This is a genomic window from Streptomyces sp. NPDC059696 (assembly GCF_042733745.1).
GTDB lineage: Bacteria > Actinomycetota > Actinomycetes > Streptomycetales > Streptomycetaceae > Streptomyces.
Genome location: NZ_JBHWFG010000034.1, coordinates 1 through 87166 on the forward strand (window position 1 = coordinate 1; position 87166 = coordinate 87166).

An 87166-nucleotide genomic window follows, 5' to 3' on the forward strand; every position below is an offset into this window, starting at 1 on the left:
ATAAGAGACAGGTCGGGGGGTGTCCGCCCGCAGCGGTTGGCGCGTCAACGAACAGTCAGTCGGCACGCAACCCCATCGCGCCGTTCCGAGGACGGACACCCCCCGACGCGGCCCCGACCCCCACCCGGCGATGGGCGCACGCACCCGCACCCGCACCTCACTGCTCCCGCTGTACCGGCCCTCACTGCTCCCGCTGTACCGGCCCTCACTGCTCCCGCTGTACCGGCCCCGCCCTGTCCAGCAAGCCCGTGCGAGCCGCCAGGGCGGCTGCCTCCAGGCGGGAGCCGACTCCCAGTTTCATCAGGACCCGCTGGACGTGGGTCCGGGCCGTAGACGGGGCGATGCCCATGCCCGCCGCGATCAGGCGGGTGTCCTCGCCGTCGGCGACCCGGACCAGGACCTCCACCTCGCGGGGGGTGAGCATCTGGAGCAACCGCTGCCCCTCGTCGTCCGGTTGGGCCGCCGGGTTGAGCAACTCACCGAACGCGCCCTGCAGCAGCTGCGGCGCCACCGCCGCCTCCCCCGCCCGCGCTTTCATGATCGCCCGCTCCACACCCTCTATGCGCTCGTCGTGCCGCACATAGCCGGACGCCCCCGCCGCGAACGCCGCCGCGATGCCCCGAGGGCTCGGCACCGGCCCCAGCACCAGCACCGCCACCTGCGGCCGCTCCCGTTTGATCCGTACCACCGGGTCGAAGGCCCCCGGCTCGGCCGGCGCCGCCGTCCCCAGCAGGCACACCTCCGGCGCCCGCGTGATCACCAGATCCGCCGCGCCCGCGGCCGGCGCCGCCGCGGCCAGCACCCGGTGCCCCCGCAGCTTCAGCGCCGAGGCCAGCGCCTCGGCCAGCAATCGGTGGTCGTCGACCACCATAAGCCGCACTCCCATCGAGCAACCCCCCAGTCACCCCAGCCCCCCATGGAAGCCCCCCGGCTCCCCCGCCTTCATGCCCCCGGAAGCTACACGCTTGTTCGACGTTGCGCTCCCCCTACCGGCGAGAATCGCCCCGGATCGCCGAAATTCCCCGCAGTCCGGGTTGACCGCGCGAAACAGCCGTGGCCCCGCCCCTGAACAGGGACGGGGCCACAGCAGCCACCAGTCGATCAAGAACCGGTCAGTACATGATCAGAGCCCGGTCGGAGCCCGTCGGAGCGATCAGCCCGTACCGAAGCCGACCGCCAGATACTCCTTCTCGCGCACCGTCGACCGCTTGCTCGCGTACACCTTGGACATGTAGAGGTGCCCGTCGGCGTACAGGAACTCGGAGTACTCCGGCGACATGCTGGTCTCCACATCGCGCACCGAGTCCGTCGCGGGGTTCCGCAGCAGCAGCGTCTCCTTGAAGCTGCCCCCGGAGATGCTCACGACCTGTCCGCCCTTGTCGTACGGGGGACGCTTGTACGCGATCAGGTTGCCGCCGTCCATGCGCAGCGGCGAGATCGTGTACCCGTCGCCCGCGTCCGCCCGCTGCCCGGTCTGCTTGCCGGTGGCGAGGTCGAAGGCGACGATCTCGTTGGTCTCGCTGTACTTGCCCGTGCCGTCGTGCTCCTCGGTCGGCAGGTACAGCCGGTCGTTGCCGACGGCCAGCAGGTTGCAGGCCTCGACGCGGGTGATGCCCTCGCAGCGGGCCGCGTACTGCTCGCCCGGCGCGGAGATGCGCGTGCGCAGCTTGCCGGTCTTGCTGTCGATGGAGAAGAAGTCGGAGATGCCGCTGCCGTCGCCCGCGGAGTCGCCGACGTCGGCGGCCACGACCAGCGGGTTGGTCGACACGATGCTCGCGTACTCGATGCCCTCGGTCATCTTGTACTCCGAGATCACCTTCCCGGACTTCGGGTCGATGGTCTGGATGTGCAACTGCCGCTGGTCGTACGAGCCGCACTTGCGCACCGCGACGAGCTTGTCGCCACCGCCGTAGCCGGCGTCGTAGCAGGAGTCGGTCGGCTTCGGGCTCCACAGCTGCTTGCCGGAGACGTCGAAGGCTGCGCCGCCGCTGGTGCTGCCGACGGCGATGGTCTTGCCGCTGAGGGTGATGTTGTCGAAGTTGACCAGCTGGTCACCGCTCTTGACCGTCTTGGTCCACAGCCTCTTGCCGGCGTCGAGGTCGATGAGGGCGATCTGGCTGCAGCCGTGCGAGGGGTCGGCCTTGGTGGGCATCGCCGGCTGGTAGAGGATCGCCGTCAGGTTGTCGTCGGTGACGTGGCGGCTGGCCTGGCAGACCGGGCCGGCCAGCGGCAGCTTCCACAACTCGCTGCCCTTGTCGCGGTCGTAGCCGACGATCTGGGCGATGCCGCTCTTGACGTACGCCTTGTCGGTGAGCCACGAGCCGGAGACGACGACCGTGCTGTCGTTCTTCACCTCGGGCGCCGGGACCTGGAAGAGGACCTTGGCGGCGGGGTCGGACGGTGCCTTCTCCTTGCCGGCGGTGGTGCCGCCGTTGTCGTCGTCCGTGCCGCCGGTGCCGCCGCTCTGGCCGGCGGTGTCGTTCTGCCTGCCCTCGTCCTCACCGGACGACGAGGCGTACCAGACGCCGCCGCCGATGATCAGGGCGATCGCCACGACCGCGGCGACGATGATCAGCAGCTGCGCGTTGAGCTTCTTGCCGCCGCCCGGCTGTCCGGCCTGCGGCTGGTGCGGCAGGGGCTGCTGCGGGTAGCCGTAGCCGGGCTGCTGCCCGTAACCGGGCTGGCCGTAAGGCGCCTGCGGCTGCCCGTACGGCGCCTGCTGCGGCTGCCCGTACGGCCCCGGCTGCTGGCCGGGATACCCGTAGCCGGGCGGCGCCTGCGGAGGCTGGGGCGCCGGAGCGCCCTGCGGATACCCGTAACCCTGCGGCGGCTGGGGCGGGTTCTGCGGCCCCGACGGCGCAGGAGTCTGCGCAGGCGACTGCGGGGGCGACTGCGGGGGCGTCTGCGGCGCGGACGGCGCCTGGGGGTAGCCGTACCCCGGCTCCGGGGCCTTGGCGAGGTTCGGCCCGGCCGCGGGCGGCGGGGTCTGCGGCGGCTGACCCTGCGGCGGCGGGGTGTGCGGCGGCTGGTCCTGGGGCGGCTGCTCCGGGGGCGGGCCGAAGCCGCCCCCCTGCGGGGGCTGCTGGGGCGGCGGGGGCGGCGGCTGGGTCATGGCGTGGGTACCTCGGGGAAGGGGACGGACGACGAACCGGGTGCGGAAGGAGGAGGAGTCACTTGCCGTAGGCGAGCATCAACTTCTCCTTCGTGTCGTCGTTCCCGCTCAGCCGGGTCGTCGAGATGTAGAAGCGCCCGCCGACCCAGTCGATCTCCTTGGAGAAGAAGCTGTTCTCGATGTCCGCGGCGCCCTCGGGGTTCTGCAGCAGCTTGGTCGGCTTGTGGCTGCCGCCGCCGGTCGGGATGGACACGATCTGCCCGCCCGCGTCGTACGACGGCTCCACATAGGCGATGAGCTTGCCGCCCTCGGTCTTCACCGGCAGCATCGACTCGTCGGCGGGTGACTTCACGCGCCACTTCTCCTTGCCGTTCGCGAGGTCGACCGCGACGACCTCGTTGGCCCCGGTGGTGGCCTTGGTCGGCAGGTACAGCGTGTCGTCGTCGACGGCCACGCCCTGGCAGCCCGTGAGGTCGCGCTCCAGGATGGCCCAGCCGCACTCGGGGGCGAAGTCCTCGTCGAAGCCGACCTGCGAGCGGAACTTGCCGCCGGAGGTGAACGTGGAGATGTTCCAGGCCTTCTTGCTCTCGTTGGTGCTGTACACGACCAGGGGGCTGACCGAGTAGGTGCGCGCGACCCGCCAGCCCTTGTCGAACGGCTGGGTCCACTTGGCCTTGCCGGTCTTCGGGTCGAGCTCCTGGACCTCGTCGTGCTCCTTGCCGGTGCCGGCACCGCAGGAGGAGACGGCGATCAGCTTCTCGCCGCCGGCGAACGCGGCGGGGAAGCAGGCGCTGCCGTACTTCTTCTTGTCGAAGAGCTTGTCGCCGTTGGTGACGTCGTACGCCGTGCCGGACTGGGAGCGGCCCACCATCAGGGTCTTGCCGGTGATGGACAGTTCGACGGAGAGCGTGGAGTCGAACAGGGCGCCGTCGGCGACCTTCTCCTTCCAGCCCTTCTCGCCGGTGGCGAGGTCGATCTCCTGCAGCTGGTTGCACTTGGCGCGGTCGCTCGCGCCGCTCATGTACGCGACGACGATCTTGTCGTCGGAGGTCTTCTGCGGAGTCGTCGCGCAGATCTTCTGCGGGAAGGTGATCGCGTCCCAGGTGGGCTTGCCGTCACCGACGTTGTAGGCGAAGAGCTGCTTGTAGGCGGCCTTCACGGCGGTCTTGCCGGTGATCCACATGCCGTCGGCGTCGGCGCCGGAACCGGGCGCGTCGGGCGCCTCCTTGTACCAGAGGACCTTGGCCTCGCCGGCCTGGCGGCCCGCGTTGAGGTCCTCCGGGTCCTCGCCGCCGTCGCCGCTGCCGTCACCGGGGTTGACCGGGGCGGAGGAGCCGGGCTTGGCGTCGTCGGTCTTCTGGGCGACGGGTTTCTTGCCGCCCTCGCCGCTGTCGCCGCCGGTGACGGCCCACACAGTGCCGCCGACCACGAGCAGCGCGACGACGGCGGCGCCGATGATCAGGGCGGTCTTGTTCTTGAAGGGGTTGTTCGAGCCGCCCCCGGGCGGGGTGCCGGGCGCACCGGGGTACTGCGGCTGCTGCGGGTAGCCGTACCCGGGCTGGCCGTACGGGCCCGGCTGCTGCGGCTGGCCGTAGGGGCCGGGCTGGCCGTACGGACCGGGCTGCTGCGGGTAGCCGTAGCCGGGCTGCGGCGGGCCCTGCGGGGGCGGCGGCGTCTGCGGCGGGCCCTGCGGCGGTGGCGGAGTCTGCGGTGCCCCGTAACCACCGCCCTGCGGCGGCTGGTTCTGCGGTGCTCCGAAGCCACCGTGCGGCGGCTGACTGGGCGGCTGAGTCATCAGCGGCTCCCCCGTTCGATCACTGATTTTTAGCCACACCCTGAATTGCCCATGGGGCTCAGAGATGCTTCATAAAGTTCTAAGACGGCTCTTTCTATCACTCCGTTCCGACAGCGGAGCGGGCCGTCTCACCCCCTGTTCCCAAGGGAGAACCGGCCCGTGATGCCGCCGTTATGCGTCTTCACGCACCCTTCACGCGTCCTCGGCGAGTTCCAGCCAGCGCATCTCCAGCTCCTCGCGCTGAGCTGCCAACTCCCGCAGCTCCGCATCCAGTTCGGCCACCTTCGCGAAGTCCGTGGCGTTTTCGGCGATGTGAGCGTGGAGCTTGGTCTCCTTCTCGGAGACCTTGTCGAGCTGCCGCTCGATCTTCTGGAGTTCCTTCTTGGCGGCGCGCTGGTCGGCCGCGCTCTTCTCCGGGGCGGCGGACGGCTGCTGTGCGGCGGCGGGGGCCGAGGCCGCCGCGGCCTCCTCCATGCGCTGTCGTCGCTCCAGGTACTCGTCGATGCCGCGCGGCAGCATGCGCAGCGCGCCGTCGCCGAGGAGCGCGAAGACGCGGTCGGTGGTGCGCTCGATGAAGAACCGGTCGTGGGAGATGACGATCATCGAGCCGGGCCAGCCGTCGAGGACGTCCTCCAGCTGCGTCAGCGTCTCGATGTCGAGGTCGTTGGTGGGCTCGTCGAGGAAGAGGACGTTGGGCTCGTCCATGAGCAGGCGCAGCAGCTGGAGCCTGCGGCGCTCACCGCCGGACAGGTCGCCGACGGGCGTCCACTGCTTCTCCTTGCCGAAGCCGAACGTCTCGCACAGCTGCCCGGCGGTCATCTCCCGCCCCTTGCCGAGGTCGACGCGCTCGCGCACCTGCTGCACGGCCTCCAGCACGCGCGTGGCCGGGTCGAGTTCGGCGACCTCCTGGGAGAGGTAGGCGAGCTTGACGGTCTTGCCGACACGGACGCGCCCGCCGGCCGGCTGGGCCTCGCCGTCGGTCCGGGCCGCCTGCGCCATGGCCCGCAGCAGCGACGTCTTCCCGGCGCCGTTGACGCCGACGAGGCCGATCCGGTCGCCGGGTCCGAGCTGCCAGGTGACGTGCTCGAGCAGGACCTTGGGGCCGGCCTGGACGGTGATGTCCTCCAGGTCGAACACCGTCTTGCCCAGCCGGGTCGACGCGAACTTCATCAGCTCGCTGCTGTCCCGGGGCGGCGGTACGTCCGCGATGAGCTCGTTGGCGGCCTCGACGCGGAAGCGCGGCTTGGACGTACGGGCGGGTGCCCCGCGGCGCAGCCAGGCCAGCTCCTTGCGGACGAGGTTCTGCCGCTTGGCCTCCTCGGTGGCGGCGATGCGCTCGCGCTCGGCCCGGGCGAAGACGTAGTCGGAGTAGCCGCCCTCGTACTCGTAGACCGCGCCGCGCTGGACGTCCCACATGCGCGTGCACACCTGGTCGAGGAACCACCGGTCGTGGGTCACGCAGACGAGGGCCGAGCGGCGCTTCTGCAGATGGCGGGCCAGCCAGGCGATGCCCTCGACGTCGAGGTGGTTGGTGGGCTCGTCCAGGACGAGCAGGTCCTGCTCCTCGATGAGCAGCTTGGCCAGCGCGATGCGGCGCCGCTCGCCGCCGGAGAGCGGGCCGATGACGGTGTCCAGGCCCTTGGGGAAGCCCGGCAGGTCCAGCCCGCCGAACAGGCCGGTGAGGACGTCCCTGACCTTGGCGTCGCCGGCCCACTCGTGGTCGGCCATGTCGCCGATGACCTCGTGGCGGACGGTGGCCTCGGGGTCCAGGGAGTCGTGCTGGGTGAGCACGCCGAGCCGCAGCCCGCCGGAGTGGGTGACCCGTCCGCTGTCGGCGTCCTCCTGCTTGGCGAGCATGCGGATGAGGGTGGTCTTGCCGTCGCCGTTGCGGCCCACGACACCGACGCGGTCCCCTTCGGAGACGCCGAGGGAGACGCCGTCGAGCAGGGCACGGGTGCCGTACACCTTGCTGACGTTCTCGACATTGACCAGGTTGACGGCCATTACTCTCCTGCCAAGGGGGATGGATCGACCCTCCAGGGTAGTCGCGCCCGGGGGTGCTCCGGCCGGGCGGTCAGCCGCCGTCCGCCGCCTCCTGGCGGCGCTGGTAGCGCCACACGTCGTGCAGCCGCTCGTCGTCGCGCAGTTCCCTGGCCACGGGGCCGATGCGGTGCTGGGCCTCCACACAGCGCGGATCGTCGCGGTAGGCCAGGCCGGAGACGGCGCCGATGCGGATCTCCTGCCGCTCGTCATGGGTGAGCGCGACCAGCGCGTCCCCCACCTCGGGCTCGGGCCCCCGGTGGTGGGCGAGCCAGTGGCACACCGCCTCGCGCACACCCGGGTCGTCGTCGTGCGCCAGGGGGAGTACGGCGGTGAGGCTCTCGGGCCGGTGCACGGTCTGCGGGACCAGGGCGCGCACCCTCGGGTCCGGGTGGGTGAGGTGCGACAGCCCCACGGCCTCGATCTCGGGGGCGCTGTCGTGGGTCATCGCGTGCAGCAGGGCGGCCAGTACCTCCGGGTCCTCCTCCTGCTCGGCCCAGGGCACCAGGTCCCTGCCCCGGTCCCAGAACGGATCGCTCCGCTTCACGAAGTCGCCGAGGATCAGGAACAGCAGGATCTCCGCGGCGAGCAGACGGTGCAGCCGGCCGGGGTGGTTGAGCAGGTCCCGGGTCCACTGCCAGGTCTCCTCGTCCAGCCGTCGGCCGAGGGTGAACACCACGTCCGACCAGACGACGTGATCCCGGTCCGGGTGGGCGAGGGCCCGGTCCACCAGGTCGTCGAAGGGCGTGCGGATGCCGTAGCGCTCCTCCATGGAGGTGAGGATCGCCCGGTGTTCGTCGCGCACGGTCGTTCCGCCGAGGGTGAGCTGCTCGGACCACCACCCGACCTCGTCGTCCTCGACCCGGGTCCGCTCGATCGGCCCGGTGAGGCCGGTGATGCGGCGCAGCTCGCTCTCCACGCCCGCCTCGGCCCAGCGCCGGGCCCGGGCCAGCATGTCCGTGCGTGCCGGTGCCGGGAGCGGGGTCCGGCTGGTGGCGAGCGCGTGGACCAGCAGGTGGGACCCGCCGTCCACCGCGCGCGTCAGCGGGGTGCTGCCGTCGGGCAGCGGGCGCAGGGGATCGGCACCGCCCTCGAGCAGCGCCTCGGCGACGGGGATGTCGTACGCGGCCACGGCCAGGCAGAGGACCGGGAGGCCCTCCGCGAGCGTGTCGGGATCGGCCCCGCCGTCCAGCAGCGAGGTGACCACGCCGACGTCCCCGCGCCGCACGGCCGCGACCAGTTCCTCCATGCCTGCGCTCCCCCTGGCGGAATCAACGGGGGCGAGCGTAGGCGGCAGGCTGCCGCCGGGGCACGTGATTAACGCGCGGGGGCCGTCGTCGTGGTGTCGATGATCGTCGCGCCGGGTGCCGGGCCCGATGCCGTGCGTACCGTCCGGCACGTGCCCGACGTCAGCAGGGCCTGGGCCACCTCGGCCGCCGCCTCCGGGCCCCGGACCAGGAACGCGGTGGTCGGGCCGGAGCCCGAGACGAGTGCGGTGAGGGCACCGGCGGCCCGGCCGGCGGCCAGGGTGTCGGCCAGTTCCGGGAACAGGGAGAGGGCCGCGGGCTGGAGGTCGTTGGAGACGGCGGCGGCGAGCGCGTCCGGGTCGCCCTTGGCGAGGGCGGCGAGGAGGTCACCGGAGGCGACCGGTTCGGGGATGTCCGTGCCCTCGCCGAGCCGGTCGAACTCGCGGAACACCGCCGGGGTGGACAGGCCCCGCCCGGCCATCGCGAACACCCAGTGGAAGGTGCCGCCGACCTCCAGGGGCGTCAGCTGCTCGCCCCGCCCGATGCCGAGGGCGGCCCCGCCGACCAGGCTGAACGGCACGTCGCTGCCCAGTTCCGCGCAGATGTCGAGCAGTTCGTCCCGGCAGGCGCCGGTCCCCCACAGGGCGTCGCAGGCGACCAGGGCGCCGGCGCCGTCCGCGCTGCCGCCCGCCATGCCGCCGGCGACGGGGATGTCCTTGGCGATGTGGAGGTGGACGCCGGGGTCGCGGCCGTACCGTGCGGCGAGCGTCTCGGCGGCCCGCGCCGCCAGGTTCGTCCGGTCCAGGGGGACCTGGTCGGCACCGGGACCGTCGCAGGTGACGCGCAGTTCGTCGGCCGGGGTGACGGTGATCTCGTCGTAGAGACCGACCGCGAGGAAGACGTTGGCGAGGTCGTGGTAGCCGTCGGGGCGGGCGGCGCCGACCCCCAGCTGGACGTTGACCTTGGCCGGGACGCGGACCGTGACGCTCACGCGGTCTCCTTCTCCTGGTGCCGGTCCGCCTTGTGCTCGGCGATCCGCGCGAACTCCTCCACGGTCAGCGACTCGCCCCGGGCCTGCGGCGAGACCCCGGCGGCGACCAGGGCCTCCTCGGCCGCCGCGGCGGAGCCGGCCCAGCCGGAGAGGGCGGCCCGCAGCGTCTTGCGGCGCTGGGCGAACGCCGCGTCGACGACGGCGAACACCTCGCGCTTGGCGGCCGTCGTCTTCAGCGGCTCGCTCCGGCGGACCAGGGAGACCAGGCCGCTGTCGACGTTGGGCGCGGGCCAGAACACGTTCCGCCCGATGGCCCCGGCGCGCTTGACCTCGGCGTACCAGTTGGCCTTGACCGAGGGGACGCCGTAGACCTTCGAGCCGGGCGGTGCGGCGAGCCGGTCGGCGACCTCCGCCTGGACCATGACGAGGGTGCGCTCGATGGTCGGGAACGTGTCGAGCATGTGCAGCAGCACCGGGACGGCCACGTTGTAGGGGAGGTTGGCGACCAGCGCGGTCGGGGCGGGCCCCGGCAGCTCGGTGACGTGCATGGCGTCCGAGTGGACGAGGGCGAACCGGTCGGCGCGCTCGGGCATGCGGGCCGTGACGGTCGCGGGCAGCGCTCCGGCGAGCACGTCGTCGATCTCCACCGCGGTGACCCGGTCGGCGGCCTCCAGCAGCGCGAGCGTGAGCGACCCGAGGCCCGGGCCGACCTCGACGACCACGTCGTCGGGGCGGACCTGTGCGGTGCGGACGATGCGGCGCACGGTGTTCGCGTCGATCACGAAGTTCTGTCCGCGTTGCTTGGTCGGGCGTACGCCGAGGGCTGCCGCGAGTTCGCGGACGTCGGCGGGGCCCAGGAGGGCGTCGGGGGTGGGGCTGCTGGTCACGGGGACAAGGGTACGGGGGGTTTGCGGGCCGGGTTCCGCTACCCGCGCAGCCGTTCCCCGCAGTGCGGCCAGGGGGCGGTCCCGCGCCGCACGTACAGCTTCTTCGCGCGGTACGTCTGTTCCGCCGCCGGGGCGTCCTGGGGGCGGCCCCGGCCGCCGAGGGCCTGCCAGGTGCGGGTGTCGAACTGGTAGAGGCCGCCGTAGGTGCCCGAGGAGTCGACCGCGTCGGGCCGTCCGCCGGACTCGCAGGCCGCGAGGCCCTGCCAGTCGAGGTGGTCGGCGCCCCGCACGGACGCCGGGCGCGGCCTGGTGCCGACCTTCACGATCTGCGGGCGCGGCGCGCGCACCACCTCGGACCTGATCCGGCGCGGCTGCTGCCGGACGCCGTTGACCGTGCGCAGGGAGTAGGTGATCCGGCGCAGGCCCGGCTCGCCCGCCCGTTCCACCACCTCGGTGCCGCGGAACAGGGCCGGGTCCTCCGTCCGCCGCACCTGGAACGGGATCTGCTCCTCGCGGACCTCCTTGCCGCCGGTGATGCGCAGCACCGTCACGGTCTGCCCGTCGCGCGGGAAGCTGCCCTGCGGGACCGAGGTGGTGTCCTGGCCGCGCAGGGTGATCCCGGCCTCCTCGACGGCCTCCCGGACGGTCGCCGCGTTGGTGCGCACCGTGCGGGCGCGGCCGTCCGCCATGATCGTGACCGTGCGCTCGGTCCGCACGTCCAGCGCCAGCCCCTCGCGTCCGATGCGCCGCGAGCGCGCGGCGGACAGGTACGCGCCCTCCTGGCGCACCCCGAGCTGCCGCAGCGCTCCCTCCACCGTGTGGGCGGTCGTCCACACCTCGCGCCGGTGTCCGTCGAGGGTGAGCCGTACGGGACGGGCGTAGTGCACGGCGATCTCGTCGCCGCTGCTGATCCGTGTGCCGGGGCCGGGCGCGACCACGTCGTGGGAGCCGATCTCGACGCCCTCCTCGGCGAGCAGCTCGGTGACGTCGTCGGCGAAGGTGTGCAGGGTGCGGGCCTTGCCGTCGACGGTGAGCTCGATCGCCTTGTCCTCGGCGACGAACGCCGTGGTGCCGCCGGCCAGGAAGGCGACGACGAGGGCCTGCGGCAGCAGCCGTCGCACGGGACTGTCCGGGCGCTCGGCGTAGCGCGTCTTGCGCCGGCGCGTGGACCTGCGGTGCGAGCCGGTGCGCACGGCGGCGCGTGACCCGGCGTGCGCGACCGGGGCGGCGTCGGGGTGGCCCACGGATCCGGCGGCGGGGGCCGACCCGCCGTACGGGGCGCCCTGCCGGGGCAGTGCGGGCAGGGTCGGCGCCTCGTAGGCGGGCCGGTAGGTGTCCTGGTAGGCGCCGGGTGGCGCGGGCGTCCCGTGGGCGAGAGTCTCGGCGGTGTGCAGATCGGCCGGGAACGCGTCGGACGCGCCGTACGCGCCGTACACCGGGGCGGCGGCGTAGGCGGGGCCGTACGCCTCACAGGTGTCGTAGGCCGCACAAGCCTGATAGTCCGGCTCGTGCGGCTCGTGCGGCTCGTACGGCGCGTATGTCTCATACGGCTCGTACGTTTCATACGACTCGTATGTCTCATACGGCTCGTACGTCTCGTACCGGGAGTTGCTCACGCCGACGCGCTCCAGGGGCCGGAGGGGGTCCAGAGGGGTCCGGATCGGGCCCCCAGAACCTAGCGGAGCGTTCGTCACTCTCCAAAGCGACGCGACTACGCACAGTCGTGCGGCGGTCGTGCGGTACGGGTCAGTAGCCGAACGCGCGTGCCGTGTTGGCGCCGAGGGCCGTGGCCAGCGTGTCCTCGTCGACGCCGCGCACCTCGGCCATGGCCCGCACGGTGATCGGCACGAGGTAGGGGGCGTTGGGCCGCCCGCGGTAGGGGGCGGGCGTGAGGAAGGGCGCGTCCGTCTCCACGAGGAGGAGCTCCGGCGGGGCCACCGCCACCGCGTCCCGCAGGTTCTGCGCGTTCTTGAAGGTGACGTTGCCGGCGAAGGACATGAAGTAGCCCGCGCTCGCGCAGATCCCGGCCATCTCGGCGTCGCCGGAGTAGCAGTGGAAGACGGTCCGCTCGGGGGCGCCCTCCTCCTTCAGCACGCGCAGGACGTCGGCGTGGGCCTCGCGGTCGTGGATGACCAGGGCCTTGCCGTGCCGCTTGGCGATCTCGATGTGGGCGCGGAAGGACCGCTCCTGCGCCTCCTTGCCCTCGGGCCCGGTGCGGAAGTAATCGAGGCCGGTCTCGCCGACGCCCTTGACCTGGGGCAGCGCGGCGAGCCGGTCGATCTCCGCGAGCGCCTCGTCCAGGGCTGCCGGTCCGCCGGGCGCGCGGGCGCCCTGCCGCGACCAACCGTCGGGGTCGCCGTGCACGATGCGGGGTGCCTCGTTCGGGTGCAGGGCGACCGTCGCGTGGACGGCGTCGTGGGCGGCGGCCGTCTCGGCGGCCCACCGCGAGCCCTTGAGGTCGCAGCCGACCTGCACGACCGTCGTCACCCCGACCGACGCCGCCTTCGCCAGTGCCTCCTCGACCGTGCCGGACTGCATGTCCAGGTGGGTGTGGGAGTCGGCGACCGGTACCCGCAGGGGCTCCGGAAGGGGCGGGGCCGCGTTCTTGTCCTGGCGGCCGGAGGCGTTCGAAGGCATGTCCCCGATCCTACGAAAGGGGCGACGCCCTCCCCGGTGGGGGAGCACCGGGGAGGGCGTCGACCGGGGGAGCCGGACGGGTCAGCTCGCCTTGCGCTGGAAGGGATGCAGCAGGTCGGACAGATGCCAGTGGTGGGGTTCGCGCTGCTCCTGGCCGGACGTCGTCCCGGTGTCGGCGTCCACGGTGGGGGCCTCCACGGGCCCGGCCTGCGGCGGCACACGCCCGGGCCGGTGGGCCGCGTCGCGCGCCGAGGCGACCCGCCCGGGCCGCATGATCCGCACGACGTGGCTGTCACAGTTGTGGCACTCGGGCTTGCTCAGCGGGGAGGGGACCACCTTGCCGTCCGCGACGTAGAGGACGAACTCGTGCCCCGCGGCGTCCGTGTGGTGCTCTATCTCGTACGACTGCTCCCAGCCGTGCCCGCACCGCATGCAGGCGAAGGAGTAGGACTCGTTGACGACTGCGGTCGCACCGGCGCGGAGCCCGGTCTGCCCTGCGATCTCACTCATGCCAGCTCCTGTTGGTCCGCTGTGGCGTGAGGACGATTCCGTCCCCGCACCCCAGTGGACTCCTCGGCCGGACCGATGGCAGCAGACCTGTCCCACTGTTGGCCCCGATTTGGGCGTCCCTTGCCCCTGCGCCCCTCGCGCTTTGCTCACGCATGGGGCGCCCGCTCAAACGACATGCGCCCTGCTCAGAGGCTGTCAGCGCCCCGTAAGGAGCGCCCCGGACGGGGCGCGGGGAACCGCGCGCTCGACCCCACACCACGCACACCCCGCCCAGCACTCCGGCCCCCACCCGGAAGCCGGCTCACCCACCGGCGTTCTTCGCGGCGACCACCGCGTCGAAGACGACCCTCTTCGGCACCCCGGCCTCCACCGCCACCGCGGCGATCGCCTCCTTGCGCCGCTCCCCCGCTTCCTCCCGCACCTTCACCCGCCGCACCAGCTCCTCCGGCCCGACCTCCTCGGCCCCCTTCTCCGGCGCGCCCTCCACGACGACCGTGATCTCCCCGCGCACGCCTTCCGCGGCCCACGCGGCGAGTTCGCCCAGCCCGCCCCGCCGTACTTCCTCGTACGTCTTGGTCAGCTCCCGGCACACCGCCGCCCGCCGCTCCGCCCCGAACACCTCGGCCATGGCCGCCAGCGTGTCGTCGAGCCGGTGGGGAGCCTCGAAGTAGACGAGCGTGCGCCGCTCCTCGGCGACCTCCCGCAGCCGCCCCAGCCGCTCGCCCGCCTTGCGCGGCAGGAACCCCTCGAAGCAGAACCGGTCGACGGGCAGCCCGGACAGCGCGAGCGCGGTCAGCACCGCGGACGGCCCGGGCACGGCGGTCACCCGTACGTCCCGCTCGACCGCGGCGGCCACCAGCCGGTACCCGGGGTCGGACACCGACGGCATGCCCGCGTCCGTGACGAGCAGCACCCGCGCCCCGCCCACCAGTTCCTCCACCAGCTCCGGGGTCCGGGCGGACTCGTTGCCCTCGAAGTACGACACCACCCGGCCCTTCGGCGTGACGCCGAGCGCCTGGGTCAGCCGGCGCAGCCGCCGCGTGTCCTCGGCGGCGACGACGTCGGCTCCGGCCAGTTCCTCGGCGAGCCGGGGCGGGGCGTCCGCGATGTCGCCGATGGGGGTGCCTGCGAGTACGAGGGTTCCGATCACGTCCCCATCCTCCCAGGGGCGGCGGACGCGGACTCCTCCCAGGGGGCGGACGATGCGGACGCAAACGGCCATGCACGGGACTCACACAGAACGGTTCCCTACGATGGCGCGGTGACCAGTACCGCATCCTCCACGGACACCCGTCAGGGCCGGACGCCGCTCGACCAGCGGCCGTCCTGGCAGCAGCGGCTGCGCCGCTTCGGCTACCAGGGGCAGCCCGGCAGCGACGCCCGCGACGTCCGTGCCCGCCTGGTGCCGCCGTACACCGAGCCCTCCCCGCGCCTGTGGGCGACGCTCGGCGTCCCGCACACACGCGCGGTCCGGCTGGTGCGCTGGTCGGGCTGGATCGGCCCGCTGCTCGTGACCCTGCTGGCGGGGGTGCTGCGGTTCTGGAACCTGGGCAGCCCGAAGGCGGTGATATTCGACGAGACGTACTACGCCAAGGACGCGTGGGCGCTGGTCCACCGCGGCTTCGAGCTCAACTGGGACAAGAACGCCAACGACCTGATCCTGTCGTCGGGCGGGCACGTCACGCTGCCGTCGGACGCGGCGTACGTGGTGCACCCGCCGGTGGGCAAGTACGTCATCGGGCTCGGCGAGCTGATGTTCGGGTTCGACCCCTTCGGCTGGCGGTTCATGACCGCGCTGCTCGGCACGCTGTCCGTGCTGCTGCTGTGCCGGATCGGACGCCGGCTGTTCCGCTCCACCTTCCTGGGGTGTCTCGCGGGCACGCTGATGGCGGTGGACGGGCTGCACTTCGTGATGAGCCGCACGGCGCTGCTCGACGGTGTGCTGATGTTCTTCGTGCTGGCCGCGTTCGGCTGTCTGCTGGTCGACCGGGACAAGGCCCGCGAGAAGCTCGCCGCCGCGCTGCCGCTGGACGAGGACGGCCGGGCCCGGCCCGACCGGCACACGGCGGAGACGGCCCGGCCGGGATGGCGCCCCTGGCGCTGGGCGGCGGGCCTGATGCTCGGCCTGGCCATCGGCACGAAGTGGAACGGCCTCTACATCCTGGCCGCGTTCTGCCTGATGGCGGTGTTGTGGGACGTCGGTTCGCGCCGGGTCGCCGGTGCGCGGCACCCGTACGCGGCGGTCCTCAAGCGGGATGTGGGCCTGGCGTTCCTCGCCACGGTCCCGGTCGCCCTGGTCACCTACCTGCTGTCCTGGACCGGCTGGATCCTCTCCGCGTCGAACGGCTCCGGCGGCTACTACCGCAACTGGGCCGCGACCAACGGCAAGGGCGGCGGCTGGACGTTCCTGCCGGACTGGCTGCGCAGCCTGTGGCACTACGAGCACCAGGTGTACGAGTTCCACGTCGGCCTGTCGTCGCCGCACACGTACCAGTCCAACCCGTGGAGCTGGCTCGTGCTGGGCCGCCCGGTGTCGTACTTCTACGAGTCCCCGGCCCCCGGCAAGGACGGCTGCCCCGCCGACGCCGGCGAGAAGTGCGCCCGCGAGGTCCTCGCGCTCGGCACACCGCTGCTGTGGTGGGTCGCTTGCTTCGCGGTCCTCTACGTGCTGTGGCGCTGGTTCTTCCGCCGCGACTGGCGCGCCGGCGCCATCGCCTGCGGCATCGCGGCCGGCTACCTCCCCTGGTTCCTGTACCAGGAGCGCACGATCTTCTTCTTCTACGCCGTCGTCTTCCTGCCGTTCCTGTGCCTGGCGGTGGCGATGCTGCTCGGCGCGATCATCGGCCCGCCCCGCTCCACCGACACCCGCCGCGTCGCAGGCGCCACGGCCGCGGGCGTCCTGGTCCTGCTGATCACCTGGAACTTCATCTACTTCTGGCCGCTGTACACGGGCCAGGCGATTCCGATCGAGGACTGGCGGTCGCGGATGTGGCTGGATACGTGGGTATAGCTGGGCAGACGGCCGTCTGACGCAAGCGAGCGCGTCAGTCCGTGACAGTCGTTGTTGGTCGTTGTTGGTCGTTGGTGGCCGTCGTTGGTGCGCCTCGGACGGCCCCAAGACGGCCCAGCTGAGATTGTGTGGGCAGACACCCCAGCGCTGTGACCGGCTCCTTCGACCGGCGGATCGCTTTGATGCCGGTCTCGCTCCAGAAGACCGCCCACGAGGGTGCTCTTTGAGACGCCGGGTGGTCCCTACGCACAGTGGCTTCCCAACATGGCAGGTCAGCGAGCCATCTCGTGCCGTACAACTCATGACCGTGCTACGCGCTCGGCAGCACATAGCCGTCGGGCTTCTGGTTTCGCCACGGGCACCCACTGCCTCGACTGCGGACTTGGCGCAGTGCGGAGCACATCACATGCAGGTCAGATAGCCTGCCGATTCGTAAGGGCAGCACGAGAGGCTCAGCCTTGACGCTCAGGAACAGCGCTGGGCCTGGCCGAGAGCAGCCGGATCGGGGGAGTGATTATGGAATTAGCTCGCACTTCGATTGGACTTGCAGCGGCACTTACGGTGCCAACTGGATTTGGTTGGCACTCAAAGCGTCCTTGGTATGCAATTGCATTCACCTTGCTGTACGGAGCCTTTGTTGTGGCACCTTCAGGTATCACCCTCAAGGAGGCTGTCACCTCGGCGTGCATCACCTTGACTTCTGCATGCTTGGCCCTATTGTCTAATCCAAAATCGTGGAGACTCCCCGACTTTAGATCAGCATGGAAGAAGCTGCGATCCGAGTGGATTAAAGGTCTGAATCCAACGAGGGTTGAGTACGCCGCCGTGATCGCTGGAGCCCTTTCGATACTGCTGCCGATCTACTTGGGCTTTGACGCGGCCCTCCGCTTGGTTCGATGGGGCATAATCGATGACGACCGATTCATAGTGATCATTTCGGGATTGCTAATCGCCGTATTCGGCTGCCAGCAGCTAATCGGACGGATTGTCCGTCCGCTCATCAAGAAGATCCTAGAAAAGATCGAATCGGAAGAATTCGAAGAGAGTGTTGGGGATTTCATCAAGTCAGGGCCCCATGTCGGGTGGATCGAGAGGTTCATTCTCTTCTCGTTCCTAGTTTCAGGGAATCCCGCTGCTGCCGCCCTAGTGGTGACGGCTAAGTCACTCGCCCGTTTCCCGGAGATTCAACAGGCAGAAAAACTCGTGGGCGACTACTATCTGGTAGGGACGCTCACCAGTGTCGCGGTAGCACTTGCCACGTCCAGCATAACTAGGGTGGCACTTGGAATGCCGCCCCTATAGGAGGACTGTCATGGCGCTACGCGATCATCCATTCTTTCGGGAACTAATTTCCTTGCGACTTCCTGTCGAAGACTATGTGATCGCAGGCAGCGCACCCATGCTGGCATATGGACTCAATAGGGAAATTAACGATATCGACATCGTCGCTCGTGGCGAAGCCTGGAAGCTCGCGCTAGAGCTGGGGCATCCTTCGAAATCACCCCTAGGGCCCGCGCAGCGCGTCGTACTCTTTGGGGGCGACATTGAAGTACTCGACGGATGGTTCGACTACTCTGTCGACTCGCTAATTAGCGAGGCGGAGCTTTTCGAGGGGTTCAGGTTCTTGCCCCTCACTCGAACAATGGAATGGAAAAGCGCACTCGACAGGCCAGTGGATAGAGAGGATGTTGCACTGATTCGCATTTTCCTTAGCGGAGGGTAGATATCCCCTCTTTCCGGCTGGATGAGACTGAGACGGCGAGATCAACAGCCGCGAGGCTGCGGAGCGGCGGCTCCGGCTGCACGCCTATCCCCACATCGGCTCACGCCCGCTCGGCTCGTTCAAGCCGGAGCACATCCGCGCTTGGATCGCTGCCTGGAAGACACCGTGCCAGCGGAGTAGCACCGCCGCATGATCGTCGGCACTGTCTCAGCAGCGCTCAGTGCAGCGGTCGATGACGGGCTACTCAGCGAGAACCCCTGACGCGCCCGCACGGTGCAGCTCCCGAAGGCAGGCAAGCCGCACGTCGTCGTCGTGGACGGCAGCGCAGGTCTTCGGCGTACGCGCCGCCCTTCTCAGGCGCTATCAGGCGGCCGTGGACGTGGGGGCGGGGTGCGGCCTGCGACAGGATGAGATCTTCGGTCTGGCTCTTGACGAGCTCGACTATGAGGGCGGTTGGCTGACCGTGAACCATCAGCTCAAGCGCATCCGAGGCAAGTACCTTCGCCCTGCCGAAGGGAGGCAAGGTGCGGGACGTGCCGCTTGCGAAGGCTGTGGCCACAGTGCTCCGTGACCACTCGAAAGAGTTCGAGCCCGATCGATGTGTGACGCTGCCGTGGCGCACGCCGGACGGCCCACCTGTAAAGAAGCGGCTCCTGTTCAGCAAAGTCGAGGGCAAGCACGTGCGCATGAGCGCCTTCAACGGCCATCACTGGAAGCCCGCTCTGGCCGCCTCTGGCGTCATCCCCGAGGCGGAAGTAGGCGAACGCTACGCATTGACGCGCGAGCACGGCATGCACGCGCTCAGGAACTTCTGCGCGTCCGTGCTGCTGGACGCGGGCGAGAACATCCGGGCCCTGAGCCAGCACCTGGGCCACAGACCGACACGCACCTCATGCCGAGCAGTGAGGCCCTCGACAGCCTCTATCTGGCGTCGAATCCTCAAGATCATGGCCCAGAGACGGCCCAAGCCGCCTGACCCAGCCCCGGCCAGAGCCAAATGCCCTGGTCGAGGCCCTGCCGGGCCAGATCGCGCAGACTTCTACTACTTCCGGCCCCCCGTTACACCGGCCAGGCCATCCCGATCGACGCCCGGCGGTCGCGGATGTGGCTGGATACGTGGGTCTGATCGGTGTTCGGTCAAAAATCGAAACTCGTGGTCCTTCGGTAACCGCTTGCGCTTAGAGTGCTCCCGGGATCGAGCTTTCTGAACGCGTTCAAAGGAGCGCGGAAGGCTCCACGGGGAGGGCCCGATGGGCAAGGGGGTCAAGGCTGCCGTCATAGGCGGCGTGTTCGCGGTGATGGTGGGTGGGGCCGGGTACGGCGCCTTCAACATCGTGAGCGCGCTGAGCGGGGACGGGGGCACGGACGGGGTGGCCGCGGGGAAGCGGACCGGGCCGCCCGGCGAGGACGAGGTCAGGGAGACGACGGCCAAGTTCTTCGCGGCCTGGCAGAAGGGCACGGTCGCGACGGCCGCGTCGTACACCAACAACGACGCGGCAGCGGATCGGCTGCTGACCGCCTACAGCCACGATGCGCACATCACCGACGTGAAGATCACCCCCGGCGCGGCCCGGGGCACCACCGTGCCGTACACCGTGAAGGCGAAGGTGGCCTACGGCGGGAAGTCCGAGCCGCTGAGCTACAAGAGCGAGCTGACGGTCGTGCGCGGGCTGACGACCGGGCGGGCGCTGGTCGACTGGCAGCCGTCCGTCGTGCATCCCCAGCTGAAGAAGGACGACACCCTCGTCACCGGGCAGTCGGCCACTCCGCCCATCGAGGCGGTGGGACGCGACGGCTCCGAGCTGACCAAGGAGAAGTACCCCTCGCTCGGCCCCGTCCTGGACGCCCTGCGCGACAAGTACGGCGAGGAGGCCGGCGGCACCCCCGGGATCGAGCTGACCGTCCGGCACGAAGGCAGCGGGGCTCCCGACACCCCGCTGCTGACCCTCGCCAAGGGCAAGCCGGGCAAGCTCACCACCACGATCAGCCCGAGTGCCCAGGCGGCGGCCGAGAAGGCGGTCCAGCGGTTCGCCCAGTCGTCGGTGGTAGCCGTCAAGCCCAGCACCGGCGAGGTGCTGGCCGTGGCCAACCACCGCACGGACGGCTTCAACGCGGCCTTCGAGGGCCAGGCCGCACCCGGCTCCACCATGAAGATCATCACGGCCGCGATGCTCATCGACAACGGCGTGACCTCGATGAACGGCCCGGCCCCCTGCCCCGACACGGCCGTGTGGCAGAGCCAGACCTTCAAGAACCTCACGAACATGAAGCCCAACGAGAGCGCCACGCTCGCCGACAGCTTCATGCGGTCGTGCAACACCGCCTTCATCAAGCTCATCGACGAGAAGCCGCTCACGGACGCCTCGCTGAGCCAGGAGGCCGAGGAGCGCTTCGGCCTGGGCCGGGACAACTGGAAGACCGGCATCGTGTCGTTCGACGGCCGGGTCCCCGCGGTCGACGGCCCGGACCGGGCGGCGGGCGCCATCGGGCAGGGCCAGGTCCAGATGAGCCCGCTGAACATGGCCTCGGTCACCGCGACCGCCATCACCGGCGCCTTCCGCCAGCCCTACCTGGTCTCGCCGAAGCTGGACGGCCGGGAGCTCGCTCAGGCCCGCGGTCTGCGGTCGAGCACCGCCGCCCAGCTCAAGCAGATGATGCGGCTCACCGCCACGCAGGGCACCGCCGCACCGGCCATGGCCCGGCTCGGTGGTGACATCGGCGCCAAGACCGGTTCCGCCGAGGTCGACGGCAACGCCAAGTCCAACAGCTGGTTCACCGGATTCCGGGGCGACATCGCCGCGGCGGCCATGACCGAGGAGGGCGGGCACGGCGGCGACGCGGCCGGTCCGATTGTCGCAGCCGTGCTACGAACAGGTGGCTGATCTCACCTTCGCGGGACGGGACTCTAGGGTGGTGGCCGTCGTTGGGACGTCTGAGGGCAACGGGGACCCTGGGGATTCGCGGAGGAAAGAACAGCAGTGGGCAACAGAAGGCGCGTCGCCGAGCGACGGAAGACGAGACCCGCCGTGATCGGCGGGATGATCGCCGTGGTCGTCGCGGGGGGCGGTGCCGGTGCCTACGCGCTGTTCGGCGGCGGTGCCGCCGCCGACGACGGGTCGCGGGCGGCGGACCAGAAGCCCAAGGTCAAGACCGGACCGCTGTCGCGGACCGAGGTCACCACCACCGCCCGCGCCTTCCTCACCGCCTGGCAGTCCGGAAAGATCCCCCAGGCCGCCGCGGTCACCGACGACCCCTCCGCGGCCCGGCCGCTGCTCACCGGCTACACCAAGGACGCCCACATCAAGGACGTCACCCTCACCCCGGGCAGACCCACGGGCGACAAGGTGCCGTTCTCCGTCAAGGGCACGGTGTCCTACAAGGGCACCGACAAGCCGCTGGCGTACGACGGCGCGCTGACCGTCACGCGCCGCACCGCCGACGGAAAGCCCCTGGTCGACTGGCACAGCGCGGTCGTCCACCCGGACCTGAAGGACGGCGACGAACTGGTCACCGGCGAGGCCGGCACACCCCCGGTCAAGGCCCTCGACCGGGACGGCGGCGAACTGACCGCGAAGAAGTACGCCTCGCTCGGGCCGATCCTGGACGGACTGCGGGAGAAGTACGGCAAGGAGGCCGGCGGCAAGGCCGGTATCGAGCTGCGGGTCGTGCGCGGCAAGGCCGCGAAGGCGAAGGACCTGTCCGACAAGACCCTGCTGGAGCTGAGCGAGGGCACGCCCGGCACGGTGAAGACCACGCTGGACCCGGCCCTGCAGAAGGCGGCCGAGCAGCAGGTCGCGAAGAAGGCGCGCTCGTCGGTGGTCCTGCTGCGGGTGTCCACCGGCGAGATCCTGGCCGCGGCCAACGCCTCCCCCGGCTTCAACACCGCCTTCCAGGGCTCCCTGGCCCCCGGCTCCACGATGAAGGTCATCACCTCGTCGCTGCTGCTGGAGAAGGGCCTGGCCGCGGCGGACAAGAAGCACCCCTGCCCGAAGTACTTCACGTACGGCCACTGGAAGTTCCAGAACGACGACAAGTTCGAGATCAAGAACGGCACTTTCAAGGCGAGCTTCGCCCGGTCCTGCAACACGGCCTTCATCAGCCAGGCCCCCAAGCTGAAGAACGACGACCTGACCAAGCAGGCCCAGCAGGTGTTCGGCCTGGGGCTGAACAACTGGGCGATCGGTGTGCCGTCCTTCGACGGGGCGGTGCCGGTGCAGTCGGCGGCCCAGATGGGTGCCTCGCTGATCGGTCAGGGCGGGGTCCGGATGAACCCGCTGAACATGGCGTCGGTGTCGGCGACGGTCAAGTCCGGCACCTTCCACCAGCCCTACCTGGTCTCGCCGGACGTGGACGGCCGCAAGCTGGCGAAGGCCTCACGCACCCTGCCGGCGAGCAGCCTGTCGCAGCTGCGGGAGCTGATGTCGTACACGGCCGCCTACGGCACGGCCGCGGAGGCGATGGCCGGGGTCGGCGGGGACGTCGGCGCGAAGACCGGGTCCGCCGAGGTCGACGGGCAGAAGAAGCCGAACGGCTGGTTCACGGCCTACCGGGGCGATCTGGCCGCCGCGGGCGTGGTCCAGCAGGGCGGGCACGGCGGCTCGACGGCGGGTCCGATCGTGGCGGCGCTGCTGAAGATGGGCTGAAGCCCGCCTCAGCGGGCCACGGGCTCGGGACAGGCCGAGGGCTCAATGGGTGACGGGTTCCGCGGCGGCCGTGTACGTCCGCCGCAGGAACCGCAGCAGCGCCTGCCGCTCGAACTGCACCACCGACACGCCCCGCGCGGAGTGGAACTCCACCACGACCTGCACCCGGCCGCAGGGCCACACCCGCACCTCGCCGCTCCCGGCGGGGGCGCGCAGCCCCTCCTCCAGCAGCTCGCGGCCGAAGGTCCACTCGCCCCCCTGGGTCCCGGGCAGCGTCATGCGCACCTTGCGCGGGTCGTGGTCCGGGTCGTAGCGCAGTCTGACCGGAACCGCCTCCAGCTCGTCGACGAGGGGGACGGCCGCGTCCGAGACGATGTGGGCTCGCGCGTACTGCTCGACTACGGACATCGGACAGCCCCTTCACCGTGCGCAGTGCGAGTGGAAACTCTCCGTCCACTCCCTCTCCAATGTCGCATATTTTCCGGATTGCGCCCGCTGAGGCGTATATATCACGGGTGAGATAAAACGAGCTGCACGCTCTTGCAAACCGTTCGCATCAAGCCACATCATCGAGTGGTGCATGTACCTGACGGATTCATCAACGCGCCCACCTCCGCCGCCACCGGTGTGATCGCCGCGGGCGCCGTCGCCGTGAGCCTGCGCGGCGCGCGCCGCGAACTCGACGAGCGCACGGCGCCGCTGGCCGGACTCGTCGCGGCGTTCATCTTCGCCGTGCAGATGCTGAACTTCCCCGTCGCGGCGGGCACCAGCGGCCATCTGCTCGGCGGCGCGCTGGCGGCGATACTCGTCGGCCCCTACACGGGGGTGCTGTGCGTCTCCGTCGTCCTGCTGATGCAGGGCATCCTCTTCGCGGACGGCGGTCTGACCGCGCTCGGCGTCAACATCACCAACATGGCGATCGTCACGACGGTCGTCGCCTACGCCCTCTTCCGCGGCCTGGTGAAGGTGCTGCCCCGCACCCGCCGGACGGTGACCGTGGCCTCCTTCGTCGCCGCCCTGGTCTCCGTCCCGGCCGCCGCCCTGGCCTTCACCCTGATGTACGCGATCGGCGGCACCACCGACGTCTCGATCGGCAAGGTCGCCACCGCCATGGTCGGCGTGCACGTCCTCATCGGCATCGGAGAGGCCGCTATCACCGCGCTGACCGTCGGCGCGGTCATCGCGGTGCGCCCGGACCTGGTGTACGGGGCGCGCGGTCTGACGCAGAAGCTCAAGCTGCGGGTGAACGGCGAACTGGTCGACGCGCCCGGCGCCGAGCCCGAGCCCGCGCCGGTGGCCGCCCGGACCTCGCAGCGAAAGGTGTGGGCCGCCGGCCTGGTCACCTCCCTGGTGCTGGCCGGCTTCGTCAGCTTCTACGCCTCGGCCGACCCCGACGGCCTGGAGAAGGTCGCCGGCGACCACGGCATCGACAAGAAGGCCGAGGAGCACGCCACGGCCGACTCGCCGCTCGCCGACTACGGCGTCAAGGACGTCGACGACGCCCGCCTGTCCGGGGGGCTGGCCGGTGTCATCGGCGTGGGGGTCACGGTCGTCGCGGGCACCGGTGTGTTCTGGGCGGTGCGCCGCCGCCGCACGGACGGCACCTCCCCGTCGGACACCACGAACCTGACGAGCGTCTGACGTGGGAGCCGGGCACGCGCACAAGCTGTACCGGCACGGGCACTCGCCCGTGCACGGCCTGCCGCCGCACACCAAGCTCGCGGCGGTGTTCGCCTTCGTGGTGGTCGTGGTGTCGACGCCGCGCGAGGCGATGTGGGCGTTCGGGCTGTACGCCCTGCTGCTCGGGGCCGTCGCGTACGCCGCGCGCGTGCCCGCCGGCTTCCTGCTGAGGCGGCTGCTGATCGAGGTGCCGTTCGTCGCGTTCGCGGTGCTCATGCCGTTCGTGGCGGAGGGCGAGCGGGTCGAGGTCCTCGGCCTGTCCCTGAGCGTGAACGGCCTGTGGGGCGCCTGGAACGTGCTCGCCAAGGGCACGCTCGGCGTCGCCGCCTCGGTGCTGCTGGCCGCCACCACCGAGCTGCGCGAACTGCTCCTCGGCCTCCAGCGGCTGAAGCTCCCGCCGCTCCTCGTGCAGATCGCGTCCTTCATGATCCGCTACGGCGACGTCATCACCGACGAGATGCGGCGGATGCGGATCGCCCGGGAATCCCGCGGCTTCGAGGCGAAGGGCGTCAAGCACTGGGGCGTGCTCGCCAAGTCGGCGGGCGCGCTGTTCATCCGCTCCTACGAGCGCGGCGAGCGCGTGCACCTGGCCATGGTCAGCCGCGGCTACGCCGGTTCCATGCCGGTCATCGACGAGGTGACCGCGTCCCGGGCGCAGTGGTCGTACGCCCTCGCCCTCCCCTGCGCCGCTCTGCTCGTCTGTCTGCTGGGATGGACCCTGTGACTGCTTCTCTGGAGGTCTCCGGCCTCGCCTTCGCCTACCCCGACGGACACCAGGCCCTCTTCGGCGTCGACTTCTCGGTCGCGCGCGGTGAGCGGGTCGCGCTGCTCGGGCCGAACGGCGCCGGCAAGACGACCCTGGTCTTGCACCTCAACGGCATCCTGACCGGCGGCGCCGGCACGGTGACGGTGGCCGGGCTGCCCGTGGACAAGCGGAACATGGCCGAGATCAGGCGCCGGGTCGGCATCGTCTTCCAGGACCCGGACGACCAGCTCTTCATGCCGACGGTCCGCGAGGACGTGGCGTTCGGGCCCGCGGCGGCCGGGCTGAAGGGGCCCGAGCTGGAGGAGCGGGTGCGGCGGGCGCTGGAGCGGGTCGGCATGGCGGAGTTCAAGGACCGCCCGCCGCACCATCTGTCCTTCGGGCAGCGCCGCCGGGTGGCCGTCGCGACCGTGCTGGCGATGGAGCCGGAGATCCTCGTCCTGGACGAGCCCTCCTCCAACCTCGACCCGGCCTCCCGCCGCGAACTGGCGGACATCCTGCGCTCCCTGGACGTGACCGTGCTGATGGTCACGCACGACCTTCCCTACGCCCTGGAGCTGTGCCCGCGCTCCCTGGTCCTCAGCGACGGGGTGATCGCGGCCGACGGGCCGACCGGCGAGCTGCTGTCCGACGAGGAGCTGATGCGGGCCCACCGTCTGGAGCTGCCGTTCGGTTTCGATCCGCGTTCCGTTCCGGCGGCCGGGGCCCGTCCGTGACAATGGGCGCGTGACGAACGAGGAGAGCGACGGATCGCTGCTGCTGGACGAGCAGCTGTGCTTCGCGCTGTACGCCGCGCAGCGCGCGGTGACGGCGGCCTACCGCCCGCTCCTCGACGAGCTGGGCCTCACCTATCCCCAGTACCTGGTCCTGCTGGTCCTGTGGGAGCGCGGCGAGATCACGGTCAAGGACCTGGCCGCGGCCCTGCGCCTGGACTACGGCACGGTCTCGCCGCTGCTGAAGCGGCTGGAGGCGGCCGGTCTGGTCCGGCGTGAGCGGTCCGCGCGCGACGAGCGGTCGGTGCTGGTGGCCGTGACCGGACGCGGGGAGGAACTCCGGGAGCGGGCGGCCCGGGTGCCCGGCGCGTTGCTCACGGCGACCGGCTTCGACGGGACGGAGGCCGGGCGGCTGCGTGCGGAGCTGTGGCGGCTGGCCGAGCGGGCGGAGTCGGCGGCGGCCCGGGCCCGCTGAGGGTTACCCCCGGTTGCCACCCCCTGGTCATGACAGGACGGTTACCGGCCAGTACCTTGTGCACGATGTGTTTGTGCGCACTTGGTTCCGGGGGAGGACAGCATGACCGACGGCCCCGACGTCGACACCCGCCCGACGAAGATCATGTACGTGGCGGAGGCCACCGCCCACGGCGGCCGTGAGGGCTATGTGACCAGTCAGGACGGCCGGCTCGACCTCAAGGTCGCGATGCCCCCGCAGCTCGGCGGTGACGGCGACGGCACCAACCCGGAACAGCTCTTCGCGGCCGGTTACAGCGCCTGCTTCCACAACGCCCTGATCCTCGTCGGCAACCGCGAGGGCTACGACCTGACCGGTTCCACGGTCGCCGCGAAGGTCGGCATCGGCCCGAACCGGCAGCGCGGCTACGGTCTCGCGGTCGCCCTCACCGTCTCGCTGCCGGTCGTCGACGCGGAGCTCGCGACCCGGCTGGTGGACGCGGCCCACGAGGTGTGCCCGTACTCGAACGCGACCCGCGGGAACATCGACGTGAGCATCCTGCTTGGCTAGAGGGGAACTGCCCGGCAGGAGGAGGAGTACGGACGTGGACGTGAACGGCACAGTCGCCGAGGGCTTCGAGCCGGTCAGGGAAGCGTTCGTACGGAACTTCGAGACACTCGGGGACCGGGGCGCGGCGGTCGCCGTCTACCGGGACGGGCACCAGGTCGTCGATCTGTGGGCCGGCACCAGGGACGTCGACGGCACGGCTCCCTGGGAGCGCGGCACCGCCCAGGTCGTGCGCTCGGCGACGAAGGGTGTCGCCGCGGCCGTCCTCCTGCTGCTGCACCAGCGCGGACAACTGGACCTGAACGCGCCGGTGGGGCACTACTGGCCGGAGTTCAAGGCCCGGGGCAAGGAGCGGGTGCTGGTCCGGCACGTGCTGAACCACCGTGCCGGGCTGCCGGTGCTCGACCGGCCGCTGACCCCGCGGGAGGCACTCGACCCGCTGCGGGGCCCGGAGGCGGTCGCCGCGCAGGCCCCGGTCTGGGAGCCCGGCACCGACCACGGCTACCACGCGCTCACCTACGGCTGGCTGGTCGACGAACTGGTGCGGCGCGTGACCGGGCAGAGCACCGGGGAGTGGCTCGCCTCGCAGGTCACCGGCCCCCTCGGGCTGGACCTCTGGCTCGGTCTGCCGGAGTCGGAGGCCGGCCGGGTCGGGCGCGTGGGCCGCGTCGAGGGAGCCGAGCCGGCCGGCGGACTGCGGGCCCGCCCGAAGCGCTCGGTCACCGAGGCCTACGAGGATCCGGCCTCCCTCACGCGCCGGGCGTTCGCCGCGATCTCCCCGTTCCCCGACCAGAACGACCCCGCCTACCGGGCCGCCGCCCTCCCCGCGACGAACGCCATCGCGACGGCGGACGGGCTCGCCCGCTTCTACGCGGCGCTGATCGGCGACACGGCCGGCGCCACCCGCCTCTTCACGCCGGAGACGGTGGAACTGGCCCGGGCCGAGGAGTCGGCGGGTCCGGACCGGGTCCTGGTGGTCGGCACCCGCTTCGGCCTCGGCTACATGCTGCACGGCACCGCCTCGCCGTTCCTCACCCCGGGTTCCTTCGGCCACCCCGGCCGCGGCGGCGCCCTCGGGTTCGCCGACCCGGAGACCGGGATCGCCTTCGGCTACGTCACCAACGGCTTCCGCAAGACGGTGACGGCGGACCCGCGGGCGCAGGGGCTGGTGCGGGCGGTGCGAGGAGTCCTGGGCCTCTAGAGGCGTCTAGACGTGGATGGGGTGCGAGGTCCGCCCGGAGGCCTGGTCGATCTCCTCGTGGGCTTTGGTCAGCAGTTGCATGGCCAGTTCGTTCAGCGCCCTCGCACCGGCGATCTCCTCCCCGACCCGCGGCTGATTCGCGTCGGTCCGGTGCCGGCTGGCGTGCCCGTGCGCCCGTACCTCGCTGCCGTCGGGCAGGCGGACCATCGCGGCCGCCTTCGTGTGCTGGTCGTCCTCCGTGAACTCCATCTCGACGTGCCACCCCACGGTGGTGTGCATCATGACGATCACCTCCGGAACGCTTAGTTCCAGGGTGCTCCTCGCACCGGCCGGACGCACCCGCCTGGCGGGGCCCTATCCGGTGTGCAGCATCAGCCCGATCCCGAGGACCAGCAGCCCCGCCGCCGCGATCCTCGGCGCGCCGAACCGCTCCTTGAAGAACACGGCCCCGATCGCCGCGCCCACGATGATCGACGACTCGCGCAGCGCCGCGATCGGGGCGAGTTCGGCCTTGGTCTGCGCCCACAGGACGAGGGCGTAGGCGGCGACGGACAGCGCGGCGCCGATCAGCCCGATCCCGGCGAAGGGTCGCAGGAGCGCGACGGTCTCCCCGCGCCGGCGCCAGACGACGTACGCGGGGATGACCACCCCCTGCACCGCCATCAGCCAGGCGATGTACCCGAGGGACGAGCCGGAGGCCCGCACGCCCAGTCCGTCGACGACGGTGTAGACCGCGATGGTCAGCCCGGTCGCCAGGGCCGCTCCGATCGCCGCCCAGTCGGGCCGCCGTCCGCGCAGCCCCCACAGGGCGACCCGCGCAGGACACGGCGATCCCGGCGGCGGCCCACCCGTCGGGCACCTCGTGTGCGAAGAGGGCGGCGAGCAGGGTCACGACGAGCGGCGCGGTGCCCCGGGCGATGGGGTAGGCCTGCCCGAAGTCCCCCAGCCGGAAGGACGTCATCAGCAGGGCGTAGTAGGCGATGTGGACGGCTGCGGAGCCCAGCAGGCAGGGCCACGCCCCGGCCGCCGGGAATGCCACGAAGGGCGCCATGGCGAGACCGATCACCAGGCCGCCGCCCGAGATCAGCGCGAACCCGGCCGTCTTGTCGGTGATCTTGTGGGCGATGGCGTTCCAGCTGGCGTGGGTGACGGCGGCGAGCAGGACGGCGGCGGTGACCAGCGGGGTCACGAGGTGTGCTCGCGCACGTCCACCAGCGTGGCGTCGGCGTGAGCGACGAGGTCCCTGGGGGCCAGGGGGAACACGGTGTGGGGCGTACCGGCGGCGGCCCAGACGACGTCGTGCCGCAGCAGAGAGCGGTCGGCGAGCACCCGGGTCCTGGTGTTGTGCCCGAAGGGGGGCACGCCTCCGATGGCGTACCCGGTGGTCTCCCGCACGACGTCCACCTTGGCCCGGGTGACCTTGGCGGCGCCCAGCTCCTCGCGGACGAGTTCGAGGTCGACGCGGGAGGCGCCGTCCATCAGCACGAGTACCGGCACACCGTCCGCGGCGAAGATCAGCGACTTGCAGATCTGGCTCAGCTCGCACCCCACGGCGGCGGCGGCCTCGGCGGCGGTACGGGTGGCGTCGGGGAAGCGGCGGACCTGCGGTACGAGGTGTCCGAGACCGAGCTCGCGCAGGGCCTCGGCGAATCGGGGGTGGGCTCCGGAGCCCTCGGCGTCAGTGGCGGCTGTCGTCGTCATGCCCTGCACGCTAACGGTACGTGTAGAGCACACGCGAGGCCGTTTCAGCTGGTGGCGTCCTCCGGCCGGACGTCTGCGAACTCCCACCAGGCGAGCGGCAGCCAGTCGCCGTCGACGAAGCCGTCGACGGATCCGCCGTTGCCCCGGATGGCCACGCGGGTCCCGACCGGATAGGTGGTGCCGGACAGTCCGGAGACCGCCACGAGAAGGGTGCCGATGCGATGAGACAAAGCGCTACTTCCTTTCTCCTATAGATGCAAATCCTCTCATCATGCACCAGCCTGGTATATGAGCCACGGCACAGACGGAGGTGCTTGACGATGAGGGCTGTCGTATACAAGGGGCCCTTCGAGGTAGCGATCGAGCAAGTGGAGGATCCACGCATCCAGCACCCGAACGATGTGCTCGTCCGGGTCACGTCAACGGCCATCTGCGGCTCCGACCTGCACATGTACGAGGGCCGCACGGCCGCGGAGCCGGGCATCGTGTTCGGCCACGAGAACCTAGGAGTGATCGAGGAGACAGGAGAGGGGGTCACCAGCCTCAGCAAGGGCGACCGGGTCGTCATGCCGTTCAACGTGGCCTGCGGGTTCTGCAAGAACTGTTCGGCGGGCTTCACGGGCTTCTGCCTGACGGTGAACCCGGGCTTCGCCGGCGGCGCCTACGGCTACGTCGCGATGGGGCCCTACACCGGAGGCCAGGCGGAGTACATACGGGTCCCGTACGCCGACTTCAACTGCCTCAAGCTCCCGGAGGGCACCGAGAAGGAGACCGATTTCGTCCTGCTCGCGGACATCTTCCCGACGGGCTACCACGGCAACGAACTGGCCGACGTGCGCCCCGGTGAGTCGGTCGCCGTCTACGGCGCCGGCCCGGTCGGGCTGATGGCGGCCTACTCCGCGATGCTGCGCGGTGCGAGCAAGGTGTTCGTGGTCGACCGGGTGGCGGAACGACTCCAGAAGGCCGAGGAGATCGGCACGATCCCGATCGACTTCACCCGGGGCAACCCGGCCGAGCAGATCAAGGAGCAGACCAACGGCGAGGGGACCGACAAGGGCATCGACGCCGTGGGCTACCAGGCCCAGGCGCAGGGCGAGGACCGTGAGGAACCGGCGATCGTCCTGAACTCCCTGGTCGACACGGTCCGGCCGACCGGTGCTCTCGGGGTGCCCGGCCTGTACGTCCCGAGCGACCCGGGCGGTCCGGACGAGCAGTCCAAGAAGGGCATGCTGATGGTCGCCGTCGGGCGCCTCTTCGAGAAGGGGCTCCGCATGGGCACCGGGCAGTGCAACGTCAAGCGGTACAACCGCCACCTGCGGGACATGATCATCGAGGATCGCGCGAAGCCCAGCTTCGTCGTCTCGCACGAACTGCCGCTGGACCAGGCCCCTGCGGCGTACGAGAAGTTCGACAAGCGCGTCGAGGGCTACACGAAGGTGGTCCTCCACCCGCAGGCCGCGTAGGAGGGCAGCCCGTCACTCGGTGACGTAAGCGAGGAACGACTCCCACGTGGCGGAGGCGACCGTCACGTGGGAGGTCCCCGGGGTCTTGGAATCGCGAACGTGGATCATGGCGGGGGTGTGGGCGACCTCTACGCAGTCGTTTATGTCGCTGCTGCTGCTGTAGCTGCTCTTGAACCAGTCGAGTTCCGGGACACTCATAGTTCTCCCAGTTGCCGCTCGATGAAGGCCAGCGACTCCCTCGGCGTGAGAGCCTGCGCCCGGATCATTCCATAGCGCATCTCAAGGATGCGCAGATCCCGAGGACTTGAGACCGGGCGGCCGTTGAACGCGCCCTCGGAACGTCCGACCGCCGTGCCGTCGGCGAACTTCAGCACCTCGATCAAGCCTTGGATTCCCGCGTGCTCCTCACGGTCGGTCGGCATGACCTGGAGCATGACGTTCCGCAACTGCCCTACCTCCAGCAGGTGTTCGAGCTGTCGGCGCAGGACCATTCTCCCACCGTGCGGGCGCTCCAGCGTCACCTGCTCCTGGACGAAACTGAGCGTGGGAGCGGGCTCCCGCTCGAAGACCGACTTCCGGGCCACACGCGCGGCCACACCCCGCTCGACCGCGCTCTGCGAGTAAGCGGGCTGGTGCATTTCGAACAACGCCCTCGCGTACTCCGGCGTCTGGAGCAGTCCGTGGATGTTGTGGTGGCTGTAGAGCAACATCTCCACCGCCCGCTCCTCCAGCTGCGCCAGCTCCCGCACCCTCTTCGGATACCGGGCCCTCTCCATGTCCTTCGTGAAGGCCCGCAGATGCCCCTGGGCGTTCAGCACCCGGTCCGCCCTGTCCAGGTACTCCGGCCGGGGAATCCGCGCCCCCCGTTCCATCTTGCGGATCATGTCCTCGCCGTAGCCGAGCACCTCGCCCAGCTCGGCGACGCGCATCCCCGCCGCCTCCCGGCACACCTTCAGCAGCTTCCCCACCGCCTGGACCAGCGGCTCGATCTCGTCGCCCGGCTCGACATCCCAGCCGGCCTCGTCGACAGCCTCGTTCATGCCCCACCTCCATCGCGCAGCCGTACCCGTACAACGACCGGGACAGCCGGGACAGCACGAGACAAGCTCCGGACAGTAGCGGTACGCGCACCCGCTGTGGCCCGTCACGGTACGCGGAGTCGGCCACGCTGAGTCACATGGACCAGGAGACCACCATCCGCAACCTCAGCCTGCTGCTCTCCCCCACGCCCCGGGGCGCGCGGCTCGCCCGGCTGCTCGCCACGGAGCAACTCCGTTCGTGGGGAGTGCCGTCGGACCCTGCCGAGCAGATCGTCGCCGAGCTCGCGGCCAATGCCGCCACCCACGGGCGCGTCCCCGGCCGGGACTTCCGGCTGACGCTCTACGTCGTGGGCGGCACGCTCCGCATCGAGGTCACGGACACGCGCGGTGACCGGCTTCCCCGTCTCACCCGACCTGACCCGGACGCCACCACCGGTCGGGGTCTTCTCCTCGTGGCCGCCCTCGCCGGACGCTGGGGTGTGACACCGGGGCCGCACCCGCGCAAGACGGTGTGGGCGGAAGTCGACGTGCCCGGGTGAAAGGCCCGTGAGGGCGCACCGTCCCACGGTGCGCCCTCACGGGCCGGTTGCTCACCCGCTGTCAGACGCGGGCCAGTTCCCTGTCGCCGTCGTCGCCGGAGGCGGCGCGCAGGCCCTCGCCCTCCACGTCGACGTTGGGCAGCGCGCGGTCGAGCCACCTCGGCAGCCACCAGGCCTTGCGGCCGAGGAGGGCCAGGACGGCCGGGACGATGGCCATGCGGACGATGAACGCGTCGAAGAACACCGCGATCGCGAGGCCGAAGCCGATCATCTTGACCATCGACTCGGAGGAGCCGATGAAGCCGGCGAAGACCGCCATCATGATGACCGCGGCGGCGGTGACGACCCGGGCGCCGTGCCGGAACCCGGTGACGACGGCCTGGGCGGGCTTCTCACCGTGGACGTAGGCCTCGCGCATCCGGGTCACGAGGAACACCTCGTAGTCCATCGCCAGTCCGAAGACCACGCCGACCATGAAGATCGGCATCATCGACATGACCGGACCGGTCTGCTCGACTCCCATGAGCTCCGACAGCCAGCCCCACTGGAAGACCGCGACGACCGCGCCGAGGGCCGCCATCACCGACAGCAGGAAGCCGAGGGCCGCCTTCAGCGGGACCAGGATCGAGCGGAAGACCACGATCAGCAGCAGGAAGGCCAGGCCGACCACCAGCACCAGGTACGGCACCAGGGCGTCGTTGAGCTTCTCGCTGACGTCGATGTTCATCGCCGTGCTGCCGGTGACCAGGACGTTCGCGTCGGTGTCGGCCTTGATGCCGGCGCCCGCGTCCCGGATGCCGTGCACCAGGTTCTCCGTCGTGGCGGAGGAGGGCTTGGAGCCGGGGATGACGGTGATGGTGGCGGTGTCGCCGGCTTTGTTGGGCTGCGCCGGCGTGACCGTGACGACGTCCTTCAGGCCCTTGATCTCGTCGCCGGTCTCGGCGAAGGCCGCCTTCGGGTCGTCGCTTCCCTTGGCGTCGACGACGACCATCAGCGGGCCGTTGAAGCCCGGCCCGAACCCCTCGGAGAGCAGGTCGTAGGCGCGGCGCTGGGTGGTGGAGGTGGGCTGGGAGCCGTCGTCGGGCAGCCCCAGTTCGAGCGAGGCCGCCGGGACGGCCGCCGCGCCGAGCCCGATGACGCCGAGCAGCAGCACCGCGAGAGGGCGGCGGACGACGAAGCTCGCCCAGCGGGTGCCCAGGTTGGGGCGCTGCGGCTTCTGCCGGGAGGCCCGGCCGAGGAGCTTGCCCTTCTCCCCCATCGGCTTCACCCTGCGGCCCGCGTAGCCGAGCAGGGCCGGGATCATCGTCAGGGCGATCAGCACCGCGATGGCCACGGTGCCCGCCGCCGCGATGCCCATCTTGGTCAGCATCGGGATGTTGACGACGGACAGGCCCACCAGGGCGATCACCACGGTCAGACCCGCGAAGACCACCGCGGATCCCGCCGTGCCGACGGCCCGTCCCGCCGCCTCCTCGCGCTCGCGGCCCTCGGCCAGTTCGGCGCGGTAGCGGGAGACGATGAACAGCGCGTAGTCGATGCCGACGGCCAGGCCGATCATCATCGCCAGGGTGGAGGTGGTCGTGCCCAGGTCCAGCGCACTGGCCAGGCCGGTGATCGCGGAGACGCCGATGCCCACGCCGATGAGCGCCGTCAGCAGCGGCAGCCCGGCCGCGACCAGCGAGCCGAAGGTGATGACGAGGACGACCGCGGCGACCGCGATGCCGATGACCTCGCTGGAGCCGGTGTGCGGGACGGCCTGGAGGGCGTCACCGCCGATCTCGACGGTCAGCCCGGACGTCCGCGCGTCCTGCGCGCTGTCCTCCAGGGCGTCCTTCGCGGCGTCGTCCAGCTCCATGCCGGAGACCTTGTACGTCACCTGCGCGTAGGCGATGGTGCCGTCCTTGCTGACGGCCTTCGCCCGGTACGGGTCGGTGACGCCGACGACCTCGGAGCCGTCGGACAGCTCCTTCACGGTGTCCTGGACCGTCGCCTTGTTGCCGGGGTCGGTCATCTTCTCGCCGCTCGGCGCCTTGAAGACGACGCGGGCGGTGGCGCCGTCGGCGCTGGTGCCGGGGAAGCGCTGCTCCAGCAGGTCGAAGGCCTTCTGGGCCTCGGTGCCGGGGATGGAGAACGAGCTGTTGCCCGCGGCGGGGGCACTGGCCGCGCCGACACCGGCGAGGGTCAGCAGTGCGACCCATATCAGGGCGACGAGGTGCCGCCGCCGGAACGAGAGCCGGCCGAGTTTGTAGAGGAAAGTGGCCACGAGGGCGTACTCCCGGTCAGTCGTGGGGTGTTCAGGGCAGGGGTGATCGGCCCGACGACGTGAGCGGATACGTCAGGAAGGGGCTGGCTGAGGGGGACTACTCGGTGGGCACGCCGAGGGCGGGGAGGACCACGGCGTCGATGTACGAGATGAGGAACTGTTGTGTCGGCGGCTGGTCGTCGATCAGCGTGCGCGTCGCGAACGCGCCGATGAGCATGTGCATGACGTAGCCCAGCGCCGGGGAGTCGGCGCGGACCTCGCCTCGGTCGACGGCCCGCTGCACCACCCGCTGGAACTCCTCCATCTCCGGCTCCACGAGGAGTTCCTTGAATGCCTGGAGGAGGTCCGGATTGGCGTGCACCGCCATGAACAGGCCCCGCATCAGCGCGGCGTTCTGCTGCATGGTGCAGTCGTCCTCACGGGAGGTGAGGGCGTGCAGGTCGCCCCGCAGGGACCCGGTGTCGATGTCGGCGATGCTGCCCGGCTTGTTGTGCCGGATCGCCTTCGCCACCAGCTCCGGCTTGCCGCCCCACTGGCGGTAGAGCGTGGCCTTGCTGGACCGGGTGCGGGCGGCCACGGCGTCCATGGTGAGGGCGTCGTAGCCGACTTCGCGGAGCAGGTCGAGCACGGCCGTGTAGAGCTCGGCCTCACGCTCGGGGGTGATCCGGCTGCGACGCGCGGCGGCGACCTCGGCCATCCCTCTCACCCTCCTGCTTCCGAACGACACGGTTTCGTACGTCACGAAGATAGCGCACCTCCTAAGAAAACGAAACCGTTTCGTACGTGTCGTGGGTCACGGCCGGTCACGGCCGGTCGCGGCCGGACTTCCGTCCTGAGTTGCCCGGCTACGTCCCCCGGCAAAGCATGAGGACGTGACCTATCTGCGTCTGCCGCACCTCCATGACGACCTGCTGTGCTTCGTGGCCGAGGACGACCTCTGGCTCGCCCCGCTCGACGCCCCCGGCCGCGCCTGGCGGCTCACCGTCGACCGCACCAAGCTCGGCCACCCCCGCTTCTCGCCCGACGGCCGCCGGCTCGCGTACACGAGCTGGCGCAGCCTGGTGCCCGAGGTCCACGTCGTCCCGGTGGACGGCGGCCCGGGCCGCCAGGTGACCCACTGGGGCAGCGCCGACACCCGGGTCTGTGGCTGGACCCCGGACGGCGAGATCCTGGCCGTGGCCTCACACGGCGAGCCGTTCTCCTTCTTCACCTGGGCCTACAAGGTCGCCCCGACCGGCGACCCGGGCCGCAAACTGCCCTGGGGGCCGGTCTCCGACATCCAGGTCGCCGACGTGGACGGGGAACGCAGATCCCTCCTCCTCACCGGCACCCCACCGCACGAACCGGCCGCCTGGAAGCGCTACCGCGGCGGCGCCACCGGCAGGCTCTGGCTGCACGGCGAACGGCTGCTGGAGGGTCTGGGCGGCCATCTGCACTCCCCCATGTTCGTCGGCGGCCGCATCGCCTTCCTCTCCGACCACGAGGGCGTCGCGAACCTCTACTCCTGCGCCTACGACGGCTCCGGCCTGCGCCGGCACACCGACCACGACGCCTTCTACGCCCGGCACGCCGCCAGCGACGGCACACGGGTGGTGTACCAGTGCGCCGGCGACCTGTGGATCGTCGACGACCTGTCCCCGGACTCCGAGCCGCGCCGGCTGGACGTACGGCTGAGCGGGGCGCGGGCGGGGCGGCGCCCGTACCAGGTGGCGGCGTCCCGGCACGTCGACGGGCTCTCCGTCGACGAGACCGGGCGGGCCAGTGCCGTCGTCGTGCGCGGCAGCCTGTACTGGCTGACCCACCGGGACGGCCCGGCCCGCACCCTCACCGACACCCCCGGCGTCCGGGTGCGGCTGCCCGAGATGCTCGGCGCCGGCGGACGGGTGGCCTACGTGACCGACGCCGAGGGCGAGGACGCGATCGAGATCGCCGCACTGCCCCGGGCATCCGGCGAACGGGCACCCCGGCGCCTGGCACCGGGCGCGCTGGGCCGCGTGCACGAGCTGGTCTCGGACCCGGAGGGCGAACGGCTCGCGGTCGCCTCGCACGACGGCCGGCTCCTCCTGGTCGACGTCACGGAGGACTCCGGCGGCGAGGTCACCGAGCTGATCCGGTCGATCAACGGCCCCGTGCGCGATCTCGCGTTCTCGCCGGACGGGGCATGGCTCGCCTGGTCCCACCCGGGCATCGGGCGGACGCTGCGGCAGATCAAGATGGCCCGGCTCGCCGACCGGCTGGTCGTCGATGTCACCAACGGACGCTTCGAGGACGAGAACCCGGTCTTCACCCGCGACGGCCGCTACCTCGCCTTCCTGTCCTGGCGCGGCTTCGACCCCGTCTACGACGTGCACACCGGCGACCTGTCCTTCCCGCTGGGCTGCCGCCCCTACCTCGTGCCGCTGTCCTCCGCGACGCCCTCCCCGTTCGCCGTGAACCCCGAGGGCCGCCCGGCCGCCGGGGGCCTGGACCCGGCCGAGGACAACGGCAACGGTGACAGCGGGGCCGTGACCGTCGAGGTCGAGGGGCTGGAAAGCCGCGTCACGCCCTTCCCGGTGGCCGCCTCCAAGTACTCGGCGCTGCGCCCGGTCGCGGGCGGCGGACTGGTGTGGCTGCGCTGGCCGATCTCGGGCGCCCTCGGCGAGACCTTCGCCAACCCGGACGACACCAGCGGCCGGCCCACCCTGGAGCACTTCTCCGTCACCAAGGCCCGGAAGACCGAACTCGCCCAGCACCTCGACTGGTTCGCCGTCAGCGGCGACGGCAGCCGGCTGGTGATCGTCGACGAGGGCGAACTGCGCGCGGTGCCGGCCAACGAACAGGGCGACAGCGACTCCACGGTGTGGATCGACGCACGCCGCATCCTGCACACCGTCGACCCGGCGGCGGAGTGGCGGCAGTCGTACGAGGAGGCCGGGCGGCTGATCCGGGCCTACTTCTGGGACCCGGGCATGTGCGGCGTCGACTGGGGCGCGGTGCTGGACCAGTACCGCCCGCTGGTCGAACGCGTCGCCTCCCCGGACGAGTTCGCCGACCTGCTGCGCGAGGTCCTCGGCGAACTGGGCACCTCCCACGCCTACGTCACCGCCGCCCGGCGCAACGAGGGGCCGCCCCACTACCAGCGAAGGCAGGGCCTGCTGGGCGCCAACTTCGTACGCCGGGACGGCGGCTGGGTGGTCAAGCGGATCCTGCCCGGCGACTCCTCCGACTCCAAGGCCCGCTCCCCACTGGCCGGCACCGGCATCCGGGAGGGCGCGGTCCTCACCCATGTCGACGGCCGCCCGGTGGACCCCGACACCGGCCCGTACCCCCTGCTGGCCGGCGCGGGCGGCACGACCGTGGAACTGACCTTCGCACCAGCCGGGGACGCGACGGAGGGCGGGGGCCCGGCCCGGCGGGTCGCCGTCGTCCCGCTGGTCGACGAACGGCCCCTGCGCTACCAGGACTGGGTCGCCAAACGCCGCACCGTCGTACGCGAGTTGAGCGGCGGCCGCTGCGGCTACCTGCACATCCCCGACATGGGGGGTTCGGGCTGGGCGCAGTTCAACCGCGACCTGCGCATGGAGGTGTCCCGCCCCGCGCTGATCGTGGACGTGCGCGGCAACGCGGGCGGCCACATCAGCGAACTCGTCGTCGAGACACTGAGCCGGACGATCATCGGCTGGGACCTGACCCGCGACGCCCAGCCGGTGTCCTACCCCTCGAACGCGCCGCGCGGCCCCCTCGTGGCACTGGCGGACGAGGCGACCTCCTCCGACGGCGACATGATCACCGCCGCGTTCAAGCTGCTGAAGCTCGGCCCGGTCGTGGGCCAGCGCACCTGGGGCGGCGTGGTCGGCATGACCGGCCGCCACGAACTGGGCGACGGCACGGTGATCACGGTGCCGATGAACGCGGCCTGGTTCGACGCCTACGGCTGGTCGGTGGAGAACAAGGGCGTCGAACCGGACATCGACGTCCTGCGCACCCCGCTGGACTGGGCCGAGGGACGGCACGCCCAGCTGGCCGACGCGGTGGAGCTCGCGGTCGGGCTGCTGGAGACCGACCCGCCGGCGACGCCGCCGACCTACAGCGACGTACCGGACCGCTCCCGCCCGAAGCTGCCGCCCAGGGCCTGAAACACCCGGTCGGCACCAGGGGAAAGCCGCTCGGCGCCAAGGGAAAGGGGCGCAGCACAAGGGGAAGCCGCACACGGGGAAGCTGCACAAGGCGAAGCCGCACAAGGCGAAGCCGCACAAGGCGAAGCCGCACAAGGCGAAGCCGCACAAGGCGAAGCCGCACAAGGCGAAGCCGCACAAGGGGAAAGGGGCGCCCCGCTCGGGGGAGCCCCTTCCCTGCGTCACGCAACGTCAGGCGTCGAAGTCCTGGTCGAAGCGGTCCTCGTCACGCTCACGCTCACGGTCGCGCTGCGGCTCCGAGCGCTCACGGTCGCGCTGCGGCTGCGAGGGGTCCATGTCCTCGTCGCGCCGGCGGCCCCGGCCCTGCATCTGCTCGCGAGCCTGGTCCGCCTTCTGGCGAGCCTGGTTCTGCCACTGCTCGGACTTCTCCTGGAACTGGTCCTTCATACCCATGTGGGTTCACTCCCGTTGGGGGTGAGGGGATCTGGCTCGATCAGATTCACACGGGTCGTGACACTGCGCATGTCGATCACTCACGGAGCGTAGTCCGCTGCTGTTCGTCGGCCGCCCCACCGGCCCCGACCAGGCCCGTGCGCATGCCCGTCAGCCGGTCCGCGAACCGCCGCATCTCACGCTGGCCCACCGTCCCGATGACGGCGGGCAGATAACCCCGCACCCCCTGCATCCCGCGCAGCCACCACTGCCCGTACACATGGCTCGACCGCCGCTCGATCCCCTCCACGAGCCGGTCCACGGCCGGCCCCAGCGGGTAGGTCTTGTTGGACGGCCAGGGCAGCCGCTGCCTCAACTCCCGCATCACGTCGTCCTGGTCGGCCCCGCGCACCATGTCGGTGTCGGTCCACGACAGGTACCCGACGCCCACCTTCACGCCCCGGTGCCCGACTTCGGCCCGCAGGCTGTGCGCGTACGCCTCCACGCCCGACTTGGACGCGCAGTACGCGGTCATCATCGGTGCCGGCGTGATCGCGGCGAGGGACGCGATCTGCAGCAGATAGCCCCGGCTGCGCGTCAGCAGCGGCAGGAAAGCGCGGGCGGTGACCGCCGAACCGATCAGGTTGACCTCGATGACCCGCCGCCACGACTCCGGGTCGGAGTCCGCGAACGGCCCGCCGGTGGCCACCCCGGCGTTGGCGACGACGATGTCGACCCGGCCGAAACGCTCCTCGACCTCACCCGCGACGCGGACCATCGCCTCGTGGTCGGTGACGTCGGCGTGCCAGTGGTCGCTGTCGCTGTGCAGCCGCGCGGAGACCTGCTTGAGCGCGTCCGGCTCCAGGCCGACCAGCGCCACCTTCACCCCGCGCGCGGAGAGCTTGCGGGCCAGCAACTCCCCGACGCCGCGCGCCGCCCCGGTCACCACGGCGACCTTGCCCTCGAGGCTCACCCTGCTCATGCGCTCTCCTCGGTTACGACCTTGATGTGTGCGTGGACGAGTTCCCTGATGGTGCGGCCGACCAGGTCGGGCGCCTCGACGGGCGTCATGTGGCCGATGCCGGGCAGCTCGGTGATCCCGGTGCACCGCGGCAGCGCGGCGGCCAGGGCCCGCGCGTGCACCGGCGGCGTCAGCCGGTCCGCCGTACCGACGATCACGGCCGTGGGCACGTCCAGCTCCCGCACGCCGTGGTCGAGGTCCAGCAGGTCCAGCACCTGGGACCAGGCGTGGCGCACCGCGCGGGGGCAGGCGTGCACGATCCGGGCGCACGCCTCGACCATGTGCGGCGCCGAACCGGTGCCCATCGTCCCGTACTTGAGGATCCGGCGGGCCAGTGGCGTGACCGGCCCGAGCGGGGCGCGGGAGCCGAGGATCCGCCGGGTCAGCCAGGTGCGCACCCGCCCGGCCCGCATCGGTACGACGGTGGAGGCCGCCACCAGCTGCGAACTGCCCGTGCTGCACAACAGGACGGCGGCCGCGTGCTCCCGGAAGGCCGCCCTCCCGGAGGCCGCCATCACCGTCATGCCGCCCATGGAGTGCCCCGCGATCACGGCCTGTTCACCGGGCGCGAGGGTGGCCGTGAGGACGGCTTCCAGATCGTCGGCGAGCGCGTCGGCGCTGCATGCCAGGCTCACGGGGCTGCGGCCGTGCCCGCGCTGGTCGTAGGCGATGACCCGGTGGTCGGCGGAGAGGTCACGGATCTGCGCCGCCCAGAAGGCGGTGGAACAGGTCCAGCCGTGGGCGAGGACGACCGCGGGCGCGCCCTGCGGCCCGTGGACCTCCACGTGCAGGCGGGCGCCGTCGGCGGAGACGGCGGTCAGTTCGCGCGCCGGGGCGGGCGGGGCGTAGGGCCCGGCGTCGACCGGGGTCCCCCCTGCTCGGGCGAAGCCGCGAGCCCGGGGGAGCAGAAGGCGGCTCACGCGTCCACCCCCGCCTTCTCCGCGGCGGAGTTCTTCGTCGCCGCGGGCGCCCGCAGGACGTCGTACTCGGCGAGGTCCACCCGCCGCGTGGCCCGCCGGAACTCCCCGGTCGTACCGGGCCAGATGGTGGTGTTGCGGCCGCTCGCGTCGAGGTACCAGCTGGTGCAGCCGCCGGTGTTCCACACGGTGCGCCTCATGCGCTCCTGCACCCTCTGGTTCCAGGCGCTCACGGCGTCCGGGCGGGCGTCCAGGGCGACCCGGCCCCCGAGGACGTCGAGCTGACGGACGTAGTCGGCGAGGTAGTTCAGCTGGGACTCGATCATCAGGATCATCGAGGAGTTCCCGAGGCCGGTGTTGGGCCCGATGATCGTCATCCAGTTGGGGAAACCGGCCGCGGAGGCGCCGCGCAGGGCCTCCATGCCGCCCTTCCACGTCTCGGCCAGGGTCCGCCCGTCGGCGCCCACCACCCGCTCGGCGATGGGCATGTCGGTGACGTGGAAGCCGGTGCCGAAGACGATCGCGTCCACCTCGGCCTCACTGCCGTCGGCGGCGACCAGGGTCGAGCCGCGGACCTCGGTCAGCCCGCTCGCGACGACGTCCACATTCGGCTGGGCGAGCGCCGGGTAGTAGTCGCTGGACAGCAGGATCCGCTTGCAGCCGATGCGGTAGTCCGGAGTGAGCTTCGCCCGCAGGGCCGGGTCCTTGATGGCGCGGGCCATGTTGCGCCGGGCCAGGTCCTCGACGAACCCGAGCTGCCCGGGGTGCTTGGTGAACGCCTGGACCTGCACCTCGCGGATGCCCCACAGCAGTCCGCGCCTGAGCTGCGCGGTGAAGGGCAGCTGCCGGTGCAGCCACCGCTCGGCGCCGCTGATGTTCCGGTCGACACGGGGCATGACCCAGGGCGGGGTGCGCTGGAACAGGGTGAGCCGCGAGACGTCGGGCTGGATCGCCGGCACGATCTGCGCGGCCGAGGCACCGGTGCCCACCATCGCCACGCGCTTGCCGCGCAGGTCGTAGTCGTGGTCCCAGCGGGCCGAGTGGAACACCTTGCCCGGGAAGGACTCCAGCCCGGGAATGTCGGGCACCTTCGGGTCGGACAGCGGGCCCGTGGCCGACACGACCAGGTCCGCCGACAGGTTCCCGCTGCTGGTCTCGATGTCCCAGCACAGCCGCTCGCCGTTCCAGGTCATCCGCTTCACCTCCGAGTCGAAGCGGAGGTGCGGCCGCAGCCGGAACACGTCCGTCACGTGCTCCAGATAGGCGCGGATGTGCTCCTGCCCCGAGAAGGTGCGCGGCCAGTCGGGGTGCGGGGCGAAGGAGAAGGAGTAGAGGTGCGACGGCACGTCGCACCGGCATCCCGGGTAGCTGTTGTCCCGCCAGGTGCCGCCGACACTGCTCGCCCGCTCCAGGACGACGAAGTCGGTGACACCCTCGCGGCGCAGCCGCACGGCCGCCCCCAGCCCGCCGAAACCGGACCCGACCACCGCGACCCGCACATGCTCGTGTTCACGCTCGCCCACGCCGACACCTCCACACACCACGAGAACCGTGCCAGTGAACACTGGCGCAATGGGAGCGTAGGGCAGCGACGTACTGATGGGTAGGGGGCGGGACAAGGAAGTTACCCGCAGTACGCCTTAAGGTGCCCAGGTGGCCGAGAAGCGTGAATACCGCATGGAAGAGCTGGCCCGCCTCGCCGGGATCACGGTGCGCACCCTGCGCTTCTACCGCGAGCGCAAACTGATCCCACCACCCCGCCGCGAAGGCCGCATCGCCTGGTACGACGACCACCACCTGGCCCGGCTGCGCACGATCACCGCCCTGCTGGAACGCGGCCACACCCTCAACGGCATCGCGGAACTGGCCGAGGCGTTCGACCACGGCCGGGACGTCGGCGACCTGCTCGGCGTCGGCGGCCCCACCGAGGAGGAGCCGGTCCACCTCACCCCCGAGGAACTCGCCGACCACTTCGCGGGCGAGGCCACACCGGAGAACCTCGCCGCCGCCATGGAACTCGGCTACCTCGGCACCGACGGCGAGGAGATCGTCCACATCAGCCGCCGCCTGCTGGACGTCTCGTCGGCTCTCGTCCACGAGGGCATCCCCCTCGCGGAGGTCCTGCGCGCGGCAGCCCAGGTCCGCACCCACGCCGACGCCCTGGCCGACCTCTTCACCACCCTGGTCCTCCACCACGCCACCCCCGAAGACCTCCCCCGCCTGCGCCCCCTGGCCCGCAGCGTCGTGGAGGCGGAACTGTCCCTGGCGCTGGACCGGAGGATGACCCGGCAGGGCTGACGTCCGAGGCGAGCGCCGGTAACCCTCCCCCGCGCACTGCGTCATTCCCCCGATCGAGGCACGTTGCATGCAAACGCCCACGCAACGGTGTTCCCACTCCGACAGTGAGATCGAAAGGCCCCGGCAGCACAAGGGAGAGACTGTCCGTGACGCTGACGGCTCACCCGTTCTGATCGGCCCCCCGCCGCTCACCGAGGAGGAGTTCCAGGCGCTCCAGGCCACCCTCGATGCCCGCTCGAACGGCACCCATCCCAAGCGCCGGGAGACGTCGCTGCTCATCGGGGTCGCGCACTGCACCGGGTGCGGTGGCCGCATGTACTTCGCCACACGGAAGGCGTATGCGTACGGCGACTACGTCTGCCGCGCCTCTGCCCGCGGCACGACGTGCTCCGCTCCCGCTTCCATCCGCGCCAGCTGGCTCGACGAGTTCACCACCGACCGCTACCGCGAGGCTTTCGCCACGGACGGTGAGGTGACTCGAGGGCAGCTTCTCAGGGACGGCGTTCGCGTCACAGTCGCCAAGGGCCGGTCGGGCGGCGGACGGGAGCGACTGGCCGGGCCCGATACCTCCCGCCTGACCTTCACCGTCGGCTCACGTACCTGACCCGTTTCACGGCACCTGGGGTGCGCCATGGGTCGGCGCACCCCTACCCGTGTCACATCTCGAAGACGACCGTCACGGGAGCGTGATCCGACCACCGCTTGTCATGGCTGGCGGCCCGCTCCACAAACGCCTTGACCGCCCTCTCGGCAAGCCCGGTGGTCGCGACGGCGAGATCGATCCTCCAACCCGTATCCCGCTCGAACGCACGCCCCCGGTACGACCACCACGAGTACGGCCCCTCGGTGTCCGGGTGCAGGGTGCGGACGACGTCGACGTATCCGCCGTCGGCCGGGTCGAAGACGCGGGTCAGCCACTCCCGCTCCTCGGGCAGGAAGCCGGAGCTCTTCTGGTTGCCGCGCCAGTTCTTCAGGTCGGCCCGCTGGTGGGCGATGTTCCAGTCGCCGCAGACGAGCACCTCGCGGCCCTCGGCGGCGGCCCGCTCCCGCAGCTCCTTCAGGTGGGCGAGGAACTCGCCCATGAAGCGTTCCTTCTCGTCCTGCCGCTCGGTGCCGACCTCACCGGAGGGCAGGTAGAGGGAGGCGACGGTGACTCCCGGCAGGTCGATCTCCACGTACCGACCGCTGCCGTCGAACTCCTCCGAGCCGAACCCGATCCGCACCCGGTCGGGCTCACGGCGGCTGTACAGGGACACCCCGGCCCGGCCCTTGGCGGCGGCCGGCGCGTGCACCACGTGCCATCCCCCGGGCGTGCGGACGTGCTCCGGCAGCTGTTCCGGCTCGGCCCGCACCTCCTGGAGGCACAGCACGTCGGCATCCGTCCCCGCGAGCCACTCCACGAAGCCCTTCTTCGCGGCGGCACGGAGCCCGTTCACATTCACAGAGGTCACAGTGAGCACCCGGGCACGATACCCGCACACTGGACGAGGTCCAGTTCCGGATCGAATACGGTAGCGACCATGCACATACGCCGGGTCTCCTTCGACCACCCCGACGCCATGAAGCTGAACGACCAGGTCCAGGCCGAGTACGCGGTCCGCTACGGCGACGACGGCGACGCCACGCCCATGGCCGCCGCCGACTTCGCCCCGCCGAACGGCGTCTACCTGATCGCGTACGACGAGGACGGCACGCCCGTCGCGTCGGGCGGCTGGCGCGCCCAGGACACCAACGGCGAGGGCAACCTCGACGGCGACGCCGAGCTCAAGCGCATGTACGTGATCGACGGCATGCGCGGCCGGGGTCTGGCCCGCCGCGTCCTGGCCGCCCTGGAGGAGGACGCCCGCTCGGCCGGCCGCGTCCGCATGGTCCTGGAGACCGGCACCAAGCAGCCCGAGGCCATCGCCCTGTACACGTCCAGCGGCTACGAGCCGTGCACCAAGTTCGGCTACTACCGCTTCCACGAGGCGAGCCGCTGCTTCGCCAAGGACCTGCGGGCGACCGGCTGACGGGGGCTCAGCGAGCGCCCCGTCTGTGGCCCGTGTCACCCGGCCCGGGCCGCAGCGACCACCCGGGCCTGAACATACGTCAGAGCCCGGTCGGTTTCCCGACCGGGCTCTGAGCTGCGTGGACCTGAGGGGATTTGAACCCCTGGCCCCCTCGATGCGAACGAGGTGCGCTACCGGACTGCGCCACAGGCCCTTGCAACGAGTGAAACTCTAGCACCCCGATCGGCCTGCTTGGAAATCCGTTCCCCAGGGGCGGTCACCTGCGGCTTAGCGGTGCTACTCGTTGGCGGCGCGGGGGCGCTCCCCGTCCTCGTACTGGTCGAACAGCGGGGTGCGGCCGCGCTCCCGGGCCCGCCGGGCGGAGGCCGCGCGACGGGCGTCGGTGCGTCCGTCACCCTCGGCGTCACCGGTGTCCTGGGCGGAGGGGTGCGGCTCGTCCGGGCGGTCGGCGGCGCCGGAGTCGCTCTCGGCGTCCGGGGCCACCGTGCTCGACCGGGCCGAGCTCCAGGTGTCGGGGGCGCCGAGGTCCACGTCGCTGGTGGCGCGCGGGGCGACCGGGGCCGTCACGTACGTGGGCAGCGGCACCGGCACCGGGTCCCAGCTGTCGCCACCCTGCCCGGGCCGCCTCCGGCGCTCGCGCTGCTGGTCGACCCACTCCGCGTGGTCGGTCTGCTCGACGAGGGCGCGCCGGTCTGCGGCGAGGGCCGACAGGCCGGGGTCGGTCACCGGCTCGGACCCCTCCTCCGGTTCGTCGTGCTCCTCGTCGGCCAGGGCGCGCCGCCGCGGCTGGCGCTGCCGCTCGCGCAGGCGCTGGGCCGCCGCCTCGGCCATGCGGCGGTCCATCTGGTAGGCGAAGCGGCGGCGCTCCTGGGAGCGCAGATAGGCGATGTAGACGCTGAGCATGATCGCGGGCACGCCCGGCGCCCACAGGAAGGCGAGTCCCCCGACCGCGGCGACGATCGCGCCGAGGGTGAAGGCGAGGAACAGCATGATGGTGGTGCGCCGGCGGCGCGCGAGCACCTTCGAGCGCCGGGCTCGTGCCGCGGCCGCCTGGTTCGCCTGCGCCGAGGCGTTGCGGCGGGCGGCGGGGACCCGTTCCCGGGGGCGCCCGGCGCGTGCCGCGTCGGGCGCGGGCGACTGCCGGGCCTGCGGTTCGGGTGCCGCGGGACGGGCCGGCTCCTCCGGGGCGGGTGACGGTACGGGTACCTGGGTCTGCGGACGGGTCTTGGACACCGCGAAGGCCCGGACGTCCACCGAGTCGGTGACGGCATCCGGGTGGTCGGCGCCCTGCTCCCCCTCGTCGGTGGAGCGCGCCCGCAGGTCCTTGGCGTACCGGCGCTCCATCCCCGCCCGTCCGGACAGCAGCCGGATGGCGGTGCTGAAGCGTTCCGTCGGACGGGCCTCGTTCAGCTCGTCCTGCCTACGGAGCCACATCGGCACCAAGTAGGCGGCCCAGGCCCCGACAATGACTGCGTAGATGAGGCCGCTGCTGCTCACGTCTCACACCGTAGAGGGGTTTGTGTGAGGCCATCTGCCAATTGAGCCGGTGTGTCGCACGATCTGGCTGATATTTCGAACTTTTTTTGTGACCGATGCGATCAGCAGACCGCCCGGGCCGGGAATTCATCGCCCCGAGACGGTCATCGGCCGATCAATTTCGAACATGTATTCAATTTCCGGGGTGCGGTCGCATTCCCGGATTACTCTGCGACCGCGACCGGTGCCAGCGTCTCAGCAGCCCGTCCGGGACTTCCTCGGCGGTGAGGGCGAAGACGAGATGGTCGCGCCATGCTCCGTCGATGTGGAGATAGCGCGGCCGCAGCCCCTCCTCACGGAATCCGAGTTTCTCCACGACCCGGCGGCTGGGCCCGTTCTCCGGGCGAATGCAGACCTCGACGCGGTGCAGTCCGACGGTGCGGAAACAGTGGTCCACCACGAGCGCCACCGCCGTCGGCATCACCCCGCGACCGGCCACCGACTCGTCCACCCAGTACCCGACGTGGCCGGAGCACATCGAGCCCCAGGTGATCCCGGCGACCGTCAACTGCCCGACCAGCCGCCCCTCGTACTCGATGACGAAGGGCAGCATGCGTCCCGCGTTCGCCTCCGACCTCAGATGGCGGACCATCTGGCGGAAGGTCGGGCGGTGCGTCATCGGCCCGCCCGGTGTGGGCGGCGGGATCGTCGCCTCCCAGGGGCGCAGCCAGTCCCGGTTGCGCCGGTTGACCTCGCGCCAGGCCCGCTGGTCGCGCAGCTTTATCGGCCTGAGGACGATGTCACCGTCCACCAGCTCCACGGGCCAGGATGGGCTGTTCAGCTCGCACCCCCACGGCCGGGTCTGGGGTGGTCGCCGCCCCGGAGCTGTTCGACGGCGTGGACCAGCAGCGGCTCCAGGACGGCGAGGCCGTCCTTCACCCCGCCGCTCGAGCCGGGCAGATTCACGATCAGCGTGCCGCCCGTCACCCCGGCCAGACCCCGGGAGAGCGCCGCGGTCGGCACCTTCTGGCGGCCGTACGCCCGGATGGCCTCGGCGATGCCCGGCACCTCGTGGTCGATCACGCGGCGGGTCGCCTCGGGGGTGCGGTCGGTGGGCGAGATGCCCGTGCCCCCGGTGGTGACGATGACGTCGTAACCGGCGTCGACGCCGGCGCTCAGGGCGGCCTCCACCGGGTCGCCGTCGGGGACGACCTGCGGGCCGTCGACCTCGAAGCCGAAGCCCTTGAGGCCGTCGGCGACCATCGGGCCGCCCTTGTCCTCGTAGATCCCGGCGGCGGCCCGGTTCGAGGCCGTGACGACGAGAGCGCGGTAGGTCATGACCGGCTCCAGTCGCCCGACTTGCCGCCCGTCTTCTCCTCCACCCGTACGTCCGTGATGACCGCTCCCTTGTCGACCGCCTTGACCATGTCGATCACGGTGAGGGCGGCGACGGAGACCGCGGTGAGGGCCTCCATCTCGACACCCGTGCGGTCCGTCGTCTTGACGGTGGCCAGGATCTCCACGGCGTCGTCCGCGACCGACAGGTCCAGTTTCACACCGGACACCGACAACGGGTGACAGAGCGGGATCAGGTCGGGGGTGCGTTTGGCCCCCATGATCCCGGCGATCCGCGCGGTCGCGAGGGCGTCACCCTTGGGGACGCCCTCGCCGCGCAGCAGCTCGATCACACGGGGCGAGACGAGGACGCGCCCGCTGGCCCGTGCGGTGCGCGCGGTCACGTCCTTCTCCGACACGTCGACCATGCGGGCGGCGCCCGCCTCGTCGATGTGCGTCAGCCGCTGCGGCGTACGGCCGTCGTGCGGGGATGGGTCCTGCGTGCTCATGCTGTGTGGCGCTCCCGGTCCGGGCCCGTCGCGGTGCGGCGCTTGGGCCTGTTGTGCGCGACACGGTACCCCCAACCAGGGGCTATCGGCCGAGCAGGACCACCTCGACCTCGGTGCCGGGCTCGACGGAGACGGTGTCCTCGGGGACGACGATCAGGGCGTCCGCGTGGGCGAGGGCCGCGACCAGGTGGGACCCGGCGCCGCCGACCGGCGTGACCTTGCCGTCGGCACAGCTGCCGCGCAGGAACTGCCGGCGGCCCTTCGGGCTGGTCAGCGCCTTGTCGGCGGACAGCGTCGCCCGGGTCGTCGGACGGTGGACGTCCTTGAGGCCCATGAGGGTGCGGATGGCGGGGCGGACGAACAGCTCGAAGGAGACGTACGACGACACCGGGTTGCCGGGCAGGGCCAGCAGCGGGGTGTGGTCGGGGCCGATGGAGCCGAAGCCCTGGGGCTTGCCGGGCTGCATGGCGAGCTTGCGGAACTCGATGCCGCTGCCCGCCTCGTCCTCGTCCGCGACGTGGGACAGGGCCTCCTTGACCACGTCGTACGCGCCGACGCTCACACCGCCGGTGGTGACCATCAGGTCGGCGCGGACCAGTTGGTCCTCGATGGTGGAGCGCAGGGTCTCGGCGTCGTCGGCGACGGCGCCCACGCGGTAGGCGATGGCGCCGGCGTCGCGGGCGGCGGCGGTGAGAGCGAAGCTGTTGGAGTCGTAGATCTGACCGGTGCCCAGTTCGGTGTCGGGCTGGACGAGTTCGCTGCCGGTGGAGAGCACCACCACGCGCGGGCGCGGGCGCACCCGGACGGTGCCGCGGCCGATCGCGGCGAGCAGGGAGATCTGGGGCGGGCCGAGAACGGTGCCGGCCGCCAGGGCGCGGGCGCCGGCCTTCACGTCGCTGCCCTTCGCGCGCACGTGCGCGCGGGCCTCGGCCGGGCGGTACACCAGGACGTGCCCGGTGGCGCCCTCGGGGGCGAGGCTGCGGGCGCGCATGCCGTGGACCGGGCCCTCGCCGAGACCGCCGTCGGTCCACTCGACGGGCACGACCGTCTCGGCGCCGGCCGGCAGCGGGGCGCCGGTCATGATGCGGGCGGCCTGGCCGGGCCCCACGTGCAGCAGGTCGGCCTGGCCCGCGGCGACGTCCCCGACGACCTCCAGGGCCGCCGGGAACTCCTGGCTCGCGCCCGCGACGTCCGCGACCCGTACCGCGTAGCCGTCCATCGAGCTGTTGTCGAAGGGCGGCAGGGACACCGGCACCGTGATGTCCTCGACGAGGACGCAGCCCTGGGCGTCGAGCAGGTGCAGCTCGATGGGCTCCAGGGGCCGGACGGTGGCGAGGATGTCCTCCAGGTGCTCGTCCACCGACCAGAGGTGGTCGGGGCCGCTGTGGTCCTGGCCGGTGACGTGGGGCGCGGCGCTGCTCAACGTGCTACATCTCCTCGGCTACGTAACTGCGAAGCCAGGTCCGGAAGTCCGGGCCCAGGTCTTCACGTTCGCATGCGAGTCGGACAATGGCACGCAGGTAGTCGCCGCGGTCGCCGGTGTCATAGCGGCGGCCCTTGAAGACGACGCCGTGCACCGGGCCGCCGATTTTCTCGTCTTCGGCGAGCTGCTGGAGGGCGTCGGTGAGCTGGATCTCGCCGCCGCGGCCGGGCTCAGTCCGGCGGAGTATGTCGAAGATGTGCGGGTCGAGGACGTAGCGGCCGATGATGGCGTAGTTGGAGGGCGCATCGGCCGGGTCGGGCTTCTCGACGAGGCCGCTGACCTGGACGACGTCGCTGTCCTCGGTGGTCTCCACGGCCGCGCAGCCGTAGAGGTGGATCTGCTCCGGGGCGACCTCCATGAGCGCGATGACGCTGCCGCCGCGCTGCTCCTGGACCTCGACCATGCGCTGCAGCAGCGGGTCGCGGGGGTCGATGAGGTCGTCGCCGAGGAGGACCGCGAAGGGCTCGTCGCCGACGTGCGGGGCGGCGCACAGGACGGCGTGGCCGAGGCCCTTGGGGTCGCCCTGGCGGACGTAGTGCATGGTGGCGAGGTCGCTGGACTCCTGCACCTTGGCGAGGCGGCCGGCGTCGCCCTTCTTCTGGAGCGCCGACTCCAGCTCGTAGTTGCGATCGAAGTGGTCCTCCAGCGGGCGCTTGTTGCGGCCCGTCACCATGAGGACATCGTCGAGACCCGCGGCGACCGCCTCCTCGACCACGTACTGGATCGCCGGCTTGTCGACGACCGGCAGCATCTCCTTGGGAGTGGCTTTGGTGGCCGGCAGGAACCGGGTGCCGAGGCCTGCTGCGGGAATGACAGCCTTGCTGATCCGAGGGTGCTGAGTCATGAGCGCCACCCTATCCGGTGCCTTTAGGGGGAATCTGTGACTCCGGTTCATAGGCGCTCATATGAGCGTATTGCCATAGTACGGGAGCAACCATTGAGGCCTATCGCACGTCCGGGCGAGCCTGACAAGCGGAGTTTGCGACGCGAGTTCCTCGCGGTGAGGAACAGGTTGACGGCGGATGACCTGCGGGAAAAGTCCGCCGCGCTGGCCGGGCGGGCGCTGGAGCTGCCCGAGTTGGCCGAGGCCGGCACGGTCGCGGCGTATGTCTCCGTGGGGAGTGAGCCGGGCACTCTCGCGCTCCTGGACGCTCTGCGCGCCCGGGGCGTGCGCGTGCTGCTGCCGGCCCTGCTGCCCGACAACGACCTCGACTGGGGCGTGTACGAGGGGCAGGAGTCGCTCGCCCGGATCCGGCACGGCGGCAGGATGGCCCTCCTCGAGCCCGCCGGCGAGCGCCTCGGGCCGGACGCCGTGACCACCGCCGACGCCGTGCTGCTGCCGGGGCTCGCGGTGGACACGCGCGGGATGCGGCTCGGCCGGGGCGGCGGCTCCTACGACCGGGTCCTCGCACGGCTGGAGCGGGCGGGCGTCCATCCCGCCCTGGTGGTGCTGCTGTACGACTCCGAAGTCGTCGAGCACGTCCCGGAGGAGCCGCACGACCGCCCGGTGCACGCGGTGGTGACCCCCTCCGGGCTACGGCGCTTCCGCACCGGTCCCTGACACCGGGCGGCCCGCCCGGGCGCGGCGGCCCCGGATCCCCTCCCGAACGGGAACGGAAGCGGCCCTCCACGCGCGCGTGGAGGGCCGCTCGTCCTACGGGCGTCGGGGGCTCACGGTTTGAGCACCAGCTTGTCGGCCGTGCCCTTCTCGACCGCCTGGTCCGAGAAGGCCCACGGCAGCAGTTCACCGTCGGCCCACTTGTCGGTCTGGTCGACGTAGTGGGCGCTGTAGGCGTGCCCGGATGCGCCCGTGAGGTTGATCCACTTCGACTTGTCGAGGTCGCCGAGGTTCACCACCATCCGCATGGACGGCACCCACACCACCCCGTAGCCGCCGGCCGCGTTCCAGCCGGTCGCGTTGACCGTGGCCTCGCCGCCGCCGAGCTCCCACGGGCCGCGGTTGAGGGCGTACTGCACGAAACCGGGGCCCGCGGTGCCGAGGGTCTGGTTCTTCAGGAACAGGCGGTGCAGCCGGCCCCAGCTCCAGGAGTCGATGTCCTTGCCGAGCTTGGCGGTCAGCTCCCAGCGGGCGTCGATCATGGCCCGCTTGAACAGCTGGTCGCGGTCGACGGCGCCGGGGCGTCCGCTGCTCACCTTGGGCGTCTTCCACCAGTCGCTGTCCGGCTGGTCCATGAGCCCCCGGACCACCTCGAACCAGCGGTCACCGCCGTCCGGCTGCGCCCGGTCGGGGTCGCGCTGGCCGCACTCGCGGACCTTCCCGGCCTCGTCGGCCGGGCCGGTGGTGTTGACCGGCTCGACCCACAGGCACTGCCCCCTGGGCCGCAGCTCCTTGGGCAGCTTGTTGCCGAAGGCGAGCTTGAGGACGTTGCGCCAGACCGCGTTGAAGTAGGCCGCCGCCGCGGAGTCGGCGTCCTGGGTGTAGTCCCAGCCCTCCAGGAGCTTCTGCGCCTCGCGGACGTCCTTGTTCTCCGGGTCGATCTTCAGCAGCGTGGGCACCAGCAGCCGGGCGATCTCGCTGCTGTTGTCCAGCTGCATCTGGCGCATGTCGTCCGTGGAGATCTTGCCGCCGTCCTTGATCTTCGACTGGATCAGGTCGGTGATCCGCTGGCTGCGCGCGCCGTAGCCCCAGTCCGCGGTGAGCGTGTACGGGTACTCGTCCGGGTCGATCACGGCCTGGTTGGCGGTGACGATGTAGCCGCGCTCCGGGTCGAACTCGTAGGGCAGCGCGTCCTGCGGGATGTAGCCGGTCCAGCGGTACGCCGGGTCCCAGCCGGGCGCCGGGACGGAACCGTCGTCCTTCTTCGCGCGGGTGGGGATCTTCCCCGGCAGCGTGTAGCCGATGTGGTTCTCGTTGTCGGCGTAGACCAGGTTCTGCGAGGGCACCTCGAACTGCGCGGCCGCCTTGCGGAAGTCGGTCCAGTTCCTCGCCTTGTCCATGGCGAAGACGGCGTCCATGGTGGTGCCGGGCTGCAGCGCGGTCCAGCGCAGCGCGACGCCGTAGCCGTCGCCCCGGTCGGGCGCGGCGGTGTCGACGGTGGCCTTCTTGCCGACCTTCACGAGCTCCTCGTCGCGGTCGGACAGCAGGGGGCCGTTGTTGGTCTCACGGACGACGATCTTCTTGGGGGAGCCCCCGGCGACCTTGATGGTCTCCTCGCGCGTCGTGAATGGCTTGATCTTGCCGTCGTAGAGGTAGCCGTCGCCGGTGATCTTCTCCAGGTAGAGGTCCGTGACGTCCACGCCGGAGTTGGTCATGCCCCACGCGATGTCCTGGTTGTGACCGATGATCACGCCCGGCATACCGGCGAAGGTGTAGCCGCTGACGTCGTACTGGCAGGCGCTGGAGACGCTGCGGCAGTGCAGGCCCATCTGGTACCAGACGGACGGCAGGGAGGGCGACAGGTGCGGGTCGTTGGCCAGCAGCGGCTTGCCCGTGATGGTGTGCTTCCCGCCGACGACCCAGGAGTTGGAGCCGATGCCGTCGCCGTTGACGCCGACGGCCGGCGGGAGGTCGTCGAGGACCCGGGTCAGGCCGCCGAGCTGACTGTCCAGGCCGGCGGTGCCCGAGGCGGCGCCGCCCGTGCCGGTACCTGTGCCGCCCGTGCCGGTGCCGGTCCCGCCCGTTCCGGTGCCGGTCCCGCCGGAGCCGGTTCCTGTGCCGGTGCCGGTGCCGCCCGTGCCGTTCGTCCCGGCGGTGCCGCCGGTGCCGGACGTGCCGCCCGTGCCGCTCGTGCCGCCCTGCTCGAACGCCTCGGTCAGTTCGTTGTACTGACCCTCCTGCACGATCGCCTTGTTCCGGCTGTACGGGTACCGCGGGTACAGGTCGGCGATCTCCTTGGGGCCCAGGCGGCTGGTCAGCAGGGCGCGGTCGATCTCGTCCTGCATGTTGCCGCGCAGGTCCCAGGCCATCGCCTTCAGCCAGGAGATCGAGTCGACCGGGGTCCACGACTGCGGCTTGTAGTCGTTGGTGAAGCCCAACGCGGCGTACTCCAGGGAGATGTCCTCGCCGTCCTTCCCCTGGAGGTAGGAGTTGACGCCCTTGGCGTACGCCTGGAGGTACTTCTTCGTGGTGGCCGACAGTTTGGTCTCGTACTCCCGCTGGGCGACCCGGTCCCAGCCGAGGGTGCGCAGGAACTCGTCGTTGTCGACCTGGCTCTTGCCGAACATCTCCGAGAGCCGGCCGGAGGCCATGTGGCGGCGGACGTCCATCTCGTAGAAGCGGTCCTGCGCCTGGACGTAGCCCTGCGCCATGAACAGGTCCGCGTCGGAGGAGGCGTAGATCTGCGGGATGCCGTAGTCGTCGCGCTTGACCTCGACGGGACCGGAGAGGCCCTTCAGCGTCAGGGAGCCCTTGGTCTGCGGGAAGGAGGCCCGGACCGTACTGATGGACCAGTACGACCCGTACGCCACGCCCCCGATGAGGGTCAGCACCAGGACGAGCACGATAAGTCGGGCTTTACGCCCCTTTCTCCTGCCGGACTTGCCGGGCTGCTGGCCCGTGGAGGCGGTGGTGTCGGTGGGCATCGCTGTCCTTGCTGTCCTAACGCGAGCGGCAGGTTCGGCTGTGCTTTTAACTGAGCGCTGGAGCAACGATAGGCGCAGGGCCTTGCGCCGCTTGACGCGGAGTCGGGAACCGGAACGGACTGACGTTCGATCTTGCCCCCGGAAGCGTCAAGAAATCGTCAAGAGTTAGGTAAGGTAACGAAGTAGTTGGCGCGGTGCGCCACAGCTTCATGTGCGATGTACGTGAGCCCACGCGCGCGTGCGTGCGGGCCAGGGAAGGAATCGGCCGCTGACTGTTCACCACCTCAACCAGCTCCTGCTCGTCTGCTCGCTCGTCCTGCTCGTCGCCGTCGCAGCGGTACGGATCTCCTCGCGCAGCGGGCTCCCCAGCCTGCTCGTGTATCTGGGGATAGGCGTCGCCATGGGCCAGGACGGCGTGGGCGACATCCACTTCGACAACGCCGAGCTGACCCAGGTCATCGGATACGCGGCCCTGGTCGTGATCCTCGCCGAGGGCGGTCTGGGCACGAAGTGGAAGGAGATCAAGCCGGCTCTGCCGGCCGCCACGGCACTGGCACTGGGCGGTGTCGCGGTGAGCGTCGGGGTGACGGCGTCGGCCGCGCACTATCTGATCGGGCTGGAGTGGCGGCAGGCGCTCATCATCGGGGCGGTCGTCTCCTCGACGGACGCGGCCGCCGTGTTCTCGGTGCTGCGCAAGATCCCCCTGCCCGCGCGCGTGACGGGCACGCTGGAGGCGGAGTCCGGCTTCAACGACGCTCCGGTGGTCATCCTCGTGGTGTCCCTGTCCACGGCGGGTCCGGTCGAGCACTGGTACACGCTGCTGGGCGTGATCATGCTGGAGCTGGCCATCGGCGCGGCCATCGGCCTCGCGGTGGGGTGGCTGGGCGCCTGGGGCCTGCGGCACGTGGCGCTGCCCGCGTCCGGCCTCTACCCGATCGCCGTCATGGCGATCGCCGTCATGGCGTACGCGGCCGGCGCCCTGGCCCACGGCAGCGGCTTCCTCGCGGTGTACCTCGCCGCGATGGTCATGGGCAACGCGCGGCTGCCCCACTGGCCGGCCACGCGCGGGTTCGCCGACGGGCTCGGCTGGCTGGCCCAGATCGGCATGTTCGTCCTGCTCGGCCTGCTGGTCACCCCCCACGAGCTGGGCGACGACATCGTGCCCGCGCTGGTCATCGGACTGGTCCTGACCATGGTGGCGCGACCGCTGAGCGTGGTGCTGTGCCTGACGCCGTTCCGGGTGTCCTGGCAGGAACAGGTCCTGATGTCCTGGGCGGGGCTGCGCGGGGCCGTGCCCATCATCCTGGCGACCATCCCGATGGTGCAGGGCGTGGACGCCAGCCGCCGGATCTTCAACATCGTCTTCGTGCTGGTCGTCGTCTACACCCTGGTCCAGGGCCCCACGCTGCCCTGGCTCGCCCGCAAGCTGCACCTCGGCGACGGTTCGGAGGCGGCCGACCTCGGCATCGAGTCGGCGCCGCTGGAGCGGCTGCGCGGGCACCTGCTGTCCGTGGCGATCCCCGGCGAATCGAAGATGCACGGCGTGGAGGTGGCCGAGCTGCGACTGCCGCACGGCGCCGCCGTGACGCTCATCGTCCGCGGGGGCGAGTCCTTCGTTCCGCTGCCGACGACGATCCTGCAGCGGGGCGACGAGCTTCTCGTGGTCGCCACGGACCCCGTCCGGGACGCCACCGAAAGCCGGCTCCGCGCCGTGGGACACGGCGGCAAGCTGGCCGGCTGGCTGGGGACGGGCGGGGCGAACGCCTGAGGGGCCGGGTGCGGAGCGCATCTCGACGCCGGGGCGTTTTGTTGTTCTGTGCGTTCTGTGTGCTTTGTGATTCACAGGGCGGTGGCCCCATGGTGCTCACTTTCACAGGCGTACCCGACCTTGATCCCTGTAGGATGAAGGCGTTACCCAGATCGAACCAACTCTGCCTGACGCAGAGCTGGCGCGACCGTATGGCGGTCGGGACACCCCTCCTCACCGGGCCCCGGCATCTACCGCAGTTCCGCGCAAGAGGACAGCTCTCGGCGCCGCCCGCTACAGGGCCGCGCTACCAGGCGGCAGAAAGGCACGGGCCGTGGCGTCCACGGTCACCTCGAAGGCGTCGGAGAACCCGACGGCTTCCGCCCGCCCGGGATACGGCCGGCTGCTGCGCACCCGCGGCGCCTGGACGTTCCTGCTCCCCGGCTTCGCGGCACGCCAGCCGTTCGCGATGCTGACGATCTCCATCGTGCTGCTGGTGCAGCACACCACCGGCTCCTACGGGGCGGCGGGCGCCGCCGCGGCCGTCACCGGTGTCTCCATGGCCCTGTTCGCGCCCTACAGCGGCCGCCTCGCCGACCGCTACGGGCAGCGCGCCGTGCTGATCCCCGGAGTACTGCTGCACGCGGTCGCCGGACTGACCCTGACCGCGCTCGCCCTGCTGGACGCGCCCCTGTGGGCGGTCTTCGCGGCGGCCGTGCCGACCGGTGCCTCGGTGCCGCAGGTCGGTCCGATGGTGCGGGCCCGCTGGGGCGTCAAGCTCAAGGACTCGCTGCTGATGACCACCGCGGCGGCCTTCGAGTCCGTCACGGACGAACTGACCTTCGTGGTCGGCCCGCTGCTGGCCACCGCCCTGTGCACGGCCGTCGACCCGGCCGCCGGACTCGTCACCGAGGCCTCGCTGACCCTGATCGGCGGCCTGCTGTTCGCCGCGCAGAAGAGCACCCAGCCCTCCGTCGCCGGCAGCGGGCACGCGCGCGTGGAGCACGCTTCGGCCCTGCGCGTCCCCGGAGTGCGCGTGCTGATCGTGACCTTCCTGGGCATCGGCACCGTCTTCGGCGGCATGCAGGTCTCCCTGGCGGCGTTCACCGAGTCGATCGGCGAGCCGGGCCTGAACGGCGTCCTCTACGGCGTCTTCGCCGCGGGCAACATGCTCTCCGGCGTGGTCTGCGGCGCGATCGCCTGGAAGGCGGCCCCGCAGCGGCGCCTGGTCGTCGGCTACACGGCGCTCGCCCTCACCGCCTCGGGCCTGTGGGCCGCCCACTCGGTGCTGGTCCTCGCCGGCCTCGGCCTGCTGGTCGGCATGTGCATCGCGCCGGCCCTCATCACCGGCTACACCCTGGTCGACAGCCTGGTCCCGGCCGGTGCCCGCACCGAGGCCTTCACCTGGCTGACCGGAGCGGTGGCGCTCGGCCAGGCCGCCGCCGTCACGGTCGCCGGACAGCTGGAGGACCGCTTCTGGTCGGGCGCCGGTTTCCTGGTGCCGATGGGCGGCACGGTGCTGGCCCTGGTGACCCTCCTGGCCCTGCGTTCCCGGCTGGTGGCGCGGGGCAACGGCCGGACGGTCGCACGTGGCGTGGGTCACCGCGTGCCGGTGGCAGTGGACTGAGGGGCCGGAATACGTCACTATGGATCGTCGTTAGCACTCATCGAGTGAGAGTGCCAGGAGGAAGACAGTGCCCACCTATCAGTACCAGTGCACCGAGTGCGGCGAGGGCCTCGAGGCGGTGCAGAAGTTCACCGATGACGCTCTGACCGAGTGCCCCAGCTGCAAGGGCCGCCTGAAGAAGGTGTTCTCGGCGGTTGGCATTGTCTTCAAGGGCTCCGGCTTCTACCGCAACGACAGCCGCGGCTCCTCGTCGAGCAGCTCCCCGGCCGCGAAGTCGTCGAGCACCTCGTCCTCGGGCTCGTCGTCCTCCGACTCCGGCTCGTCGAGCTCGTCGTCGAGCAGCGGCAGCTCCTCTTCCAGCAGCACCACCGCCGCGTAAGGCCGATTTCTTACGGGACCCTGTCGCCCTGGGGCGACGGGGTCCTCGGTGTTTCCGCGTGCGGTTAGGGTGCGGGCATGGCGAACAAGGCGAACGTGACGGACCAGGCAGGCGCCGCGATCGGCGTCATCGGCGGCTCGGGGTTCTACTCCTTCCTCGACGACGTGACCGAGATCCAGGTCGACACCCCGTACGGGCCGCCCAGCGACTCGCTCTTCCTCGGCGACGTCGCCGGCCGCCGGGTCGCCTTCCTGCCGCGGCACGGACGGAGCCACCACCTGCCGCCGCACCGGATCAACTACCGCGCCAACCTGTGGGCGCTGCGCTCGGCCGGCGTGCGCCAGGTCCTCGCCCCGTGCGCCGTGGGCGGCCTGCGCCCCGAGTACGGGCCGGGCACGCTGCTCGTTCCGGACCAGCTGGTCGACCGCACGAAGTCCCGCGTGGGCACCTACTTCGACGGGCTGCCGCTGCCGGACGGCTCGGTGCCGAACGTGGTCCACGTGTCACTGGCCGACCCCTACTGCCCCACCGGGCGGGCCGTCGCGCTGAAGGCGGCGCGGGGCCGGGACTGGGAGCCGGTGGACGGCGGCACGCTGGTCGTCGTCGAGGGGCCACGGTTCTCGACCCGGGCGGAATCGCTGTGGCACCAGGCGCAGGGCTGGTCGGTGGTGGGCATGACCGGCCATCCCGAGGCGGCGCTCGCCCGTGAGCTGGAGCTCTGCTACACGTCCCTGACCCTGGTCACCGACCTCGACGCGGGCGCGGAGACGGGAGAGGGGGTCTCGCACGACGAGGTGCTCCGGGTGTTCGCGGCGAATGTGGAGCGGCTGCGGGGGGTGCTGTTCGATGCGGTGGCCGGGTTGCCCGGGGAGGGCGAGCGGGACTGTCTGTGTGTGAACGCGCTGGGTGGGATGGATCCGGGGTTCGTGCTGCCGTAGACAGGTGATCAGGTACTGACCCGGTGCGGAGGTTGCCGTTCGGGTGAGGGGGTTGTCCACAGGGCGGCGGTGGGTCCACAGGCCGGAGCGGGCGGCGGTGCGAAGCCTCATCGTGGGAGCGCAAGCCGGTCCCTCGTCGCAGGTGGTGGTCCCCGTGCCGTTCGCTCGTTCCTCGGCCCTGTCCTCTTCTCTTTCCTCTCCTTCTCATCCTTCGGGCCCTTCCTCTTTTTCTTCTTCGGGCCCTTCCTCTTCTTCTTCGGGCCCTTCGGCTGCTTCTTCCCCCTCGGCTCGCCCTCGTCGTTCCTCTCCCCCGGTTCCCTCCTGGGCGCTCGCCTCGGGACCGCCCGGGGCGGAGGTGCCCGCGATCCGTGAGGTGCCGCGGTTCGATCCGGTGCGGGTGCGCGGCGGTCACGGCTGCGGCCGGCTCGTCCGGCACCGGCGGCGGGCCGTCGCCGTCGGCCTCGCGGTCACCGCGACCGCACTGGTGGCGGCGGGACCACGCGACAGTGAGGGGGCTCGCGGTCATCCCCGGGCCCGGCCCCCGGCGCACACGGCGCCGCTGTCCGGTCAGCGCCCCGCGCGGACGCGTCCTGCCGCGGGGTCGGTGACGGCCCCGGTCCGGATCTCCGACGCGGCCACCGTGCGGCTGCTGCGGCCCGGGGACCGGGTCGACGTCATCGCCGCCGAGGGGGCGATGCCGGGTGGCGATGCCGAGGTGGTGGCGCGCGGGGCCCGGGTGACGAAGGTGCCGGAGCCCGTGGCGGACGCGGGCGGGAGCGGGGCGCTGGTCGTGCTGTCGGTGCCCCGGGCCACCGCAGCGCGGCTGGCCGGTGCGGGTGCCACCGGGCGTCTGGCGGTGACCTTGTGGTGACTTCGGCGGGACCCGGGTTCCCGGTTCGGCCCGGCGTTGACGTAGGTTGCGGAGCGTTTTGTTCCACAAGCTGCTCGTGTGAGGAGACGCCCCGAGGTGAGCGAGAAGAAGGAACCGAGCATCCTGCAGGGCTTCAAGGCTTTCCTGATGCGCGGGAACGTCGTCGACCTGGCGGTGGCGGTGGTGATCGGTGCCGCCTTCACCAACATCGTCAACGCCGTGGTGAAGGGGATCATCAATCCGGTCGTCGGAGCCATCGGGACCAAGAACCTCGACCACTACAGCTCGTGTCTGAGCTCGAGCTGCAAAGGCGAGGAGGGCATCCAGATCCTCTGGGGTTCCGTGCTGGGCGCCACGCTGAGCTTCGTCATCACGGCGGCGGTCGTCTACTTCCTGATGGTCCTGCCCATGGCGAAGTACCTGGCCCGCCAGGAGGCGCGCCGGAAGGCGAAGGAGGGCACGCAGGAGATCATCGAGGTGACCGAGCTGGAGGTCCTGAAGGAGATCCGCGACGCCCTGGTCGCCCAGCGCGGTTCGGGCCACGACCGGCGGTAACGGCACTTCGGGCGGCCGCCCGGGCAGCCGCCCGGACGGGTCAGATGTGGTGGGGCGGCTTCTCGTCCAGGAAGCGCTTGAGGTCGGCCGCGCTGCCGCCGGAGTCGGTGCGCTCGCCCCAGCCGCGGTCGGTGTCGTCGGAGGACTGCTGGTCGAGCGGGTCGTCGAAGACCAGCGCGGGCTTCGGCTCGCGCGGCTCGGGGCCGGGGACGGTACTCATGCAACCAGGGTACGTTCGCGGAGAAATTCCCCGTGCCTTCTGCTGTGCTGGGACGCATGACGTCCAGCCCCGCTCCCCCGCCCGTCTCCTCCGGTGCGCCCGGCGGCCGGGGGCCGCTGCGCAGGCTCCGGGCCCGTGGCCGCGACGAGGCGCATCGCACGGCCTCGCCGCTGGAGCTCTTCTTCGACCTGTGCTTCGTGGTGGCCGTCGCCCAGGCGGGTATCGAGCTGGTGCACTCCGTCGCCGAGGGGCACGCGGGGCAGGGGATCCTCGACTACGCGATGGTGTTCTTCGCCCTGTGGTGGGCGTGGATGAACTTCACGTGGTTCGCCTCGGCGTACGACAACGACGACGTGCTGTACCGGATCGTCACCCTGGTGCAGATCGCGGGTGTGCTGGTCCTCGCGGCGGGGGTCTCGCGGGCGTTCGAGGAACACGAGTACCTGGTCGTCTGGCTGGGCTACGCGATCATGCGGGTGGCCATGGCGTCGCAGTGGCTGCGGGCGGCCCGCGCCGGCCGGGGCCCGGAGCGCGCCACGGCCCTGCGTTACGCCGGCGGCATCCTGGCGTGCCAGATGGGCTGGCTGGGGCTGCTGTTCCTGCCCGAGGGGGCACGGGCCTGGTGGTTCCTGGTGATGGCGCTGCTGGAGATGTGCGTGCCGCCCCTGGCGGAGAGGGGTCACTCCACGTCCTGGCATCCCCGCCACATCGCGGAGCGGTACGGGCTGTTCACCATCATCGTGCTCGGCGAGACGATCGCGGCGGCCACGGTCGCGGTGAAGTCCGGCATCGACGAGAACGACGCGCTGGGCGAGCTCCTCCCCATCGCGGCGGGCGGGCTGCTGATCATCTTCGCCGCCTGGTGGATCTACTTCGTGGTGCCCATCCACGGCCATCTGCGCTCCAACCGTCAGGCGTTCCTGTGGGGCTACGGCCACTACCTGGTGTTCGCCTCCGCTGCGGCGATCGGGGCCGGGCTGGAGGTGGCGGTGGAGCAGACGGTCGGCAAGGCGCACATCTCCACGCTGTCGGCGTCGGCGGCCGTGACCCTGCCGACGGCTCTGTACCTGCTGACGGTGTGGGCCCTGCACTCGCGCCACTTCAAGCAGGGCATCACCCAGCAGCTGGTGCTGCCGACGACGGCCCTGCTGGTGATCTGCTGCACGTTCCTGGGCCACTGGGCGGTGTTCGCGGCGGGCGTGGTCTGCGCGCTGTCGGTGGCGGCCGGAGAAACCCTGGCGGCGCGGCCGACCGCCAGAGAGAGCGCAGTGGCGACACACACCGGGTGAGCAGGCCCGGCCGCGGGCACATCGCATGAGCACGCCGACGACCCTGCCCCACCCAGGACGCATCGCGTGAGCACGCCGACGACCCTGCCCCACCCAGGGCGCACCGGGTGAGCACCATCGGCGACCCGGCCCCAGCGACGGCGCATCGCGTGAAAACGCCGGCGATCCGGCCCCACCGAGGGCGCACCGGGTGAGCACCCCGGCGACCCGCCCCCGCCGACGGCCTCGGTGTGGCCTCGGGGGCCGGCCGCTGGACGAGACTGTGCTGCATGACAGTTGACGCTCTGACGGACGTCTCCGGCCTGCGGGTCGGGCACGCGACACGCACCGGCGACGGTTGGCTCACCGGCACCACGGTCGTACTCGCCCCGGAGGGCGGGGCGGTGGCCGCCGTGGACGTGCGGGGCGGCGGGCCCGGCACCAAGGAGACGGACGCGCTGGATCCCCGCAACGTGGTGCGCCAGGTCGAGGCGGTCGTGCTGACCGGTGGCAGTGCCTACGGGCTCGACGCGGCGTCGGGGGTGATGGCGTGGCTGGAGGAGCGGGGGCGCGGGATCCGGGTCGGGGCGGATCCGGCGCAGGTGGTGCCCGTGGTGCCCGCCGCGTGCGTCTTCGACCTGGGGCGGGGCGGTGACTTCCGGGCCCGGCCCGACGCCGCCACCGGCCGGACCGCGGTGGAGGCGGCGGCGGCGAGCGAGCCGGGCGCCCGGGTGCCCCAGGGGTGCGTGGGCGCGGGCACGGGAGCCGTGGTCGGGGTGGTGAAGGGCGGTGTCGGCAGCGCGAGCACGGTGCTCGGCTCGGGCATCACGGTGGCCGCACTGGTGGTGGCCAACGCGGCGGGATCGGCGGTGGATCCGGAGACGGGGGTGTTGTACGGGGAGTTGTTCCAGGGGCGGGTGCGGTATCCGGAGGCGGAGGTCCACGCGGCAGCGCAGCGGCGCCTCGCCGAGACGGCCGCGCGGAGTACGCCGCCGCCGCTGAACACCACGCTCGCGGTGGTCGCCACGGACGCGGATCTGTCCAAGGCGCAGGCGCAGAAGCTGGCCGGCACGGCGCACGACGGCATCGCGCGTGCGGTGCGTCCGGTGCATCTCCTCAACGACGGGGACACGGTGTTCACGCTGGCGACCGGCGGCCGCGCGCTGGACGCCGCGAACCCGCTCGCCCTGAACGAGGTCCTGGCGGCGGGCGCGGACGTGGTGACGCGCGCGATCGTGCGGGCCGTGCGGGCCGCGGAGCCGGTGGACGGCCCGGGCGGGGCGTGGCCGTCGTACGGGGAGCTGTATCCGGGCCGTTGACCAGGCCCGTGACGCACGGCGGAGGCACAGCGGTCCCGGGCTTTGTCGCGGTTCTGTCACGTGACGGCCTTCATGGGGAACGGACGGAACCCCACCGGTCCCCCGGCCCCTCTTCTCCCACGTACTGGAGCGGATCACACAACATCACACGAACTGGGAGCAGCCCGTGACAACGCCGAACATTTCAGCGCGGCGCACTCTGGGGGCCTGTGCCGCCCTGATGGTCGGCGCCCTGACGCTCACCGCCTGCGGTGGCAGCGCCAACGCCGAGGACGACGGGAAGGACGGCAAGGGCGGCGGCAAGACGTCCGTCGCGAAGATCGCCATCTCGGCGAAGGACGGTTCGACCGGCGCGTCCATCAACAAGACGGGCGTGAAGGTCAGCGAAGGGAAGCTGACCGACGTCAAGATGACGGTGGCGGGCAGCGGCCAGGCCGTGGAGGGCTCGATCTCCGGCGACGGCAAGGTGTGGAAGCCGAAGGAGCAGCTGGAGCGCGGGACCAAGTACCAGATATCGGCGACCGCCAAGGACGCGGACGGCCGGACGGCCGCGGCCAACTCGATCTTCACGACGGTGTCGTCGTCGAACAGCTTCATCGGGACGTACACGCCGGACAACGGCACGACGGTCGGTGTGGGCATGCCGGTGTCGTTCACCTTCGACAAGGCCATCACCGCCCGCAAGGACGTGCAGTCGCACATCGAGGTGACGTCCAGCAGCGGGCAGAAGGTCGTCGGGCACTGGTTTAACGGGCAGCGGCTGGACTTCCGGCCCGAGGAGTACTGGAAGGCCGGCTCCAAGGTCACGGTGAACATCGACCTGGACGGGGTCGAGGGCGCGGACGGCGTCTACGGCGTGCAGAAGAAGACGGTCACCTTCACGGTGGGCCGTTCGCAGGTCTCCACGGTCGACGTCAACACCCAGACGATGACGGTCGTCCGGGACGGCAAGACCGTCAAGACGGTCCCGATCTCGGCGGGCAGCCCGGAGCACACCACGTACAACGGGCAGATGGTGATCTCCGAGAAGTTCGTCCAGACCCGGATGAACAGCCGGACGGTCGGCCTCGGCGGCGAGTACGACATCCCGGACGTGCCGCACGCGATGCGTCTGACCACGTCGGGCACCTTCCTCCACGGCAACTACTGGTACAACAAGGGCAACCCGCCCTTCGGCCGTGAGGGCACCAGCCACGGCTGCGTGGGTCTCGCCGACGTCCAGGGCGCGGGGGGCAGCACGTCCGCCAAGTGGTTTTACGACAACTCCCTCATCGGGGACGTGGTGATCGTGAAGAACTCCCCCGACAAGACAGTGGCACCGGACAACGGGCTCAACGGCTGGAACATGGCGTGGAGCCAGTGGACCGCCGACAGCGCTTCCTGATCGGCTGCACGCACCTCTGCACCTCCAGGCACCTCCAGGCACCTCTACACACCTCTGTGCACCTCTGAACGACCGCCCCAGCTGGGGTTTTTGACGGACCGACCGGGCCGCGCGGGAACTTTTCGCGCGGCCCGGGCGTTTTCCCGGACGTACGTTTTCTCGGTTCCCGGACATGATGTCCGACCGAGGGGCTACGGTATGCACCCACAAGGTGACATGCAGCAACGCCGGGAGAAACCTTGAGCGTTCCGTACGAGACGGCACCGTACGAACCCCACGACTCGCCCGAGTCTCCGGAGGAGCACCTCGCGCGCCTCCTCGGCCGCGCCCTGAACTCCTTCGAGCTGCCGGACGAGGCGATCAGACGCCTGGACTGCGCGCTGGCGCACGACGGTTCGCTGCACTCCGCGCACCACAGCGCGGGCCTGCACCGGGAGACGTACCGGCACACCTGGCTGCTCGCCGACGGTTCGGCGCTCACCCTCTGGGAGCTCGTCCACAACACCGCGGCGGGCAGCGAACCGCAGCACGAGGTGTACGCCGACGAGGAGGAGCTGCGCGCCGCCACCGCCCGGCTGCCGCTGCCGCCGGACACGCCCGACTTCGAACTGCCGGTGACGGTGCAGCTGTCACCGGTCCCGGCGCCCCGGCACGCGTACGCCGCGGAGGATTCGGCGGACCACGCGCGCAGGTTACTGCGCCGGGCGGAGAACGTGGACCGGCCGGGCGCGGAGACGGCGGCCCTGCTCGCCACGGCGTCCGGGCATCAGATCACGCAGGCCTTCGGGCGGCCGTGCCGGGCGGGCCGGGCACAACTGGGCTTCTCGCTCTACGAGCACGCGTTCCTGCTGCGCGACGGCGACGAGATCTCCCTGTGGGAGGTCGAGCACACGGCGACGCCGGACGGGCGGCACATGTGTGAGGTGTACGCGACCGAGGACGCGGCGCGTGAGGCGATGGAGCGGCGGGCGGCCCAGCTGTCCTGAGCGCCGCCCTCCCGGCCTGCTGCCGAGGAGCAGCCCCAGGCCGTCAGGGGCGTCTGTCGCCGAGCTGACGCACCAGCGCGGCGAACGCGTCTCTCTCCTCGGCGGTCAGCTCCACGGACTCCGACCGGGGGCCCGTCTGCCGCTGCTGCGGGAGGGCGGGGAGGGGGTGGCCTTCGGGCCATCGGGAGGCGTGCTCGGGCATGCGCCCAGTAGACACCACGGCCCGGGACCATGGTCCCGGGCCGTGATTTTCGTGATCTATCTCGCAGGTGGCATGAACGGTTCACACGTCCCGAATGGGGCGAACCGCAAGCGCGTGTCAGGCCGCGACGGGCTGCTTCGTCTCGGGCGTGCGGGCCTCGTCGTCCACCGCGGAGGCCGCGGCGGCGCCCGGGGCCGGCTTGCGCATGCCCTTCAGGACGACGACCAGGGCCGTCGTGACGCAGACGCCCGCGGCGATGGCGACCAGGTAGAGCAGCGGGTTGCCGATCAGCGGGACCACGAAGATGCCACCGTGCGGGGCACGCAGGGTCGCGCCGAAGGCCATCGACAGGGCGCCGGTGACCGCGCCGCCCGCCATGGAGGCCGGGATGACGCGCAGCGGGTCGGCGGCGGCGAAGGGAATCGCGCCCTCGGAGATGAAGGAGGCGCCGAGCACCCAGGCGGCCTTGCCGTTCTCGCGCTCGGTCGGGGTGAAGAGCTTGCCGCGCACGGTCGTCGCCAGGGCCATGGCCAGCGGCGGGACCATGCCGGCCGCCATCACCGCGGCCATGATCTTCATCGCCGAGTCGCTGGGGCTGGACACCGCGATACCGGCCGTGGCGAAGGTGTAGGCGACCTTGTTGACCGGGCCGCCGAGGTCGAAGCACATCATCAGGCCGAGGAGGGTGCCGAGCAGGATGGCGTTGCTGCCGGACAGGCCGTTCAGCCAGTCGGTCATGCCCTTCTGGGCCTCGGCGATGGGCTTGCCGATGACGACGAACATCAGGAACCCGACGATCGCCGAGGAGATCAGCGGGATCACCACCACGGGCATGATGCCGCGCAGCGCCGCCGGGACGTTCACCTTCTGGATCGCCATCACCACGCCACCGGCGATCAGACCGGCCGCCAGGCCGCCGAGGAACCCGGCGTTGATGTTGAACGCGATCATGCCGCCGACGAACCCGGGGACGATGCCGGGCCGGTCGGCCATGCCATAGGCGATGTAGCCGGCGAGGACCGGGACGAGGAAGCCGAAGGCGACGCCGCCGATCTGGAAGAGCAGGGCCGCCCAGCTGTCGGCCTGAGTCCACAGGAAGTGGTCCATCACCGACGGGGCCTTGTTGATCTTGTAGCCGCCGATCGCGAAGCCGAGGGCGATGAGCAGACCGCCCGCGGCGACGAACGGCACCATGTAACTGACGCCGGACATCAGCCACTTGCGCAGCTTGGTGCCGTAGCCCTCGCCGGACTCGCCCGCACGATCCACCGGAGTGGCCGGGGCGGAACCGGAGGTGACCTCGCCGCGCGCGGCCTTCTCGCGGACCTCGGTGATGAGTTCGGCGGCGCGGTTGATGCCGGCCTTCACCCCGACGTCGACGGTGGGCTTGCCGGCGAACCGCTCCTTCTCCCGTACGGGCACGTCATGGGCAAAGATCACGGCGTCCGCCGCCGCGATGACCTGCGGGTCGAGGCGGGTGAAACCGGCCGAGCCCTGGGGTTCGACGGTGAGTTCGACGCCCGCCTCACGGCCGGCGTTCTCCAGCGACTCGGCCGCCATGTAGGTGTGGGCGATGCCGGTGGGGCAGGAGGTGACGGCGACGATGCGGAACGGCCGCTGCGGGGACGGCTCTTCGGCGGCGGTGTCGTCGTCGGTGACCGTGGCGGCGGCGGGAGAGGCCGCTCCCGCCGACGCCACGGGGTCTTCGGAACCCGCGGGTGCGGGTGTGTCCGGCTCGTCGCCGCGGATCAGGGCCGCCGCGGCCGACGCGTCGCTCACCGCGCGCAGGGCGTCGGTGAACTCGCTGTTCATCAGCTGCCGGGCGAGCGAGGACAGGATCGTCAGATGGGCGTCGTCCGCACCGGCCGGCGCGGCGATCAGGAAGATCAGGTCGGCGGGGCCGTCCGGGGCGCCGAAGTCGATGCCCTCGGCGCTGCGGCCGAAGGCGAGCGTCGGCTCGGTGACGTGCTCGCTGCGGCAGTGCGGGATGCCGATGCCGCCGTCGAGGCCGGTCGGCATCTGGGCCTCACGGGCCGCCACGTCGGCGAGGAAGCCCTCCAGGTCGGTCACCCGGCCCAGGGCCACCATGCGCTCGGCGAGCGCACGGGCCGCCGCTTCCTTGGTGTCGGCGGAGAGGCCGAGGTCGACCAGGTCCGCCGTGATCATGTCGCTCATCGCGGGCTCCTTAGCACGCGTATCGCCCGGTGGGAGGGGTGGGCGGGGAGGGGGACGGGGGTGCGGTGGGGGGTGACGGGGGTGGCGGCAGGGCCCGTGAGTAAGGGGGAGGGGGCCGGCCGCTCGCGCGTGGGTGCGCGCTGCTCGTCGTAGGTCATGACACCGGCTGCTCGGTACGTCAGGACACCGGCTCCTCGGTACGTCACGACACCGGCCGCTCGGTACGTCACGACACCGGCTCCTCGGTACGTCACGACACCGGCCGCTCGGTATGTCATGACACCGGCTCCTTCAGCGCGCGGTCCGCCGGGACCTCGGCTGTGACCGTCACCGCTGCCGGGTCCAGGTCGCCCGGCTTCGGCATCACGCTGCCGGGCAGCTGGACGGCGGCGGCGCCGTGCGCGACCGCGGAGGCCAGGGCCTCGGGGCCGTCGCCGCCGGCGATGAGGAAACCGGCGAGGGAGGAGTCACCGGCGCCCACGTTGCTGCGGACGGCCGCCACCCGGGCGCTGCCGAACCAGGCGCCGTCGCCGGAGACGTACAGCTGTCCGTCGGCGCCGAGGCTGGCGAGGACGGCCCGGGCGCCCATCTCGCGCAGTTCCTCGGCGGCCTTCACGGCGTCACCGACGGTGGCGAGGGGGCGGCCGACGGCCTCGGAGAGCTCCTCGGCGTTCGGCTTGACCACGTCCGGCCGCTCGCGCAGGGCCGCCAGCAGCGCGGGCCCGGAGGTGTCCAGGGCGATCCGTGCCCCGGCGGCGTGCGCGCGGGCGACCAGCTCGGCGTACCAGGAGGGGGCGAGTCCGCGGGGGAGGCTGCCGCAGCAGGCGATCCAGGAGGCGTCGCGGGACTGCTGCCGCACGGTCTCCAGGAGCAGTTCGCGCTCGGCGCCGGACAGTTCGGGGCCGGGTGCGTTGATCTTCGTCAGGACGCCGTCGGACTCGGCGAGGGCGATGTTGGAACGGGTCGCTCCGGCGACGGGGACGGGCGCGACCTCGATGCCCTGCTGGTCGAGCAGGTCGGCGACGAGGGCGCCGGGGGCGCCGCCCAGGGGCAGGACCGCCACCGTGCGCTGCCCGGCGGCGGCGACGGCGCGCGAGACGTTCACGCCCTTGCCACCCGGGTCCATCCGCTCGCCGGTGGCGCGGATGACCTCGCCGCGGTCGAGGGACGGCACCTCGTAGGTACGGTCCAGGGACGGGTTCGGGGTGACGGTGAGGATCATGCGCGCACTACTTCCGTGCCGCCGCGCTCGATCGCGACGGCGTCTTTGGGGCTCAGCCCGCTGTCGGTGATCAGCAGGTCCACATCGCTCAGGTCGCCGAAGCGGGCGAAGTGCTCCTGGCCGTGCTTGGAGGAGTCGGCGAGCAGCACCACCCGGCGGGCGGCGGCCACGGCCGCGCGCTTGACGGCGGCCTCGGCGAGGTCGGGGGTGGTCAGGCCGTGTTCGGCGGAGAAGCCGTTGGCGGCCACGAACAGCACGTCGGCGCGGATCTCGCCGTATGCCCTGAGCGCCCAGGCGTCCACAGCGGCGCGTGTGCGGTGCCGTACGCGCCCCCCGATGAGGTGGAGCTGGATGCCGGGGTGGTCGGCCAGGCGGGCCGCGATGGGGAGGCTGTGCGTGACCACGGTGAGGGAGGCCTCCAGGGGGAGGGCGGCGGCCATCCGGGCCACCGTCGTCCCGGCGTCGAGGATCACCGTGCCCTCGGTCGGCAGTTCCGCCAGGGCCGCCTTGGCGATGCCGTCCTTCTCGTCGGCGGCGGTCGTCTCGCGCTCGGCGAGGTCCGGCTCGAAGTCGAGGCGCCCGGCCGGGATGGCCCCGCCGTGCACCCGGCGGACCAGACCGGCGCGGTCGAGGGCCTTCAGATCCCGGCGGATCGTCTCCGCCGTCACCTGGAACTCCTCGGCCAGCGACACGACATCCACTCGGCCGCCGTCACGGGCGAGCCGGAGGATCTCCTGCTGCCGCTCCGGTGCGTACATGTCCGTTCGCCTCCGCCTCATGCCCGAACGTGTGGTTTCAGCGGGAGGCTACGCCGAGATTTCCGCAAAGTAAACAGGTTCGGACCCAAACGGGCATGAGTGGAAGGGCGCAGCGGGAACGCGAACGGGCCCGGCACCACCGAGGTGCCGGGCCCGTTTCCGACGGTCAGGCCAGAACCGCTTCCTTCTCCCCCACCGGCTCCTGTTCACCCTCCACGTGCTGCGCGGGTCGCTTCGGCAGCGCGAACATCAGCAGGAAGATGGCGCCCATCACCGCGGCGACCCAGCCGAGCGCGTTCTGGAAGGCGTCCACGAAGGCCGGGCCGATCTGCTCCGGCCGCAGGTGGTCGGAGATCGTGCCGAAGAACACCACCGACACCAGGGCGAGCCCCAGCGCGTTGCCCATCTGCTGCACCGTGTTGATCAGGCCCGACGCCGAACCGGCGTGCTCGCGCGGCACCTCCGAGAGGATCGCGTCGGTCAGCGGAGCGACGATCAGCCCCATGCCGACGCCCATCACGACGAGCGGGAGCGCCATCTGCCAGGGGGCGATGGCCAAGCCGTAGTGCCCGGACTCCCCGATGTAGAGGAGCACTCCGGCGCCCATCACCAGCGCACCCGCCTGCAGCACCTTGCGTCCGAAGCGCGGGACCAGCATCTGCACGGACATCCCGGCGGCGGCCGACACGGCGATCGAGAACGGCACCCCGGTCAGGCCCGCCTTCAGCGGGCTCCAGCCCAGCCCCAGCTGCATGTACAGCGTCCACACGAGGAAGAACACGCCCAGCGCGATCCCGAAGACGGTCTGCACGGCGATCCCGGCCGCGAAGCTCTTGACCTTGAACAGCGACAGCTCGACCAGCGGGGACCCGTCCCGCGCGGTCTTGCGCCTCTCGTACGCCACCAGCACCGCGAGGACGACCAGCGAGCCGGCCATCGAGACGTAGCCCCACACCGGCCAGTCCAGCTCGCGGCCGCGGATGAGCGGGTAGAGCAGCATCAGCAGACCGAGCGTCACGAGCGCGACGCCCCCCAGGTCCAGCTTCAGGGCGCGCGGCGCCTTGGACTCCGTGATGAAGCGGCTGCCGAGGATCAGTCCGGCGACACCGACGGGCAGGTTGATCAGGAAGATCGACCGCCACTCCCAGCCGAACAGGTTCCACTCGGTCAGCAGCGCACCCAGCAGCGGACCGGACACGGCCCCAAGGCCGACGACCGCGCCGAACAGCCCGAACACCTTGCCGCGCTCGTGTGCCGGGAAGGTGGCGTGCACGATCGACAGGACCTGCGGCACCATCAGCGCCGCCATGCCGCCCTGGAGGAAGCGCGAGGCGACCAGCATCTCCGGGTTCACGGCGAGGCCGCACAGCGCGGAGGCGACCGTGAACCCGCCGATGCCGACGAGGAAGATCCGCTTGCGCCCGTGGATGTCGCCGAGCCGTCCGCCGGTGATCAGGCCGGCGGCGAAGGCGAGGGCATAACCGGCGGTGATCCACTGGATCTGGCTGAAGGACGCGCCGGACTCCCGCCGGATCGACGGTATGGCGATGTTGACGATGGTCACGTCGACGAGGTCCATGAAGGCCGCGGTCATCACGATCGCGAGGGCGAACCAGCGCCGGCGGTCGGTCCCGCCGCCCGCCGTGCCGAGGGTGGTGTCGGTGGAGTTCATGCGTCGAAGTTAGACCGCCACTAGGTCAGATCGTGTCCTAGTGGTGCGGCATCCTCATCGGTATGACGACGGATACTCCGGCGCGGCTGCTGACGCTCCTCTCCCTCCTCCAGACGCCCCGCGAATGGCCCGGCGGCGAGCTCTCCGAGCGGCTCGGGGTGTCGCGCCGCACGGTGCGGCGGGACATCGACCGGCTGCGCGAACTCGGCTACCCCGTGCAGGCGACCAAGGGCGCCGACGGCGGCTACCGGCTGGTCGCGGGCAAGGCCATGCCGCCGCTGGTGCTCGACGACGAGGAGGCGGTGGCCATCGCGGTGGGGCTGCGCGCCGGGGCCGGGCACGCGGTGGAGGGCCTGGACGAGGCCTCGGTGCGGGCGCTGGCCAAGCTGGAGCAGGTCCTGCCGGGCCGGCTGCGCCACCGCGTGACCACCCTGCAGGCCGCGACGACGCCCCTGACCAGCGGCGACGGCCCCAGCATCGCGCCCGAGACCCTGACCGTCATGGCCTCCACGGTGGCCGGGCACGAGCGGCTGCGGTTCGCCTACCGCGCGGCGGACGGCACACAGACGCGGCGCCTGACGGAGCCGTACCGGCTGGTGTCCACGGGCCGCCGCTGGTACCTGGTGGCGTACGACATCGACCGGGACGACTGGCGCACGTTCCGCGTCGACCGCGTCAGCGAGCCGTTCGCCACCGGGGCGCGCTTCGCACCGCGCGAGCTGCCCGCGGGGAACGCGGCGGAGTTCCTGCGGCGCTCGATGCAACGGCAGCACCAGTCCTACGACTTCGAGGTCACGTTCGCCGCCCCGGCCGACGTCGTCGCGGCCCGGGTGCCCCACTGGCTGGGCACGCCCGAGCCGTTGGACGACGACAGCTGCCGACTGCGGGGATCCGTCGGGGACGCCGTGCAGTGGGTGGCGTTCCGGCTGGCGATGCTGGAGTGCGACTTCGTGGTGCACCGGCCGGAACAACTCGTGACGGCGGTCAGGGAGTTGGGGGCACGGTTGAGCAGGGCAGCCGGGGCGCCGGACGCGGGCGGGATACCGGACGTGGGCGCGATACCGGGCATGGGCGGGATGCCGGAGGCGGGCGCGCTAACGGACGGGGGCGCGACACCGGACGGGGGCGGGATGCCGGACGCGGGCGCGACACCGGACGGGGGCGGGATGCCGGAGGCGGGCGCGACACCGGACGGGGGCGCGATAACGGACGGGGGCGGGATGCCGGAGGCGGGCGCGATACCGGAGGCGGGCGGGACACCGGGCGGGGGCGGGACGCCGGGCGTGGGCTGGATGCCGGATGCGGGCGGGGTGTGAGCCGTCGCGTCAGCGTCCCCAGGGGAAGTCCCGCAGGGCCGCGAGATTGCGCAGGGCGAGTTCCGCCGGACCGTCCGGTCCCTCGACGGGCCCGTCCCCCGCCGCCCAGGCCTCCAGGGCCGCCCGTACGGCGGCACTGGCCACGGCGGCGGCGAAGCGCAGCTCGGGGCTGAGCGCGGGTGATTCCCCGGCCGCGACGGCAACGTTGTCGTCACCGTCCGGAGCCACGCCCGCCGCCGCCACCGACCCGGCCGCCGCCCCACCGTCCGCCGCCGCCACTGCCTCGGCCGCCGCCCCACCGTCCGCCTCGGCCACCGCCTCGGCCACTGCCGGCGCACCGGCACGTGTCACCCGTTCCGCCAGGACCTCCCCCAGGCGCCGCTCGGACGCCTGGCACACCTCCGCCCACACCCGGCGCAGGGACGGGGTCGCCTCGGCCAGGCGCAGCAGCGTGCGCACCCACTCCCACGAGGACGCCGAGACGGCGACGCCCGGGGTGAGGGTGTGCCGCACCCCTTCCTCCAGCGCCCGCGGCACACCGGCGCCGGGGGGAGCGGCGCGCACCGCCTCCACCCAGCGCTCGGCGCCGGTGGCGTAGAGCGGGGCGACGGCCTCCTCCTTGGTGGCGAAATACCGGTAGAAGGTGCGCGGGGCGATACCGGCGGCCTGGGCGATGTCCTCCGCGCGGGTGGCGCGCAGGCCGTGCCGTACGAAGAGACCGGCCGCCGCCCGGGCGATCTCCATGCGTGTTTCCGCCTTCCGCCGCTCGGTCAGCGAGGTCGGAGACGGGGGCGGAGGCGGGGTGGTGCTGCTCACGCCCGGCAGGCTATGCCCATGTGACACAATCTGCCATCTGGCGGGCCACCCCGTGGTTCAGGTACGGGGTGGCCCGCCCTCCAGACGGAACCCTCCGGACACAACGAGAGCCGGGCCCCGGCGTCCGGGGGGAAGGACGCCGAAGCCCGGTCTCGGGGAAAGTCCCGGCGCCGGGGGGAGTGCGACGGGACGTGGCTTGTCGGGGGGCCCAGGGGGTGTGGCCCCGGGTCCGAACTGGTGGACCCAGAAGTCTTGTTCCCTGAGTCCGCGGGTTGAAGCGGCGTTACATCGCCATGTTTGCGCGGTCTTTCGCCACCCGGCGTACGCGGTGCCCCTCGGGCGCACACGGTCCGTCACCCACGGGCTGGGGGAACGCGTCGTACGCCCGGATACTCACCGGGTGCACCGGTCCCCGGCCTCGGGGCCGGGGATCGGGGACCGGGGACCGGGGACCGACGGTCGGGGCGCAGGATCGGGGCTTTACGCCGCCGCGTCGAAGCCGGTGCTGCGGGCCAGCTTCTTCAGCTCCAGCAGCGCGTGCTTCTCGATCTGCCGGATGCGCTCGCGGGTCAGGCCGTGCTCCTTGCCGACCTCGGTCAGCGTGCGCTCCCGGCCGTCCTCGATGCCGTAGCGCATCTTGATGATCGACGCCGTGCGCTGGTCGAGCCGGCCGATCAGGTCGTCCAGCTCCTCGCTGCGCAGCAGTGTGAGCACCGACTGCTCGGGCGACACCGCCGACGTGTCCTCCAGGAGGTCGCCGAACTGGGTCTCGCCCTCGTCGTCCACCGACATGTTCAGCGAGACCGGGTCGCGGGCCCAGTCCAGGACGTCGGTGACCCGCTCGGGCGTCGAGCCGAGCTCGGCGGCGATCTCCGCGGGCTCCGGGTCCCGGCCGTGCTCACGGTTGAACTCGCGCTGCACACGGCGGATCCGGCCGAGCTCCTCCACGAGGTGGACGGGCAGGCGGATCGTGCGGGACTGGTCGGCTATGGAGCGGGTGATGGCCTGGCGGATCCACCACGTGGCATACGTGGAGAACTTGAAACCCTTGCGGTAGTCGAACTTCTCGACCGCGCGCACCAGGCCGGCGTTGCCCTCCTGGATCAGGTCCAGCAGCGGCAGGCCGCTGCGGGGGTAGCGGCGGGCGACGGCGACGACCAGACGCAGGTTGGAGCGGATGAAGACGTCCTTCGCGCGCTCGCTGTCGTCGACCAGGGCCTGCAGCTCCTCGGGCGAGGCCCCGGCCTTGTTCTCCTCCAGGCCGTCGAGGATCTGCTGGGCGAACACACCCGCTTCGATGATCTGGGACAGCTCGACCTCCTTGGCGGCGTCGAGCAGCGGCGTACGCGCGATCTCGTCGAGGTACATGCCGACCAGGTCGCGGTCGGCGATCTCGCCGCCATGGGCGCGAACACTGCTTGCCGCGTCGGCCGTCTCGCCGGTGGCGGACTGACGACGGGCGACGGCACGGGTTGCCATGCGAGCTCCCTTGCGATGGTGAGGTCAGCGGGTGGTCCTTCGGACGCTGGACTCCGTCTTCCGGGACTCTCCGGACTCTCCTCGGGTGCCCTGCATCCGATGGAAACAACGACTGGAATCAGGACAGAATTCCCAACCAGGCCCCCGATTTTTCTGATCATGCAGTATCCTGCCCGGCCACACGAGGAGGCCCGATGCCGTCACAGTCCACAGAGGTGCAGGTCAGGCCGGGGGTCGAGGATGACCTCGAGGCCCTCACGGCCCTCTACAACCACTATGTGGCTGAGACGGCGATCACATTCGATACCGTGATCTTCACTCCGGAGGAGCGCCGCCCTTGGCTGCTCTCCCACCCTGAAGACGGGCCGTACCGCCTGATGGTTGCCACGGAGCCGCAGACAGGGCGGATCCTCGGCTACGCCACTTCCAGCCCTTTCCGCGTGAAGCCCGCTTATGCGCCCTCCGTGGAAACAACCGTGTACGTCGCCCCGGGCGCCGGCGGTCGCGGCGTCGGCTCGCTCCTCTACACGGCCCTCTTCGAGGCCCTGTCCGGCGAGGATCTGCACCGCGCCTACGCGGGCATCGCACTGCCGAACGAGGCGTCGGCGCGGCTGCACGAGCGGTTCGGCTTCCGGCACGTCGGCACGTTCCGGGAGGTCGGCCGCAAGTTCGGCCGCTACTGGGACGTGGCCTGGCACGAGAAGCCGCTGTAGGCGCCCGGCCCCCGGGACCTGCTCAGCCGAACTGCACCGACCGCTTCGCCAGTCCCATCCAGAACCCGTCGATCACGGACTTCTGCGCGTCCAGCTCACCGGTGGCGTCGGCCGCGCCCATGGTCACGAACAGCGGGGCGAAGTGCTCGGTGCGCGGGTGGGCGAGCTGCCCCGCGGGCGACTTGCGGGTGAAGTCCAGCAGCGCGTCCACGTCACGCGCCTCCAGCGCCCGCCGTCCCCAGTCGTCGAACTCGGCCGACCAGGCGGGGATGCCGCCCTGCCGGAGCGCGGCCAGGTTGTGGGTGAAGAAGCCGGAGCCGACGATGAGCACACCCTCGTCCCGCAGGGGCGCGAGCCTGCGGCCGATCTCCATGAGCCGGACCGGGTCGAGCGTCGGCATGGACACCTGGAGGACCGGGAGGTCGGCCTCCGGGTACATCTCGACCAGCGGGACGTACGCGCCGTGGTCGAGGCCGCGGTCGGGGACGTCCTGGACGGGGATGCCGGGGGCGCGCAGCAGTTTGCGTACGGACTCCGCGAGCTCCGGTGCGCCGGGGGCGTCGTACTTCACCCGGTAGTAGTGCTCCGGGAAGCCCCAGAAGTCGTAGACGAGCGGGACCGTCTCGGTCGCACCGAGAGCGAGCGGGGCCTCCTCCCAGTGGGCGGAGACGATCAGGACGGCCTTGGGGCGCGGCAGACCCGCGGACCATGCGGCCAGTTCACCGGGCCAGACGGGGTCGTCGGCCAGGGGCGGGGCGCCGTGGCTCAGGTAGAGAGCGGGCATGCGCTCCTGGGTGGCGGCGGACATGCTGCGGCTCCTTCCGAAACGTGGTTCCCTGACAAAACTGTACGGGCCATTTGTTTAAAGTTCAAGGAGGGCCCACGTAGAGTGGAACACATGAAGGCACCCGCATCCGTACCGACAACCGGCTCACCCGCCCGCCCCCAGGAGCCGCGCTGGCTCACCGACGAGGAGCAGCGCGTCTGGCGCTGGTTCATGGAGGGCGTCACCCTCCTCGACGACCATCTCGACCGCCAGTTGCAGCGTGACGCGGGCATGCCGCACGTCTATTACGGCCTTCTGGTCAAGCTCGCCGAGGCGCCGCGGCGCAGGCTGCGCATGACCGAGCTGGCGATGCTGGCGAAGATCACCCGCTCCCGGCTCTCGCACGCGATCGCGCGCCTGGAGAAGAACGGCTGGGTACGCCGGGAGGACTGCCCCGACGACAAGCGGGGCCAGTTCGCCGTCCTCACGGACGAGGGCCTCCAGGTGCTGCGGCAGACCGCGCCGGGCCATGTGGAGGCCGTACGCCAGGCGGTCTTCGACCGGCTCTCCCCGGAACAGCAGAAGTCCCTCGGCGAGATCATGCGGATCGTCGCCGAGGGACTTCAGCCGGCCGAAGCGGGTGCGGACCTGCCCTGGCTCCGCTGAGCTGACGCGGGGCCAGGACAGGTCCTGGATTCCGTGGGTACGAGGCGTCCCCTTCCTCGTGCCCACGGGTGGCCCGAAGGGGTTGCGGTGCCGGGGGCCACTACGGTGGCGCGGCACTGCGGGGGTGCGGCGCTGCGGGGGTGCGGCACTGCGGGGGTGCGGCACTGCGGGGGTGCGGCACTGCGGGGGTGCGGTGTGCGTGCCACTACGGTGGCACGGCACCGCGAGGGGGGGTGCGGTGCGCGGGCCACTACGGGTGGCGCGGCACCGCCGGGGTGCGATGCGCGGGCGTCAATGGGCGACGACCGGGATCTGCACCTCCTCCGCCGCCTCCTCGCCGGAGGACGCCACCGTCGTACCACCCGGGCGGCCGGCGTTGACGAACGTCAGGGCGATCGCGGCGGCCACCACGAGGATGCCGACGGCGAACCAGATGGCGCTGGTGTAGCCCTGCACCATGCCCTCCAGCTGGACCAGCTGCTGCTGGGACCGGCTGGTCGCCCCGGCGATGTGGTCGGCGACGTACGCCGTGGTCGCGGAGGCGGCGATGGTGTTCAGCAGGGCCGTGCCGATCGCGCCGCCCACCTGCTGCGAGGTGTTGACCATCGCGGAGGCGACACCGGCGTCCCGCGGCTCGACGCCCTGGGTGGCCAGCGACATGGCCGGCATGAACGCCGTACCCATGCCGAGACCGAGCAGCAGCATCGCGGGCAGCAACAGGGCGGCGTACGACGAGCCGATCTCCAGCTGGGTCAGCAGCAGCATGCCGAGGGCGGCGACCAGGAAGCCGGGGCCCATCAGCAGGCGCGGCGCGACCCGGGTCATCAGGCGGGTGCCGATCTGCGTGGAGCCCGTGATCATGCCCGCGATCATCGGCAGGAAGGCGAACCCGGTCTTGACCGGCGAGTAGCCCTTCACGATCTGCAGGTAGTAGGTCAGGAAGAGGAACAGGCCGAACATCGCGATGATCGCGAGACCGAGGGAGAGGTAGATCCCGCCGCGGTTGCGCTCGGTGATCACGCGCAGCGGCAGCAGCGGGGCCTTGACCTTCGCCTCGACGAGCACGAAGGACGCCAGCAGCACGGCCGAGGCGACGAACATGCCGACGGTGACGGAGTCGCTCCAGCCGTCGGACTCGGCGCGGGTGAAGCCGTAGACGAGGGCGACCAGGCCGAGGGTGGACAGGATCACGCCGGGGATGTCGAGCGGGGAGCGGTTGCGGCCGCCCTCGGGCTCACGGATGACGAAGTACGCGCCGGCCGCGGCGACGATGGCGAACGGGATGTTCACGAAGAACGTCCAGCGCCAGTCCAGGTACTCGGTGAGGAAGCCGCCCAGGATCAGCCCGACCGCGCCGCCACCGCCGGCGATCGCGCCGTAGATGCCGAACGCCTTGGCGCGCTCCTTGGCGTCGGTGAACATCACCGCGAGCAGGGAGAGCGCGGCGGGCGCGAGCAGGGCACCGAAGACGCCCTGGAGGGCACGGGCACCGAACATCATCGCCTCGTTGGTGGCCGCCCCGCCGAGCGCGGAGGCCGCGGCGAAGCCGCCGAGCCCGAGGACGAACGCCCGCTTGCGGCCCCACAGGTCGGCAATCCGGCCGCCGAACAGGAGCAGACCGCCGAAGGCGAGGGCGTAGGCGGTGACGACCCACTGCCGGTTGCCGTCGGAGATGCCGAGGTCCTGCTGGGCGGAGGGCAGGGCGATGTTCACGATGGTGGCGTCCAGGACGACCATCAGCTGGGCCAGGGCGATGAAGACGAGCGCTTTCCAGCGGAACGCGTCCGGCTCTCTGACCGGTGCGCCTGGCGTCTTCGAGGTTGTTTCAGACATGGGGATACCCACTTCGGGACTTCGTGACGGAAAAAGGTGACGAAAGGCGGCGAAAGGTGACGGCTCGTCGAGGGGACGTGCCGCAGGGACTGTCATCCAGGGTTCAGACGGGTGGGGCGGCCTGAACTCATCGGGCTGAGGCGACCGGACTGAGCCGATCGGGCTGAGGCGACCGGACTGAGCCGATCGGGCTGAGGCGACCGGACTGAGCCGGTCGGGCTGGGTGGGTGGACGGGGCAGGGCGGGGCGGTCAGGGCCGGCGCAGATCCTCCATGGTGACGGCCGCACCCGGCAGGACGGAGCGGGCGGGAGCCCGCAGCCCGTCCAGGAACAGCTGAAGGTGGCGGTGGACGAAGCGGTCGGCGCGGAAGCAGTCCGTGCCGGCCGGGGGCCGGCTGAGCTGGGCCACGGCGATCATGATGTCCCCCACGTCCACGTCGGACCGGAGCTGTCCGGCCGACCTGGCGCGGTCCATGACCTCCGCGATCAGCCGCTCGACCCGTTCGCGGGCGGCCTCCAGATCCGGGTGGTGCTGGTCGAACGTGCTGGAGACCATCGGGCACAGCGCGCTGATCCGCTCGTCGGCGGCGGCGTGCACGAAGCGCTCCAGCGCCTCGAACGCGTCGCCGGTCTCCGTGAGCGCGGCCTCGGCGGCCGCGGCCGTGCGGCCCATGACCGAGCAGACGACCTCGCGGACGAGCGCGTCGCGGTCCGGGAAGTTGCGGTACACCGTGGCATTGCCGACGCCGGCCCGGCGGGCGACCTCGTCGAGCGGCACCTCGGGGCCGTGCTCGACGAACATCTCCCGGGCGGCGGTGACGATCCGCTCCCGGTTGCGCAGGGCGTCGGCGCGAGGCCGGGGCGCCTTGCGCGCTTCGGGGGTGGCGGTCTGCACGGCGTACTCCTGGTGGTGGCTGAGGGTTACTGCTCCGATCCGGGGAGCGGGTCCCCGTTTCGGTCGGACACATGGCTAAACGGGGAGTGGGTCCCCGGTATTTCCCGCTCCCGGAGAAATTCTTTGTGACCTGGCTCACAAATTGCTGGAGGGGGCGGGCCACCGGGGGTGCTGGGCGGAGGGGCGGGGGCTGCGGAGGGCCCGGAGCCTGCCTCGCGAGCCCGGAGCCTGCCTCGCGGATCCGGAGCCTGCCTCACGAGCCCGGAGCCTGCCTCCGTTCGCGCATTCGGAGCCTGCCTCGCGGACTCGGAGTCTGCCTCGCGCGCCCGGTGCCCGCCTCACGAGCCCGGAGCCTGCCTCGCGAGCCGGGTGACGTCCCGCCCCACCCCTACTGACGGGAAACCCACGATCGGTCTCCTCCAGCGCGCGTCCCCCCATCCGGCGACGCAGGGTGATCGGAAGGGTGCAGCCGGAGACGGGAGGCTGCCGTGGCGCGGGAGGTCCCTTGCAGGTCCCTTGCATACAGCCGCAGCCCCGGCGCCCCCACCCGGACGGCACGGGGCCGCCCCGTCACCGGATACCCAGACGGCGCCTGGCCGCCCTGGCCTGCGTGACCGCCCTGACCTTCACGGTCAGCACCTCGGCCGGAACGGGCGGTCTCACCCCCGGCACCAGCACCGCCGGAGCAGGCCCGATCGTCCTGTCCCACACGCCCGCACACGGCCCCTGCATGATCCGCGGCGCACGCGAGGTCCAGATGTCCGAGGGCATCCCGACCCCCACTGGCTACACGCGCTCCACCGGCACCGTCCGCGCCCTCACCCTGATGATCGACTTCTCGGACGCCCCCGGCGAGGGAGACGCCCAGGACCGTTTCCGCGAGTTCTTCCCGCAGACCCGCGAGTGGTTCCGCACCAGTTCCTACGGCCGCCTCGACTACCGCCCCGAGACCCCCGTCCCCGGCTGGCTGCGGATGCCGAAGTCCTTCCGGGAGTACGGCATAGGGCGCGGGGCCCCGTTCGAGCCCGGCTACCGCACCCTCGTCCAGGATCTCGTCGCCGAGGCCGACCCGGAGGTGGATTTCCGCGCGTACGACCTGCTGAACGTGCTGGTGAGCCCCAACGCCGGCCCCTCCGCCCTGGACACGGTCCTGTCCGTCACCTTCGCCGGCAACCCGGACGCCCCGGTCGCCGACGGCGTACCCGTGGCCAACGCCTCTTTCGTCTACTCCCGCCAGGACGACGGCTCCGGCTCCTACGACCGCACCGGCTACCGCGTCCTCCCCCACGAGAACGGCCACGTCTTCGGCCTGCCCGACCTGTACACCGCGGAGGGCGGGGGCGCGGTCGGCCACTGGGACATCATGAGCGAGGACTGGGGGGCCAACAACGACTTCCTCGGCTGGCACAAGTGGAAGCTGGGCTGGCTGGACGCCGCCCAGGTCCACTGCGCGTCGTCCCCCGGCACCACCGAGTACACCCTGACGCCCCTCGCGGAAGCCGGCGGTTCCAAGCTGGTCTTCGTCCCCCTCGACGGCAGGACCGGTTACGCCGTCGAAGTGCGCACCCGCGCCGGCAACGACGAGGCGGTGTGCCGCCCGGGCGTACTGATCTACAGGGTCGACGCGGAGGTGGACACGGGCATGGGCCCGGTCACCGTCACCGACTCCCACCGCGACAGCGGCGGCTGCACCCGCGCACCGAACGTCCACGCGGAGCTGTCCGACGCGCCGTTCACCCCCGGAGAGACGTTCCGGGACGCGGGCCACGGGATCACGATCGAGGTGCTGGGGGTGGGCGCGGGGGTGGGAGCCGCGGGGGCGGGGGCGGAGGGGGGATACCGGGTGAGGGTGACGAGGCGATAGAGAGCGGGACTTCTCTCCCCCGCCCCTGTCCACCCGGTACTGATCTCCGCTTACTCGGACGACTGGGATTACGGTGGGCCTGCCGCGACCGTCGCGAGCGCCGTACCGGAGAGCCGATGCCTGCGAAGCCCGTGTCCGAGCCCCAGGAGGGTGCCGCCTCGCCGGCCGACGAGACGGGGCAGAGGGGCGTGCCGAGAAACGTCCTGGGCAACGCCTCGGGGGACGCGTCGAAGGGCGCCTCGGGGGAAGTACAGAGGGACGTCCTGCGCGACGCCTCGGGGGAAGTACAGAGGGACGTCCCCGCGGAGGCGGTCACCCCGCTCATCCGCGGCATCGCGGTACTGCGGGAACTGACGGAGGCGAACGGCACGCTGAGCCTGAGCGGCCTCGAACGGGCCACCGGCCTCGCCCGCTCCACCGTCGACCGCATCACCGCCACGCTCGCCCGCACGGGCTACGTCCGCTTCGACGGCCGGGACGTCCACCTGTCCCCCCGCCTGATGGAACTGGGCAACGCGTACCTGTCCGCCCTGCGTCTGCCCGCGCTGCTGTCCCCGCACGCGGACGCGCTCGCCGACGAACTGGACGAGTCGGTCTCGCTCGCGGTCGCCGACCTCGACGGCATCCGTTTCATCCACCAGGCGACCCGCCGCCGCGCGATGTCCCTCAGCTTCCGGATCGGCGACCTGCTCCCCGCCGAACGCACCGCGCCCGGACCGCTGTTCGCGACGGAGTGGACGGACACGGACTGGCGACGCTGGCGAAGGCGCAGGGCGGCGGACCCGAGAGACCTGTCCTTCACGGCCGTACCGCCGCGCACGTACGGGGCGGACGAGCGGGACGCCGAGACGTTCGTACGCCGCACGCACGAGGCGTCGGCGAACGGCTGGTCCCTGGACGACCAGCTGATCGAGCCGGGCCTGGTGGCGATCTCGGTACCGGTCCGGTCACCGGGCGCGGACGGCGCGATCGCGTGCGTGGCGAGCGTGGTGAGCCATACGAGCCGCCACAGTGCGCAGCGCCTGCGTACGGCGCTGCTCCCGAGGCTGCGGTCAGCGGTGCGCGCCATGGAACGCGAGCTCCGGACCACCCCGCCCCCCGAGCCCGGCCCGCCCCCCTCGGACCTGGCGCGCTGGACGGGCACGTCCAAGCAGCAACTGGGCCGCGAGTTCGTGGAGTCGCTGGCGCGTGGCCTGACGGTCGTCACGGCGTTCGGCGAGGCCGGGCCGGAGCTGACCCTCACGGAAGTGGCCCGGGCGACGGGCCTGGCCAGGGCGACGGCCCGCCGCGCCCTGATCACCTACCAGCACCTGGGCCTGGTGGCCGCGACGGACCGCACGTTCACCCTGACCCCCCGGGTGCTCTCCCTGGGCTTCCCGCCCCTGTCCCGTACGTCCCTCCCGGAGATCGCCCAACCCCACCTGGCCGAGCTGACGTCCCGCATCCACGAGTCGACGTCACTGGCGGTGCTGTCGGAGTCGGGCGAGGAGATCCAGTACACGGCCCGGGTGGCGACGGCCCGGGTGATGAGCGTGGACATCACGGTGGGCACGCGCCTGCCGGCGTACGCGACGGCACTGGGCAGGATCCTGTTGGCGGACGCGCCCACGCCCCTGCCGGAGCCTGCGAACCTGCGCGCTCTGACCCCCCACACGATCACGGACAAGCCTCGCCTGGAGCAGACCCTGGCCGCGGTCCGTGCGCAGGGCTACGCCTTGGTGGACGAGGAGTTGGAGGAGGGCCTCCGCTCCCTGGCGGTCCCGATCCGCGACCGGTCGGGCCGGGTGGTGGCGGCCCTGAACACGGCGATGCATGTGAGCCGCCGCACGCCGAGGGAGTGCGTGACGGACCTCCTCCCGGAACTGACGAGGACGGCCACCCACATCCAGACGGACCTCCACACAGCGTCCCGCCACACCCGCATCCGCCCCTCCTGACCCCACCCCGCATCGGCCCCTCCTGACCCAACCGCATCCGCCCCTCATGACCCCGCCCGGCTGGGCCCTCTCCCCCGACACCGCATACGACGCCCACCCGTCTGCGCCCTACACCCACCCCGCATCCTCGACCGACCTGACCCCCACACCCGCCGACCCACATCCGGTACGCTGACGCCTGTGGTCCTCCCAGACCACGGGCACGTCGCTCCATGCGTCACTGCCACTGCCTTCGTAGCTCAGGGGATAGAGCACCGCTCTCCTAAAGCGGGTGTCGCAGGTTCGAATCCTGCCGGGGGCACCAGGCCAAAAGGGCCCGCACCTACGACTTTCGTAGGTGCGGGCCCTTCTGACATCCACATCTGACATCAACGGCGTCAGTCACGGACGACCGGGGCGCCTCCGCAGCAGTCGGTCAATGTGGCTCATGGCCTCGCGCTGGGTGTCCTGCACGAGGTGCGTGTACACGTCCATGGTGATGCTGATCTGCGAGTGCCCCAGGATCTCCATCACGACGCGGGGCGCGACTCCGCCCGCCGTGAGCAAGGTGGCCGTCCCGTGGCGGGCGTCGTGCAGCCGGACCACGCGGAGGCTGGCGGACTGGGCGACGCACGTGAGCGAGCGGTAGCCATTGCGCGGCTCAACCGGGCGACCGGTCCGGGTCCTGAAGACGTAGGCCGACTCCTGCCGCACCTCCCCCGCCTTGGCTCGGGTAGCGGCCTGCCGGGAGGTCCGCCGGCCCGCCGCTGGACACGGGACATCCTGCGGGGATAGCCCCTGGCCGACGACGCCGAACCGATCGTGAGCGAGCTGAGCGCGAACGCGATCCTGCACACGGCGAGCGGCGGCCTCGGCAGCTTCCACCTGGCCCTCGCGGTCTCCCCCAAGGTGGTCGCCCTGTCGGTCACCGACGAGGGAGGGACGGGCACGGCCCCGAAGGTCGAGCAGCCGAGCATGGACGCGGTACACGGCCGCGGCTTGGGCATGGTCAGCGTCATCGCACACCGAGTCGTCGTCCACGGCAGCCACAACGGCTACACCGTCACCGCCGAACTCTTCACGGACACCCGGCCGGGAGGACACCCGTGCTGATGGACAAGCCACAGCGGGGCTTTTGGTGCGGGTGCTGGACGACGTCCACGACGAGACAGGACCGCTGGCACTCCGAGCGTCGTTCGACACCTACACGGCACCACAAGCGGACAGATGGGTAGCGGTCGCCCTGCGCACCATCTCATCAGCGCTCGACCCGGACGCCTCCGACGAGGCCTGGGCCTGGCTCTACGACGGCCGCATCGATACGCGACGAGCCCTCTTACGCATGGAACCCTGCACGGTCACCATGGAACCCTGCACGGTCACCGTGACCCACGCCAGCACCTGCATCACATGGACGATCCGGCCAGTGGTCTTCCTACCGATGGCTCACCGTCAGAGCGTCGATCTTCCCGCGTGCGCATCCGACTTCACGTCCCGCACCACAGTGTCTAGTCCCAGGTGATGTTTTTGGTCTTTGGACTGTGTCACCGCACCGTCAGCCGCCGTTTCTCTCCTCGGTGACGAGGGCGTCGCGGTTGACGACGGCGGGACCACAGCCCGGTGGCAAGCGCTCAACGACCATCACCACGGCTGCCTCGGCACTGTCAGCCTCTCCCACAAACTCAGACCTTGACGGCCCTTCCACGCGGAACCGACCGCCAGGCTGTGGCCCTATATACGGGACATCCCACGTCCAAGGGCTCTCGATGCAACGGCTGAAGTGCAGTTCCCACATACCAGTCCAGGGAAAGAGCTTCCGAAGCTGAGGCTCGGCGTAGGCAGCTCGCACCAACTCACGGTCCACGTAGCGCCAGCCGAGCAGCCTTTGCCACTCAGCCTCTGTTCTGGCTGCGGCATCCAGATCTGCCATGATCAGCATCTTTCCACACAGACCACACAGAGAACACGGCCACTGTCAACCATCAGCTGGGACCGAAGTGTCAAGCATCTACTGGGACCCGACAACGTCCCGCACCTCAGACTGAGTTGCAACTTTCTCTACTGGTTTCAAGACGGCTCGCTCCGCTCACCGCGCGCAGGCCCGGCCCCCGGCCGGGCCTGCGCTCCGGTCTCCGCCCCGCTCCAGCCCGGCCGACGCCCGTGCCGCGCTACAAGCATGCAGACGCCTGATGCCAGAGAAGGGGTACGTCGTGGCTGGGGCGGTCGGCTCCGCGGCTTTACGGAGCCACTTAGGCGCGAGCCTCGAAGATCATGGCCCCAACGTCGTGCTTTATCGGGCAGGTCCACAGACTGCCCGACGCGCCGCAAGCTTACGGGGCCATGATCACTCGCGCCAAAGCAGCGCCACCCCAAAGCCGCTCCGTAAGGTGTTTGGCGGTCCGGAAGAGTGGGGTGTGGCTCTAAAGTCGCTTGCCCCCGGTGGCTCCGGTGGAGTGGCCGCCC

At 71.3% G+C, this 87166-nt stretch carries 76 protein-coding genes, 2 tRNA genes and 4 pseudogenes; 36 read left to right on the forward strand and 46 right to left on the reverse strand.

Annotation, left to right across the window (positions count from 1 at the left end):
* Positions 1 to 205: 205 nt before the first annotated feature.
* The 11 genes from ACFV20_RS29535 to rsmI form a co-directional block, all read right to left on the reverse strand.
* Positions 206 to 886, reverse strand: coding sequence for a LuxR C-terminal-related transcriptional regulator (locus ACFV20_RS29535; RefSeq protein WP_385661942.1), 681 nt, complete (start codon positions 884 to 886; stop codon positions 206 to 208).
* A 267-nt stretch (positions 887 to 1153) separates the two neighbouring features.
* The gene (locus ACFV20_RS29540) at positions 1154 to 3112 is read right to left on the reverse strand and encodes a PQQ-binding-like beta-propeller repeat protein (protein ID WP_385661945.1); all 1959 of its coding nucleotides are present in this window, start codon (positions 3110 to 3112) and stop codon (positions 1154 to 1156) included.
* A gap of 58 nt (positions 3113 to 3170) precedes the next feature.
* Positions 3171 to 4907, reverse strand: coding sequence for a PQQ-binding-like beta-propeller repeat protein (locus ACFV20_RS29545; RefSeq protein WP_385661948.1), 1737 nt, complete (start codon positions 4905 to 4907; stop codon positions 3171 to 3173).
* Between the two features lie 192 nt (positions 4908 to 5099).
* A complete protein-coding gene (locus ACFV20_RS29550) occupies positions 5100 to 6911 on the reverse strand; it encodes an ABC-F family ATP-binding cassette domain-containing protein (protein ID WP_385661951.1) in 1812 nt (603 codons plus the stop codon).
* 70 nt (positions 6912 to 6981) lie between these two features.
* Entirely contained in the window at positions 6982 to 8196 is a 1215-nt protein-coding gene (locus ACFV20_RS29555; protein ID WP_385661954.1) for a hypothetical protein, read from the reverse strand.
* Positions 8197 to 8264: 68 nt separating this feature from the next.
* On the reverse strand, positions 8265 to 9185 hold the full coding sequence (locus ACFV20_RS29560; protein ID WP_385661957.1) for a 4-(cytidine 5'-diphospho)-2-C-methyl-D-erythritol kinase: 921 nt from the start codon (positions 9183 to 9185) through the stop codon (positions 8265 to 8267).
* A complete protein-coding gene (gene rsmA, locus ACFV20_RS29565; protein WP_385661960.1) occupies positions 9182 to 10072 on the reverse strand; it encodes a 16S rRNA (adenine(1518)-N(6)/adenine(1519)-N(6))-dimethyltransferase RsmA in 891 nt (296 codons plus the stop codon). The genes ACFV20_RS29560 and rsmA overlap by 4 nt, the downstream gene beginning before the upstream one ends.
* Before the next feature lie 38 nt (positions 10073 to 10110).
* A complete protein-coding gene (locus ACFV20_RS29570) occupies positions 10111 to 11688 on the reverse strand; it encodes a ubiquitin-like domain-containing protein (RefSeq protein ID WP_385661962.1) in 1578 nt (525 codons plus the stop codon).
* Positions 11689 to 11818: 130 nt separating this feature from the next.
* Positions 11819 to 12709 carry a TatD family hydrolase gene (locus ACFV20_RS29575; protein ID WP_385661965.1) on the reverse strand — a complete coding sequence of 297 codons (891 nt, stop codon included), beginning with the start codon at positions 12707 to 12709 and terminating at the stop codon, positions 11819 to 11821.
* A gap of 81 nt (positions 12710 to 12790) precedes the next feature.
* A complete protein-coding gene (locus tag ACFV20_RS29580) occupies positions 12791 to 13219 on the reverse strand; it encodes a hypothetical protein (RefSeq protein ID WP_385661968.1) in 429 nt (142 codons plus the stop codon).
* A 301-nt stretch (positions 13220 to 13520) separates the two neighbouring features.
* Positions 13521 to 14369: a 16S rRNA (cytidine(1402)-2'-O)-methyltransferase gene (gene rsmI, locus ACFV20_RS29585; protein ID WP_385661971.1), complete on the reverse strand. Its 849-nt coding sequence runs from the start codon at positions 14367 to 14369 to the stop codon at positions 13521 to 13523.
* Positions 14370 to 14480: 111 nt separating this feature from the next.
* Here rsmI and ACFV20_RS29590 point away from each other — a divergent pair, with 111 nt between their 5' ends.
* The 5 genes from ACFV20_RS29590 (at position 14481) to ACFV20_RS29610 (ending at position 22595) form a co-directional block, all read left to right on the forward strand.
* Entirely contained in the window at positions 14481 to 16229 is a 1749-nt protein-coding gene (locus tag ACFV20_RS29590) for a dolichyl-phosphate-mannose--protein mannosyltransferase (protein ID WP_385661974.1), read from the forward strand.
* Between the two features lie 618 nt (positions 16230 to 16847).
* Positions 16848 to 17531, forward strand: a complete 684-nt coding sequence (locus ACFV20_RS29595) for a hypothetical protein (protein WP_385661977.1) — start codon at positions 16848 to 16850, stop codon at positions 17529 to 17531.
* A 10-nt stretch (positions 17532 to 17541) separates the two neighbouring features.
* On the forward strand, positions 17542 to 17952 hold the full coding sequence (locus ACFV20_RS29600; RefSeq protein ID WP_385661979.1) for a hypothetical protein: 411 nt from the start codon (positions 17542 to 17544) through the stop codon (positions 17950 to 17952).
* Positions 17953 to 19202: 1250 nt separating this feature from the next.
* Positions 19203 to 20834, forward strand: coding sequence for a penicillin-binding transpeptidase domain-containing protein (locus ACFV20_RS29605; RefSeq protein WP_385661982.1), 1632 nt, complete (start codon positions 19203 to 19205; stop codon positions 20832 to 20834).
* A 96-nt stretch (positions 20835 to 20930) separates the two neighbouring features.
* Entirely contained in the window at positions 20931 to 22595 is a 1665-nt protein-coding gene (locus tag ACFV20_RS29610) for a penicillin-binding transpeptidase domain-containing protein (RefSeq protein ID WP_385661985.1), read from the forward strand.
* A gap of 42 nt (positions 22596 to 22637) precedes the next feature.
* Here ACFV20_RS29610 and ACFV20_RS29615 read toward each other — a convergent pair whose 3' ends face one another.
* A complete protein-coding gene (locus tag ACFV20_RS29615) occupies positions 22638 to 23003 on the reverse strand; it encodes an SsgA family sporulation/cell division regulator (protein ID WP_385661988.1) in 366 nt (121 codons plus the stop codon).
* A gap of 168 nt (positions 23004 to 23171) precedes the next feature.
* On the opposite strand from ACFV20_RS29615, the gene ACFV20_RS29620 reads away from it, so the two are divergent.
* The 6 genes from ACFV20_RS29620 to ACFV20_RS29645 all read left to right on the forward strand — a co-directional run bounded on the left by ACFV20_RS29620 (position 23172) and on the right by ACFV20_RS29645 (position 27973).
* Entirely contained in the window at positions 23172 to 24236 is a 1065-nt protein-coding gene (locus tag ACFV20_RS29620) for an energy-coupling factor ABC transporter permease (RefSeq protein WP_385661990.1), read from the forward strand.
* Between the two features lies 1 nt (position 24237).
* Positions 24238 to 24999, forward strand: a complete 762-nt coding sequence (cbiQ, locus tag ACFV20_RS29625; RefSeq protein WP_385661993.1) for a cobalt ECF transporter T component CbiQ — start codon at positions 24238 to 24240, stop codon at positions 24997 to 24999.
* Positions 24987 to 25754 (forward strand): energy-coupling factor ABC transporter ATP-binding protein, encoded by a 768-nt coding sequence (locus ACFV20_RS29630; RefSeq protein ID WP_385661996.1) that lies wholly within the window; start codon positions 24987 to 24989, stop codon positions 25752 to 25754. The genes cbiQ and ACFV20_RS29630 overlap by 13 nt, the downstream gene beginning before the upstream one ends.
* 10 nt (positions 25755 to 25764) lie before the next feature.
* Positions 25765 to 26226 carry a MarR family winged helix-turn-helix transcriptional regulator gene (locus tag ACFV20_RS29635; RefSeq protein WP_385661999.1) on the forward strand — a complete coding sequence of 154 codons (462 nt, stop codon included), beginning with the start codon at positions 25765 to 25767 and terminating at the stop codon, positions 26224 to 26226.
* A 102-nt stretch (positions 26227 to 26328) separates the two neighbouring features.
* The gene (locus ACFV20_RS29640) at positions 26329 to 26775 is read left to right on the forward strand and encodes an organic hydroperoxide resistance protein (protein WP_385662002.1); all 447 of its coding nucleotides are present in this window, start codon (positions 26329 to 26331) and stop codon (positions 26773 to 26775) included.
* A gap of 34 nt (positions 26776 to 26809) precedes the next feature.
* Positions 26810 to 27973 carry a serine hydrolase domain-containing protein gene (locus ACFV20_RS29645; RefSeq protein WP_385662005.1) on the forward strand — a complete coding sequence of 388 codons (1164 nt, stop codon included), beginning with the start codon at positions 26810 to 26812 and terminating at the stop codon, positions 27971 to 27973.
* A gap of 6 nt (positions 27974 to 27979) precedes the next feature.
* Here the strand turns inward: ACFV20_RS29645 and ACFV20_RS29650 are convergent, their stop codons facing one another.
* The 4 genes and pseudogenes from ACFV20_RS29650 to ACFV20_RS29665 all read right to left on the reverse strand — a co-directional run bounded on the left by ACFV20_RS29650 (position 27980) and on the right by ACFV20_RS29665 (position 29904).
* Positions 27980 to 28255 carry a DUF1876 domain-containing protein gene (locus ACFV20_RS29650; RefSeq protein WP_234847895.1) on the reverse strand — a complete coding sequence of 92 codons (276 nt, stop codon included), beginning with the start codon at positions 28253 to 28255 and terminating at the stop codon, positions 27980 to 27982.
* A 72-nt stretch (positions 28256 to 28327) separates the two neighbouring features.
* Positions 28328 to 29162: pseudogene (locus ACFV20_RS29655) on the reverse strand (EamA family transporter).
* Complete coding sequence (locus ACFV20_RS29660; protein WP_385662009.1) at positions 29159 to 29674, reverse strand: YbaK/EbsC family protein; 516 nt, start codon at positions 29672 to 29674, stop codon at positions 29159 to 29161. Before ACFV20_RS29660 ends, ACFV20_RS29655 begins: the two are co-directional and overlap by 4 nt.
* Positions 29675 to 29718: 44 nt before the next feature.
* Entirely contained in the window at positions 29719 to 29904 is a 186-nt protein-coding gene (locus ACFV20_RS29665; protein ID WP_385662012.1) for a hypothetical protein, read from the reverse strand.
* A 90-nt stretch (positions 29905 to 29994) separates the two neighbouring features.
* Between ACFV20_RS29665 and ACFV20_RS29670 the strand changes: the two genes are divergently transcribed.
* The gene (locus ACFV20_RS29670) at positions 29995 to 31137 is read left to right on the forward strand and encodes a glutathione-independent formaldehyde dehydrogenase (protein ID WP_385662015.1); all 1143 of its coding nucleotides are present in this window, start codon (positions 29995 to 29997) and stop codon (positions 31135 to 31137) included.
* A 12-nt stretch (positions 31138 to 31149) separates the two neighbouring features.
* On the opposite strand, the gene ACFV20_RS29675 is transcribed toward ACFV20_RS29670, so the two are convergent.
* Both ACFV20_RS29675 and ACFV20_RS29680 read right to left on the reverse strand, forming a co-directional pair.
* Positions 31150 to 31335 (reverse strand): DUF397 domain-containing protein, encoded by a 186-nt coding sequence (locus ACFV20_RS29675; protein ID WP_385662018.1) that lies wholly within the window; start codon positions 31333 to 31335, stop codon positions 31150 to 31152.
* The gene (locus ACFV20_RS29680; RefSeq protein WP_385662021.1) at positions 31332 to 32177 is read right to left on the reverse strand and encodes a helix-turn-helix domain-containing protein; all 846 of its coding nucleotides are present in this window, start codon (positions 32175 to 32177) and stop codon (positions 31332 to 31334) included. The genes ACFV20_RS29675 and ACFV20_RS29680 overlap by 4 nt, the downstream gene beginning before the upstream one ends.
* Positions 32178 to 32314: 137 nt before the next feature.
* On the opposite strand from ACFV20_RS29680, the gene ACFV20_RS29685 reads away from it, so the two are divergent.
* Positions 32315 to 32716 (forward strand): ATP-binding protein, encoded by a 402-nt coding sequence (locus ACFV20_RS29685; RefSeq protein ID WP_385662024.1) that lies wholly within the window; start codon positions 32315 to 32317, stop codon positions 32714 to 32716.
* Positions 32717 to 32777: 61 nt separating this feature from the next.
* Here ACFV20_RS29685 and ACFV20_RS29690 read toward each other — a convergent pair whose 3' ends face one another.
* Both ACFV20_RS29690 and ACFV20_RS29695 read right to left on the reverse strand, forming a co-directional pair.
* Entirely contained in the window at positions 32778 to 34979 is a 2202-nt protein-coding gene (locus tag ACFV20_RS29690) for an MMPL family transporter (RefSeq protein ID WP_385662027.1), read from the reverse strand.
* A gap of 97 nt (positions 34980 to 35076) precedes the next feature.
* Positions 35077 to 35676: a TetR/AcrR family transcriptional regulator gene (locus ACFV20_RS29695; protein ID WP_385662030.1), complete on the reverse strand. Its 600-nt coding sequence runs from the start codon at positions 35674 to 35676 to the stop codon at positions 35077 to 35079.
* A 175-nt stretch (positions 35677 to 35851) separates the two neighbouring features.
* Here ACFV20_RS29695 and ACFV20_RS29700 point away from each other — a divergent pair, with 175 nt between their 5' ends.
* Positions 35852 to 39094 carry a S41 family peptidase gene (locus ACFV20_RS29700; protein ID WP_385662033.1) on the forward strand — a complete coding sequence of 1081 codons (3243 nt, stop codon included), beginning with the start codon at positions 35852 to 35854 and terminating at the stop codon, positions 39092 to 39094.
* Between the two features lie 231 nt (positions 39095 to 39325).
* On the opposite strand, the gene ACFV20_RS29705 is transcribed toward ACFV20_RS29700, so the two are convergent.
* The 4 genes from ACFV20_RS29705 to ACFV20_RS29720 form a co-directional block, all read right to left on the reverse strand.
* A complete protein-coding gene (locus ACFV20_RS29705; protein WP_352097187.1) occupies positions 39326 to 39547 on the reverse strand; it encodes a hypothetical protein in 222 nt (73 codons plus the stop codon).
* Between the two features lie 76 nt (positions 39548 to 39623).
* Positions 39624 to 40508, reverse strand: a complete 885-nt coding sequence (locus ACFV20_RS29710; RefSeq protein WP_385662037.1) for an SDR family oxidoreductase — start codon at positions 40506 to 40508, stop codon at positions 39624 to 39626.
* The gene (locus tag ACFV20_RS29715) at positions 40505 to 41467 is read right to left on the reverse strand and encodes an alpha/beta fold hydrolase (RefSeq protein WP_385662039.1); all 963 of its coding nucleotides are present in this window, start codon (positions 41465 to 41467) and stop codon (positions 40505 to 40507) included. Before ACFV20_RS29715 ends, ACFV20_RS29710 begins: the two co-directional genes overlap by 4 nt.
* Positions 41464 to 42987 (reverse strand): flavin-containing monooxygenase, encoded by a 1524-nt coding sequence (locus tag ACFV20_RS29720; protein WP_385662041.1) that lies wholly within the window; start codon positions 42985 to 42987, stop codon positions 41464 to 41466. Before ACFV20_RS29720 ends, ACFV20_RS29715 begins: the two co-directional genes overlap by 4 nt.
* A 130-nt stretch (positions 42988 to 43117) precedes the next feature.
* Here ACFV20_RS29720 and ACFV20_RS29725 point away from each other — a divergent pair, with 130 nt between their 5' ends.
* On the forward strand, positions 43118 to 43762 hold the full coding sequence (locus tag ACFV20_RS29725) for a MerR family transcriptional regulator (protein WP_385662044.1): 645 nt from the start codon (positions 43118 to 43120) through the stop codon (positions 43760 to 43762).
* A 67-nt stretch (positions 43763 to 43829) separates the two neighbouring features.
* A complete protein-coding gene (locus tag ACFV20_RS29730; protein ID WP_385662047.1) occupies positions 43830 to 44366 on the forward strand; it encodes a zinc ribbon domain-containing protein in 537 nt (178 codons plus the stop codon).
* 52 nt (positions 44367 to 44418) lie between these two features.
* Here the strand turns inward: ACFV20_RS29730 and ACFV20_RS29735 are convergent, their stop codons facing one another.
* Positions 44419 to 45222, reverse strand: coding sequence for an exodeoxyribonuclease III (locus ACFV20_RS29735; RefSeq protein WP_385662050.1), 804 nt, complete (start codon positions 45220 to 45222; stop codon positions 44419 to 44421).
* Between the two features lie 60 nt (positions 45223 to 45282).
* Here ACFV20_RS29735 and ACFV20_RS29740 point away from each other — a divergent pair, with 60 nt between their 5' ends.
* A complete protein-coding gene (locus ACFV20_RS29740) occupies positions 45283 to 45771 on the forward strand; it encodes a GNAT family N-acetyltransferase (RefSeq protein WP_385662051.1) in 489 nt (162 codons plus the stop codon).
* Between the two features lie 119 nt (positions 45772 to 45890).
* Here ACFV20_RS29740 and ACFV20_RS29745 read toward each other — a convergent pair.
* The 7 genes from ACFV20_RS29745 to galU form a co-directional block, all read right to left on the reverse strand.
* A tRNA-Ala gene (locus ACFV20_RS29745) sits at positions 45891 to 45964 on the reverse strand.
* A gap of 83 nt (positions 45965 to 46047) precedes the next feature.
* On the reverse strand, positions 46048 to 47268 hold the full coding sequence (glpR, locus tag ACFV20_RS29750) for a gephyrin-like molybdotransferase receptor GlpR (protein ID WP_385662054.1): 1221 nt from the start codon (positions 47266 to 47268) through the stop codon (positions 46048 to 46050).
* A 172-nt stretch (positions 47269 to 47440) separates the two neighbouring features.
* Positions 47441 to 48061, reverse strand: a complete 621-nt coding sequence (locus ACFV20_RS29755) for a GNAT family N-acetyltransferase (RefSeq protein WP_385662136.1) — start codon at positions 48059 to 48061, stop codon at positions 47441 to 47443.
* A gap of 23 nt (positions 48062 to 48084) precedes the next feature.
* Positions 48085 to 48585 (reverse strand): molybdenum cofactor biosynthesis protein B, encoded by a 501-nt coding sequence (locus ACFV20_RS29760; RefSeq protein WP_385662056.1) that lies wholly within the window; start codon positions 48583 to 48585, stop codon positions 48085 to 48087.
* Positions 48582 to 49091 (reverse strand): cyclic pyranopterin monophosphate synthase MoaC, encoded by a 510-nt coding sequence (gene moaC / locus ACFV20_RS29765; RefSeq protein ID WP_385662059.1) that lies wholly within the window; start codon positions 49089 to 49091, stop codon positions 48582 to 48584. Before moaC ends, ACFV20_RS29760 begins: the two co-directional genes overlap by 4 nt.
* 82 nt (positions 49092 to 49173) lie before the next feature.
* The gene (gene glp / locus ACFV20_RS29770) at positions 49174 to 50514 is read right to left on the reverse strand and encodes a gephyrin-like molybdotransferase Glp (protein ID WP_385662062.1); all 1341 of its coding nucleotides are present in this window, start codon (positions 50512 to 50514) and stop codon (positions 49174 to 49176) included.
* 4 nt (positions 50515 to 50518) lie between these two features.
* On the reverse strand, positions 50519 to 51418 hold the full coding sequence (galU, locus tag ACFV20_RS29775; protein ID WP_142163125.1) for a UTP--glucose-1-phosphate uridylyltransferase GalU: 900 nt from the start codon (positions 51416 to 51418) through the stop codon (positions 50519 to 50521).
* 93 nt (positions 51419 to 51511) lie between these two features.
* On the opposite strand from galU, the gene ACFV20_RS29780 reads away from it, so the two are divergent.
* Complete coding sequence (locus ACFV20_RS29780; protein ID WP_385662065.1) at positions 51512 to 52135, forward strand: 5-formyltetrahydrofolate cyclo-ligase; 624 nt, start codon at positions 51512 to 51514, stop codon at positions 52133 to 52135.
* 110 nt (positions 52136 to 52245) lie between these two features.
* Here ACFV20_RS29780 and ACFV20_RS29785 read toward each other — a convergent pair whose 3' ends face one another.
* Positions 52246 to 55116, reverse strand: coding sequence for a penicillin acylase family protein (locus tag ACFV20_RS29785; RefSeq protein WP_385662067.1), 2871 nt, complete (start codon positions 55114 to 55116; stop codon positions 52246 to 52248).
* 238 nt (positions 55117 to 55354) lie between these two features.
* Between ACFV20_RS29785 and ACFV20_RS29790 the strand changes: the two genes are divergently transcribed.
* From ACFV20_RS29790 to mscL, 6 genes are all read left to right on the forward strand, one after another.
* A complete protein-coding gene (locus ACFV20_RS29790; RefSeq protein ID WP_385662070.1) occupies positions 55355 to 56884 on the forward strand; it encodes a potassium/proton antiporter in 1530 nt (509 codons plus the stop codon).
* 313 nt (positions 56885 to 57197) lie between these two features.
* Positions 57198 to 58490 (forward strand): MFS transporter, encoded by a 1293-nt coding sequence (locus tag ACFV20_RS29795; protein WP_385662072.1) that lies wholly within the window; start codon positions 57198 to 57200, stop codon positions 58488 to 58490.
* Positions 58491 to 58557: 67 nt separating this feature from the next.
* Positions 58558 to 58869, forward strand: coding sequence for an FmdB family zinc ribbon protein (locus tag ACFV20_RS29800; protein WP_385662075.1), 312 nt, complete (start codon positions 58558 to 58560; stop codon positions 58867 to 58869).
* A gap of 77 nt (positions 58870 to 58946) precedes the next feature.
* Positions 58947 to 59807: an S-methyl-5'-thioadenosine phosphorylase gene (locus tag ACFV20_RS29805; protein WP_385662077.1), complete on the forward strand. Its 861-nt coding sequence runs from the start codon at positions 58947 to 58949 to the stop codon at positions 59805 to 59807.
* A 355-nt stretch (positions 59808 to 60162) separates the two neighbouring features.
* Entirely contained in the window at positions 60163 to 60678 is a 516-nt protein-coding gene (locus ACFV20_RS29810) for a hypothetical protein (protein WP_385662079.1), read from the forward strand.
* Between the two features lie 96 nt (positions 60679 to 60774).
* Complete coding sequence (gene mscL / locus ACFV20_RS29815; RefSeq protein WP_385662082.1) at positions 60775 to 61233, forward strand: large conductance mechanosensitive channel protein MscL; 459 nt, start codon at positions 60775 to 60777, stop codon at positions 61231 to 61233.
* 40 nt (positions 61234 to 61273) lie between these two features.
* On the opposite strand, the gene ACFV20_RS29820 is transcribed toward mscL, so the two are convergent.
* Positions 61274 to 61453, reverse strand: coding sequence for a hypothetical protein (locus ACFV20_RS29820; RefSeq protein WP_053675926.1), 180 nt, complete (start codon positions 61451 to 61453; stop codon positions 61274 to 61276).
* 56 nt (positions 61454 to 61509) lie between these two features.
* Between ACFV20_RS29820 and ACFV20_RS29825 the strand changes: the two genes are divergently transcribed.
* The 4 genes from ACFV20_RS29825 (at position 61510) to ACFV20_RS29840 (ending at position 66410) form a co-directional block, all read left to right on the forward strand.
* The gene (locus ACFV20_RS29825; RefSeq protein ID WP_385662085.1) at positions 61510 to 62742 is read left to right on the forward strand and encodes a low temperature requirement protein A; all 1233 of its coding nucleotides are present in this window, start codon (positions 61510 to 61512) and stop codon (positions 62740 to 62742) included.
* A 269-nt stretch (positions 62743 to 63011) separates the two neighbouring features.
* A complete protein-coding gene (locus tag ACFV20_RS29830; protein WP_385662088.1) occupies positions 63012 to 64040 on the forward strand; it encodes a P1 family peptidase in 1029 nt (342 codons plus the stop codon).
* A gap of 166 nt (positions 64041 to 64206) precedes the next feature.
* The gene (locus tag ACFV20_RS29835) at positions 64207 to 65424 is read left to right on the forward strand and encodes an Ig-like domain-containing protein (protein ID WP_385662091.1); all 1218 of its coding nucleotides are present in this window, start codon (positions 64207 to 64209) and stop codon (positions 65422 to 65424) included.
* Between the two features lie 239 nt (positions 65425 to 65663).
* The gene (locus ACFV20_RS29840) at positions 65664 to 66410 is read left to right on the forward strand and encodes a DUF6227 family protein (protein ID WP_385662094.1); all 747 of its coding nucleotides are present in this window, start codon (positions 65664 to 65666) and stop codon (positions 66408 to 66410) included.
* Positions 66411 to 66453: 43 nt separating this feature from the next.
* On the opposite strand, the gene ACFV20_RS29845 is transcribed toward ACFV20_RS29840, so the two are convergent.
* The 5 genes from ACFV20_RS29845 to ACFV20_RS29865 all read right to left on the reverse strand — a co-directional run bounded on the left by ACFV20_RS29845 (position 66454) and on the right by ACFV20_RS29865 (position 72439).
* Positions 66454 to 66612 (reverse strand): hypothetical protein, encoded by a 159-nt coding sequence (locus tag ACFV20_RS29845; protein ID WP_385662097.1) that lies wholly within the window; start codon positions 66610 to 66612, stop codon positions 66454 to 66456.
* Positions 66613 to 66729: 117 nt separating this feature from the next.
* Entirely contained in the window at positions 66730 to 68787 is a 2058-nt protein-coding gene (locus ACFV20_RS29850) for a fructose-specific PTS transporter subunit EIIC (RefSeq protein WP_385662100.1), read from the reverse strand.
* A gap of 274 nt (positions 68788 to 69061) precedes the next feature.
* On the reverse strand, positions 69062 to 70009 hold the full coding sequence (pfkB, locus tag ACFV20_RS29855) for a 1-phosphofructokinase (protein ID WP_385662103.1): 948 nt from the start codon (positions 70007 to 70009) through the stop codon (positions 69062 to 69064).
* On the reverse strand, positions 70006 to 70767 hold the full coding sequence (locus tag ACFV20_RS29860; protein WP_385662106.1) for a DeoR/GlpR family DNA-binding transcription regulator: 762 nt from the start codon (positions 70765 to 70767) through the stop codon (positions 70006 to 70008). The genes pfkB and ACFV20_RS29860 overlap by 4 nt, the downstream gene beginning before the upstream one ends.
* A 166-nt stretch (positions 70768 to 70933) precedes the next feature.
* Positions 70934 to 72439 carry an MFS transporter gene (locus tag ACFV20_RS29865; protein ID WP_385662109.1) on the reverse strand — a complete coding sequence of 502 codons (1506 nt, stop codon included), beginning with the start codon at positions 72437 to 72439 and terminating at the stop codon, positions 70934 to 70936.
* Between the two features lie 62 nt (positions 72440 to 72501).
* Here ACFV20_RS29865 and ACFV20_RS29870 point away from each other — a divergent pair.
* Positions 72502 to 73470 (forward strand): annotated as a pseudogene (locus ACFV20_RS29870) (helix-turn-helix transcriptional regulator); the annotation flags it as partial.
* Positions 73471 to 73764: 294 nt separating this feature from the next.
* Here ACFV20_RS29870 and ACFV20_RS29875 read toward each other — a convergent pair.
* Both ACFV20_RS29875 and ACFV20_RS29880 read right to left on the reverse strand, forming a co-directional pair.
* Entirely contained in the window at positions 73765 to 74571 is an 807-nt protein-coding gene (locus tag ACFV20_RS29875) for a TetR/AcrR family transcriptional regulator (protein ID WP_385662111.1), read from the reverse strand.
* Between the two features lie 480 nt (positions 74572 to 75051).
* A complete protein-coding gene (locus ACFV20_RS29880; protein WP_031144436.1) occupies positions 75052 to 76050 on the reverse strand; it encodes an RNA polymerase sigma factor RpoD/SigA in 999 nt (332 codons plus the stop codon).
* 194 nt (positions 76051 to 76244) lie between these two features.
* Here ACFV20_RS29880 and ACFV20_RS29885 point away from each other — a divergent pair, with 194 nt between their 5' ends.
* A complete protein-coding gene (locus tag ACFV20_RS29885; protein ID WP_385662115.1) occupies positions 76245 to 76763 on the forward strand; it encodes a GNAT family N-acetyltransferase in 519 nt (172 codons plus the stop codon).
* Between the two features lie 22 nt (positions 76764 to 76785).
* Here ACFV20_RS29885 and ACFV20_RS29890 read toward each other — a convergent pair whose 3' ends face one another.
* Positions 76786 to 77571, reverse strand: coding sequence for a dioxygenase (locus tag ACFV20_RS29890; protein WP_385662118.1), 786 nt, complete (start codon positions 77569 to 77571; stop codon positions 76786 to 76788).
* Positions 77572 to 77661: 90 nt separating this feature from the next.
* Between ACFV20_RS29890 and ACFV20_RS29895 the strand changes: the two genes are divergently transcribed.
* Positions 77662 to 78195: a MarR family winged helix-turn-helix transcriptional regulator gene (locus tag ACFV20_RS29895; protein ID WP_385662121.1), complete on the forward strand. Its 534-nt coding sequence runs from the start codon at positions 77662 to 77664 to the stop codon at positions 78193 to 78195.
* 291 nt (positions 78196 to 78486) lie between these two features.
* Here ACFV20_RS29895 and ACFV20_RS29900 read toward each other — a convergent pair whose 3' ends face one another.
* Both ACFV20_RS29900 and ACFV20_RS29905 read right to left on the reverse strand, forming a co-directional pair.
* Entirely contained in the window at positions 78487 to 80028 is a 1542-nt protein-coding gene (locus ACFV20_RS29900) for an MFS transporter (RefSeq protein ID WP_385662124.1), read from the reverse strand.
* Positions 80029 to 80278: 250 nt separating this feature from the next.
* Positions 80279 to 80923, reverse strand: a complete 645-nt coding sequence (locus tag ACFV20_RS29905) for a TetR/AcrR family transcriptional regulator (protein ID WP_385662127.1) — start codon at positions 80921 to 80923, stop codon at positions 80279 to 80281.
* Between the two features lie 520 nt (positions 80924 to 81443).
* Between ACFV20_RS29905 and ACFV20_RS29910 the strand changes: the two genes are divergently transcribed.
* From ACFV20_RS29910 to ACFV20_RS29920, 3 genes are all read left to right on the forward strand, one after another.
* Positions 81444 to 82787 (forward strand): M6 family metalloprotease domain-containing protein, encoded by a 1344-nt coding sequence (locus ACFV20_RS29910; protein ID WP_385662139.1) that lies wholly within the window; start codon positions 81444 to 81446, stop codon positions 82785 to 82787.
* A 116-nt stretch (positions 82788 to 82903) separates the two neighbouring features.
* The gene (locus ACFV20_RS29915; RefSeq protein ID WP_385662130.1) at positions 82904 to 84724 is read left to right on the forward strand and encodes an IclR family transcriptional regulator C-terminal domain-containing protein; all 1821 of its coding nucleotides are present in this window, start codon (positions 82904 to 82906) and stop codon (positions 84722 to 84724) included.
* A gap of 228 nt (positions 84725 to 84952) precedes the next feature.
* Positions 84953 to 85028: transfer RNA gene (locus ACFV20_RS29920), tRNA-Arg, on the forward strand.
* Between the two features lie 77 nt (positions 85029 to 85105).
* Here the strand turns inward: ACFV20_RS29920 and ACFV20_RS29925 are convergent.
* Positions 85106 to 85517: pseudogene (locus tag ACFV20_RS29925) on the reverse strand (tyrosine-type recombinase/integrase); the annotation flags it as partial.
* Here ACFV20_RS29925 and ACFV20_RS29930 point away from each other — a divergent pair.
* Positions 85502 to 85816, forward strand: a complete 315-nt coding sequence (locus ACFV20_RS29930) for an ATP-binding protein (RefSeq protein WP_385662141.1) — start codon at positions 85502 to 85504, stop codon at positions 85814 to 85816. The pseudogene ACFV20_RS29925 and the gene ACFV20_RS29930 sit on opposite strands and share 16 nt — an antisense overlap.
* A pseudogene (locus ACFV20_RS29935) lies at positions 85810 to 86225 on the forward strand (hypothetical protein). The gene ACFV20_RS29930 and the pseudogene ACFV20_RS29935 overlap by 7 nt, the downstream one beginning before the upstream one ends.
* A 33-nt stretch (positions 86226 to 86258) precedes the next feature.
* On the opposite strand, the gene ACFV20_RS29940 reads toward ACFV20_RS29935, so the two are convergent.
* Positions 86259 to 86633, reverse strand: coding sequence for a DUF6193 family natural product biosynthesis protein (locus tag ACFV20_RS29940; protein ID WP_385662133.1), 375 nt, complete (start codon positions 86631 to 86633; stop codon positions 86259 to 86261).
* Positions 86634 to 87166 lie beyond the last annotated feature (533 nt).

Bases quoted from the DNA above. Each gene is read 5' to 3' on its own strand.
- ACFV20_RS29535 (WP_385661942.1), bottom strand. From the start codon at position 886: ATGGGAGTGCGGCTTATGGTGGTCGACGACCACCGATTGCTGGCCGAG.
- ACFV20_RS29540 (WP_385661945.1), bottom strand. From the start codon at position 3,112: ATGACCCAGCCGCCGCCCCCGCCGCCCCAGCAGCCCCCGCAGGGGGGC.
- ACFV20_RS29545 (WP_385661948.1), bottom strand. From the start codon at position 4,907: ATGACTCAGCCGCCCAGTCAGCCGCCGCACGGTGGCTTCGGAGCACCG.
- ACFV20_RS29550 (WP_385661951.1), bottom strand. From the start codon at position 6,911: ATGGCCGTCAACCTGGTCAATGTCGAGAACGTCAGCAAGGTGTACGGC.
- ACFV20_RS29555 (WP_385661954.1), bottom strand. From the start codon at position 8,196: ATGGAGGAACTGGTCGCGGCCGTGCGGCGCGGGGACGTCGGCGTGGTC.
- ACFV20_RS29575 (WP_385661965.1), bottom strand. From the start codon at position 12,709: ATGCCTTCGAACGCCTCCGGCCGCCAGGACAAGAACGCGGCCCCGCCC.
- ACFV20_RS29580 (WP_385661968.1), bottom strand. From the start codon at position 13,219: ATGAGTGAGATCGCAGGGCAGACCGGGCTCCGCGCCGGTGCGACCGCA.
- ACFV20_RS29600 (WP_385661979.1), top strand. From the start codon at position 17,542: ATGGCGCTACGCGATCATCCATTCTTTCGGGAACTAATTTCCTTGCGA.
- ACFV20_RS29605 (WP_385661982.1), top strand. From the start codon at position 19,203: ATGGGCAAGGGGGTCAAGGCTGCCGTCATAGGCGGCGTGTTCGCGGTG.
- ACFV20_RS29615 (WP_385661988.1), bottom strand. From the start codon at position 23,003: ATGTCCGTAGTCGAGCAGTACGCGCGAGCCCACATCGTCTCGGACGCG.
- ACFV20_RS29630 (WP_385661996.1), top strand. From the start codon at position 24,987: ATGGACCCTGTGACTGCTTCTCTGGAGGTCTCCGGCCTCGCCTTCGCC.
- ACFV20_RS29640 (WP_385662002.1), top strand. From the start codon at position 26,329: ATGACCGACGGCCCCGACGTCGACACCCGCCCGACGAAGATCATGTAC.
- ACFV20_RS29650 (WP_234847895.1), bottom strand. From the start codon at position 28,255: ATGATGCACACCACCGTGGGGTGGCACGTCGAGATGGAGTTCACGGAG.
- ACFV20_RS29660 (WP_385662009.1), bottom strand. From the start codon at position 29,674: ATGACGACGACAGCCGCCACTGACGCCGAGGGCTCCGGAGCCCACCCC.
- ACFV20_RS29670 (WP_385662015.1), top strand. From the start codon at position 29,995: ATGAGGGCTGTCGTATACAAGGGGCCCTTCGAGGTAGCGATCGAGCAA.
- ACFV20_RS29675 (WP_385662018.1), bottom strand. From the start codon at position 31,335: ATGAGTGTCCCGGAACTCGACTGGTTCAAGAGCAGCTACAGCAGCAGC.
- ACFV20_RS29680 (WP_385662021.1), bottom strand. From the start codon at position 32,177: ATGAACGAGGCTGTCGACGAGGCCGGCTGGGATGTCGAGCCGGGCGAC.
- ACFV20_RS29685 (WP_385662024.1), top strand. From the start codon at position 32,315: ATGGACCAGGAGACCACCATCCGCAACCTCAGCCTGCTGCTCTCCCCC.
- ACFV20_RS29695 (WP_385662030.1), bottom strand. From the start codon at position 35,676: ATGGCCGAGGTCGCCGCCGCGCGTCGCAGCCGGATCACCCCCGAGCGT.
- ACFV20_RS29705 (WP_352097187.1), bottom strand. From the start codon at position 39,547: ATGGGTATGAAGGACCAGTTCCAGGAGAAGTCCGAGCAGTGGCAGAAC.
- ACFV20_RS29710 (WP_385662037.1), bottom strand. From the start codon at position 40,508: ATGAGCAGGGTGAGCCTCGAGGGCAAGGTCGCCGTGGTGACCGGGGCG.
- ACFV20_RS29730 (WP_385662047.1), top strand. From the start codon at position 43,830: ATGCAAACGCCCACGCAACGGTGTTCCCACTCCGACAGTGAGATCGAA.
- ACFV20_RS29740 (WP_385662051.1), top strand. From the start codon at position 45,283: ATGCACATACGCCGGGTCTCCTTCGACCACCCCGACGCCATGAAGCTG.
- ACFV20_RS29760 (WP_385662056.1), bottom strand. From the start codon at position 48,585: ATGACCTACCGCGCTCTCGTCGTCACGGCCTCGAACCGGGCCGCCGCC.
- moaC (WP_385662059.1), bottom strand. From the start codon at position 49,091: ATGAGCACGCAGGACCCATCCCCGCACGACGGCCGTACGCCGCAGCGG.
- galU (WP_142163125.1), bottom strand. From the start codon at position 51,418: ATGACTCAGCACCCTCGGATCAGCAAGGCTGTCATTCCCGCAGCAGGC.
- ACFV20_RS29785 (WP_385662067.1), bottom strand. From the start codon at position 55,116: ATGCCCACCGACACCACCGCCTCCACGGGCCAGCAGCCCGGCAAGTCC.
- ACFV20_RS29805 (WP_385662077.1), top strand. From the start codon at position 58,947: ATGGCGAACAAGGCGAACGTGACGGACCAGGCAGGCGCCGCGATCGGC.
- ACFV20_RS29820 (WP_053675926.1), bottom strand. From the start codon at position 61,453: ATGAGTACCGTCCCCGGCCCCGAGCCGCGCGAGCCGAAGCCCGCGCTG.
- ACFV20_RS29825 (WP_385662085.1), top strand. From the start codon at position 61,510: ATGACGTCCAGCCCCGCTCCCCCGCCCGTCTCCTCCGGTGCGCCCGGC.
- ACFV20_RS29830 (WP_385662088.1), top strand. From the start codon at position 63,012: ATGACAGTTGACGCTCTGACGGACGTCTCCGGCCTGCGGGTCGGGCAC.
- ACFV20_RS29845 (WP_385662097.1), bottom strand. From the start codon at position 66,612: ATGCCCGAGCACGCCTCCCGATGGCCCGAAGGCCACCCCCTCCCCGCC.
- ACFV20_RS29850 (WP_385662100.1), bottom strand. From the start codon at position 68,787: ATGAGCGACATGATCACGGCGGACCTGGTCGACCTCGGCCTCTCCGCC.
- pfkB (WP_385662103.1), bottom strand. From the start codon at position 70,009: ATGATCCTCACCGTCACCCCGAACCCGTCCCTGGACCGTACCTACGAG.
- ACFV20_RS29860 (WP_385662106.1), bottom strand. From the start codon at position 70,767: ATGTACGCACCGGAGCGGCAGCAGGAGATCCTCCGGCTCGCCCGTGAC.
- ACFV20_RS29865 (WP_385662109.1), bottom strand. From the start codon at position 72,439: ATGAACTCCACCGACACCACCCTCGGCACGGCGGGCGGCGGGACCGAC.
- ACFV20_RS29880 (WP_031144436.1), bottom strand. From the start codon at position 76,050: ATGGCAACCCGTGCCGTCGCCCGTCGTCAGTCCGCCACCGGCGAGACG.
- ACFV20_RS29885 (WP_385662115.1), top strand. From the start codon at position 76,245: ATGCCGTCACAGTCCACAGAGGTGCAGGTCAGGCCGGGGGTCGAGGAT.
- ACFV20_RS29890 (WP_385662118.1), bottom strand. From the start codon at position 77,571: ATGTCCGCCGCCACCCAGGAGCGCATGCCCGCTCTCTACCTGAGCCAC.
- ACFV20_RS29895 (WP_385662121.1), top strand. From the start codon at position 77,662: ATGAAGGCACCCGCATCCGTACCGACAACCGGCTCACCCGCCCGCCCC.
- ACFV20_RS29900 (WP_385662124.1), bottom strand. From the start codon at position 80,028: ATGTCTGAAACAACCTCGAAGACGCCAGGCGCACCGGTCAGAGAGCCG.
- ACFV20_RS29915 (WP_385662130.1), top strand. From the start codon at position 82,904: ATGCCTGCGAAGCCCGTGTCCGAGCCCCAGGAGGGTGCCGCCTCGCCG.
- ACFV20_RS29940 (WP_385662133.1), bottom strand. From the start codon at position 86,633: ATGGCAGATCTGGATGCCGCAGCCAGAACAGAGGCTGAGTGGCAAAGG.